Genomic DNA, 115,343 nt, shown 5'->3' on the forward strand with positions numbered 1-115,343 from the left:
TCCTCAAGAGAGCTGGGAACATATTGAAATGGTCATTGATGTCGCGCCAGAATTATTGGAAGAGACAGCGCGTCGTTTATTACCGGACACGCTACCGGAGGGCTACTCCTATAAAGTGAGCCAACCTAAAGGTCAGCAAGAAAGACTGCCAAATCCGACTTTGGCCGTGACAAACGGCTTAATTACCCTCAAATATCACCCGTTTTCCCTTAGAAACATCGTTGAAAGCGAAAAATAAGTGATGCAATTAACGTTATTGATCATTATTTAGAGCCAACTCTAAATGGTGTGATATCACGCAGATAACATTTAACAAAAAGTGGCATAGTTAGTTGAATGCCTAATAAAAAGCACGTTTTGGCCCTCAATTTTCAGCTCATATTCTACTGAGCTTATGACCATTTTGGAGATCTTCATGGCGAAACTGGAAATTTGCTGTTTTGGTATAGAATGCGCCGAAGTCGCGCAAGAATATGGTGCAAATCGCATTGAGCTCTGTTCGGGGGCAGCAGATGGGGGGCTAACACCAAGCTACGGCTATTTAAAACTGGCGAGAGAGAAACTTCATATACCTGTTCATCCCATTATTCGTCCTCGTGGTGGCGATTTCTGCTATAACGTGAGTGAATTTGATGTGATCCGTGAAGATTTACAGATGATCAAGGAGATGGGGTTTCCCGGCGCAGTGGTGGGGATCTTAGATACAGAAGGGCGCATTGATATCGAACGGATGCAGACCTTAATGGAAATTGCGAATGGAATGGAGATTACTTTCCATCGTGCTTTTGATATGTGTATCAATCCGTTACTGGCATTAGAGCAACTTAAAAACCTTGGGGTGGCACGTATTTTAACATCCGGTCAGCAACAAAGTGCTGAGTTAGGTTTGCCACTACTGAAAGAGTTGCACGAAAAAAGCCGTGAAATTAATGGTCCAATCATTATGGCTGGTGCGGGGGTTCGGTTGGCAAATATGACCAAATTTATGGAAATTGGTCTAACGGAAGTGCACAGCTCCGCAGGGAAAACCGTTCCTTCCAGTATGAATTACCGCAAAGCTGGTGTAACTATGGCATCGAACAGTGAAACCGATGAGTTCACACACTACTGTGTGGATGGACCAACGGTGGAAGCGATGAAGGACTTTATTTCTATAACGGAAAAAGTGCCTGCATAAATCATAAATTCGGAATAGGACTGACTGAATTTGTGATAGGGAGAGTTAAGATAGGGAGGTTAAATACCTCCCTTTGTTTTTAGATTTTTGAACTGAGTAAAAACTAAAAACCGCTGAATGAATTTTAAGGAAAAAATCATGCTGAAAAAAATTGTATTAACATCATCACTTTTGTTTATCACAACCTCCTCGTTTGCTTTTTCATTAGCTGAAAAAGAGAAGCACCAAAAGTATGAAACGGGAATTTCCTCTCAAGTTACGGCATTAAATAAAACCTGTGGGTCAGACATTAAAGCGAACTTTGACTGGGCAACGTTTTCAAAAGAGCAGCTCGAAACCATTGGTATCGATGGTTATAGCAAAGAGATGCTCAAGGGAATAGCCAATGTCTGTGAACACTCTGAACTGGCAAAACAGTCAGTCAGTGAGAAAATCAAAAACATTAACTATTCCTATACCAAGCCTAGGGCGATTGAATTAAAAGATGGCACGCTATCGTTAGGAATGGATTTTGATTCGGCGAATGACGCAAAAGCAGTTGAAGAGTATTTAATGAATAACTTATAGCCGTTATTTTTTGTGGCGCATAATAAAAACCCCCGTGAGTTTTCGATGAACTTTTGGGGGTTTTGTCATGTAGGGCCGGTGAGAATTGCCGTCTTACAATATTACGGTTTTTTCGCCACTAAAATCGCACGTAGAGGGGCAGGATACCCTTCGATGGTTTTGGATTGATCATTAGGGTCTAAAAATTCCGCTAACGAATCCGTTTGCATCCACTCAGTACGGCGCTGTTCGTCTAACGAAGTCACCGCTTGGTCAACAATGCGTACATCGACAAAACCGCATTTCTCTAACCACACTTTGAGCATTTTGGCGGAAGGAATAAAGTAAACGTTGCGCATTTGTGCATAGCGGTCGCCAGGGATCAGGCATTGGAATTCATCACCTTCAATCACCAAGCTTTCCAACACCAGTTCACCTTCACTGACGAGTTGATCTTTTAACTGCCATAAATGGTCGAGTGGGGAGCGACGATGATACAGAACGCCCATCGAAAATACGGTATCAAAGGCTTTTAATGCAGGCAGTTGTTCAATACCTAATGGTAATAAATGTGCGCGTTGGTCATCACCTAACAGTTTTCTAACCGCTTCAAATTGGCATAAAAACAGTTCAGTAGGATCGATGCCGACAACAAACTCCGCTTCTTCGCCCAGCATACGCCACATGTGATAACCACTTCCGCAGCCCACATCTAACACATGGCGACCTTTTAATGGGGAAATATGGGGCAGAACGCGATCCCATTTCCAATCTGAACGCCATTCGGTATCGATATTGACGCCATAGAGAGAAAATGGACCTTTACGCCATGGTTTCAACTGCCCCAAAATATTGTTTAAACGGCGAGTTTCTCCTTCAGTTAATTCCGGATCGCGCGTTGCAGTGACACTATTTTTAATATCCAAATGGGTTGGTGTCATGACAGGCAGGTTATCTAACATTTTCTCCCATGAAGAGAACCCACCGTGTAGGCCTTCTTTCTTCCATGCCGCCAGTTGAGCAGGCAGGGTTTCTAACCAATGGCTAAGAGGGCCAACGGCAATTTGTTGATAAAAACGACCGAAATCGATCATTACTGCCCCTCTTTTAATGCTAATAATGAACCGAAGTTAAAACATTGGAACCAGACTTCACAATGGGTGAATCCGACGCGTTTTAAGCGGGCTTTATGCGCTTCAACAGAGTCGGTGAGCATGACATTTTCGAGCATGCTGCGTTTTTGGCTGATTTCGAGTTCGCTATACCCGTTGGCGCGTTTGAAATCATGGTGCATGTTGAAAAGCAATTCACCAATTTGCTTATCTTCAAAATTGAATTTCTCAGATAACACTAAAATGCCACCAGGCAATAACCCTTGATAAATTTTAGTGAGTAATTTTTCGCGGTCATCGGGATTTAAAAACTGCAATGTGAAGTTAAGGATAACCATGGACGCATTTTCAATATGAATGTCGCGAATATCTCCTTCGATAACCTCGACAGGGGTTTGGGCTTTGTACGCATCAATATGACGGCGGCAGCGTTCGACCATAGCGGGTGAATTATCGACAGAAATGATTTTGCAGTTTTCCACTGAAATATTTCGACGTACAGACAGGGTGGCGGCACCAAGGGAACAACCCAGATCATAGACTTGGCTATTTGGTGTCACAAAGCGACCCGCTAGCATCCCAATCATGGTGATGATATTGGAGTAACCCGGTACGGAACGTTGGATCATATCGGGGAAAACTTCAGCTACTTTTTCATCGAACTTCCAGTCACCTAAATTGGCGATCGGCGCGGAGAAAAGGCTGTCTTTATGGTTTGGATCCTGACTTGACATAGACTTGTATTAATTAGCAGAACAAAAGTAGTGGCGGATTGTAGCAGAAAGCCATATAACCTGAAAACCAATCCGCATAAAAGTAAGAAAAACTAAAAAGAGAACGACACCATTTGTACCCAAGGTAGATAATAGGCATTGGCGATGACCATCAAGGCGAGAGCCAAATAAGTTCCCATCATTCCCATTCGACGCTGTGAATAGTCATGGTTTTTTAAACCGTAAGAGTGGAGCATGCGGCTTGCAATTAGCAGAATGCCGCAAACATGGATCATCCATACTTTGGCGCCATTCATCTCCATTAACAGTAATAAAATTAATGAAATTGGAATGTATTCGATGGCATTGCCATGCACACGGATAGCGGTTTGCAATTCAGAAAACCCACCATCGCCAACAGACACACGGTACTGATTTCTTAGCTTTACGACATTGAGTGATAGTCTCAGTATCAATAAAGCCCCTAGTACAGCGTATAAAGAACTGACCATTTTTTACTCTACCTCTATGGAGATAAATTAAATTTTCTAAATTTTAAAACCTAATAGGTAAATCTACAAATAGAAATATATCGATTTTGATAATTCATTTTTGAATTATTGAATAAGGTTATCCGCTTTAAGTTGCGCCAAGACAGCTATCGCGGTGATAGAGCAGCGGTCAGTATCATTGGAATCTAGCCACACTAGTTCAGCAATTTCAGCCGCGGGTTGAGGGATGCCGTCGTAATCGGCGTGGTAGCAACGAATACAAACCTGTGTGCCATCCTGTTTGCCATCAGCTAGCCCTGTGAATTCAGCGTAGAATCGGATGGATTCAGGGTGCAAGGTTAATGTGAGTTCCTCATCGATTTCGCGAGCAAGCGCCTGTTGGTCAGTTTCACCGTGCTCACGTTTCCCGCCAGGAATATAAAATAGGGTTTTATTATGGGAACGAACCATGGCAACTTTGCCATTTTGAATGGTAATTAAACCTAATTTATCAATGATTTTAGTGCTCATCTTTTGCCTTAACCTGTTGTAGCTTGTGGTCAATCATAGAAAAGAGCAGGTGGTTTTACACCTGCGTCGACATTATTTTTTCTCGATAACTTTGACTAACTCATAACGGATGCTTGGGGCATCGGCGGGAGGGTTAGGCACATCAAATTGTTGAACCTCTAGCACGTAGTTATAGCCCGGCTCATAGCTGAATCCTTGAATGGATGAGTAAAAATATTGCCAATCATCCGTTGGTTTTTCTTTAATTTTCATGCATTTCATAGGTGCAACGCCGACACAGTCAGCCAGAGAGGAGTCGATATAAAAGATTTTATTGTTGCTATTGGTGGGCTTCATCGTATTGGTATTATTTCCGTTTTGGCATCCTGCAAGCAGAACAAGAAGGGATGATGCGAGTAGAATTTTTTTCATAAAGGTTCCTCTAGTTTCAGGCAAAAGTGTCTGAATATGAGTAATTATAGCAAAATGAGACGGGTAATTATTCCCAAAAAAATTATGATCTAACAAACAATCAAATTTTAATTCTCAATTGGGTGTGTGATTTTTTTAGATTCGTTGGGATCGTTTTAATAGATAAGAACCATTTTTATTGATTAGAGATGGTTTTTTTGTATCAATTTCGCAGTTAAGCTGTATAGCAAACTGTTTGTCTAACAGAATTTCCTATATAATGTCTGCCTTTTTTGACATTCTGAATTTTCAGCTAAATGCCAAATTCCCGCAGCAAGCAAAAGCACAACAAGCTGAGTAAAAGGATAGAGTATGCGTACTAATTATTGTGGGCAATTAAATATCGCTCATGAAGGCCAGAAGGTCACTCTTTGTGGATGGGTAAACCGCCGTCGTGACTTAGGTGGTTTGATTTTTATCGATATGCGTGATCGTGAAGGTATCGTTCAAGTTTTCTTCGATCCAGAGCGTAAAGACATATTTGAAAAAGCGTCAGAACTGCGTAACGAGTTCTGCATCCAAATCACAGGTACAGTACGTGCGCGCCCAGATAGCCAGAAAAACAAAGACATGGCTACGGGTGAAATTGAAATCTTTGCTGAAGGCTTGGAAGTCTTCAACAAATCTGAACCTCTGCCATTAGACAGCAACCAAACCAACACAGAAGAGCGTCGTTTAAAATACCGCTATTTAGATTTACGCCGTCCGGAGATGTCAGATCGTCTGCGTACTCGCGCGAAAATCACCAGCTTTGTTCGTAACTTTATGGACAAAGAAGGCTTTATGGACGTTGAAACGCCAATGCTAACCAAAGCGACGCCAGAAGGGGCGCGTGACTACTTAGTACCAAGCCGTGTTCATAAAGGCAAATTCTACGCATTGCCACAATCCCCTCAGCTGTTCAAACAGCTGCTGATGATGTCTGGCTTTGACCGTTACTATCAAATCGTAAAATGCTTCCGTGACGAAGATTTACGTGCTGACCGTCAACCTGAATTTACCCAAATCGATGTGGAAACCTCGTTCATGAGCGCAGAGCAAGTTCGCGAAGTGATGGAGCGTATGATCCGCAACTTGTGGCTTGATGTGAAAGGTGTTGATTTAGGCGATTTCCCAATCATGACCTTCGCAGAAGCGATGCGTCGTTACGGTTCAGATAAACCAGATCTACGTAACCCAATGGAACTGGTTGATGTTGCTGATATCGTTAAAGATGTTGAATTCGCAGTATTTGCAGGTCCAGCAAATGATCGAAAAGGCCGTGTTGCAGCCCTGAAAGTGCCAGGTGGCGCAGCAATGACCCGTAAACAAATTGACGAATACGGCAATTTCGTGGGCATCTATGGTGCGAAAGGCTTAGCGTGGATGAAAATCAACGAACGCGCTAAAGGCTTGGAAGGTATTCAAAGCCCAGTTGCGAAATTCCTAAGCTTAGAAATTATCGAGCAAATTATTGAACGTACTGGCGCAGCCGATGGCGATATCATCCTATTTGGTGCGGGTGCGAAAAATGTAGTGACTGACTCCATGGGTGCATTACGCCTGAAAGTGGGTCGCGACTTCGAGCTGACCAACTTAAATAGCTGGCAGCCACTGTGGGTTATCGATTTTCCAATGTTTGAAGAAAATGGCGAAGGCGGCTTAACCGCAATGCACCACCCATTCACTTCACCAAAAGATTTCACACCGGAAGATCTGGCGAAGAACCCTGAAGATGCCGTTGCGAATGCCTACGATATGGTTATCAATGGTTACGAAGTGGGTGGCGGTTCTGTCCGTATTCACCGCAGCGAAATGCAACAAACCGTGTTCGGTATTTTAGGTATCAATGAAGAAGAACAACGTGAGAAGTTCGGCTTCCTGTTAGATGCACTGAAATACGGTACGCCACCACATGCAGGTTTGGCATTTGGTTTAGACCGCTTAGTGATGCTGTTAACTGGAACTGATAACATCCGTGATGTTATTGCCTTCCCGAAAACAACCGCAGCGGCATGTTTAATGACCAATGCGCCAAGTCATGCAAACCCTGATTCGCTGACTGAGTTAGCGATTGCAGTTGTGGCGAAAGAAGAAGAGTAATGAAAAGTTATAAGCGCCCAGAATCGGTATTAGTCATTATGGTGGCTGAAAACTCGGGGCGGGTGCTTATGATGCGGCGTAAAGATGATCCAGACTTCTGGCAATCAGTAACCGGAAGTTTGGAGCTTCATGAAACCAGTGCTGCGGATGCAGCGCTTCGCGAAATCAAAGAAGAGACGGGGTTTAACCCGCAACCAAGTCAGTTACATGATTTGTCGAAAAGTATCATCTTTGAAATTTTCCCGCATTTCAGGCATCGTTATGCACCGGATGTAACCCACTGTAAAGAACATTGGTTTAAATTGGTGCTAAGTGATGAACAAACGCCATTACTGACTGAACACACAGAATTTTGTTGGCTTGAACCGCAACAGGCGGCAAAGCTGACAAAATCGTGGAGCAACAGCCAGGCTATTTTAGAATTTGCTGTTTAATTATTTTATTGACGTTTTTGGAGATATTTCATGGCAGGTCATAGTAAATGGGCCAACACCAAACACCGTAAAGCGGCGCAAGACGCAAAACGCGGTAAGATTTTCACTAAAATTATTCGTGAGCTGGTCACTGCAGCGCGTTTAGGCGGCGGCGATGTCGCAACTAACCCACGTTTGCGTGCTGCTGTGGATAAAGCATTATCAAACAACATGACTCGCGACACATTAAACCGTGCGATTGCGCGTGGTGTGGGTAATGATGATAACGATAATATGGAAACCATCATTTATGAAGGTTACGGTCCTGGCGGCACAGCGGTTATGGTTGAATGTCTAAGTGACAACCGTAACCGTACCGTCTCTGAAGTTCGCCACGCGTTTACGAAAACGGGCGGTAACTTAGGGACTGATGGTTCTGTATCTTATCTGTTCACCAAACGTGGCGTGATCACTTACGCACCGGGCGTGGACGAAGATGCTCTGATGGAAGCTGCATTGGAAGCGGGTGCCGACGACGTTGAAACTTACGATGATGGCGCGATTGACGTTTACACTACACCAGAAACGTTTGGTGAAGTGAAAGATGCGCTGGATGCCGCTGGTTTTACTAGCGAGAACGCTGAAGTTTCTATGGTTCCATCCACTAAAGCCGAACTTGATGTTGAAACTGCCCCTAAATTACTGCGTCTGATTGATATGTTAGAAGATTCAGACGACGTACAGGAAGTTTATCATAACGGTGATATCTCTGATGAAGTTGCTGAGCAACTGTAATTAAGACGATGTCTGCGTAGAGAAAGCGGGCTGTGTCCAGCCTGTTTTCTCTAACGCCTCTCCCATCTTCACCTTCTCTTTTATTTGCTATATTTATGATGGCAGGAATGCTATTTACACTGAAATTGCGGTGGACTCGGTGATATTCCCTCGTTGCCATTGTGGCAATCATTAGATGGGGATAAGATGATATGAAAATTAATAAAGGGCAACTATAGGTTTTATATGGCGATTATTCTGGGTATCGACCCTGGTTCACGGATCACAGGATACGGTGTTATTCGCCAACAAGGTAGGCAATTACTCTATCTCGGAAGTGGGTGTATTCGCACTCAAGTTGATGATTTACCAAGCCGTCTGCAGCGTATTTATGCGGGAGTCTCGGAAATTATCACCCAGTACCAACCTGATGTTTTATCCATCGAACAAGTGTTTATGGCGAAGAATGCGGACTCGGCGTTAAAGCTGGGGCAAGCGCGTGGGGTGGCGATTGTCGCGGCAGCAAACCAAAATATTCCCGTTTTTGAATATGCCGCTCGTCAAGTCAAGCAAACTGTTGTGGGAACGGGAGCAGCAGAAAAAAGCCAAGTTCAACATATGGTGAAATCTATCCTAAAATTATCGGCTAGCCCCCAAGCGGATGCCGCGGATGCGCTGGCAATTGCCATCACGCATTGCCATTTTAATCAAAACCTGCTGAAAGTCGGCGATCCGCGTTTAGTGTTGACCCGTGGAAGATTAAGATGAAGACTGGATATGCATCCAGCATTTTTTGTGGTATAAACAGCAGAGTCAAAATTTAAGACGCTAATCAAATTTAAGGGGTTCAGTGTGATAGGTCGTTTACGTGGCATCGTATTAGAAAAGCAACCACCCATTGTGTTACTTGAGCTACAAGGTGTTGGCTATGAAGTTCATATGCCAATGACTTGTTTCTATGAATTACCTGAAATTGGTCAAGAAGCTATTGTTTTCACCCACTTTGTTGTGCGAGAAGACGCTCAATTACTGTATGGTTTCAATGACAAACAAGAGCGCGCACTATTTAAAGAGCTGATTAAAGTCAATGGCGTGGGACCTAAACTGGCACTCGCAATTTTATCTGGCATGTCGGCTCAACAATTCGTGTCTGCCATTGAGCAAGAGGCGATTTCTTCTCTGGTGAAATTGCCAGGTATTGGTAAGAAAACTGCCGAGCGTTTAGTGGTCGAAATGAAAGACCGTTTCAAAGGCTTGAATGGGGATCTTTTCAACCCAGTGAGCGATATTGATTTACCAAGCGTGAAGAGCCAAGGACCAAGCCAAGCAGATATCGAAGCCGAAGCTGCTGCTGCCTTGATTGCTTTGGGATATAAGCCGCAAGAAGCCAGCCGTATGGTGAGTAAAGTCGCAAAACCTGATAGCGATTCTGAAACACTGATCCGTGATGCCTTACGCGCAGCACTTTAATTGAGAGATTATTACGATGATTGAAGCTGATCGCCTAATTACTGCTGAAGTGCTGCATTCTGAAGAAGAAGCCATTGATCGCGCGATCCGCCCTAAATTACTGGATGAGTATATTGGGCAACCGCAAGTTAAGCATCAAATGGAAATATTTATTCAGGCAGCCAAAATGCGGGGTGATGCGCTTGATCATCTGTTAATTTTTGGACCACCAGGGTTAGGAAAAACCACCTTAGCGGGTATTGTCGCCAACGAACTTGGCGTTAATTTGCGGACAACATCAGGACCTGTGCTAGAAAAGGCAGGGGATTTGGCTGCGATGCTGACTAACCTTGAACCCCATGATGTCCTGTTTATTGATGAAATCCATCGCCTTTCCCCCGTAGTTGAAGAGATTTTATATCCTGCCATGGAAGACTACCAATTAGACATTATGATTGGTGAAGGTCCTGCGGCACGTTCCATTAAAATCGATTTACCGCCATTCACGTTAATCGGCGCCACTACACGCGCCGGTTCCTTGACTTCGCCACTGCGTGACCGCTTTGGGATTGTGCAACGATTAGAGTTTTACCAAGTTGATGATTTGCAACATATCGTGAAGCGTAGCGCTCAGTATATGGGACTGGATATTACCGAAGAAGGGGCATTACAGGTCGCGATGCGCTCTCGCGGAACTCCACGGATTACCAACCGTTTATTACGCCGTGTGCGTGACTTTGCCCAAGTGAAAGGCAATGGCAGTATTGATGAGTTGATTGCGAGCCAAGCGCTGGATATGTTGAATGTGGATGCGGCGGGTTTTGACTATCTTGACCGTAAACTGCTGGTGGCCATCATTGATAAGTTTATGGGAGGGCCGGTGGGTGTTGATAACCTTGCCGCTGCTATTGGCGAGGAGCGCGAGACCATCGAAGATGTGCTCGAACCTTATCTTATCCAGCAAGGGTTTATTCAGCGAACACCAAGAGGGCGTATGGCAACAGCCCATGCTTATTCTCATTTCGGGTTAACACCGAAAGAAGTCTAGCTTTTAAACGCTTGATTGATATATAGATGGGTATGATTTAAATATTATCATATGCATTTCAAATGAAATGAACCCAGCAATTTAGCCACAATTACTGGGTTTTTTTGTATCTATATTTTACTAAATTGAGAAATTATCATTATTTAGTCCGCGAAATGGTATTGAGAATATATGCAGTGAGTTTTAAAAACACAGACATTGATAATGATTTTTATTATCATATGGTGTTTTTTCGTATATTAGGATAGTCCCACATGAATAAAGCTTCTTGCACATTTGCGCTCACAGTACTTTTATTTGCGACTGTTGTTTCTGGTTGCACAAAAAACACCAAAGCTCTCACCAATAAGGAAACCATTGAAAGTTGTTCTCGATATCTACCTGAAGGATCAACATATTGGGTGAGTATCGAGGGTGAAATTGACTTAAACAAGAAATTTCACGGGGATTTAAACGTGAATGTCCCAAAAGATAAATTAAATGATCCAAAATATTCAGATGAAGGGTTTAAACTAAAAGTTAATCAATTTATGGATTGTGTTGGTGGATTTATAAACGATAGTGTCGGTGATGTAGAAACCCCCGTGAATAACGATAAAAAGAATGCAGAATAATTCGTATTATTGAATTTTATTAGAACCCGCATAAAGCGGGTTTTCTATTTGTTTTTATCCAGATACGGTTTTATTCAGGCATTTTTTATACAACTAGTTTTTCGTTTTTACGCACAAACTTAGAATAAATAAAATGGCAGAAGTTAGTACCACGGATGGGCCCGCAGGAGTGTCGTAAAATGCGGATAGGGTTAATCCGCCAGTCACGGAAACCATGCCAATACCAATGGCGGTGAGCGCCATTTGTTCTGGCGTTTTTGCAAAACGTCGAGCGGTAGCAGCGGGGATGATCAGTAAAGAGGTAATGATTAGCGCACCAACAAATTTCATTGCGATCCCGATGGTTAACGCTGTGACCATCATCAACAATAAGCGAGAGCGTTGGAGATTAATTCCATCCACAAAAGCCAGCTCTGAGCTAACTGTCATCGATAAAAGCGCCCGCCATCGATAAAAAAGCAACCCGCAAACGACAACTACACCGATTAGAATCGTTATAATGTCTTCATATGTTACGGATAACAAATCACCAAATAGATAAGCCATCAGATCGACGCGGACATTCGCCATTAGGCTGACGACAACAAGACCTAAAGAGAGAGAGCTGTGAGCCATAATGCCGAGTAATGTATCGACGGCGAGTTGAGGCCGCTTTTCCAGCCAAACAAGGATCAGTGCCAATAATAAAGTCACTGCGATCACGGCGTAAAAAGGATTAATGTTTAGTAGCAAACCGAAGGCAACACCTAGCAAAGATGCGTGGGCGAGGGTGTCCCCAAAATAAGACATACGGCGCCAAACCACAAAGGAACCTAAGGGACCGGCAGCAATCGCGAGTAACATACCTGCAATCCAACCAGGTAGCAGTAACTCAATCATGATGGCAATCCTTGCTGTGTTGGTGGGATGTAATCACATTACCTTCTAAATCATGTTGGTGATTATGCTGATGACGGTAAACCCCCAGTTGCTGTGCGCCCCGATAGCCAAACATAGCGACGAATTCAGGGTGATTAGAGACAACATCAGGGGTACCAGAGCAACAAATATGCCCGTTGATACATAAAACTTGGTCTGTTTTTGCCATGACTAAATGCAGGTCGTGAGAGACCATGAGAACTGCGCAACCGAGTTCAGTTCTTAATTGATTGATTAGGTCATACAACGCAACTTGACCATTAATATCGACGCCTTGGGCGGGTTCATCGAGAACCAACAAATCAGGTTTATTGAGCAATGCACGCGCAAGCAGAACGCGCTGGGTTTCACCACCGGAGAGTTTCTGCATTGGCTGATCAATGAGATGCGTGGCTTTAACTCGCTCGAGAGCGGGTAATAAATGAGCCGTGCGGACACCTTGCTTTAACATCATAAACCGCTTCACGGTTAGCGGTAGGGTGGTATCTAAATGCAGTTTTTGTGGGACATAACCAATAGAGAGTGACGAGGCTCGATTGATAGTGCCTGATGTGGGCGCTAATAGCCCCAATACCACGCGAACAATCGTGGATTTACCGGCACCATTAGGCCCCAATAACGTCACGATATCCCCTTTGTTAAGCGCAAAAGTAACATCCTTTAATACGGGTTTATCGCCAAATGAGACAGAGATTTTATTTAAAGATAATAGTGGTTGCATATGAAAACATCTTGCAGAAATCAAGTTGTGTTATATTATAACATTTCAATTTTAAGATCACGGAAAAATGTTCATGATACACAAATCGAAACTTATTACCCGTAAATTCATCTGCAAAGCTACGTTAGCTTCAGTTTTAACCGCATCGATGTTGCCACTAGCCAACGCCGATGTTGTTACATCGATTCGACCTTTAGCCTTCATTGCTGCGGGGATCGCTGATGGTGTCACTGATACACAAGTTTTACTTCCTGATGGTGCTTCGCCACATGATTATGCACTGAAACCTTCGGATTTAAAAAAGATAAAACAGGCTGATTTATTTGTTTGGGTTGGACCTGAATTAGAAATGTTTTTAGAGAAGCCAATCAATGTATTAGACCAGAATAAACGTCTGGCATTGGCTGAGCAGAAAAATATTCATAACTTATTAATGGCTGAAAACCATGAGGAGGACGATAGCCATCAACATGCCGATGAACCTAACCATGATGCGGATCACGAACATCATCACCATGGTGAGTATAATATGCACATCTGGTTGTCTCCAGATATTGCAAATTTGGCTGCCGATGACATTTACGCGCGTTTAGTAGAGCTTTATCCTGCTCAGAAAGATAAGCTGGACGTAAACCTTCGTAAATTCAAAGAAAACATGGCGCAAAACGATAAGAAAATTGCTAGTATTTTAAAACCGGCTCAAAATAAAGGGTATTTTGTTTTTCACGATGCTTATGGCTACTTTGAAAAACACTATCAGCTCGCTCCGTTAGGGCATTTTACGATAAACCCTGAGATTCAGCCCGGTGCCCAAAAATTGCATCAAATACGAACACAACTGGTTGAGCATAAAGCGCAGTGCGTTTTTGCTGAGCCACAATTCAGACCTGCGGTTATTGAAAGCGTAGCGAAAAATACGGGAGTCAAAATGGGTACTCTCGACCCACTCGGTAGTGGGCTGGCAATTGGACCAGATAGCTACATGAAGTTTCTGACTCAACTATCAGAACAATACGCAAGCTGCCTGAATTAAGCATAGAGGAATAGTTTAAAGTGCAGCAAATGGCAAGTGGTATTGTGCAGGCATTTAACGGCTTGTCCAAGACCCATAAAATTGTGTTGAGCACGCTCACTGTCGCCACCATGGCCGTCGCGATTTGGCGGCCTGTACATATCCCAACCACGCATGAAAGTGACAGTTCTCCTGATACGGTCATTCCTTTTGCTCAATCAGCGATTGAAGCAGAAGGCGATGATTTAATTCAAGATAGTAGTGAGCAGTTACCCGATGAAGGCGTTGCAGACAGCGACACTGACGCATCAGATGCAGATGGTACACCTCTCGCACATGAATATGTTGTCTCAAGTGGCGATAATTTATCGTCTATTTTGACCCAGTTTGGTATCGAAGCTGGTGATGTTGCGACACTTTCAAACCAACATAAATCATTACGTAACTTAAAAATCGGTCAAACCCTTAGCTGGACATTGAATGCGGATGGCGAATTAGAGTCCTTAACGTGGGATGTTTCTCGCCGTGAAACGCGCATATTCAAACGCGTTGGGGCAACCAACAAATTTGAAGAAGTGAAAGAGATCCGTAAAGGCGATTGGACAAACAGCGTGATGACCGGTTCTATAGAAGGCACGTTTGCTCAAAGTACCAAGAAAGCTGGTTTGACTCGTACAGAAGGTCGTGAAGTTACCAAAGCCTTACAGTGGCAGGTGGACTTTAACAAGCTGAAAAAAGGCGATAAGTTTACTGTTTTAATGGGGCGAGAGATGCTCAATGGGACTCATGAACAGAGCCAACTAGTTGGCGTACGTCTACAGTCTGGCGGTAAAAATTACTACGCTTTCCGTGCTGAAGACGGTCGCTACTATGATAGTGAAGGTAATGGTTTAGAACGCGGTTTCTTGCGTTTTCCAACGGTTAAGCAGTTCAGAGTTTCATCACACTTTAACCCGCGTCGTGTTAACCCGGTGACGGGGCGAGTTGCACCACATAAAGGGGTCGACTTCTCAATGCCAGTGGGTACTCCTGTATTAGCGGTTGGTGATGGTGAAGTGATTGTAGCGAAATACAGTGGTGCAGCAGGAAACTTTATTGCTATTCGCCATGGTCGCCAATATACGACGCGTTATATGCATTTACGTCAATTGCTGGTGAAACCAGGACAAAAAGTGAAGCGTGGTGATCGCATTGCGTTATCAGGTAATACTGGACGTTCTACAGGGCCACATCTCCATTTTGAAATGTGGGTTAACCAACAAGCCGTCAACCCGCTAACTGCGAAATTACCAAGCTCAGGTGGTTTAACAGGTAAAGAACGTAAAGAATATTTAGAGCTGGTCAAAGAGACTAAACCTCAGCTTAAACTGAAATAACCATTTCAGCTTCTTCATCCAATAACTGGCAGATACTTGTGTCTGCCAGTTTTTTTTGTAATGCTCTTACACATTCATTTTTGGTTATCAAAATAGCCGTGATTTCTTGGGTATAACATGAATAAAGAACAAGATACCGACAGCAAAAAAGGCTATGTGCCAACGTTTCATAAATCCTATTTATTACCTAAATATTGGGGCGTATGGTTAGGCGCAGGGCTGTTTGTTGCGCTTGCCTATATCCCTGTTAAAGTTCGTGATCCTATGCTGGCAAAAGTAGGTAAATGGGTTGGACGATTAGCGAAGAGCGCCCGTCGCCGAGCTAAAATTAACTTACTCTATTGCTTTCCTGATATGGAAGAGCAACAAAGAGAAGAATTGGTTGACCGGATGTTTGAAACTGCACCGCAGTCTTTTGTCATGTTGGCTGAATTGTGTGTCCGTGGGGCTGAGCGAACATTAGCGCGTACCCATTGGCATAACAAACAGATTATCGACCGATTGCAGGAACAGCAAAGCAATGTGATTTTTATGGTTCCTCACGGTTGGGCTGTCGATGCTCCCGCGATGCTATTAGCTGCGATGGGGCAGAATATGGCGGCTATGTTCCATCACCAGAAAAACCCTGTTGCAGATTATTTGTGGAACAAAGCGCGTTACCATTTTGGTGGACGCCTTCATTCCCGCGAAGCAGGAATTAAACCTTTTATTGCATCGGTCAGACAAGGTTACTGGGGTTTTTATCTACCCGATCAAGATCATGGGGAAGAGCACAGTGAATTTGTTGATTTCTTTGGCACATACAAAGCGACCTTACCCGCTATTGGTCGATTGATGAAAGTGTGCAAAGCGAAAATTGTTCCGTTATTTCCGGTGTACGATCACGTTAATCATCAATTACATATCTATGTTCGTGAACCAATGGATGATATTGATGGGCAAGATGATAACTATATTGCACGTCGAATGAATGAGGAGTTAGAGTTTTTAGTTGAACCTAATCCAGAGCAATATACGTGGATCCTCAAACTATTGAAAACACGTAAAGAAGGGGAAATAGAGCCCTATCAGCGAAAGGATTTATATCGCTAGATATTTTCTCAGTATAGTAAAAGCCACGGTAATCATTATCCGTGGCTTTTGTTTTTAAGGGCAGTAGATATTTATTATATATAATTATGGAATAAATTTAAATTAAAAGACGGCTTTAAAATAATGCTAAAAATCTAAATTGTAGGAGTGATATTCTAAATACATTGTTATATTCTTCCCGAGATGAAGGTGAGGGAAGATGATGGGCTGGAGACATTATGGATAAAACGAAAACAACATTAGATCAATGGATAACTTTGCAAGCTGTTGTCGATTATGGTGGGTTCGCGCAAGCGGCTGAAGTATTACATAAAACACAATCTTCGATTAGTTATACTATTAGTAAACTAGAACAAACATTAGATATTGAAATTTTTGCCGTAGAAAAACGCCGAGCCGTATTAACAGAACAAGGTGAAGCACTATTAGCATTATCACGAGAAGTAACCAATAAAGCGATTGCATTAGAAATAGCCGCGAAATTAATAAATAAAAAGATAAATAATAAAATAAAGATAGTAATAGATTCATTATATAATAGCGATGAGCTATTAAATAAAATTGGAAGTCTAATCAAAAGTAGAAAGGATTATGATATTGAATTAACCAAAACACTACTTAATCGGGAAGATGTTTTATCATATAAGGAATTTGACTTATTGATATCGCATCATTATGTCGGTTCATTAAATCCCATTTTTTTGGGAGAGATTGACGCGGTGCTTGTTACAGCGCCTAATCATTATTTGCAGCAATGTACCAAAGATAGGATTAGATATAAACTCGAAAAAACGCCGCATATTGTTTTGTCTACGACTTTTCAAGATAAGATGCGAAGTCACCAGACTGTTAAAGTTGCAAATACTGAAACAGCGATTAAATTAATTAGGAATTCAGTTGGTTACTCTTGGTTTCCAAGAAATATTATTCATGAATTGATTGAGGAAAACATTCTAAAAGAAGTTGAAAATGATATTTGTAATCCTAAATACCAATTTTATATGTATAAAAATAAGAATCCTATAATAAATGATATGATTATAAATTACCTATTTAATAATATCCAAGCTAATTAATTTCAGTTTTAAATTTATTCTGTAAAGTGTATAAGTATTTTTGATTTAGATTTAAAAAATTCAATATAACCATTCATTAACTTAATTGAAACGTGATGCTATATTCTCGGCGAACAGAAAATATATATTATATTTCGTTTTCGAAAGGTAAATTTTAAAACATACATTCTATTTATAGGAAAATTATGCATATTCTAAATAAAACTCTAAATTTATTGGGAGTGAGCTTGGCTATCACGATCGCACCGGCAGTGTTTGCTTCTGGTGTGATTAATTTTACGGGAGAAATAACGGAGCAAGCTTGTACCGTAGATAGCCAATCACGTAACTTAAATGTTGATCTTGGCCGAATATCAACCAAAAGTTTATCTTCTGCTGGAGAAATGGCAGGGTTAACGAATTTCACAATTAAACTTGTAGATTGTCCTCTTGATACTAAAGTGACGGTTAATTTCGCAGGAAATCGCGATGCGGTGGACCAAGATATTCTCGCTTTACATCATGGCAATGGCGCAGCAAAAAACGTAGGTATTGCATTGTATGAAAAAAATGCAGTTTCTCAGATAAAATTATACGAAGATACTAAAGAGGTTGTTTTAGCAGGAAATTCGGCAGAGTTGGAGTATGTTGCAGCGTTTAAAGCAACCGGTGCTGCAACAGCAGGGCAAGCAAATAGTAGCGCAATTTACAGTATTCAATATCAATAATATGCTGGGTGACGCTTGTCACCCATATTTACGTTATGTTGGCATGTCTATGAAGATAATTTATTCAGTTATTTTATTTTTTCTCTGTTTTGCTTCTTTAGCATCAGCTAGTGGGATTAGCGTAGGTGGAACTCGTTTTGTTTATATGGATAATAAACGAGAAATTTCAATTCCAATTTTTAATAGTAATGAAAAAAAACCTTTCTTAATCCAAAGTTGGGTGACCGGGTTTAATGAGGATATTAAAGCGCCATTTATTGCAACTCCAGCTTTATTCCGTGTTGAGCCGAATAGTTACGGGGCTGCAAGAATTGCGTATTTAGGTCAGCCACTTTCATCTAACCAAGAAAAAATATTTTTATTAAATATAAAATCAATACCGCCTAAAGATGAGAGTATTGAAAATGAATTACAGATTATTATTAATTCACAGTTTAAACTTTTCCTACGCTCAAACGATATTGAGCCATTAAGTTTTGATAATATAACATTAACAAAAGAGTATGATGGAATAAAAATCAATAATAAAACACCATATCATTTATCAATTAAAAGTATTTTAATTAATGGGAAGTCCATAAAAGGAATAAAAATGGTTTACCCTTGGGTAGATGATTATATTTTTAAAGGAAAGATAGATAAGGGGCATGTAGTTACTGTCGAATTTATTAATGACTATGGTGCTATTGTGGAAAAGAAAATAACCAAGAGCTAGTGTATGGAAACACACCACTTAATCAAAAATTGGTTTTACAGTAAAAAAATCAAATTCATTAATATTACGTTTTTTTCATCAGTTGGATTTGCATCAATCTCCAATGCAAGTGAGATGTTTGACATCAATGCAATTAATACGGGAATTGAAAATAAGCTATCTGACACTTCATTATTAAATTATCTTTCTAAAACCGAAGGGCAACTCCCTGGTCGTTATCAGGTCAATATTTATGTGAATGGAAACAAAGTTGCAGATGAGTTGATTGAATTTATTTACGATAATGAAGAAAAAAAACTGAAACCTAAGATAACAAAAGAACAGTTAATGAGTTGGGGTGTTAAGCCCTCAATGTTATTACAAAAAAATGAAGTCTCTTCAACCGATAAATTCTTAGATATTAAGCACTCAATTGATGGTAGTGACATTCACCATGATTTCTTTTCAAATCGATTAGATATTAGTATTCCTCAAATTGCAATGGAAATGGCAAGCCGAGGCTATATTGACGTCACTGAATGGGACGATGGAATCAACGGGATGTTTATTAACTATTCAGCACGCTTTAACCGATCGTGGGGAAATCCAAACAACCAACAAAATATTTATGTCGGTTTACGAAATGGAATTAATTGGGGAGCTTGGAGGTTACGTAATCACAGTTATTACAATGACACGAATGAAAAGACTATTTTATATAGTTTGCAAACCTTCTTAGAGCGGGATATTCGTGATTTGAAAAGCCATTTAATTATTGGAGAAACAGCATCTGATAACGGGATTATGGACGCTTTTCAATATCGCGGTATAAAGCTTATGTCGGAAGAAAGTATGTTACCGCAAAGCCGTCGTGGATTTGCTCCTGTCGTTAATGGTGTTGCAAATAGCAATGCGGTAGTCACTGTTCGTCAAAATGGTCAGATTATTTATCAAACATCGGTACCTGCTGGGGAATTTATATTGAATGATCTTTATCCTACGTCGTTCAATGGGGATTTACAGGTTATGGTCACTGAAGCAAATGGTTCAACAAGAACATTTACCCAACCTTTTTCCAATGCGCCCATCATGCAAAGAGAAGGTTCATTAAAATACAGCATCGAACTTGGAAAATATCGGGAAGAGAAAGAGGGGCAGCAGCCATATTTTATTCAATTCTCTGGGATCTATGGTCTGCCAATCAATTTAGCGAATTATGGCAACGTGTCGTTATTAGGTGGCGTGTTTATCTCAGAAGATAAACAAGTTTATGTTTTAGGGTCTGGGGTGAGTTTAGGTTATTTAGGGGGTATTTCGCTGGATATGACATACTCACAAGCACAATGGCGGCAATATGCAAAGATGACGGATCAAACTTACCGTCTTCAATATACCAAATATATTCAAAATACAGCGACGGGACTGAATTTATCAGCTCAATACGCGTTAGAGCCAGATATAAACCATACTTTTTTTCAAGCCATAAACATCGACCGAATATCAAAAAAGCAACGGTTACAGATTGCTTTGAGTCAAGCGCTAGGGAAATGGGGATCTTTAAACATTAATGGGTATCAACAAAAATATTGGGGACAGTCAGGCTCAGATAATAACCTTACAGTCGGTTTTAGTTCTCAGTATCAATCTATTAATTACAGTTTTTCCTATTCCCATTCTGAGCAAAATAATCCTCGTCGGGTCGATAGATTATTTTCCTTTAATTGCAGTATGCCATTTCGTTGGAAAGAAAAGGCTTATTGGAGTGTTTATAACTACAACACGAGCGGCAATGCCGGGGGGATCAGTACATTTAGCTTGAATGGCTCAGCTTTCAATTCCAATCAATTACAATATGACATTACTCAGCAATATCATCATAAAAACCAACAATTCAGCCATGGTATTCGTGGCAATTACTTAACCTCTTACGGCGAATTTGGTGCTGGCTGGGATTATGCTTCTGAATATCAAGCTACCTATGCAGAGGCGACAGGTGCGCTATTATTTCATCAAGATGGAATGACCGCTTCACGCGCGTTTTCTGATGCTATTGGACTGGTTAAAACTCAAGATATTAATAATTTGAAAGTGAATAATGCACCTTCACTGCATACCAATGGACAAGGGTATGCAGTGGTGCCTATGTTAACGCGCTATGAACGTAATAAAGTGAGTGTAGATACCTCGACGTTAAAGGGTAATGATGATGTGGAATTGAGCTCCGCGACCGTTGTTCCCACAAGCGGTGCGATTATTTTGGTGGATCTTAAAGCGAAGCGTGGTGGGCGAGTGGTATTAAAACTCAAGAAAAATAATCGGTTACTCGGGTTTGGTACCCAAGTTAATATTCTCGCACAGCAGCATATCGTCTCATCGGGCATTGTAGCGAATGATGGAGAAGTCTATTTGAGTGGGGTTCCTGCACAGAGTATTGTTCAAATTAAATGGGGAGAAGCGGATACACAGCAGTGTCAATTACCTCTTAAGATTGATGTGAGCAATCAAAATATTCAATTTATTGACGGGGTTTGCCAATAAGGGGGGTTATGAAACAGTTTGCTATCTCCAGCGTTATCTACGCCATCATGTTGTTGTTCTCACCAAGACTTTTCGCAGACTACCGAGCAGAATTTGCATCTTACACGGTACCGATATCTCAAACGCTGTATGTCCCTAAAAGTGCACCCATCAACTCACATATTGCAACGATAGAGCTGGGAACCTATACGCCATGGGTGTGGTGGAATGAATCAGGGACAACGCGAGTGGGAATTAATTTACCTGGTATATTTGATGATCACTATCAGATAGCAGGGGTTGGCGCCATCAAGGAAATTGGCCTATCAGGTATCGGCTTTGCATTACACGGTTCAGTTAATAGCCCGTGTTCAGCGAGAGGATATGTGAATGGTAAAAATAATCGCGATGGAAATCCGGCGAATCGTTTATTGTGCCCGAGTAGCGAATCAAGAGGTAATTACAATGTTACCTTGAGAGCCGAATTTTATAAAATTCGCCCTCGAGTCAATACTCAATTATTACAATCGACCAGCGCTGCAATGCTTATTGTGTTTAATAATAAGTTTATTATTCAAGATTCGTTTGGAAATGTTGAGCCTAAAATTTGGCTGTCACCGATTAATGTGATTGCCAATGGATGTGAAATCAAAAATCGAGTGATCAATGTTGCGTTTGGTCAGGTGGAAAAGTCAGGTGCAAATGGGGTAGGTGTGACGGTTGCAAATAGCCGTAAACGATTCAAAATTGAGCTTGAATGCGATGAATCTTCCCCCATAAAGATCCGTTTTATGGGAACGGCTGACGAAAGTGGGATAGGTGGAACGATTGCACTCAACAATCCGAATCATCAAGAAACGGCGAAAGGATTTGGTATTCAAATTAAGCACAAAGGGAAGCCGATTAAACTCAATCAAATGGTACAAATTTCCCGTTTAAATCAAGCGCAACACTATGTTATTCCGTTAGAAGCGGCCTATATTCAAACGGCAGAGAAAACACGCGGAGGAAAGGCGGATGGAACGCTGCAATTTAATTTACAATATCATTGAGATGAAAAAATAAAAGGGAGCCTTAGCTCCCTCAATGAATTGAACGCTTACATTATCATTAACGATAAAATTATTATTCAACCACTAAAATACGGCAGGTATTGGTGCTGCCGATGGTGCCCATTTGGTCGCCTTGAGTTACGATAACCGTATCACCAACCATCAAGTAGCCATTATCACGTAAACGTGCGATGGCTTCACTTGCTGCCGCAATACCATCAGTATGCGTGCTGCAAAACACAGGGGTGACACCACGATATAGTGAACATTGATTCAATGTTTTTTCATGGCGAGACATCGCGAAAATTGGTAAGCCAGAGCTAATGCGCGACATAATACGTGCGGTACGACCTGATTCAGTCATTGCGATGATTGCTTTAACACCTTTTAGGTGGTTGGCGGCGTACATGGTTGACATCGCAATCGCATCTTCGGAACTTTCGAATTCAGCATCTAAACGGTGTTTCGAAATATTCAGGCCCGGCATTTTTTCCGCACCAAAACAGACTTGCGCCATGGCGGCGACCGTTTCTGCTGGATACTGTCCTGCGGCGGTTTCTGCGGATAGCATCACCGCATCGGTTCCGTCTAAGACAGCGTTTGCTACGTCCATCACTTCTGCACGGGTTGGCATTGGGTTGGTGATCATGGATTCCATCATTTGAGTTGCCGTGATAACCACGCGGTTCAATTGACGGGAACGACGAATTAATTTCTTTTGTACCGCAACCAGTTCAGGATCACCAATTTCAACCCCTAAGTCACCACGGGCAACCATCACCACATCAGAGGCAAGGATCACTTCGTCCATGATATCGTCAGTTGCGACTGCTTCAGCACGTTCAACCTTGGCGACGATTTGGCATTCGCAGCCTGCATCACGCGCTAAACGGCGAGCATAATCCAGATCTTCACCTGAACGAGGGAAAGAGACAGCCAAGAAATCCACATTAATTTTAGCGGCAGTAATAATGTCGGCTTTGTCTTTTTCTGTCAGCGCTTCTGCGGACAAGCCACCACCGAGTTTATTGATGCCTTTGTTGTTGGAAAGCTGTCCACCGACAGTCACTTCGGTGAAGACTTGCAAACCTTGAACTTCACGAACTTTTAACTGCACGCGACCATCATCCAGTAGGAGAATATCGCCAGGTACCACGTCAGCAGGCAGACCTTTATAGTCGATACCCACTTTATGTTGGTCGCCTTCACCTTTACCTAATGAGGCATCCAGTGTGAATTTATCACCAACATTGAGGAAAACTTTACCGTCTTTAAAAGTAGAAACACGAATTTTCGGACCTTGTAGATCCCCAAGGATAGCGACGTGACGCCCTAATCGAGCCGCAATCTCACGCACTTTATTTGCGCGAGCCATGTGGTCTTCAGGAGTTCCGTGAGAGAAGTTAAGGCGAACAACGTTAGCCCCAGCATTGATAATTTTTTCTAGATTATTATCACGATCGGTTGCTGGACCAAGGGTTGTAACAATTTTAGTTCTTCTAAGCCGTCTAGACATGTATTACTCCGTGACCTGTAATGGTACAAATAAAAGTGAAACCATTTCACTCCATTTCGAAACCTATTTACTGCAAATAGGGGTGCTGACACGAGCACAGCTATTATATACAGCAAATTTCTTAAAGCCATCGGGAGAATAAAAACTCTTTGGGCCCGGTAGAATTAAGAAACCTCTTTTAACATTGTCATTTCCATCTTTCAGACATTATCAAACCGCGAATCGCGTAACGCTTCTTTGACCCGTTTCAAGTTATCTCTAAATTTTTCGCCTCTACGCAAAGTAAATCCAGTGGTTAATACATCAATGACGGCAAGCTGAGCCATCCTAGAGACCATTGGCATGTACATATCCGTATCTTCAGGGACATCAATAATAATTGATAAGCTGGCTTCTTTGGCGAGAGGGGAACCTTCAGAGGTAATTGCGATGACTGTCGCATCATTCTGGCGAGCGAGTTGCGCCATATCGACTAAGGCCTTTGTGCGTCCTGTGTGAGAAATCAACACAATCACATCTCCCTCGCTACTATTGATGCAGCTCATGCGTTGCATGACAATATCATCAAAGTATATGACTGGAATATTAAAACGGAAAAATTTATTCATCGCATCGTGGGCAACCGCCGCAGAAGCACCAAACCCAAAAAAGCTGATTTTTCGCGCTTGAGTGAGTAAATCAACAGCGCGATTAATGGCATGCGTATCGAGGGTATGTTTGACATTGTCTAACCCTGCCATCGCCGACTCGAAAATCTTGTGAGTATAAGTATTAACGGTGTCAGTTTCTTCGATATGGCGATTAACGTATGGCGTGCCATTGGCAAGATTTTGAGCCAGTTTTAATTTAAAGTCAGGAAACCCTTTGGTTTCCATTTTTCGGCAAAATCGGTTGACGGTAGGCTCGCTGACGTCAGCCAGTTGGGCTAACGCCGCTATACTGAGATGAATAGCACTTTGGGGCATCCCTAAAATGACTTCCGCCACTTTTTTTTCTGATTTACTCAAAAAATCGAGGCTAGTTTTCATTTGTTCTAAAATATTCATATAGCAAAAGTGCCTATTTCAGCAAAAGGAGAAATATTTCTGCCATCAGAGTATGGTGGCATTAACATCCGGATATGACTGAAAATATACTACGTGTTGATTGTAAGCTATCTATACACTGAGCGTAACCAATGGCTTTTTTTACGAAAATATGACCCGTATCTAATTTTCAACTTAGTAAACTCACTACATAAACCGTGATTTTCCAACAAAGCTGGAAGCATTCAGTGATAAAAAATTTTATTGATGTCTGGGTATGCTGTATTTTTCAGCATAAAAACTGTGACCAGCGTCATCAATATTTACTGGGCAGTAGCAAACGGGTACATTAGCAGGCAACCGATTGTATTTTTATAAAAACGACATTCAGAACCTATCTCATTAGAGTGAAGTATTCCCTTATTTTCTTTGGGCTCTAATCAGATAGTTTCTAAATTCCGCAGATTGAGGAGAACCAACATGGCGGTACATAATGCTGCTCAAGCTTGTGACCTGATTATTTTCGGCACTAAAGGTGACCTAGCACGTCGCAAGTTACTTCCATCACTGTATCAATTGGAAAAAGCAGGTTATATCCATCCAGATACTCGTATTATCGGCGTTGGTCGTGCCCAATGGGAACGGAACGATTATGTAGAATTTGTGCATAAAGCATTAAATGATTTTTTGAAAGAAGAGCTAGATTCGGCGTTGTGGGAGCGTTTAAGCGCACGCTTAGATTTCTGCAATTTAGATGTCAGTGAAACGGATAACTTCGTTCGTTTAGCCGATATGCTTAAGCAAGATACACAACCCGCTATCCACTATTTTGCAATGCCACCAAGCACATTTGGTGAAATGTGTCATGGGCTGGGTCACGCAGGGTTGAACAAGCAACCTAACCGCGTGGTGATGGAAAAACCATTAGGTACAGATTTAGCTTCATCTCAGCAGATCAACAATGAAGTGGCTAAATATTTCGATGAAAGCCAAGTTTACCGAATTGACCACTATTTAGGTAAAGAAACGGTTTTAAACCTACTGGCACTGCGTTTTGCGAACTCATTGTTTATTAATAACTGGGATAATCGCACCATTGACCATGTGCAGATCACCGTTGCGGAAGAAGTCGGTATCGAAGGTCGTTGGGGTTACTTTGACCAAGCAGGTCAGATGCGTGATATGGTGCAAAACCATTTGTTGCAGATCTTAACGATGATCGCCATGTCACCGCCGGCAGACTTAACCACTGACCGTATTCGTGATGAAAAAGTGAAAGTGCTGCGTTCTTTACGCCGCATTGACCACACAAACGTGCGTGAGAAAGCCGTACGCGGTCAATATACTGCGGGCTTTGTACAAGGTAAGAAAGTACCGGGTTACTTAGAAGAAGAAGGCGCGAATAAGCAGAGCCAGACCGAGTCTTTTGTGGCTTTACGTGTAGATATTGATGATTGGCGCTGGGCAGGGGTTCCATTCTACCTGCGCACTGGTAAGCGTTTACCCGCAAAATGTTCAGAAGTTGTGGTCTATTTTAAAAAGCCAGCACTGAATATTTTCTCTGAAAGCTACCAAGATTTACCGCAAAACAAATTGACCATTCGTTTACAGCCAGATGAAGGGATCGATATTGAAATTATGAATAAGGCACCGGGCTTGGATCATAAACACCGTTTACAGACCACTAAACTGGACTTGAGTTTCTCCGAAACCTTCAACCAAACGCATCTTGCGGATGCTTACGAGCGTTTATTATTAGAAGCTATGCGTGGTATTCAGGCATTGTTTGTACGTCGTGATGAAGTGGAAGAAGCGTGGAAGTGGGTCGATTCCATTATGGAAGCGTGGGCCATGGATAACGACGCGCCTAAGCCGTATCAAGCGGGAACATGGGGGCCTATCGCTTCAGTAGCAATGATTGCTCGCGATGGTCGTTCGTGGAATGAGTTTGAGTGATTTTTCTTGCGTTGTAATGAAAGCCCAGTCATCTGACTGGGCTTTATTGTATGTCATAAATACATAGCTAGAAAGGCTATAGCACTAACTCACTACGCCCCGTAGCCGCCATATGAATGATGCCTTGCTCGATACGCAAACACGCCATTTTGGCTGCATCAGGAACCGATAATCCGGCTAATAATTGAGCGGTAAGCTCAGCGCCGAATAGGTCTCCAGTGCCCTTTGGTGTGACAGGGTAACGTTTATGGCGAATAACGGCGACATCCTGTTTAGTCACACAAACCACTTCAATACTTTCCTCATCAGGTTGGAAAGCACTCGTAATAATGACCCACTGGGTGTGCCCTTTGAGCAACGAGCGAGCTGCACGGGTGGCATCGTCTAGATTGTTGATCTCTTGCCCGCTGAGTGTGGAAAGTTCAAACTTGTTCGGGATAATCCCCGTCGCGAGTGGAATGACTTCATGACGATAAACATCGGCAATCGCTGGGGGAATATAAAAGCCGCTATCTTCATCTCCCATTACAGGGTCGACAATGACAGGCATTTTAGGGTGTTGCTCGCGCACGGAGGCAAGCCAATTTGCAAGATCGTGAGCTTTATCTGGGGAACCTAAATAACCCGTCAAAATGGCTTTAACGCTGTTTAAGCTGCCACGTTCAACAAAGCCTTGTAAATAGCCACGAAACCATTCACCGGGTAATTCTCCACCATAACAAGTGGCATAGTGGGGCGTGTTGCTTAGAATAACGGTGGGAACTGCAGCAACGCGTAATCCTTGTTTGGTCAATGCGGGGACAGCGATGCTATTACCCACACTGCCATACACAACTTGTGATTGAATGGAGACTACATCATAAGGAAGCGGGGTGGCATCGGCGGCGTTTTGAAAACTATTTGACGTTAGCGTAAAGGTGTCCATGACTCTCTCTTATTGGTGTTCATTATTGCTATTTTCTAACGGATAACACGATAAGAAGCGTGTTGGCGTTGATTGTCAATGGTAACCGGAAAAATTCATATTGAATGGGATGTTAACAGCATAAAAAAGGGCGAAAAAAAATTTTTTTGCTTAGATCCTCTAAAAATAAATGCGAGGGAAATAACGGAATTATTCGCAAAATAGACGCTGCCACTGTATTGCTTAGCATATTAATGAATATTTATGCATAAATATGACAAATTCAAAAAGTGTTTGTATTCATTGACTTAATAATTTTGGCATGGTAGAAATAGCTTGAAACTAACAATTATATGAGGGTTCGGAGTAACTTGGATGGATGTCCATCCGATGAAATGAATGAGATATCATGCTTAGCGTGACTAGCATAAAGATCAGTAAGTCCCAAAGAAGATCAACACACAAGCTTTTCCTTTCCGCTATTCTTTCCAGTGAGTATCACTGGTGTGGCGCATTATAGCGTCCTTCTAGATTATTCAATTCGCTGAATAAAATCAGCACTCTTTTATTTGAATTTTAAACAGCTTAAAGCTTAATCATTAAGCTCATTGCCTTTCTATCTTGTTCAAAAAACAGGCTATGGCGAAGCTGTATCTAGAGGGATACTATAATGATTTATTGGATATTTTTAGCATTAGCTATCGTGACTGAGGTCATTGGTACGTTATCAATGAAACATGCCAGTGTAAGCGGTGATTTCACTGGTATGGCTGTGATGTATGTGATGATTGCGACTTCCTATATTTTACTGGCGGTTGCGGTAAAAAAAGTGGCACTGGGTGTTGCTTATGCGATGTGGGAAGGTGTTGGTGTTCTGCTAATTACGACGTTTAGCGTATTGTGGTTTGGTGAATCGCTGTCACCAATGAAAGTCGGTGGCCTAGTTTTCCTGATCACAGGTATTGCATTGATCAAATCAGGTACCAAAAAAGCGGCTGTTAGCCAATCAGCTCAGAAAGTAAAACAAGCTGCAAAAAACGCGGTTGATTCCGCCAAAGCCCGAGCTTTAGTGACAAAGACCGCTAAATCGGAGGTGTAGTATGGCCAGTCAATTTGAATGGTGGCATGCGGCATTTTTGATCCTCGCAGTGGTACTGGAAATTCTTGCCAACGTATTTTTAAAAATGTCGGACGGTTTTAGACGTTATTGGTTAGGAATTTTGTCTCTCATCGCCGTATTAGGGGCATTTAGTGCACTGGCGCAGGCAGTGAAGGGAATTGAACTGTCAGTCGCTTATGCATTATGGGGAGCATTCGGTTTAATCGCCACAGTTGCTGCTGGCTGGATCCTGTTTAATCAACGCCTAAACTATAAAGGTTGGGGTGGGTTAGTCCTCTTACTTATCGGTATGGTGCTGATTAAAATGTCGTAACGGACAATACAATTCTTAAAGCTATTAGTGTTTATTCTACAATATAGTACTAATAGCTTTTCAATATATAATTACATCTAAAATTAATACTTTCAGTGAAGTAATATATTTAAAATATTGAACTAATTTTCATAGAATAATATATGGTTATTCATTCGTTAATGAAAATAATTTTATTTCTATTTATTTTTTGAATGGCCGCCATTAGGCAGCCTATGGGCAAGGTAACGCAACAATTAAAGGTTACCAAGGGCGTTTAAGTGTGGATTATAGCATCTCAATAGCTCAGTCTACTCAACTTTCTGATATATCTATTAATTATAAAGACACTAGCTGTAGTGGCTATTTTACAATTCAATCACGACGTCATTTCCAAAAATGAATTTACTACAGTATTCACTAGTTCTTGAGAAAAATTAGACTCTCTTTATTGTATTAATTCATTTTTATAAAAAAAAGCATAAAATCCTTCAGAGTAGAAAATTTATTTATATCCATCATATTTTAGATGGAATGACTGAAAAGGTATATTTATTTTTAAAAGTCAGCAATAAAGATAATGTTTACATTTTTATAATGAAGGTTGTTATATTTTATATATTGCATGAGATTGGTTTATATTTTATTTTTTATACTTAATAGGTAGAAATATAAATGCATTTACTGCAGCGCAAGTAATGGTAAAGATTGATATAAAGATGGCGTAATAATAGAGAAATGAAGTAAATTCAAAAGCGGAAATTGTTCGCAAATTTCTGTTTCCATTTGATATGTTATAGTTTAAGAAGTAATTAATATAGGTGATCATAGAAATGATTAAAATTATACTAAAATAACCAAATATAGTTGTAATTATCCCTTTGTTATATAATTTAAAGTGTTCTTTTTTTATTTTTATAGAATTCCATATAACCAAATAGTATGGAATCGAAAATACAGGTGCGATTTTACAGTATAAAGCGGATAGATAGCTTTCATTTCGATAATAATCTGAATAAATCACAGGTATCTCATCTATCCAATTGCTAATACTGATTATTACTATGTTAGGTATCATGTGTAACCATATAGCAGAGAGAGGAACAGCTCCCAGTAATATGGTAATAATAAAAACTAAACTTGAATTGATCTTAAAAGACATTTTAGAATTCCTACTTCACATGGTGTGATAATAATATTCATTCCTATTGTCATGTAAAGATTTATTATTTCCTACTGTGTAGAGGAATACAAATTTCATTTGAGATGAAAAAAGAAGATGGGCAAACAGTAAGGCACTAAATAATACATTTTTTTACTTTCAATAAATAAATCAAATAGATCTGTAAAATAGGAGCCAAAAATTAGCTACTATCGTCATGCTATGGTATGTAGTGAGACAGAAAAGAAGTAAGAGAAGTGAGAAAATAAAAGGTCAAAACATCACGTTAAAAAATAATGCCGCTCAATTCAAGTGACGGCATTAAGCTGATGGTTCTTTTTCAAGTATCAATCAAGACTAATCAATCGCCGCAACGATTTTGATCTCAACTTTATATTCAGGCTTCATCAGAGCCGCTTGAACAGTGCAACGAACAGGTGCGCTACCCGCAACAACCCATGAATCCCACGCTTGGTTCATGCCAGCAAAATCCGCTTTATCTGCAAGGAAGATAGTCGCATCTAAAATTTTGCTTTTATCTGAACCCACTCGGCCTAACATGACATCAATAGCGGCTAAGGTATCTGCGGTTTGAATAATAATGTCGCCATCCAGTTTTTCTGGGACGCTAGTGTAATAGACCACGTTGTTGTGGATAACAGCTTCAGACCAACGGGTATCTGGGTCAATGCGTTCAATAGTCATAATTGTTCCTTATTATCAATGCTAACAAAGGATATCAGTTTGCTACTATGATGAAAATCAGTTCATTGATGAAACGATAATTAGCTCAGCAGCCATCTTGAACTCATGGTAAAGTGTGCTCATCAACAGTAAGCAATATAGGTTCGTAGTGTCTAACGACTTTTCAGCAGATGGCTTTCTAGCAAAAACAATTCCCGGTTTCCAACCTCGAGCTGCGCAGGTCACCATGTCTGACGCGGTTACTCAATCTATTGAGCAGCAGCATGTGCTGGTGGCTGAAGCGGGTACAGGAACAGGGAAAACCTACGCTTATCTCGTCCCTGCATTACGAAGTGGCAAAAAAGTGATTGTCTCTACAGGGTCGAAAGCACTACAAGACCAACTTTATCACCGCGACCTACCTACGATTATCGATGCGATGAACTACACGGGTAAAACGGCGCTTCTAAAAGGGCGTTCAAATTATCTGTGTCTTGAAAGGTTAGATCAGCAATCCCTCGGTGGAGGTAGCCTTGAACCGGAGATCCTCGCAGCGGTTGTCAGATTACGCAGTTGGTCCATCGAATCAGAACTGGGGGATACCAGTACTTGCCATGATATTGCTGAAGATAGCCCCGTTTGGCCGTTAGTTACTAGTACCAACGATAACTGTTTAGGCAGTGATTGCCCCCGCTACCAAGAGTGCTTTGTACTCAAAGCGCGTCGTAAAGCCCTTGATGCAGATGTGGTGGTCGTTAACCACCATCTTTTTATGGCTGACAGAGTGGTGAAAGATACAGGTTTTGGGGAGTTGATCCCCCAAGCGGATGTGATGATCTTCGATGAAGCCCATCAAATCCCTGATATTGCAAGCCAATATTTTGGTCAGCAACTCAGTAGCCGACAACTGTTAGATTTAGCTCGCGATATGATAATGACATACCGTACAGAGCTAAAAGACCAAGCCCAACTGCAAAAAAGTGCCGATAGACTGACTCAAAGTACACTGGATTTTCGCCTTAACTTAGGGGAAAACAGTTTCCGAGGTAATTTACGGGAATTATTGAAGTTATCCGAAGTTCAGAGAGCTTTAACGCTACTGGATGATGCGCTGGAACTCTGCTATGAAGTTATCAAAACGTCATTAGGGCGTTCCCAAAGTTTGGATTCTATTTTTGAGCGCGTGACGATTTACCGCAACCGTCTTAACCGCTTAAAGGATGTCACCATACCGGGCTATAGTTACTGGTTTGAGAGCTACGGACGTCACTTCTTATTAGCCTTAACGCCACTCACTGTCGCTGATAAATTCAGTGAAATGATTGCCAGTACGCCGGCTAGTTGGGTGTTCACGTCAGCAACCCTTTCTGTTAACGAAAAACTGAGCCACTTTACTGACCGCTTAGGGCTTAGTTCTGCGAAAACATTATTGCTCGCGAGCCCGTTTGATTATGAAAGCCAAACCTTGCTGTGTGTGCCTCGCTTTTTACCGGAACCTAATCAACGGGGTAGCGCTCAAAAGCTTGCCAATATGTTGCGCCCGTTAATTGAAAAAAACCGAGGTCGATGCTTCTTTTTATGTACCTCTCATTTAATGATGAGGGAATTAGCCGAAGAGTTTAAAGCGTCGTTGACATTGCCTGTACTTATGCAGGGGGAAAGCAGTAAAAATAAATTGCTGGCACAGTTTATTGCGGCAGGAAATGCCGTTTTGGTCGCTACGAGCAGTTTCTGGGAAGGGGTTGATGTTCGGGGCGATGAACTGACCTGCGTGATCATCGATAAACTCCCGTTTACCGCGCCGGATGACCCGTTATTACGCGCTCGGATTGAAGACTGTGAACTTCGAGGGGGAGACCCATTTGCCGATGTTCAACTGCCCGATGCCGTCATCACTTTAAAGCAAGGGGTGGGACGCTTGATCCGTGATACAAAAGATTACGGCGTGATTGTGATTTGTGACAATCGGCTAGTGACTCGCCCTTATGGGGAGGTGTTTTTGCGAAGCTTACCTCCTTCGCCACGTACGCGAGATCTGAATAAAGCGATTGAATTTTTGGCAACAAAGCGTGCGGAAGCGATTGAGAAACACTAATTTTATGCAATCCTGTGGGCGGTTTATGCTAAGATACCGCCCATCTTTCAGGTTGCCGTCATAAGGCGACAACAAAAAACCTAATATTTGCCGGAGTTTAGGCATGTCGAGTCGTATTCTAGCTGTTGATACAGCCACTGAAGCTTGTTCTGTTGCATTACTGTGCGACTGTGAAATTATTTCGCGTTTTGCGATCTCTCCTCGCGAACATACTCAAAAAGTATTACCGATGGTAGAAGAAGTGTTAGCGCAAGCAGGCATTAAACTTAATCAATTAGATGCATTAGCATTTGGGCGTGGACCGGGTAGTTTTACTGGGGTTCGAATTGGTGTGGGCATTGCTCAAGGCTTAGCGCTGGGCGCCGATTTACCCATGATTGGTGTTTCCTCGCTGATGACGCTGGCACAAGGTGTATATCGAACAACGAATAGTTCCCGTGTGTTGGTGGCGATTGATGCTCGAATGTCTGAAATATATTGTGCGCAATATCAACGCGATGAGCAGGGTTTTTGGTTAGGTGAAGAAACTGAAGCTGTGATGCTTCCTGCTGATTTCAAATTAAAATTCACTGAATTAGAAGGGCAATGGAGTCATGCAGGAACGGGCTGGGCTGCTTATCCTGAATTATTAGAAGGCTTGTCCTTAAGTGACAGCCTAATCACGTTACCTGCAGCGCAAGATATGCTGCCAATTGCTGAGCAGCTGTGGCTAGCAGGTAAAGTGACTGCGGTTGAGAATGTCGAACCGACTTATTTGCGTAATGAAGTGACTTGGAAAAAATTACCGGGTCGCGAATAAATAGAATCAGCATGATTTTTTTCGAATGAAAAAATAGCTATCAGGGTAAAACCGATAGCTATTTTTTTAATTTAAGATATAGAATCGGTGTTTAATTGAGCTATTATTGAATAAATAAGCGTTAATAAAAATTGGATTGCACATATAATGTGATAAGGAATACCAGCAGTTTTAATACGTACTATCTCACTTTATAATGACTGCTAATTGGAGGTGGTAAATGAAAATTCAATTTAGCTACCGCTCGGCAATGAAAACTCTATTACTTGCGGGCATATTAGCGCTGGCAGGTTGTGTATCTATCCCTCAGTCTATTAAGGGATCAGTACCTAATCCTGCAGATAATCTTAAGTCGGTGCAAAATGCGCCGGAGATGTATATTGGTCAAGAAGCGCGTTTTGGCGGTAAAGTGTTATCTGTCTTTAATGAGCCTAAAAGAACGCGGATTGAGATAGCCGTCATGACGTTAAATAAATATGACGCTGCGCCTGAATTAAACTCCGCATCGCTTGGTCGAATCTACGCTTATATTAACGGGTTTGTTGAGCCAAACGATTTTAAAAACCGCTATGTCACTGTTGTGGGTAACATAACTGGAGAACAAGCAGGGAAAATCGGAGAGGTACCTTATCAATATGTGACAATGAATGTCACAGGCTTCCAACGTTGGAGCATTGCACAAAGCGTGATGATGCCACCGCCTGCGGGTCCATGGGGGTACGGGTATTATGGCTCCCCATATTACTATAATCATCCTTGGGGATGGGGCTATGGGTATCCAGTGGGGCCGGCTCAAGTACAGACGTATTTAACGGAAGATTAAGCAATAGTATTATTCTGCTAAAAATCCTAGTTAAGCTAGGATTTTTTTTATAAAAATACTGAGCATGAGTGGACTATTAATCGCTTAATTCTCCAAAAATTCCTGCCAACAGTGTATAATTACAGGTTATAAGCAGACTAAAGTTCTGGTGAATTAATCATAAGTTGATAGGGCGGCATTGACCGCCTTATTTTTATCTCGAAGGAATGAAATTTATTTAGTGATATAGCTCTCAACCTTAACATTGTCTAATTTTCAAACTGGTACAATGAGTTAATAATTTGTTAAAGGGTTGTGTAAAATAATAACTCACTAAATTCAGGAGTAACATTTTGGAAAAAATCTGGCTAAAAAACTATCCTGCTGATGTACCTGAAGAAATAAGTCCTGATGACTTCGCGTCATTAGCAGAGTTACTTGAAAACGCCGTTTCTCAATATGCGGATCAGCCCGCGTTCATTAATATGGGCGCAGTGATGACCTACCGTAAACTTGAAGAGAGAAGCCGCGCATTTGCCGCATACCTACAAAATGGATTGGGTCTTAAAAAAGGTGACCGAGTTGCTTTAATGATGCCAAACTTGTTGCAGTATCCTATTGCACTGTTTGGGATCCTACGTGCGGGTATGGTAGCGGTTAATGTTAACCCACTGTATACCCCGCGAGAGTTAGAGCATCAGTTAAATGATAGCGGGACGACAGCGATTGTCATCGTTTCTAACTTTGCACATACATTAGAAAAAATCGTTTTTAATACCAAAGTTAAACACGTTATTTTAACCCGCTTAGGGGATCAGCTACCGCGCCCGAAAGCCACAATTGTGGATTTTGTGGTGAAATATGTAAAACGGTTGGTTCCAAAATACAATTTGCCGGATGCCATTTCGTTTCGTCGCGCTATGCATCAAGGCTATCGAATGCAATATATCAAGCCGAATATTATTGGCGAAGATTTAGCATTCTTACAATATACCGGTGGTACGACTGGGGTAGCCAAAGGTGCGATGTTAACGCATCGTAATATGCTTGCGAATATCGCCCAAGCTAAAGCTGCGTATGGTCCTGTTTTACATTTTGGTCATGAATATGTGGTAACGGCACTGCCGCTTTATCACGTCTTTGCGCTGACCGTAAACTGCTTATTGTTTATCAGTGTGGGCGGCGTGAATCTGCTTATCACCAACCCGCGAGATGTGCCAGATACGGTGAAACAATTATCCCGCTATCCCTTTACCTCGATCACGGGTGTTAACACGCTCTTTAATGCATGGTTGCAAAACCCTGAGTTTCAGAAGCTTGATTTTTCCCGTTTAAGGCTGTCTGTTGGAGGCGGAATGCCTGTCCATAAAGCGGTTGCTCAGAAGTGGCAAGCGCTGACGGGGCGGCATTTACTCGAAGGTTATGGCTTAACGGAATGTTCGCCATTAGTTTCTGGTAACCCATATAATTTAACCGCTTATAGTGGTAGTATCGGGATACCTGTTCCATCAACCGATGTGAAGTTTTTAGATGATGATGGGCATGAAGTTCCTCATGGTACTCCTGGGGAAATGTGGGTAAAAGGCCCGCAGGTGATGAAAGGATATTGGAATCGTCCCGATTCGACCAGTGAAGTGCTTATCGATGGTTGGTTAGCGACTGGCGATATCGCAGAAATAGATGACGAAGGCTATATTCGTATTGTTGATCGCAAAAAAGATATGATTATTGTCTCTGGTTTTAATGTCTATCCAAATGAAATCGAAGATGTTATTTCCATGCATCCTGATGTTATCGAATGTGCTGCAATTGGGGTGCCAAGCGAAAGTACTGGGGAAGCGGTGAAGGTTTTTGTGGTTACCAAAAATTCAGCGCTGACCGCAGCAGATCTAAAAACATTCTGCCGCCGTTCGCTAACGGCGTATAAAGTCCCGAAAATTTTTGAGTTTCGTGATGAGTTGCCGAAATCTAACGTAGGAAAAATTCTACGAAAAGAATTACGAGCCGAAGAGCAGCAAACACGAGAAAAATCACCGTCATAGCCAACTAGCTGGTGAATTAACAAAAGCAATGTGTGTAACGCCGGTTTTTACCGGCGTTACTGTGTCAGTCAGATACACTTAACCAAATTATAATAAAGAGAAACTTGTTTTGAATTACCGTTTAGTCACAACAGATAGCGAATTAGCCCAAGTCTGCCAAGAGGCCAGTGATGCGCCGTGGTTAGCATTAGATACTGAGTTTGTTCGCACTAGAACCTATTACCCACAGCTGGGCTTATTGCAGTTGTATGATGGAAAACAGGTTTCACTGATTGATCCGCTATTAATGACGGATTTTAGCCCATTTAAGGCGCTGTTAACCAATCCAAACCAATTGAAATTTTTACATGCAGGCAGTGAAGACTTAGAAGTGTTTATGCATGATTTTGGTTGTGTGCCAGAGCCGATGATAGATACCCAAATCGTAGCGGCATTTTTGGGTTATCCCATTTCTTGCGGCTTCGCTACGTTAGTGGCGGAACATTTGGGAGTTGAGTTAGATAAAAGTGAATCTCGAACAGACTGGCTCGCGCGCCCTTTAAGTTCGAAGCAGTGTGATTATGCAATGGCGGATGTACTTTATTTACTGCCGCTGGCTAAAATTTTGATGGAAAAAGTGACGGAAGCTGGCTATTTGGCCGATGCCCAAGACGAGTGTCAGCGTGTGGTTGCTCGCCGTCAAAAAACAGTTAAACCTGAAAAAGCCTACTTAAATATCACGAATGCATGGCAATTACGCGATGAGCAACTTGCTTGCTTACAGTTGCTGGCGGCATGGCGTTTGGATCAAGCCAAAGCGCGGGATATGGCGATAAATTTCGTGGTTAAAGAAGAAAATCTGTGGAAAATTGCGCGTTATTTACCGAGCTCTTTAGGTGAGTTGGATGCCCTTGGTTTATCTGGGCAAGAAATTCGCTGCCATGGTCGCCGCTTGTTAAGTATTGTCGAAGACGCGAAGAAACTGGATGCCAGCCAGTATCCAGCACCCGTTGCTAATATTACTGAGCAGAGCCAATACAAAAGCATTTTTAAAGAGATCAAAGGGGTGGTGAAAGAGATCGCCGAGAATGAAAAATTCAACCCAGAGTTATTAGCATCTCGTCGACAAATTAACCAGTTTTTAGCGGTACATTGGGGGCTAAAAGAGAAATCATGTCAGCCTGAACTGCTTGCTGGTTGGCGAGGTCGGTTACTGGAAGCGCCATTAACCCAATTACTTAGCCAAGCATAATTATGATAAAGGCACAAAATAGCGATGATTTTGTGCCTTTATCCCATTTTTAAAGTACTTTTTTTCTTCGGTAATTTGTTACTCATATCAATAAGTTTTATTCTCATTCTGCCAATATTAAATACTTATTCTTCTTTAAATAATAAAGATTATTATTTTGCACTAATCTGAAAATAACACTGCACTTTGGCATTAATGACACTATTTAATGCATTTCAATTCTGTAATTACTCTTAAAAAATTGGAAATATAAATAAAAACCAAACTTAAAATAACCCATTACAGCGATGATTAACATTTGTATGGGGAGGGTTATTTTACAGTTATTTGAAAAATAAAAAGAAAAAATATCATTCTAATATAATGATTCTTAATTGAATTATAAATTCTCTATTTGTAAATAAAACTCATTCTCATAAAATCATTTTCAGTTTGTGGGCCCACAAATACGTCCAAGAGTACAAAGCAAAAAGTATCATCTCCTTTTAATTTCTTATTTATATATAAGGAAATTGAATATGAATAAAAGTACTAAAGTTACGTTAATTGCTATTTTGGCGGGGGTATCTACGTATGCGAGTGCGGTAACGGAATCCGCGCAGAGCCAAACGTATGAGACGGAAAGATCGAATGTAACGGTAGGAGTAACGCAATCAGTTATAGATCTACATGGTGGTGAAGTTGGTTCACCAGGTATTGGCTATCGTGATAAGGCGAACGGGAAAAGAATTTCATTTTCAGGACTAACCAGAATGATTATGTTCCCAAAAGAGGGCAACGTCTATGTTCTTCCTAGAACTCCGCACGGGGGGAAATTCCAGTTCTCCAAAATCGCGGATGCTGAAATTTATTATGGAGATTGGTCACAAACTGGAGAGGAGGACGATGCCAAACATACCGCTTTCTTTTCTGGAAAAGATGCGACAACAGCTGTACCAACTGAAGGTAAAGCCACTTACACCATTGCTGGTATCAACCAATATGATGGAGAGAAACAACTCTCTGGTACATTTGAAGCCGACTTTGGTGATAAGGGCTATACAGGTTCATTACAGGGTCAAAATCTAAAAATTGCACTTGAAGGTAAAATTCAAGATGCGGGTTCATTCTCTGGTTCGGCAGTTGCCAATGATACCGTAACGGGTATGAACTATGGTCGCTTCTTTGGTGAGAATGCAGAGCATGTGGCGGGTATCGCGGTGTTTAACAGTAATCATGAATATGACACTGCCTTTGGTGGTAGCCAAACCGAAGAGTAATTTCTTTATTTAACACTCTTTGTTTAGCAATATCGTTGTTATCAGGTAGGCAAAAGTTATTTTGCCTACCTGTATTGTTATGGAAGAAGAAAAAGGAAGACGGATGAAAAAAATAATCAGCAAGATTGAGGTATTAATTCTATTATTGTTCTCTGTGAATTCATTTTCTAAGCAAAATTATGGGCAACAACAATATGAACAAATAATTGGGTTTTTAACTGAAATAAATAACACAAGAAGTAAATCCTTAAATATAATCCCACTTAAAATTAATAAAACTGTCGACGACCTTGGTTTTATTCTTTATGATTTGGTCAATCGGCAGCAATTTCAAGAAATCGATGAACTATTACCTAAATATCTAAATGATAAAAATCATGACAAAGGTATGGTGGATTATATTTCAGCGGAGAGAGCCTATTTTAATGGTGATTACCCATTGGCGCTTAAATTTTATTTAAAAATGGTTAATGGAAGCTCTGATTCAGTATTTGCTGAAATGAAATTAGCACATGTGTATATAAAAAATAGCTATCATCATGAAGCATTAACGTTATACAAGAAAATAAAAAACAAATATCGAGTAGGTTTACCTGAAGAACGAATAAAACAGATAGACAGTGAAATTACAGCATTAGAAAATCGAGCTAATTGGCAGGGAAATTTCAATGCGGATGTAAAATATGACACAAACTATACTGAGGCTCATGGTAACAGTGAACAGCAATGTAATTCGACGTGGTGCATGCAAGGTAGCGAAATCAAATCCGGTTTGGTGTACAGTTTTTCAGGAAATGCTAATAAAATCCTTTGGCAATATCGAGGGCATTCGCTGTTAGCCGGTATAGGTGGCCATGTATGGGAATATCCACATCGCTCAGTAAAAAGGCGTTTTTCAAGTTACTTATCGGTAAGCTATCAGTATCTTTATGGGAATAAAAAAATCACGTTTTCACCTATTGTAGATATTAATTGGCGGGGGCATCTTTTTGATTATTACAGTGTCGGCGCGAGCATTACGGGGACATATTCTCCCAGCAATAAGCTTTATTTTTTATCCAATCTAACGTATAAAAATCAAGCTTTCTTTGGGAGACGAGTATCGCGATCAGGTTATGATATTAATTATAGTATAACGGCAATTTATTCGGTTAATCCACAATGGAGTCTGTTCTCAAATTTATATGGTGGTAAAAATATTGAAAAATATAAAAGTGATAGCTATCAAGTATCAGGGTTAACAGTGGGCTCAGTTAACGTCTTTGGTTCGAATAAATTAGTCAATAAATTAACAAGCAGCAATTATGATTTTTTTGATTTCGACAGTGCGCTTAATACAAAGCGTAGTGATGAATCTTGGGAGTTAAATAGCCAAATAACCCTATTAGGACACAAGTTTTTATCATTAACACCAACACTCTATATTAATTGTAAATTCAATGATAGCAGTGCAAAAATAAGCTATTCCTATAATAAAAGCGAAGTGGGTTTAAATTTAAGTAAAACGTTTTAGTTCGTATTGAGATTTAATATGAAAGTAACAGCAGTGGTGGCAATGCAAATTGCCACAGGGTTAACTATGGGTGTCATTTCACTTTCGTCTTATGCCAGCTCAAGGGAACAAGTGGGCAATATACAGGTAAAAGACCTGACTGATACGATTAAAATGCGGGATCAAAAAGGTGCGGATGACCAATATGATAAAGACGAATCAAATATCTATATCAGTAAAGAAGCGGCCGAGCGCTATAAAGGCACCAACCCCGCCGATATATTGAATCATGGTGTCGGTGTATATAGCGGAGATGCACGTAATAGTGGGGCGTTAGACCCAAATGTGCGAGGTATTCAAGGTCAAGGGCGTGTACCCGTCACGATAGATGGTTCAGAACAAGCCATCACTGTGTGGCGTGGCTACAACGGGGCTAATAACCGAAACTATATAGACCCTAATATGATCAGCAGTATTACGGTAGTAAAAAGCCCGATGCTAGATCGTGATATTCGCACTTCAGTTGGTGGAGGTGTTGCAGTTAAAACTCTTAGTATTGATGATGTTGTACCATTCGATGAACGCTTCGCAATAGATATTAAATTAGAAACACGGACTAACTCAACCAAACCAAGAATTAACCAACTGCATTTAGGTACGGATTACCGTGATGATTTTCAGTTAATGGACAGTTTTAAAAAATATGATGAAAGAATGTCATTGATGATGTTTCGAGATCCGGAAGTTTCAGTTGAGCCGGATCAACCGGGAAGTTCAAATTTTTTTAATTTAAAAGATAGTGCTATGCGAGTAGCTCTGGGGTTACGGCAAGATAAATTCGACTTGTTATTTGCATATAGCCACCGAAACCAAGGTAATTATTTTGCGGGGCGTCATGGCGCAAACTATTTCCGAGAACCAATTATTCCTCGAGACAATAAATACTCAGAAAAAACGTTAGATCCTAATATCCCTTTTGTTGCCAATGTTTACTTGCCAACCAAAGAAGTGGGTAATACCTCCAGTAATATCGAAACCTTTCTTCAAAAAATAAATTTGCAGCTCTCTGAATCACAAAAAATATCCCTTGGTTATGTACACACAAAAAGCCATTACGGGGAAATTATGCCTTCACAAATTCGTTTTCATGATTTGGCTGGTGAAATTCCTCAATGGCCTTTAGCCAATATTAGCTTAAGTTCTTTCTATGCAAATTATGGGTTTAAGCCCAACGACCAGTCATTATTGGATTTTAAATTGAGTTATTGGCTAACAAAAACAGATTTAAATTCCAATACGGCGGGTGGTGCTCCTAGGCAACCATTAGAGGAAGATTGGACAATTGAAATTAATGGCAAAAATCCTTATATGAACGGAAAATTGGTGGATGCCATTAAATTAAATCAACTTAATGACCGACAAGGTATTTCTTTATCGAATAAATCACAGTTAACTCCTAATTTTGATATTACGTTTATTGGCAATTTTATCCATGAAAGAATTAATAGTCATGAGGATTTATATGCGCCAAATGCAGAAATTCCTAAACGTAATGTTTTTAGAGCTATTCCACGAGAAGGTAAGCGTCAAGAATACAGCGGAGCAATTAAACTGGATTGGCGCCCCACGGATTGGTTAAATGTAAATGCGGGTCTACAGTACCAAAACTATTGGTCACGAGATTTATTAAGAGAACGTCGATTAAAAGTCAAAGACTCACGATTTGCTGTGCATCGAATTCAGCAAGCTATGAATTTCGAGTATTCGAGACCATTTACTGAAGAGGAAGCGCGTAAAGTGAGAGAGTATGTGGATAACAAAGGGCGTACTTTTGATGGCTACGATAAGGTTGGCAATTGGCATGACTATAGCATTGGTACTTCTAGAATTGAGTGGTTTGTCGCAGAAGCATTATCACTTCCTAAGTATTCCCTAAAAAAAGCCGAACACTATTCTACAATCCATGAAGAGTATGAGGGATTCCGTATTACCGGATTCGACTATATCAAATGGCGAGTGGATGAAGACGGCAAGCTGACAGTGGAGAATAACCCATTCTATAATGGGGAAATTGACCTCACAGAAGAAGTAATTGACCCGATTAGCCAGAAAAAAGTGAAAGCAATCATAGCCTATCGCGCTCCAAATAAAGAATGGGACTATATTTCAGTCAGTGAGAACGAAAAGTATAAAAACCCAGGTAAACGTATTAATTCCGCGTGGAGCCCATCACTGGGAGGATCAATTTACCTTTCAGAAAATGATCGTGTTTTTGCTCGTTATGCTGAAACCGTTAGAATGCCAAGTATTTTTGAAGATACCATTGGGTTTTCTGGTGCAGGTGATAGCGCCATAAGAACGCGCCCCTTTAAGCCAGAGCGCAGCCATACTTTTGAAATCGGTTATGTACGTAATTTGCAAAGTTGGTTGAAAGCAGAAAATGCTGCCGATTTTAGAATCAATTATTACCATAATATTATCGATAATGCGTTTGATCGTGATGGCAAGTTAGTTTTTGCGCAAATGGATCAGCACCGAACCGCCGGATTAGAAGTGTTAGCCCGCTATGATAATGGGCGTTTCTTTGGGGATTTAGGGGTAGATTTCCGGCTGAAAAATGAAGTCTGTGATGATGCTTCGATGGTTCATTTAGACCCGTTGAACAAGTACAAAGGATCAATTTGTACTGAAGGCGGTTTTCCGAATGGTTATCTTCGAACCCAGTTACAACCTAAGTACAGCATTCACACTAATTTAGGAATGCGTTTCTTTAATGAAAGCTTGGAAGTTGGTGGGCGCGTAAGGTATCACGCCAAAACAGAGAATAAAGATGAAGCACAGATGGCGAGCAAGTTTGGTCCTTCTTATGCACCTTTAAACAATAACCCTATGAGTTGGAATGCGGTATTTGTCACCGATGCCTATGTCACTTATCAAGTGAATAAGAATCTGTTAGTGGAATTGTTAGCCTCTAACGTATTAAACGAATATTACATTGACCCGCTGACACGTAGCATGATGCCAGCACCGGGGAGATCCCTTCGTTTAAGTGTGACCAGTCACTTCTAAGGCTCAGCCCCAGCAAAGCAATTTTGCTGGGGCTGATTAGGAATATCACCATGAATTATTTTCGAATTTATTATGGATTACCGCTTTCTGGCTTATTACACGGCGCCATTATTTATTTCTGTTTTTTTGCATTCAATTCATTGTCATTCAAAATGACAGCACCGTTAATTTCACCAGTGGTGACCGTCGCGTTAACCCAGTTTTTAGTTGAGCAACAAGTGAGTATCCCCCAAGAAAGCCAATCGGTAACTGGTGGTGAACTCAATGCCATTGAGGAATTTGAGTACGCGAACATCAAGGTCAGTAAGCAGCGTAACCAGCAAGATAATACCTCAAATACCGTCGCTGAAAGAACACCCAAAGAAGTGAAATCTGAAAAACGTAGTTCTGTAAAAAATAAGGCTAAGCCGGAAGAAAAAACCAAGAAAGAAAGCCTTCGAGATGATTTGCAAACTCAAAGAGCTAAAGAAGGAGAAAACACAGCAAATTCTTTAGCAGCAGGGCAGCAAGGTGATCTCGCTCATTTTTCTGATGGTGAAAATAGCATCAATGCCAAACAGCGCTATTTAGACCAGATCAAACGGGAAATTGATAGACATAAACAGTACCCGCGACGAGCCCGCAAAATGCGTATGCAAGGGGATATTCAAGTTCAGTTTGATGTCACAGAGAAAGGTGAGTTGGTCAATGCGAAAGTGGTGGATTCAGAAAAGAGCCAATTTTTCGAGCAGGCAATATTGGATGCGATTAAGCGTTGCAAGCCACTCGGTAAGCCACCTGAAAATATGAACAGAAAAATGATATTAAAAATTAACTTCAAGTTAGACTAATACTGAAATCGCTAACAAAATCAAGCCGCTATGGCGTTATATAAATATAGCGATATAGCGGCATTGTACAATATTACTGTTCTGCTGGTTTTGCTTCTTTAACGTCTTTACCTTCTTCCGCTTCAGGAAGGGTGACGTTTAATTCGAGAACAGAAATATCATCATCTTTTTGTTCAAATTGTACGGATAACATTTCTGGGTCAACTTGAACATACTTGCAAATAACTTGCAAAATATCTCGCTTCATATCAGCAAGATAAGCTGGCTCACTATCACCGCGGCGACGTTCAGCAACGATGATCTGCAGTCGCTCTTTTGCGATATTTGCTGTCGTCTTTTTTCTCGACAGAAAGAAATCCAATAAAGCCATTATTTATCCCCCAAATAGACGCTTTAAGAAGCCTTTTTTCTCTTCTTCAATGAAACGCATAGGGCGATCTTCACCTAAAATACGTTCTACACAGTCGCTATATGCTTGTCCTGCTTCAGAGTCAGAGTCCAGAATGACAGGTTCACCTTGGTTAGATGAACGTAAAACAGACTGATCTTCTGGGATCACACCCACTAATGGAATGCACAGAATTTCCAAAACGTCTTCCATACTCAGCATATCACCACGAGTCACTCGGCCTGGGTTGTAGCGAGTTAGCAATAAACGTTCTTTAATTGGATCTTGACCTTGTTCTGCGCGACGAGATTTAGAGGATAAGATCCCTAAAATACGGTCTGAGTCACGAACAGAAGAGACTTCTGGGTTAGTTGTGATAATGGCTTCATCAGCAAAATAAAGCGCCATTAATGCGCCACTTTCAATACCGGCAGGAGAGTCACAGATAATAAAGTCAAACGCCATTTCGTTGCTGAGTTCATCAAGAATTTTTTCAACACCTTCACGAGTCAGCGCGTCTTTATCACGAGTTTGTGATGCAGGAAGAATATAAAGGTTTTCAGTACGTTTATCTTTGATTAACGCCTGATTAAGAGTTGCATCACCTTGGATAACGTTAACGAAGTCATAGACTACTCGACGTTCACACCCCATGATTAGGTCAAGGTTACGCAGACCGATATCGAAATCGATAACTACGGTTTTCTTCCCTTTTTGAGCTAGGCCGGTAGCTATGGCCGCGCTTGAAGTGGTTTTACCAACGCCACCTTTACCAGAAGTAACAACAATTATGCGTGCCATGAATAATTCCTTGTAAATAAGGTCTAATTTAAGTATTCAATATTAAGTTTGTTATCAACTAAACAAAGTTTAGCTGCTTTGGCGAGAAATTCAGTAGGTATCTGATCACTCAACCAATACTCGCCTGCAATGGACACTAGCTCTGCTTGCAAATGAGTACAATAAATCTGGCTTTCCATATCACCAGAGGCACCAGCAAGGGCACGACCTCTCATAACGCCATAGATATGAATATTACCATCTGCTAATAATTCTGCACCTGCACTAACATTACTTGTGACGATGAGATCACTATTTGGCGCATAAATACGCTGACCTGAACGAACAGGAGTATTGATAATACGGGTTTTGCGATAAGCAGATTCGATAGGAGCAGGTTGTGGGGCAATATCAGATTTTGCAAAAGTAACGTCATCCGTTGATGGTTCTGGCGCTTTTTTGCTTTTACCTTCAATAAGCACTGGCAAGCCCGCTTCATTGATTTTTTGTCTTAACAGTGGGTCAGTACAACCGCTGACGCCCACAATTCGAAGACCTGCAGAAACAATCGCTTTGTGGATACTGTACATATCCGCATGGTGAGTTAATTCTGCAACATTAATAACAACTGGGGCATTTTTAAGAAAATCAGGAGCCTGATTGACCTTGTCTTGCAGCGCTTTTTTGATGAGTTTAGGCTCTTCACTGTGTAAGTGAATGACTGAAAGAGTAAAACTGCTGCCTTTAAGTTCTATTGGCGATTGTGGCATCTATCTAGACTCAGCAAATTAAAATTTCCGAAACAATCCTCGGGTGAAGATACTCAGTAAAACAATAGCATGTTATAGTTACTGCATACTTCAAGCAAGCTTACGAACCAAGAAAAAGAGTTAAATATAATGATTTGTGCAATTTATAGAAGCCCGAACCGTGATCAAACTTATTTATATGTCGAAAAGAAAGATGACTTTTCACGCGTACCAGAAGAACTCCTGAAGCAATTTGGCAAACCACAGTTTTCAATGTTAATTTCATTGGATAAACGTGAAAAGCTAGCAAATGCGGACATTGAGCGAGTTCGAGCTGACCTTCAAGACGTTGGTTACTACTTGCAATTCCCACCTCCGGTTGAAAATTTACTTTCTGAATATCGCGAATTAAACGACTAAGACAATTTAGGATGATCCTTAAAAAGCCATTATCGTCAGGAGGATAAAAATGAAGCCAACGTTATTATATACCTTAGTCGCTGGTGTACTTTTAGCAAGTTGCAGTGCTCCGCAAACCCAAAAAGCTGCAACTCAAGCAAACGAAACTCGAATTCTGACAACGGCACAAGAAGCTGCGATTGAGAAAGAAGTTATCGCGCTAGATAAAGCTTTTCCAATTGAACAACGTGAACCCTCACAATTTCCAGCTTATGTGGAATTGCTGAAGCAACATGCTGCGGCTCAAGGTATCAAACAATCTACGATTGATCGTGGCTTTGCTAACATTTATTTCCTAGAACGTGTTGTAAAAGCGGATAAAGGGCAACCTGAAAAACGCGCAACAGTGACGTTAGCCAGCTATTTAAAAAATGTCTTACCACAATCTCGCATTAATGCGGGTGTTGAAAAGTACTATGAAAACCAAGCGGTATTGAACGCGATTAGCCAGAAATATGGTGTACCGTCACAATACATTGTCTCTTTATGGGGACTCGAAAGTGGTTTTGGTCGTTCACAGGGTAAAGAAGATGTAATTTCAGCGCTTGCCACACTCTCTTTTGAAGGGCGTCGTGAAGCACTGTTTAGTAAGCAATTATTAGCAGCCTTGGAAATCATGGATAAAGGCTATATCCCAGAAGATCAGCAACTGAAAGGTTCATGGGCTGGGGCGATGGGGCAGAGCCAATTTATGCCAACGTCTTATTTATCCTATGCCGCAGATGGCGATGGTGACGGTAAAATGGACATTTGGAATAACAAAGCCGATGTCTTCGCTTCAGTTGCTAACTATTTATCCACGGAAGGGTGGCAATCTGCATTACCATGGGGCTATCAAGTTTCACTACCTGCTGATTTTAACCGTAGCTTAGAAGGGGTTAAAACGGAACAAGGAAAAACCGTTCAGGAGTGGGAAAAATTAGGGGTTAAATTACCTGCATTTTCTCGACTATCGCCAGATTTAAAAACATGGGTGGTTATTCCTGATGACCCTGAAGGTCGAACGTTCTTAGTGACCCAAAACTTCCGCACGATTATGCATTGGAATCGTTCATATTATTTCGCATTAAGTGTTTGTATGATGGCGGATGGTATCGCTGCAAAAATACAATAACGATAATAGGAGTTACCGATATGTATCAACATCGCGACTGGCAAGGTGCTTTATTAGATTTCCCTGCCAATAAAGTAGTTTGTGTGGGCAGTAACTATGCCAAACATATTAAAGAAATGGGTTCAGCACTACCTGAGGAGCCTGTCTTATTTATTAAACCGGAAACTGCACTATGTGATGTGAACCAGCCAATTGTTATTCCTAAAGAGTTAGGCTCGGTTCACCACGAAGTTGAGATGGCGATTTTGATCGGTATGCCTCTTAAAAATGCGGATGAAGATAGAGTCGCTCGCGCAATCGCCGGTTATGCAGTCGCACTTGATTTAACCCTAAGGGATTTACAGGCAAAATTTAAGAAAGCAGGGCAGCCATGGGAAAAAAGCAAAGCTTTTGATGGTTCATGTCCAATTTCAGGTTTTATTCCCGTTAGTGGTACCAGTGACCTGCAAAATATGTCACTGAGTTTAGAAATCAACGGTGAGATTCGTCAGTCTGGCTCGACCCGTGATATGATCACGCCAGTTTTACCGCTCATTAGCTATATGTCCCGTTTCTTTACCCTACGTCCTGGGGACGTTATCTTAACCGGCACACCGGAAGGTGTGGGGGCATTGGCTTCTGGGGATATGTTAAAGCTAACGATTAATGATAATTCACTGACCACTAGAGTCATTTAAGTATAGGATTTTGCAGTATTATGTCTCAGTTTTTCTGGCAGGTTAAAACCTTAGATGAAATGACCGATGAAGAGTGGGAATCTCTCTGTGATGGATGTGGGCAATGCTGCTTGCATAAATTAATGGATGAAGACACCGATGAGATCTATTTCACTAATGTGGCTTGCAACCAGTTAAATATTAAAACCTGTCAGTGCAGACATTATGCAGATCGTTTCAAATATGAAGCGGATTGCATAAAACTGACTCGGGATAATCTGGAAACATTCGCTTGGTTACCAAGTACCTGTGCATACCGTTTGTTAATGGAAGAAAAGCCGCTTCCTGCGTGGCATCCATTGAAAACTGGTTCAAAAGCTGCAATGCATAATGAAGGTATTTCAGTTCGCCATATCGCAGTACGAGAAATTGATGTGGTAGAGTGGGAAGATCATATTATGAACCGACCAAACGACAGATAATGCATCACTAATCGACTCTTCTAAAAACCCGCTTCATTTACACTGAGCGGGTTTTTTATCCTTACGCCCTCATTAGATCCAACGCCATCAATTCGATTAAAAATGACAAATCGAACAAAAAATAACCGCTATTAATCACCTGTCAAGATTTTTTATTACAAAGAAGATATTTGTACTTTGTGGAACCTATTGAAATAGATTACTTATAAATGAGAACAAACTTGGTTTATATTTAGCAATGTTCAAATGTTAAATATTCTTTAATAAAAAGTAGAGTGATATTTAAATAATATTCAGTTAGCCTAATTCACACATATGGTGATTTTAAGTGATATTTCATAGCATATTGAAATAATATACTTTTTCTGTCTTATTTCACTCAAATATCATATTGTCATTCAAGAGCTAATTTAATGAGTCAATGTTATCTAAATAGAACTATTATTAACGTTATTGTCACGTTAGTTCACTGAAAAGATGGGTAGAATAGGTAGTGTTAAAATCGATTAGCACTTAGCTTTAAATGCTTTTTTGTTCAAAATGAAGACATAAGACAAATCAAAAACTCACAAAATGCGTTTTTAGGAATATTCCTAATATGCATTTTTTAGGCAATTTTTATAAATTTGGTCGAACTGTTATTATTGGCAAATAACCTTATATATCACTGAATTACGCAAATTCGCCAAATTTTGATACAGATCAAATTTTTGGTTAAAAAGTACCACTTATTTAGTATTGTTAGATCAGAAATGATTATTTCCGCTTACATAGCCTCACACCCTGATACTCTTAATAAGATTAAATTGTCAAAGTCTTATTATATGACAGGAGCATTATCTTGCGGTATTTATGATTTTTTATCATAAATATTCTCCCTGCTTCTTTACTGTGTTTTTTCTATTCCCTCTACGATAGTGGTAGTCACTAAAAAATTGTTGTTATATAACTTTTTACTTTGCCCTAATGCGCAATAAAGTTATAGATAATTCTTTTACTCTCAATGAGAGTTAATTTGTGGGTTGGAATAATAATTCGATATTTAATTTTATTTATTGGCAAATGTTTCAATATGAACATGGGTTATTTTAATAAGAAAAATTTATCAATTACGTATTTTTAACACGTATAGCGTGACTCTATTTTGTAATCAAAAGACTAGAAAAAGTGTCTAAATGTAAATAAAAATACAAAATTTAACTTATATCTCAAATTTAAAATATTCACAAAAATCTCTTATATCATATAAAAACAAAATTAAATTTTATAAATTTAAATAATTATTTTTCAATCATCTAATTCACCCTCTAAATATGACTTATTAAGTGTAATTAATATATTGACCATTTCGATTAATAGATCATTTGTAATAGTTTATACCTATCAAAATGTTAATAAGCTAAGGTAAAAACGATTTAATGACACATAAGTTTTTATGTATTCTTTGCTTCGAATTAGATGGTCATACAAGTTGTTGGTCAAAAACAGAATGCACTGAGCTACTTTTGATTTGTGCATCACAGGGATCTGTTAGAAGCTTTAAATATGCTGACTTCTGGCTGTATTTTAATACGGTCGAGCTCTGTTTTTGCTGTTACCCAAGACTGAATAAAAGACCTCTTAATAATTTGTATAAGCAATAAATAAAAAACTCATCTTAGGAATTGAAAATGAAAAAAGTTTTACTGACTGCTATCGCAGCAACAGTTCTTGGTTTCACAACAGCAAATGCAGCAACTTCAGTTGGCGGTGGCCAAGTTAACTTTAACGGTAAAGTTATGGATGTTTCTTGTAACGTTTCTGTTGATGGTCAAGGCAGCGATGCAACTGTGTATTTAGCACCTGTTTCTTTACAAGAAGTTAAAAACGGCGGCGCTAACACTATTTTAAAACCAAAAACTTTCGCTATCGAAATCAGCGATTGTGCACAAAGCGGCAAACCTGTTACTGATACTGCAGCCTTAGGCGTACGTTGGACTGGTGGTAACTTAGCAGCTAACACTAACGGTAGCTTAGCTAACACTGTTGTTAATGGCGCTAAAAACATCCAATTAGCACTGTCTACTGACGGCGAAAAAACTACTAAAATTTTCCCAGGTCAAGCAAGCCAACCAAAAGCAGTTGGTGAGAAAAACGGTAGCAATACCCGTTTCACTTACTATGTTGGTTACTCAACAGCAACTCCTGACACTGTAAGCGCGGGTGAAATCCAAAGCTACGCGACTTACGAAATTACTTATAACTAATTTTTCAGTCAGTTTTTATCGGCATTTTCGATAAAAGCATGAGTTAGTAAGCGGTGGGCTAACTGCCGCTTTTTGCTTTGAGGCCTACATGAAAGCCATTCTATTTAGCCTTTGCTTACTGTCGAGTGTGACAGCATTTGCAAATAACATCATCGTTAACGGTACTCGTTTTGTTTATCCTAGCGATGAGAAAGAAATCACTATCCAATTAAATAATACGGCTGACCGCCCAGCTATGGCCCAGACATGGCTTGATACAGGTGATGCATCTGAAACACCTGATACGATTAAAACGCCATTTCAACTTACGCCACCGATTTCCCGAATTGAAGCAAAAGGTGGACAAACTATCCGCATTAAGCTGATGGATAAATCCGCCTTACCACAAGATAGAGAATCCTTATGGTGGCTGAATTTGTTAGACATTCCACCAATGGTCAAAAATAAAGCAGAAGAAAATCAAAATGTGCTGCAATTGGCTATCCGTTCTCGTTTTAAATTTTTCTATCGCCCATCAGGCCTAGGTAGTCGAGAGCTTGCTCCTGAGCAACTCGTTGTTAAAGCAGATGGCAGCAAACTTAATATCGGCAACCCGTCGCCATACTTTATTACTATTACAAAAATTTCTACTGATGGTTCTAACGGATTGAATAATGAAACAATTTTTTTAGAGCCGAAAAGCCAGTCGACAGTGACACTCAAGCGAGCACTGACGTCAGGAACTAAAATTATTATTAACAATATCAACGATTACGGCTCAGATGTAGCGGTAAAAACTACCGTTAAATAGGATTTAGAATGAAGCAGAGAGAGTTAAAAAATAAATATACAAACTTACTCTCAGTGACAGGTTTAGTCACAGTCTGTGCTTTACCGTCGTTTTATGCTTGGAGTGAAGAAGATACCACGTATGAATTTAACAGCGGTTTCATTATAGGTAGCCAAGAAAACGTTGATTTTGACAGATTTAATACAACAGGGATTGGCCCAGGAAAATATTCCGTTGATGTATATACCAATGGGAGTTGGAAAGGGCGATACGACCTTGATTTCGTGGCAAAAGAAAATGGACAGTTAGGAACCTGCTATACCCCAGCCCTGTTATCTGACTTAGGTATTAATGTCGAAAAGTTTGCCCCAACGGCGAAACCCGATAGCAAAGAGTGTCTTTTTTTAACTCAGTGGAATAGTGATCCTGATGTTAGTGACACATTTCACTCATCAACATTACGAGTTGATATTTCTGTTCCTCAAATTTATGAGCAGAAATCATCTCGTGGCTACGTCTCTGAACAATTTTGGGAAACTGGAGTCCCTGCGTTGAATCTGGGGTATATGAGTAACTATTATGATAGTCGCTCAAACGGTAACAATAATGCGAGTGCTTATCTCGGATTAAATGCAGGATTAAGCTATGACGGTTGGTTATTAAAGCATATTGGAAATTTAAATTGGCAACGTAAAGAGGGTGCTAATTGGCATAGTAACCAAACCTATTTACAACGTCCTATTGTTGGATTGAAATCTAAAGCAACCGCAGGTCAGTTTTATACTGACGGGGATATGTTCGACAGTATCAGTTTATTAGGGGCTAAAATTGCCACTGACGATACAATGTATCCTGATAGCATGAGTTCTTTTGTACCTGAAATTCGAGGTGTTGCACAAAGTAATGCCCTTGTTACCGTCAAACAAAATGACGTCGTTATTTATCAAACCTCGGTTTCCCCTGGGCCATTTAACCTCAATGATGTGTACCCATCTGGTTATGGTAATGACCTTGTTGTGACTATCAAAGAGGCAGATGGAAGTGAATCTTCTTTTAGTGTGCCTTACACGTCTATGGCACAGTTACTACGTCCCGGTTATACCCGTTATCAACTGTCAGGTGGTAAATCAGATGCTAAAGGCATCAGTAACCAACCATTCATTATGCAAGGTACTTTGCAGCACGGTTTAAATAACACGTTCACACTGTATGGTGGAGTCACGGCATTTGATGACTATCAGGCTTATTTGCTAGGTGCGGGTGTGAATACGGTTATTGGTGCGGTTGCCGTCGATGTTACCCAATCAAGAACCGTATTCAATCAAAAAACGGATATGGGGCAGAGTTATCGGTTTACTTTTAATAAGTTATTTTCTGATACTGACACAAACCTTGTATTAGCGGCATACCGTTATTCAACAGAAGATTATTACAGTCTTTCTAATGCGATTTACACGATTGATGCGGATAAGAAAGGAATAGATAGTTCATTAGGGCGTGAGAAAAACGGTTTTAGCTACACAATTAACCAAAATTTACCGTACGACTTAGGAAGTTTCTATTTCACTGGACGTATTTCAAGTTATTGGAACCGTAGCGGTATCGAAAAACAGTACCAATTAAATTACAACAACCAATTTGAACGCTTTTCGTATGGCATCTCATTTATGCGAGTCTATTCAGATAATACGCAAAGAACGCAAGATGACCGTGTGAGTTTAAATGTGAACTTCCCTCTCTATTTCGGGGATCGCAATTACGCTGCCATTACCTCAAACACCATCTTTAATAATGATAAATTTGGTTCTTCACAAGTGGGAGTTAATGGGTCAATTGATACAGATAATAATTGGACTTATGGTTTAAATACGTCGTTTGAAGAACATGGTAATAGTAACTTTGCACTGAATACGGGATATCAAACTTCGGTTGTGAATACGAATGCTAACTACAGCCAAGGTAATGGTTATCGTCAATATGGTGCTTCTGCCAATGGATCAATGGTGGTGCATGCGGGTGGAGTCACATTCTCGCCGAATACATCTTCAACGATTGCATTAATAGAAGCGAAAGGCGCTGAAGGGGCTTCTGTCATGGGGTCACAGAACACCAAAATTGATAGCCATGGGTATGCGTTAGCGCCTTATGTTCGCCCTTATCGTATTAATAATGTCGATATTGACCCGAAAGGTAGCCCTGAAGATATCGTGTTTAACAGTACCACAGCGCAAGTTGTACCGTATGAAGGTAGCGTTGTAAAAGTTGTTTTTGATACGAAAGTTGAGAAAAACGCAGTGTATAGCGTCGTTCGACCGAACAGTAAAACGCTGCCATTCGGTGCCAATGTGTTGGATCCTCAAGGGAATTACATTGGTGTTGTAGGGCAAGGTGGGACAGTCTTTATCAGTAATAATGAATCTAAACTTGCGACAGTGAAGTGGGAAGGCGGCGAGTGTTCGTTCCCATTAACGACGGAAAATAGTCAGGAGAGTCTATGTCAATGATCAAAAAATGGCGCTGGCTAATTGGTGCTGGTGTTCTCCTTACTACTCAGTATGCATTAGCTTTCGGGTATGCAGATGTTTGTTATCGCAAGAATGTAAGACCCATAGATCTCAATATGACCTTAGGCAATGTTGTTGTTGATCCAAACCTTCCTGTTGGAGGGGTTATTATGAGAAAACAATGGCCTATGCGTACTAATGGCTATCAATCGTATTTAACATGCTATGGAACGAATACGCTTCAAGCTGAAGTGGTGATGGGTGGTCTGCGTCATTTAGGTGATGGTGTTTATCAATCCAGTATTCCAGGAATAGGTATGAAATTTGAACGAGGTGGAAACCAAGTCAATATTCTCTATCCCGGTACTCATACGATTTATGGCGGACGAAATGGCGTAAGCGTATACCTTGAAAACTCAACGTTCACATTAACGTTGATAAAAACCGCAAGAAAAACAGGTTCTGGCACAATTGCCAATGGGCAGTACACCGAATATGGTTATAAACATAATACGGATCCATTAATTCGAACGTATCTACAAGGAAATGCGATCACGATTGTATCGCCATCTTGCTTAATCAATGGTGGACGAGAACAGAATGTGACACTCGCGCCGATAAAGCGTAATCAATTGACCGCTTATCAAGCGCCTGTAGGAGAGATTGATTTTGATATTACCATGGAGTGTAACGGCGGAATTACCTCTTCAGGATTAACTACATTTAATATTGATTTTCGTGGAAATGCATCGGTGAGTGATGTTAATGGTGTATTAAGAAATGAAGAAGCTGGAACTAATGGTGCAAAGGGTGTTGGTATTCAAGTAATAGAGAGAAGTAGTAAAGCACCATTAAGTTTTACTCGTAGTTATAAAGTCGGTACGGTAGTGAATAATCAGGATGACTTATTGATTTTTCCTTTAACCGCTCGATATTTTCCTTATGAGAGAGCCATTTCGGCAGGTGATGTTCGGTCACACTTAGTTTTCAATGTCACTTACGATTAAAAATCATATTCAACTTCAATAGGAAATCGCATATTTTTAATAAAATATATGCGATTTTTTTGTTTTTAAATTAATACTGGTCAGTGGTGTGAGGTCGGATGTTTTATTATATATATAATATGCAGCTTTAATTCTTCAAAAGAAATAAAAAAATACCCAGAAAGCTAATTTTAATCGATGAAGATTAATGGTCTATATTAGCGTTAACTGGGTATTTTTAGATAATCGAAAAAAGATTGTTATGCGTGATGTTTAGATGGAATAATTACACTTTCTGCTGCGTATTGTAATTCTCTATTCGGAATGTCGAATGAATGGTCATCGTTATTATTAATTTCACTTTTATAACCGTTAAAGAACCATTCAATAGGACACATTAAAATTTCAGCAATATCAAGCAGATGGTCAATTGGGATCTTGTTAACACCATTTTCATACCGCGATATTTGCTGCTGACTTAAATGTAACTTATTTGCTAGATTTGCACCTGACAAGCCTAGCTCTTTTCTCCGGTTTTTTATTCTAAGACCAATGACACTATGAATGTCCATATGACATACTCAACTTATTATTAAGGTTATTATCAGTCGTTTTCACTATATATTATATTAAATTACAAGCTGGTTTAAAAGCTAATAATTAAAATTAACGTCAAATTAAAGTATTTAACTTTCAATGATAGTCTTTCATTTAGTGATAGTCATATTCAAAAGTTTGACGCTTGTTGCTGTAATGCCATTTTGAATATTCTGAATTAAAATAACAATAAGAATATCCCGCTAGAATTATGCGGTTAAACCTGTCTATTTAATAAAATCAACATTTATCTTATTTGTTATCTAATTGTTTAATATGTTGATTAGATTGGTTAAGCTGTTTCATTGTGGAACGTTGTAGTTGGTTTGGGATAGTTTTCATTTTTTTGTTACCCTATAATTTATCCATTTTAAATCTAAATTAAAATATAAAATCATGAATTTAAAATACAACGCATTACTTTTTTATGATTTAAAATTTAATTAATTTTTATTTGTTTTAATTTTTATAATTAAATATAACTAGATTCATTATATTAAATAATAAAAAAGAAATTTCTTTAGCGCTACCCTAAGTATAAATATCAAGTATACTTAAGTTAACTTAATTCGCTTTATCACTGAGTGTGTGAGGGTAATATGAAACTGTATATCTATGATCATTGTCCATTTTGTGTTCGTGCCAGAATGATTTTTGGCTTAAAAAAGGTCGCGGTAGAAGAGGTTATTTTGTTGGATAACGATATCGAAACCCCAACACGTATGATAGGGCGTAAAATGGTACCTATTCTAGAGAAAGAAGATGGTAGCTATTTACCTGAGAGTTTAGATATTGTGCGCTATATTGACCAATTAAGTGAGCCTCGTTTAGCCGCAGGGGAAATTAGCCCTGAAATTGATAGTTGGTATAAAGCAGTTTCGTCGACAGTATCTAAATTAGTGACACCACGTTTTACTGAATCTGAGTTTCCTGAAATAGCGACGGAGGCGGCTAAAACCGCATATATCCAGCGTGTTAGCAAGTTTCATGGAGATGACTTATCTGTACTGCGTAAAGAAACGCACACGCTGTTGATTGAGTTAGAGCCCCATATGGATCTATTAGATGTATGGCTAGAAAAGCGTAACAAAGCACTTGTGGATATTAATGATTTTATTATCTTCCCTGTGTTACGTAGCTTAAGTATTGTGAAAGAAATAGGTTTTAGCACCACAATTCATGACTATATGGACCGCACATCTAAAGCGACAGGAATTAATTTGTTATTCAGCCAAGCCAAATAATATTTAAGCAATACTAATATAGGAAGATAAAAAAACCGCCAGATTAAGAATGGCGGTTTTTTATTTTGCAATAAAAGCAGAATTACTGCATATAATCACTCAAGATATAAACAAGTTTATAATGGCCTTGTGTCAACGTTAAATGATCTTTGGTTAATGTTACTGTTGCACCAGTTGTCAGCATACGGTTAATTAAGGTATCCCATCGTGAAAGATCTTCATCTACGCACTCTAATTCTGTTTTACTTAATGTTTTAACTTTTAGTGTTGCATTATTAATTGCACCCATTCCGTTAAAGTCATTACACATAGAGGCAGAGACAAACATTTTTTCACCGAATGAAATGGACGGTGCGGTCTGTTTTTTGGCAATGCGCTGACCATCCACTTCAGTTAAGACAAAATTATGATGCATCAGCTGCTGCTCAAGGGATTGCTGACTACTACCTGCCTTTACCTGATGGGTTTGGCAAGCTGCAAGTAACAACCCAAAGAGCGTTAGAGGGATCAATCTTTTCATGATGCGAGATCCTGCTAAGGCTTCACAACATTCGGGCAATTTTCGCCACGACTGATCTGTTGAATATTACTCAGTGTTGTTAAGCTGATACTTGTTAAGGCTTCTTCGGTTAAAAACGCCTGATGACCGGTAAATAATACGTTATGACAAGAAGATAATCGGCGGAAGATATCATCTTGAATTACATCATTAGATTTATCTTCAAAGAATAGATCTCTTTCATTCTCATACACATCCATACCTAATGCGCCAATTTTTTGGGATTTGAGCGCATTAATCGCGGCAGCCGAATCGACTAAAGCTCCACGGCTGGTATTGATGATCATCACGCCTGACTTCATGCGATTAAACGCGTTTTCATCCAGCAAATGGTGGTTTTCCGGTGTTAAAGGGCAGTGCAGAGAGATAACATCGGATTCTCGATACAAGGTGTCTAAATCGACATATTCGGCACCCAGATCAAGGACGGCTTGGTTTGGGTATGGGTCATGAGCCAGTAGGCGCATTCCAAACCCTTTTAAAATTCGTAACGTGGCTTGACCAATTTTACCTGTACCAATAATGCCCGCAGTGCGGTTATGCATGTTAAAGCCAGTTAGGCCTTCGAGAGAAAAGTTAGCATCTCGAGTACGTTGATACGCGCGATGAATACGGCGATTCAAGCATAGCATCATGCCAACAGCATGTTCTGCAACAGCTTCAGGAGAATAAGCAGGAACGCGAACGACTTGAATTCCCAACTCATGGGCTGCATCTAAATCAACATTATTAAAGCCAGCGCAGCGTAACGCGAGAATATGCACATCGAGAGCGGCGAGCTCTTCCAGCACAGCACGGTTTGCTTCATCATTAACGAAAATGCAAACTGCGTCAGCACCGACGGCATTTTTAGCTGTCTGAACCGTTAATGGAAAATCAAAGTATTCAATATTAAAATTAAACTCTGATTGTTGGTTGACCTGTTCCATATGTTTGCGATCATACTGTTTGGTGCTATAGGAAACAATTTTCATCAGAGGAACTCCATAATTTATAGGAACCAATAAATGACAAAGTGTAGGTAAAATAAACAAACCTACAAAAATATGCGTTCAGAATAAGACAATTAGTGATGTAAATCACCTCTAAATTAAGAAAATATCTTACTGTTTACGTTTGATTTTCGTTTGCTCACTATCTTTAACAAAGACGGCCATTTTTAGTGTTAAAATAATGCCATTGTTAAGTTTTATTTTTCTTCTTTTACAGAATAGATTGGTTTTAAGAATAAAGAACGTTAAGGAGCAGCGTGAAAATTTGCATTATTGGTATATCAGGAGCAGGGAAAACAACGCTCGCTCAAAAGTTATCGGAAGAATTTAATCTCCCTGCATATGGCTACGATGACATTTATTGGAATAAAACCCAAATGGAGTACGTTAAAAATACGCCGGAAACCATGAAATCACTGATTTCGGAGGTAAAATCTAAAGAAAGCTGGATAATGGAAGGCTCTTATGACAAGCGTTTAGCGCCTTTTTTTGTCGATTGCTCATTAATTATTCGGCTCAACATTCCTTATCGAGTTTGCGCTTTTCGGATCATTAAACGCTTTTTAATATCGCAATTAAAGGGCATGCGACCAAAAGAAACCTTGATGAATACGTTAGAACTGCTGCGTTTTGCTAAACACTTTGATCAGCGATTGGATGAGTTTTTTGCAGCTAATCCGATATTTGCCGAGAAAGTGAAGTTTGCGCATGATACACCATCATGTTTTCGTGAAATTGCTAACTATGCAGCATCACATATTCACTAAGAACTGACTGAAAATAATGAAGTAACGGAGTGAACGCATAGGGTTAAGTTGTTCATTTCTGCTTTAAAAGATTAGAATATATTTATCTGAATAGAGAAAGTTATTATGGAAATGACCTACATCGCAATGCAAGTCGTTGAACTGCTCGTTCCAATGCATCCTTTCGCTTTATTTTCATCCATATCATCAATGATATTTATCGCTGCTTCATGAAGATGATGCTCAGAGAATATTCATGAAACGGGCAATAAAAATACTGTTTTTCTTATTAGGAGTGAGTGTTGTGCTCCTAATCATATTATGGTCAACATTAACCCGTTGGGCGCCCGTTGTTGCGAGTCACTTTTTACCACCATCAGTGACGCTGTCACTTTCTGAACCGCAACTTGTTAATCATCAAATTAAATTTCCGAGTGTGGGATTAAGTGCAAATAATTGCTCCCTTGTCACAGTAACGGATGCCAGAATCTCTTTTTTTCCGATTAGAGCCAAAATTGATGGACTTGATGTGAATGCGGAATGTTTGGATAGCATCAAAACGAGTGAGGAGTCACCAAGTTCTCCTATCAATATCACCGAGATACTGGATGCACTCCCTCAATTTTCACTCATCATTGATAAAATCACACTGCATTCTTGGGAACAATATCAAGGGAGTCTATGGTTACGCAGTACCGCTGACTCGCCACTTATGTTGGATTATCAAGGGGATAATGTACGGGTTTCTTCTTTTGTTAATTCGCAAAATCAACTGATTGTGCAGCAATTTTCGGCAACATTACCTCAGAGCTCATTGGCGTTAGAAGAGTTGCAAACACTGGATCAACGTAAGCCACAAGAAGAACCTCAACATATTGAATTAACCGCGCAATTGGCTTTACCTTTGACGACGGCTCAACTGCCCGAAACGGGAGATATCGAAGCTCAATTTAAGCTTATTGAGTTAAATAAACGCTTAAATACAAAACTGCATTGGCAGCGCGACCAAGGATTGCTGACTGTTACGGATCTTGAGCAGCAACAAGAATTATTCCATCTTCCATGGCAGGTTTCATCATCACAAGTGGTCGTAACGGATGGCCAATGGCGCTGGGATGATGCACAAGTTCCACTTCATGGTGGAATTGCATTTCAAATTGATAACTGGAATCAAGCCCTGAGTGAGTTTGTGGTTTCAGGACGTTTGAACATGTTGACTGATGCAAAAAAAGGAAAAGCTAACTTAGTCCTTACGCTTGAACCTAGCCGTATCAATCTCCTCGATGCAGATATTGATTTTAGACTCAACGGTCAAGTGAAATACGATGACATGGTGCTGGATATCAATTTGCCAGCAAAAATTGCAGGTCAGTTGGTTTCACCCACCGTTGCATTTATGCCCGGCTCATTAATGAGAGCCTATGGGCAGGTTTCACCGACAATTCTGTTACGGGAAATACGCTTACCTTTGGCGGGTACGCGTTTAAATGCCGACGGAATTTCGGGGCGCTTACAAGCAATTTTAAAAGTAAAAGAACAATATTGGGGTGACTTTGATATTCATCTCGATGGTAGCGCAAATAAGTTTAATATTGATAAAGGTAAATGGTTCTGGAATTACTGGGGAAATGCTAAGTTGCCTGCTTTAGCCGCTCGTTGGGATATGAAAGGTAACGGTAATTGGCAAGATACGCAATTAACGCTCAATAGTTTAAATACGGGATTTGACCAAATTAAATATGGTTTACTCTCCATGTCTGCTCCACGCCTTAAATTGACATCGCCGTTGGTTTGGCAGAGAGACCCAGCAAAAGCTGATTTTTATGGCGCGTTGCAATTAACCAGTAATCGAATGCTATTTGGTGCCGGCAGCTATTTGCCTAAAATTACGGCTAATGCAGAACTTAAAGGTACATCCCCTGCTAGTTTTCAGTTAAAAGGGGATTTAAGTACTAGGCAAGTAGGACCTATCGTTATATTTGGACGCTGGGACGGTGAACGTCTGCGTGGTGAAGCACGTTGGCCAGAGCAGTCAGTGAAAGCATTTCAAACATTAATTCCGAAAGACCTAAATATTGAATTACGAGAGGGTAAACTATTTTCTCAAGCCGCTTTTTCCATGACTCCAGAAAATGGTTTTATTGCTGGTGGGCATTGGCGAGTGCAAAATACGAGCTTATGGATGAAGGATGGTGAGCTTAATGGTTTGGATTTTGTCTTACCGTGGAAATTACATAATAGTACGTGGACATTAGGTGAAAAATCGCCCGTTGAATTACGAATAAAACATGTCTCGAACTTATTCGAATTCACCGATATCAAAGCGGATTTATCGGGAACATATCCTCCAACGGAAACGCATCCGATCCAACTGAGTAATGTTGGATTTAAAATGTTAGGTGGTGAAATTAATCTCGATTTACTTCGTTGGCCACAAAATAAACCCGCGACGATAAGTGTCCACCAAGTGGAACTTAGCGAGTTATTCACAAAACTAAAAGTCTCACAATTTGCTGTTTCTGGTCGAGTAAATGGCGAGTTGCCATTTTACCTGAATAACCCTGATTGGATTATTAAAGGGGGATGGATGGAAAATAGCGGGCCTTTGACATTACGCTTAGATACCAATTTTGTGGAGTCTATCGCCAAAGATAATATTTCAGCGGGATCGGCAATTGGTTGGCTACAATATCTTGAAATTCAACGCAGTCGTACGGATGTGAATGTTACCAACTTGGGATTACTCACCATGTCGACTATTCTTGAAGGATATAACACCAAAGAAGCCAAGAAACGTGAAGTTCACTTAAATTATCACCATGAAGAGAATATTTTTCAGTTATGGCGTAGCTTACGTTTTGGCACTGGCTTAGAAGAATGGCTTGAAAAGAATATATAGAAGAGAAAAGGACTAACGTGAAAACATTAAAATTGATCATGATGATGGCAATGGCATCGCTATTAACGGCATGTTTACGCGTAGAAGTCGCTACGCCAGATAAGCCAATTAACATCAATATGAATGTTAAGATTGAACATGAAATCCAAATTAAAGCTGACCGACAAGTCGAAGAGTTATTGAAAGAAAACAGCGATCTATTCGGTGAGGTACCTGCAAAATGATGAACTGGTTTAAAGTCGTCACGTTATGTTCCACATTAAGCATATTTTCTGCATTTGCTCTGACGGTGGAAGAAGGTAAAACTCACGGTCTGGTAGGGGAAACCTTATCGGGATATTTGGCGGTAATTGACCAAAGTAGTGCAGATGCAAAGCAATTGGTTGAACATATCAATACTGAAAGAAAAAACCGATATACAGAAATTGCAGATAAAAATGGGCTTAAAACCAACGATGTCGCAAGAATGGCAGGGCAAAAATTGGTTGAACGTGCACCCGCGGGAGAATATGTACGCGGTATTAATGGGCAATGGATGCTGAAAAAATAAAAATGCGCACTATTTTTAATTTTAGATGAAATAAGTGCGCATTATTTTCGATGCTAAATTAAGAACCAGCAATAAAGCGTTATTTAACGAGGCATACTGTTAAGCAATCAGTGAATCAATATGGTTTTTCGCATGTGATTGCGCTTTCTCTGCTGATTCAGCGCCTAACGAGGTGCCTTCCGCGAAAACAAATTCAATGTCTTTAATCCCAATGAAATTCAAAAATAGGGTGATGTAAGGCACCATGATATCCGTTGGTGTATCTTTATAAATCCCGCCTCGGCTAGTCAGAACATATGCACGCTTATTGGTTAATAAACCCACAGCACCTTGTTCGGTATATTTAAAGGTGTGACCAGAGCGGGCGATGAAATCAAAGTAATGTTTCAGCTGAGAAGGCACTGAAAAATTGTACATCGGTGCGGTGATCACTAAAACATCGCTTTGTTTAATCTCATCAATGAGTTGATTTGATAGGTTTAAATGTGCTTGTTGCTGCTCAGTTTTAGTGTCAGTAGGTGCAAAAGCTGCTAAAATTTCGCCATCAATCGCAGGGATCGGCTGGTTAACTAAATCTCGAACTACAAATTCATCATCGGGATTTTTTTCTTGCCACTGTTGTACAAAATAATCAGCCATTTTATTGCTGTGTGAATAATCTGCCAAAATGCTTGATTTCAATAGTAGTACTTTACTCATTATTTTCCTCGAAATTCATGTGTCTATCTCATCGGATAATGATGATACTCGGTATGTGGCAGATTAATAGGAAGAAATTTAGAAGTCATACTTCAAAAAAACTGATGGTATTTGTATGAAATAACTAAAATCATAAAATAAACCTAAATATTATCTTTAGCCACCACATGATTATAGGTTGATGAGTGGCGTTATAATGAATTGAAAAATAAGGATTTAAGAATGGACCCCATTCTATCAGCATTACATGCTGACATTGAACAAACATCACTGCGTGATCAATGGCAACTGAAGAAACGCCTTCACGGCATTGCAAAAATACAAGATCAAAAATCTCGTATGGCAGTTATCGAAGTCATCAAAGGGGATATTGAAAAGGCAAAACAGAAGGTTGAGAAAAAACGTCTGAATATGCCGAAAATTGTTTACCCTGAAAACTTACCAGTTAGCCAAAGAAAACAAGCTATTTTTGATGCGATTAATCAGCATCAAGTGGTGATCATTGCCGGTGAAACGGGGTCAGGTAAAACCACGCAGATCCCTAAAATTTGCTTAGAGCTGGGTCGCGGCGTGAAGGGCTTTATTGGTCATACTCAGCCAAGAAGATTAGCGGCTCGCTCGGTGGCTTCGCGCCTTGCACAAGAGTTAGAGTGTGAACTAGGCACAAATGTCGGTTATAAAGTCCGCTTTAGTGACCAAGTGAGTGATACCACCCAAGTTAAATTAATGACGGATGGTATTTTACTGGCGGAATTGCAGAATGATAAATTGCTGCTGCAATACGACACAATCATTATCGATGAAGCCCATGAGCGCAGTTTAAATATTGATTTTATTTTAGGTTATTTACGTCAATTATTGCCTAAACGTCCTGATTTAAAAGTCATTATTACATCAGCGACGATTGATCCAGAACGGTTCTCTCGACACTTCGGTCATGCGCCAATTGTTGAAGTTTCAGGACGAACATACCCAGTTGAAGTGCGTTATCGTCCAATTATGGGGGATGATAATGACAGTGAACGTGACCAAATTGACGGTATTATCGATGCCGTTAATGAATTAGGACGTGAAAGTGCCGGCGATATTCTGATTTTCATGAGTGGTGAGCGAGAAATTCGTGACACCGCTGATGCACTATCCAAGCTACAGCTGCGCCATACGGAAGTCTTACCGCTATTTGCACGGTTATCTAACAGTGAGCAAAACCGAATTTTCCATCCTCATGGTGGTCGCCGAATTATTCTCGCAACGAACGTGGCAGAAACCTCACTGACGGTTCCGGGGATCAAGTATGTGATTGATACGGGTTATGCACGTATCAGCCGTTATAGTTATCGCACCAAGGTACAACGCTTACCGGTCGAAGCGATTTCACAAGCCTCTGCCAATCAGCGTAAAGGGCGATGTGGTCGTGTTTCGGACGGTATCTGTATCCGCTTGTATTCTGAAGAGGATTTCTTATCTCGACCGGAGTTTACCGATCCTGAAATCCTAAGAACCAACCTGGCGTCGGTCATTTTACAGATGACCTCAATCGGACTTGGGGATATCGCGGCATTTCCATTCGTTGAAGCACCGGATAAGCGTAATATTCAAGATGGAGTCAAATTACTGGAAGAGCTTGGTGGGATCCAACCTCACAAAGATGCAGATAAAGGTTATCGATTAACCGATATCGGACGCCAGCTAGCACAGCTCCCCGTTGACCCGCGTTTAGCGCGAATGGTGATTGAAGCCAGAAAGTATGGCGCGGTACGCGAAACAATGGTGATCGTTTCGGCATTATCGATTCAAGATCCCCGCGAAAGACCGCTTGATAAACAGCAAGCTTCTGATGAAAAACATCGACGTTTCCATGATAAGCAATCGGATTTTCTGGCATTTTTAAATCTGTGGGATTATTTAAAACAGCAGCAAGAAGAATTATCTAACGCACAATTTAGAAAAATGTGCCGTCAGGATTTCCTTAATTATTTGCGAATTCGCGAGTGGCAAGATCTCTACACGCAGTTGCGCCAAGTCGTGAAAGAACAAGGGTTTGCTATCAACAGCGCACCAGCAGATTTTCGCAGTATTCATGTCTCGCTATTGGCAGGGTTACTCTCGCATATTGGTCAGAAAGACGCTGAAAAACACGAGTTTACGGGAGCGAGAAATGCGAGATTTACTATCTTCCCAGGTTCAGGTTTATTCAAAAAACCACCGAAGTGGACGATGGTTGCTGAACTGGTTGAAACATCAAAGCTTTGGGGACGGATTGCGGCTTCGATTGATCCTGAATGGATTGAACCTCTAGCCGAGCATTTAGTAAAACACCACTATAGCGAACCCCATTGGTCAAAATCAGAAGGTGCTGTCACAGCATCGGAAAAAGTGACTTTATACGGGTTACCGATTGTTGCTTCACGCCAAGTCAATTATGGCTCGATTGATCCATTATTATGCCGCGAACTATTTATTCGTCATGCGCTGGTGGAAGGTGATTGGAATACCCGTCACGCGTTCTTTAGAGCTAACCTAAAACTGTTATCAGAAGTGGAAGATCTGGAACACAAATCACGTCGCCGTGACATTTTAGTGGATGACGAAACGCTATTTGCGTTTTATGACCAGCGTATCCCGAATGATGTGATTTCCTCTCGCCATTTTGATAAATGGTGGAAAACTGCATCAAAACAGCAACCGGATTTGCTCAGTTTTGAAAAAAATATGCTGATCAAAGAAGATGCAGGGAATGTATCGGCGCTTGATTACCCGAATTATTGGCATCAAGATGATCTTAAATTCCGTTTAAGCTACCAGTTTGAACCAGGCACTGACGCCGATGGAGTCACTGTTCATATCCCATTAGCCATTTTGAATCAGGTACAAAATGTGGGCTTTGATTGGCAAGTACCGGGTCTGCGCCATGAATTAATCGTTGCGTTAATCAAATCATTGCCTAAACCTATCCGTCGTAATTTTGTGCCTGCACCAAACTATGCATCTGCATTTTTGGAACGAGTTCCGACCCCAGAAGGTAGCGTGTTAGATAAGCTAGAGCGCGAACTGCGTCGAATGACGGGGGTAACGGTCGAGCGTGAGGCTTGGCAATTAGATCAACTCCCAGTGCATTTAAAAATGACCTACCGAGTGGTGAATGACAAAAATAAAACCGTCGCGGAAGGGCAAGATCTGGATGCTTTAAAAGACAGCCTCAAAGAAAAAGTGCAAGAGACATTGTCCGAGGTTGTGGATGATGGTATTGAACAAAGCGGCTTGCATATTTGGAGTTTTGGCGAGTTACCACAACGTTATGAACAAAAACGTGGAGGGTATTCAGTTAAAGCCTATCCAGCGTTAGTGGATGAAAAGAACAGTGTGGGGATCCGTGTTTTTGAAACCGAATTTGAACAACAGCAAGCAATGTGGGGCGGAATTCGGCGATTATTACTCTTGAATATTCCATCGCCAATCAAATATTTGCATGAAAAGCTGCCGAATAAATCCAAATTGGGGCTCTATTTTAACCCTTACGGTAAAGTGCTTGAGTTAATTGATGACTGTATCGCGTGTGGTATTGATCAGCTGATTGCAACTTATGGCGGCGCGGTATGGACTGAAGAGCAGTTCGAATCATTAAAAGAGTACGCGAGAGCGGAATTGAACGATGTGGTTGTGAATATCGCCAAGCAAGTTGAGCAAATCTTAACGGCGGTATTTGCTATCAATAAACGGTTGAAAGGCCGCGTTGATTTTTCGATGGCGCTCGCATTGTCTGATCTCAAAGCTCAAATGTCAGGATTGGTATTTAAAGGGTTTGTGACAGAGCAGGGCTGGAAGCGATTACCGGATATTTTGCGTTACTTAAACGGAATTGAACGCCGATTGGAAAAGTTAGCCATCGATCCAAATCGTGACCGTGCTCAGATGAGCAAAGTTGAACACGTACAAACCATGTGGCAGCAGTGGATGAGTAAACTAACGCCACTACAAAAGCAGTTACCGGAAGTACAGGAAGTTCGCTGGATGATTGAAGAGTTACGAGTGAGTTTATTCGCTCAACAGCTTGGAACGCCATACCCGATATCGGATAAACGGATCATTCAAACCATGGAAAGTTTAACGCAGCAACTATAGCTAGGGGTCAATGATAGCGTTAGGCTGGTTGTAATTTATTGTTTAATAAGATAAAAATTCGCGATGTGGTAACGGTACCGCTCGCGCATTTTTTATTGTGAAATTATTAATTACGGATAAGCTTTACTACCCAACCCCATTTTAGTTACAACATACTAATGGTTTTTACCATTCCTACATTAACAACTGAGTTGTCTGCAATATATTTGCCTTGCTAGTGTGGTTTGGGACTTATCGTTTTTTGAATTTCTGTATTGGTGAATAGTCATTCAAAAACTACATCACCAAAAGGATGATAATTGTAAAAAGCGAGGAGGTTGGTCAGGGGGAAAGAAGATAATACAAAGCGAGCTAAATTCAATACGTTAAATTTAGCTCGCGACTAAAAAGTGGATTAAGCTAATAGGGAATATAACGCTGGCACTGAGGCTATCGCAATTCCAAATGCTAAGATTTTCTCTATTAACTTCAGTGGGGCTTTTGCTGTTTGCTGTGAACGGGCATACAGAAAAATAATGATCCCCGGCGCATAGAGCACCACAGAGAGCATTAAGTTAATCAATCCAGATGCGTACAACAGCCATAATCCATAGACAGCAGCAACAAAACCAACTGCGAGCAGGGCTTTGCTATGACGTTGATAAGCAACTTTGACTAAGAAGGCACCGACTAAAAAGTAAGGAACCAAAATCATCTCTGAAGCGATAGTCAGCAGAGTATTGTAGTTACTGCCACTTAACCAAATTAGCACTAATGATAGTTGAACAGCACCGTTGGTGAACCATAACGAGGAAGATGGTGCATCATTCTTATTTAATTTATTGAAAATTTTAGGGAATGATTGGTATTGTGCGGCAATATACGGAACTTCAGCCGCCATAATTGTCCAGCTCAAATAGGCACCACAAACAGAGATAATCAAACCTGCGGCAATAATGATGTCACCGCTAGAGCCAATTAAAGAGACCATTAAAGTCGCCATCGACGGGTTTTTAATCTCAGCCAGATCGGCACGAGGCATGATCCCAAGAGATAAAAGCGTGACAAGAATATAGATAATTAATGCGGAGCTTACCGCAAAAATGGTAGCTAGACCGACATCACGGCGGTTTTTCGCCCGAGCGGAGACGACGACCGCCCCTTCAATACCAATAAAGACCCACAGAGTGATTAGCATGGTGTCTTTTACTTGTTCCCAAACGGGAATGCCAAGGTCAATACCGCTAAAATCGGCATCAAAAATATCGAGCTTGAAGGCAAAGAATGCGAGTACGATAAATAACCCAAGAGGGACTAATTTCGCCATCGTAGCGAGTTTGTTGATCCCCGCCGCAGTTTGCACACCGCGAAGAACTAAGTAATGCACAACCCACAGTAAGATAGATTCACCGATTAGAGCTTGCCAAGTATTACCATCGCCAAACACAATGTTATCCGGTGTATCGGTGAAGAAGCTGATCGCGGCAAAGACAATTACTAAATAGGAAACGTTGGCGACAACAGCACACAACCAATATCCCCAAGCAGAACAAAAGCCAATAAACTCACCAAATCCTACCTTTGCATAAGTAAATATTCCGCCATCCAGGTCAGGACGAATTCTGGAAAGGAGTAAAAGAGAGAATGCAAGAAATAAGATCCCTACGCCCGTGATGGACCAGCCGATAATTAATGCTAATGGGCTTGCCACTTCAGCCATATTCTGAGGAAGGCTAAATACACCAGCACCAACCATTGAGCTAAGAACTAGCGCGGTGAGTGCAGTAAGGCTTAATGTATTTTTCAATGTATATCCTGGTTGTTGTGCAATCAAAAGTTAAAATCACGTTAAGATAGCAATGCTATAAATGGATTCACTGTCACAGCTTTTAAATCCAGTTGGATCACCTGCTAAATTAGAGTGTGGATTCTACGAATGAAATGCGCCAGATGCAATGGGAAAATATGCACAGAACAAGATGTTTTATTCACTTTCGCTATTTATGGTAAATAGGCTCACATTTTATAAAGTGCTAATTTGAGCTGTTCAGGAATAGGTATCAGGAAGTAGGGCAATGCAAACAAAAAAAGCCAGCTTAATATTTAAGCTGGCTTTCATAATAAAGTAGAGCTATCGACTATTTGAATAGGTCTGCACTGATTGTGACGCTGCCACCATTCGACTGCCATTCACGAGTGATATGGTAGTATTTTGCACCTTTAGCTTCTGCACGTTTGGCGATTTGATAACGAACTTCTGGGGTATTAGTGTAATAACCGGAGAAGGTAATGGAATCAAATGGGACCATCATGGCTGCTGCTGTTTTGTTCACTTCTTCAATGACATAACCACTTGGTAATGTCACGCTAGTACGACCCGGCTGGCTTGAGGACGTTTCGAAGAAACGACCAACAGCTTCGGTTGGTTCTTCTGAGCTTGCAACGCCTGGGATCAGAACTTTATCGGCAGCTTCACCACCCTGCGCTAACAACGCACGACCCGCCTCTGAATCAGCAGGAACAACTGCTTCTTCTTTTTGAATTTGGCGCTTAGGTGCATCTTTCTTATAGATATATGCGGTTGCTAAAGTGTTACCACCGTCATTCATGGCTACGTTGCGAACCACATAAAATGAGGCTGCATCTTTTTCTTTGGCTTTTTTCGCGATTGCTTCGTATAAGTCAGGTTCAGATGGGTAGAAACCACTTACAGTGACGGCATCAAAAGGCTGATACACTTTTGCGTCCGCTTTAGACATTTCTTCAACACCACCGAAAACTCGGCGAGCAGATTCTTCACGTTTTGATGCATCTTTTGCGTACACATCAGCAACAACACGCATGTTGCCACTGTCACCTATATCATCAAGGCTTTGAATGTAAAAGGCATAAGCCCCCATCTTATCAGCCCTACGGGAAACTGCATCGGATGCTTCATAGATAGCATTAAAACGCCCAGTGACGGTTATACGCTCATAAGGTTGTAATTCGGTAGCCTGTTTTGGCGTTAATTCAACAGCCGCCTGTGTAGCGGTTATACTAGTTAATGATAGCACCGCGGCTGCGATGACCGTAGTTTTCAGCTTCATACAAAATCCTTCCGCCTTGCGCAATTTATTATAAACATGCTGAATAATAGTTGTAACACATGGCGGTGATTATTACACGTAACTGCCCATGTTGTCGCACTATTTTATTTTTATAAGACACAAATAATGATTGACTAGTCAAATTTACCAGTTTTTTTAAAGTATCCAGTATTTTATTGACCTAAAACTAAGATTTCCACGGTGAATTCCATTTACTGTCTTAGAATCGTGATCAATTATGGATCAATAAGGCTAATTTCAGTAGGTTATTAGAACATTTTACATCTGTTCAACGACAAAATAGGACTTTTCCTTTTGATAAGGCAGTCATTTTTTTGGCGAATAACCTACAACATAGATTACTTCGAGCTTTAAAAAGGGAATATTATGCGAATTGGTATACCAAGAGAACGACTTGCCAATGAAGCGCGTGTTGCCGCTACACCATCAACAGTCACCCAATTGTTAAAATTGGGTTTTTCGGTGTGTGTTGAGCAAAATGCGGGACATTTAGCAAGTTTTGATGATGTAGCTTATGAGCAAGCTGGTGCAGAAATTGTCTCTCGTGAGAGCGCATTTTCTGCGGATATTGTGTTTAAAGTGAATGCACCATTGTCGGACGAAATTCCTTTATTAAAAGAAGGGGCGACTTTAGTCAGCTTTATTTGGCCGGCGCAGAACCCTGAGTTAATGGAGGCATTAAAAGCCCGTAATATCAATGTAATGGCAATGGATGCAGTGCCGCGTATCTCTAGGGCGCAATCGCTTGATGCATTGAGCTCAATGGCAAATATCGCCGGTTACCGCGCGATTGTTGAAGCTGCTCATGAGTTTGGACGCTTCTTCACCGGTCAAATTACTGCAGCTGGTAAAGTACCGCCAGCAAAAGTGATGATCATCGGTGCGGGTGTGGCGGGCCTGGCTGCGATTGGTGCAGCAGGTAGCTTAGGCGCAATTGTTCGCGCATTTGATACTCGCCCTGAAGTGAAAGAGCAAGTTCAAAGTATGGGTGCCGAGTTCCTCGAATTAGATTTTAAAGAGGATGCGGGTAGTGGAGATGGTTACGCGAAAGTGATGTCTGAAGCCTTTATTAAGGCAGAAATGGCGCTATTTGCTGCACAAGCAAAAGATGTGGATATCATTGTAACGACAGCGCTTATTCCGGGTAGACCTGCGCCAAAATTGATCACCAAAGAGATGGTTGAATCAATGAAGCCAGGCAGTGTGGTGGTTGATCTTGCTGCACAAACGGGCGGTAACTGTGAACTGACTCAAGCGGATAAATTGGTTGTCACCGATAATGGTGTCAAAATCATCGGTTACACCGATTTACCAAGCCGTTTACCAACGCAATCGTCTCAGCTCTATGGTACTAACCTTGTTAACTTGATGAAGTTGTTATGCAAAGAAAAAAATGGCGAAATCGCAATTGATTTTGATGATTTAGTCATTCGCGGCGTTACGGTTATCAAGCAAGGCGAAATCACCTGGCCAGCACCGCCAATTCAAGTTTCAGCTCAGCCACAAGCGAAGCCGAAAGCCGTTGAAAAGGTGAAAGCGCCAGAGAAAAAGATGTCACCGGTAACCAAAATGGCGCTGATGGCACTGGCTATCATCTTGTTTGGATGGTTCGCCAACTCAGCTCCAGCCGAGTTTTTATCGCACTTTACCGTCTTTGCGCTGGCTTGTGTGGTGGGATACTACGTGGTGTGGAACGTCACCCATGCGCTGCATACCCCGTTGATGTCGGTCACTAACGCCATCTCAGGGATTATTGTTGTTGGTGCATTGCTGCAAATTGGCAGCGGTGGCTGGGTAAGTTTCTTATCCTTTATTGCGATCTTGATCGCTAGCATCAATATTTTCGGTGGGTTCACAGTAACTCAACGTATGTTAAAAATGTTTCGTAAGGGATAAGGAGTAACTTATGTTGTCAAGTGGAGTTGTGACAGCAGCCTACATCGTTGCTGCTATCCTATTTATTTTCAGCCTTGCGGGGCTATCTCGCCATGAAAGTTCTCAACGAGGGAACACATACGGCATTATCGGTATGGGGATTGCCCTGATTGCAACCATCTTAGGACCTCATAGCGCGAATGTGGGTTGGATGATTGTGGCAATGGTGATCGGTGCCGTAATTGGTATTCGTTTAGCCAAAAAAGTTGAAATGACCGAAATGCCTGAGCTGGTTGCTATTTTGCACAGCTTTGTGGGTTTGGCAGCGGTACTTGTGGGCTTCAACAGCTTTATTGCAAGTGAAGGTCACGCCAGTAGCGTGATGGAAAATATTCATTTAACGGAAGTTTTCTTGGGCATTTTCATCGGTGCAGTCACGTTTACAGGCTCAATTGTGGCTTATGGCAAACTGTCAGGAAAAATGTCATCGAAGCCGATGATGCTACCAAATCGCCATAAGCTTAACCTTGCAGCCTTAGTCGTTTCATTTATTTTGCTGGTTATTTTCGTTAAAACTGACAGCGTTGGCTTACAAGTGTTTGTCATGTTGATCATGACCGCGATTGCATTAGCCTTCGGTTGGCATTTAGTTGCCTCTATCGGTGGTGCAGATATGCCAGTGGTTGTTTCCATGCTGAACTCATATTCAGGATGGGCAGCGGCAGCAGCAGGTTTCATGCTCAGTAATGACTTACTTATCGTGACAGGGGCCTTAGTTGGTTCATCGGGTGCTATCCTTTCTTATATCATGTGTAAAGCAATGAACCGTTCGTTTATCAGTGTTATTGCTGGCGGGTTTGGTACTGATGGTTCATCAACAGGCTCTGAAGAAGAGATGGGCGAATACCGCGAAACGACAGCAGAAGAAGTGGCTGAAATGTTGAAAAACTCAACGTCAGTGATCATCACTCCGGGCTATGGTCTGGCGGTAGCTCAGGCGCAGTATCCGGTGCATGATATTACGGCAAAACTGCGTGAACGTGGTATCAATGTTCGTTTCGGTATTCACCCAGTTGCAGGGCGCTTACCGGGACACATGAACGTACTGTTAGCGGAAGCGAAAGTTCCTTATGACATCGTATTAGAAATGGATGAAATCAATGATGATTTCGCCGAAACAGATACGGTGCTGGTTATCGGTGCGAATGATACCGTGAACCCAGCGGCACAAGAGGATCCAAACAGCCCAATTGCGGGTATGCCTGTGTTAGAAGTTTGGAAAGCAAATAATGTCGTTGTGTTTAAGCGCTCAATGAATACAGGGTATGCAGGGGTACAAAACCCACTGTTCTTTAAAGAAAATACTCAAATGTTATTTGGTGATGCGAAAGCAAGCGTGGATGCAATTTTAAAAGCGCTGTAATTGCTTATCATTGACAATGTAAAATAAAACGCCCTGAATTCAGGGCGTTTTTATATCTGAGTATTTTGTTTTTTATTATTAATCGAATCATGAGTAATTAAGAATGGTCATTAAAAAGACAATAGAAAAAAGCTCATAAATATTTCTATTTATGAGCTTCTAAATTTGATTGTTACTGCCAGCTTAACTAATCATCTGCGGCACTAATAGGGCAAACAAAACCGTCAGGTTTAATCGCTAATAAATCGCATTTTAGCTTATCAATAACATGTTCAGCAGTATTACCTAAGAATGCAGCTGAAAGCCCAGTACGACCTAATATACCAAGTACCACGACACCTGCGTGTAACTCTTCACACATGTCAGGAATGATTTTTTCAGGTAACCCTTCACGAACATAGGTGTATTTCTCATCAATCGCAAATTTCTGCCGCAGGCTTTTCATGGCTATCAGATGCTGACCGCGTAGGGCATTGTTATACAAGCTTGGGTCAAAATCAGGCAGCTCAATGGCAATGTTCATTGGCGCAATCGGGTAAGCGCTAACTAAATGAATTTCCTGCTCTTTAATAACCCGTCGCGCGAGATCTTGGGTTTTCTCAACCAATTTGATATTTAGGTCATCATGGTAAGATTCTTCATTAGAAAGATTCACTGCAACCACAACAGAACCGTGATCTGGCCAAACTTTATCTTTTACCATCCAAACAGGACACGGGCATTTTCTTAATAAATGCCAGTCTAGCGGGGTAAAAATGATGGATTCTAAGTTGTCAGTTTGATGCGCCATTTTCAGTAGAAGGTCATGTTGACCGCTGATCACTTCCTGAATGATGGCTTCATAAGGCTTGTTGTGCCAAATGACTTTAATTTCTATCTCAATACCCGCTTCTAAATAAAAATGGGCTTGCTGTTTGATCCAAGCAGCTTTTTGGCTGATAACCCCTTTGCGCATCGCATTGCGTTCTTCAGGAGAAAGCAGGGTGGTCATGTCATAAGATAGGTCATAGATAGGCAGGAAGGCTTTTATCCGTCCGCCATTACGCTGCACGATATAAACTGCACGCCTTAATGCCGGTTGATCATCCTGATTTGGGTCGATTGCTACTAAAAGATTTTTATAGTTAGCCATGCTGACATCCTCTCAATAAACGGATAGTTCCATCTCTCTAAACTATGTTATTGGGGATAAATACGCAAGAAATGTGATTAAAAAGTAACAACGGATCACAAAGTTTGTGACCCGTTTATAGGAATATTAGCAAGAAACAGGGGATACTTTACCAGCGATATCAGTCAGTTTCGCCATATCGTCGATGGTAATATATTTACCTTTAACGCTGAGCATACCGCTTTTTTGGAAGCGGCCTAACAGACGGCTAATTGTCTCAACGGTTAAGCCAAGGTAATTACCAATATCGCCACGAGTCATGGTGAGTCTGAATTCTCTTGGTGAGAAACCACGCTCAGCAAAACGATGAGATAGGTTAAGAATAAATGCAGCTAAACGCTCTTCCGCATTTTTCTTAGATAATAAGAGGATCATTTCTTGGTCCCCTTTAATTTCACCGCTCATCAGGCGCATAATTTGCTGGCGCAGGTTAGGCATTTTGCCAGATAAATCGTCCAGCGTTTCAAATGGAATTTCACAAACCATTGAAGTTTCTAGCGCTTGAGCAAAACTTGGGTGCTGTGTATGAATAATGGCATCAAAACCAACGAGGTCGCCCGCTAAGTGGAAACCGGTAATTTGCTCATCGCCTTCTTCAGTAATGGTGTAGCTTTTAATTGTGCCAGAGCGAATAGCGTATAAAGAACGTAATTCATCGCCGGCTTTAAATAAAGCTTGGCCTTTTTGAATAGGTTTTTTACGTTCGATAATATTATCGAGTTGATCCAGTTCGTGTTCATTCAGAGTAAAAGGAATACACAGCTGACTAATACTGCAATCCTGGCAATGAATAGCACAACCACCAGACTGGATGCGACGAACAACTCTTTTTTCTGGGATCATATTAAATGCTCAATCAGGTTAAAATTATTGATATGAGTCAATTTTAGCATAAGATAATTGATCAGGTAAGGGCTATATAAGACAGAAACGAGTTATTAAATAAAAAAGCAAAGAATGCTAAATTTACCAATCTAATAGATTCAGCAGATCATGCTAATTTACGGGATATTCGCAATTTCATGATTTGACATATATTAAATACATAAATTTAATATATAAAAAGAGGGACAAAAAACTTAATAAAAACACGTTTTATTTTACGTCATTTATTAGCATTAAATTAACACAAGAATAAACAGAAAAATATCATTTTTTCCTATTAACTTATAAAAAGAGGTCATAATGAATAACAATTTGATGTCGTTGCCACCATTAATGACAGCTGTCGACATTATTGATCCAAGCGTTTCAGATGAACTGCAGCTAATAGAAATTCCGCTCCCTAAACTCCTTCCTGGTCATTTAATCGTTAAAGTGGAAGCCTCAGGTGTTAACCGTCCTGACATTTTCCAACGCAAAGGCTCATACCCACCACCGCCAGATGCTTCACCAATCATGGGACTTGAGGTATCAGGTACAGTTGTGGCTAAAGCTGATGATGTAACAACGTGGGCGATAGGCGACCGAATTTGTGCACTTGTAGCAGGTGGTGGTTACGCAGAGTACTGCTTAGTGCATCAGGATATTGCTTTGCCATTAGGAAATTTATCCTTTGAAGAAGGGGCTGCTATCCCAGAAAACTTTTTTACTGTTTGGGCGAATATGTTCCAGATTGGGCAGTTGAAACAAGGGGAAACAGTACTTATTCATGGTGGTACCTCGGGTATTGGTAGTGTCGTCATCATGTTAGCAAAAGCCTTTGGTGCCACGGTGATAACGACGGTTGGCTCAGAAGATAAAGCGATAGCGGCGAAATCACTTGGTGCGGATTGTGTGATTAATTACCGAACAGACGATTTTGTTAAAGTGACTCAGGAGTATACAAATCATCATGGTGTGAATATGGTCGTCGATATTATTGGTGGCGACTATGTCAGTAAAAATTACGTAGTAGCCGCAAAATTTGGACGGATTATCCAAATTGGCATGATGAAAGGAAACCCAACTCAGCTGAACATGATGCCAATGATGGTAAAACGTTTAACCCACACTGGATCGACAATGCGCTCTCGAAGTAATGAAGAGAAAGCGCAAATCGCAAAAGAGCTGCATCAGCAAGTTTGGGGAATGTTACAGAATGGTAAGATAAAACCAATAATTAACAAAATATATACATTGTGTCAGGTGGATCGTGCACATCACCATATGGAGTCAGGGGATTTGATTGGTAAAATTATTTTAGTAAACAGGTAGCTACGACTTAACTATTTTTTAATCTTTATATAATTAGATAATAATCACGTAGGGTATTATTTGTTATTTATAACAAATAATTTACATTATCAAGTCTTTTGAGCGTAAATATCTCTTTACAGATGATTAATTTTTGAATTTTTGTGCCTGTCCACAAATCCGAACAAAATTAAGATGAGTTTGTTAATGTTTTAATGAAGATGGATTATATCTATAGACAAGTTGGCTCATTAACGGCTTGTCTACTACTGAATATAGGTTAAGGATATAAGTCTAGTCATATCATTAACAAGTTGTCATTCGACACAGACATCCCCCCGTTATTGCACTTTCCAATGATAATAAGTTGAGTAACTTAATGCAGCTGGTGCCAGCCAGCTGTAGTTGAAGGTGTAGTGATAATGAATAATTTTAAAAATAAGAACATGAACGTAGATGCGTTGTTCCTCGGACCTAAATCTGAAAATGCGGTATTTTTCAGAGAAATGATGGAATATGCAGTGACTGAGCATATGCATTGGCGTTCTGGTTATCATCCTGAAGATCCCGATTTAATTACTACCGTCGATAGATATGCACCGGAATATCGGGATACGTTATATCGCACTGAAGGTATCCTTAATCAGCTTTCCTCAAAGTTGAAAACTACGTCAGTGCCTTGGTTTTCACCGCGTTACATGGGGCATATGAACGCGGATACTTTGATGATCTCCAATCTCGCGTATGTCATGGCTATGATGTACAACCCAAATAACTGCGCACAAGAATCTTCACCGACAACGACGGTATTAGAAATCGAAGCGGGGTTAGATTTATGCGGTATGTTTGGGTATGACGTGCAAAAATCTTGGGGGCACATTACCTCGGGTGGCACAGTAGCTAACTACGAAGGGTTATGGGTCGCGAGAAATATCAAAACCTTACCTTTAGCCATGGCATCCCACCCTCAAGCCAAACAACTCTTAACGGATGTTTCAGAAAACGCGTTACTGAATATGCGTACCAGTGATGTATTGGATCTGATTGATGAGTTGAAAAAGCAAGGGCTGTTTGAAGAGATCCGTAATCTGACTTGCCGAGGCACCGGCGTTGAACAAGGTAAACTCGGTAAATTATTAGTGCCGCAATCCAAGCATTATTCGTGGATGAAAGCGATGGATATCTTAGGGTTAGGGCAACAAAACATTGTTCAACTTCCCGTTGATAAACGTTATCGCACGGATGTTTCGCAAATGCGTGACATTGTTTTCTCATTGATTGAAAAAGGCGAGCCTATTCTTGCAGTGGTCGCTGTTGTAGGTACCACTGAAACAGGTGCTATTGATAACGTCGCTGAAGTCATTAAATTACGCGAAGAATGTGAGCAACGCTTTGGCGTTTCATTCTATGTGCATATTGATGCGGCGTATGCAGGTTATGCCTGTGCAATGTTCCGTGATGAAAACAACCAATTCCTTGAATATGATGCGCTTATTGCACGTTACCATGACGAAGGTGTTTTCCCGCCAGATATCGTTTGGCCAAAGCCTGATGTTTATCAGAGTTTCCGAGCTTTAAACCAAGCTGACTCCATCACAGTCGATCCGCATAAAGTCGGTTTTATCCCTTATGCTGCTGGGGCGATTTGTATGAAGGATAAACGCATTGTCGATTTGATTTCCTATCATGCTGCCTATGTGTTTGAAGAAGTGAAAGAAAGTAGTCGTAAAACCGATAAACAACAGAATGTATTACTGGGTTCATCGATTATGGAAGGCTCAAAAGCTGGTGCGACGGCAGCGGCGGTATGGGCTGCACATCGGTTAGTTCCGCTGAACTTATTGGGGTATGGCAAAGTCATTGCGGCTGGGGTAACAACCGCCAATTGGATGATTGAAAAAATCAATGCCAGCGAGCCGTTTGTGATTGATGGGCGTGAGTTTACATTGGCAGCGATGCCTGCACCGGATTTCCACATGATCAATTTTATGTTCAGGGAAACGGGAAATACCTCATTAGAGAAACAAAACCAGTTAAATAAACGTTTGTATGAACTCTGCTCTTATGCAGCAGGACGTACTTATGCAAATGATTTTTTAACGTCGTCAACATCACTAACCCATGAAGAGTATGGTGATAATCCTCAGAATCTGTGTCTAGAGGCGAATTTCAAGGAAGAGGAATGGCATAAAGTCCATTCAATTTATGTATTAAGGGCCGCAATTATGACCCATTGCCTGCGTGATAAACAGCACTTCGATAACTACTGGAATGAATTAAGAAATATCTTTGAAGACAAACTACAACAGCTCATTGATGAAGAAAATAAACGTAATCATTCCATCCAAAAAGTTAGTGTTTAATTAATTTTGTTAGGATCTCAATATGAAAAATCGCACACTTGGTAGTGTTTTTATTGTTGCAGGTACTACGATCGGCGCTGGAATGTTGGCAATGCCAATTGCAGCGGGAAGTAATGGGTTTTCAGTCAGTTTGGTGATGTTGTTTGGTCTGTGGGCGCTAATGTGCTACACCGCATTATTGCTGGTGGAAGTTTACCAGCATGAATCCCATGAAACAGGGATAGGTAGCGTTGCTCAGCGCTATTTAGGCTCGAGTGGGAAGTTCATCACGGGTTTTAGTATGATGTTTTTAATGTATGCCTTAACCGCCGCCTATGTGACGGGAGCAGGGCAAATCATTACCTCCAATCTGAAAGGCAGTTTTGCCATTGAAATGGCAGACTGGATGGGCATTGTCGTCTTTACCATTATTGGAGGTGGTGTTGTTTGTTTTGGTACTTCATCCGTCGATTTTATTAACCGCATATTGTTTACCGCGAAAATCGTCTTTTTAGTGATCATTCTGGCAATGATGTTCCCGCATGTGGAACAGTTAAATTTATTGTCAGCACCAACCGATAAAATTTTGATCCTCGCGGCTATCCCAGTCTTCTTTACCTCATTTGGTTTCCACGGAAGTGTGCCAAGTGTCGTGAAATATATGGGCGGTGATGTCAAAAAACTGCGAATTATCTTTGTGTTAGGAAGTGCGATTCCGCTAGTTGCTTACATTTTATGGCAAATCGCTACGCTGGGTAGTATTAGCACGAATACCTTTGTGGGAATTTTAGCTGAGAACTCTGGGTTAAATGGACTATTGGAAGCCATTAAAGCAGTTGCGCAGTCAGGTAAAACTGAATTCGTCGCGCAAATGTTTATGAGCCTTGCATTAGCCACATCATTCCTTGGGGTTGCGTTAGGTTTGTTTGACTTCTTAGCCGACCTGTTTAAGCGCCAAGATAATGCATCTGGGCGTATTCAAACCGGGCTGATTACCTTTTTACCTCCGCTTGTTTTCGCATTGTTTTACCCGAAAGGTTTCGTGATGGCGTTGGGTTATGCGGCAATCGCGCTGTCTATCTTAGCGTTATTACTGCCAAGTGCGATGGCTCTGAAATCTCGCCATGTTAACCCTCGCAAATATCAAGTACTTGGTGGTAAGCCAGCATTAGTGATTGTGTTCCTGTGTGGTATCGCAGTTATCGGCATCCAGCTCGGTATTGTCTTCAAAGTTCTGCCGGATATTGGCTAACACTAACGAGTTATTGTTTTGATTTAGAAAGCCAGTTCTCTCGCAGAACTGGCTTTTTTCATTTACTTGGATCACTAAAAACACTTTTTGTACTCTAAGACGCTAATTTTCTCGCTATCATAATGATAATGGTTATCATTAGCACGTATTGATAAAAACAGATATATCTAATTCTGGCATTATTCAGAAAATCAATTATGATATTAGATATATCGGTTTTTAATTTTTTGCACATTTACTGAGAGACCAAATGGACAATCCAAAAAACCTCGATACATGTCTATGTGAGGGTAAAAGTGTTCGGCGCATGTTTAATCCAAAACAGCTGCGTATTTATATTTTGCATTTACTCGTAGATGGCGCGAATTATGGTTATGAACTGATAAAAAAAATCAGTGAGGAAACAGCTGGATTTTATTGCCCAAGCCCTGGCGTGATTTATCCGACACTGACATTACTGGAAGAACTGAATTTTATTTCAACCAGTAAAGAAACGGGTAAAGGGCGTAAATGCTTTGCTATCACGCCGGAAGGCCGCTGCTTTTTACTTTTAAAAGCGGACATTCTGGCTGAAGTTAAAATGAAGCTAAATTATGCACAAGAGCTGAAAGCGGGTAACCAATTTGCCAATGAAATTGAGTTAGCGGTAGATAAATTCAAATCATTACTCCGGCATAAAATTGTGTTACAGCAGTTATCAAAGCAAGAATCGGCTCAAGTGGTGGATATTATCAACCAAGCCGTAAAACGAATTGAGCAAATGAATGAGGCACTATTAGTTTCTGAAAATAACGTAGTCTCGGAAAATAATGCCGTTTTAGAAGAGAACGCAGTAGAAGGAAAATAACATGGCAAAAACCCGTCATATTATCCAAGTTAAAGAGCAAATTCATATGAAAGAGACCATGCAGCCAGAACAAGTGATGCAGCCGGAAGAAAATAAGCAAATTGAGCCAAAAGAAGAACAGGCAGATTCCGCGCCGAAGAGTAAGGTTAAATTTAAAGAGGTGGTTTGTCCTAGTGTGCCAATGTCATACTTTAAGCGAGCAAAAAAACAGAAATATTAAGTTGAGTTAGATGTAACACAGTGTGGCAAAACAGTTATTCATAAAATGAGAGTAAATAGGGTGATTGACCCCATTTCACCGATAAGGATTTGCGTTACTTTATTAATAATTATTTTGTCACGGTATTGTTTTGTTATTGAAGTAATGAAAAGCCCCTAGTACATGTTGGCATCTAGGGGCTTTATTATTTTAGATCTCTAGCAAAGTTTGAATTCGCTTCATTTCCTCAATCCACTGTTGTTGAAGAAGGGGCTTCTGATGCGCAACTTTACGCTGTTTATCCGCAGCCAACTTTTCCTCCAGCTCCAACAGCTGCTCAAGGAGGTCATCTTCATGAGAATGAGGCATGACCCCTTGTGTATTTTCAGAAATTAAACGGGTTTGGCTCTCTTCCAACTCGTTCTCTGAGAAGGCGGATTGTTTCTCTATCTTCTGGTAAATTTCTTCCAGATCCAGATACTCTTCCAAGCGATTATTATGAATATACCAATAACGCTGGCAACTATTTTCAATTAACCATTTATCATGACTAACGACTAACAGCGCCCCTTCGAATTGGGAAATTTGCTCGCTCAGCGCTTCCTTACCTTCAAGATCAAGGTGGTTTGTTGGTTCATCCAGCAAAATTAGCGCATATTGCGCCAAACTTAGCCCAATAAATAACAAACGTGCTCGTTCACCACCGCTTAGCGTTGCCACTTTTTGCTGATGGCGAGAATAGACAAATCCGGCACTGATCAGCGCCATTTTTCGCTGTTCATCGGTGAGAGGGGCAAAATTCCGCAATGCATCGATTAAACTATCATGGTCATCTAACTGTGCTAATTGCTGATCATAATAACCCACTGAAATCGTTGGATGGAACTTTAGCTGAATTTCATAACGCAGGTCAGCGAGGTATTGCTGCCAAATCAAACGCAATAGCGTGGATTTTCCGCAACCATTGGCGCCCATAATGGCAATGCGGTCACCGCTTTTCACTTGCGAAAAAGGGACTGAAAATAGAAATTGCCCATCCGGCGTGGTGACTTGCGTATTATCCAATTCAAGCACTCGATCCGCAGGAATCGCTTTCCCATTCAGTAACAATTGCCATTGATAGCCTTCAGTGAGGTCTGTTTGATCCTCTTTTAAACGATCTATCTGTTTTTCCATTTGCTTCGCTTTTCGAGCAAGCCCTTCATTGTCATAAACTTTGCCCCAAATCGCTAACCGCTTGGCACTTGAAGAAATACGGTCAATTTCCTTTTGCTCGGCGTTAAAACGATGCTCATCGGCGCGGTCGGTTTCTGCTAATGCTTGGCGTGCTTGGCTGCATGGAAGCCGATAAAAATGTAGAGTTTTATCTCGCAAAATCCACGTACTGTTTGTCACCTTATCCAACAAAGATTGGTCATGAGAAACCAAAACAAAGCTACCTTTCCAACTTTGAAGAAAATTCCCTAACCAAATAAGGGTAGGTAAATCCAGATGGTTACTCGGTTCATCTAACAGCAATAAATCAGGCTGGCTGATTAACGCGCGTCCTAACAGTAAACGCGTATGTTGACCGCCACTAATGGCATTTGCCGATTGCTCCCACTGATGAGGTGCAAACCCTAATTCCGTTAATAACACTTCCGCTCGCCAACGTTCAGAAACATGTTCTTGTATAGGCAGTTTTTGCAGTAGCGCATCTATCAAAGTTAATGGCGCGACTTCCGCAGGAAGATGCTGCTCGATATATGCAGTAACACAATGATTGGCATAGGTAATTTGCCCACTATTTGGCGATAACTGGGAGGTTAAAAGCTTCAATAAGGTACTTTTACCGCTACCATTGTGACCAATCAGACCAATACGGTCACCTTGCAATAAAGTGAAGCTGATATCAGACAGTAATGAGGTGGTGGATGTATCGTAGTTTAATGATTTTACAGATAATAATGTGCTCATAGCTTACTCAAATTCTAGGCGTAAAAACGCCGGGTATTGTCGATACGACAACCCAGTAAGCTGAGAAAAGACTCTTTAGCTGCTTTGCTCAGGCAGGGTTATCGCAGTGTAACACTGTGAAAGCCTGAGCTCTGGCGATTACCAAAGAAGTGTGAGTATTCAATAAGATCACACAACAGCATAAGATTAGCCTCCTTTTTTATTTTCAATATTTCGGTTGAACAATGGGCGGATGATAGCAAAGAGGGGGATTTTAGAGCAATAGCAATAATTCATTCTGTTTATCTGTCGTTATAAATCATTCTTATAATGCTTATGTTGTGATGAATAAAACTGCTGAGCGTTAGGGTTTAGCGCCATCGATGGTTAAAATTGAGCCTCAAACAACAAGAGAGATAATAATGGATATACAAATTAGAACGGCAACCCGTGAAGATGCCCCGTTGATTTTAGAGATGATTATTGAGTTAGCCGTCTATGAAAAAGCGCGTCATGAAGTAAAAGCCAGTGTTGCTGATATTGAGAACTCATTGTTCGCACCAGATTCCAAAACCGAAGCATTACTGTGTTACGTTGACGGTAAACCTGCTGGTTATGCCGTATTTTTTACCAGTTATTCAACATGGTTAGGCAATAATGGGATTTATTTAGAAGATTTGTACGTTTCACCCGAGTGCCGTGGCGCGGGGGCCGGGAAAAAGCTTCTCAAACACATTGCGAAATTGGCTTTTGAACGTCAGTGTCAGCGTTTAGAGTGGAGCGTATTAGATTGGAATCAGCCAGCCATTGATTTTTACCAAAGTATCGGTGCACAACCACAAGACGAATGGGTGCGATATCGTATGGATGCTGAAACAATTGCGAAGTTTGCCAATTAATTTGCTAGCAAAGCGATATTAACTGCTAAAAAACATTAACGTTTAAATAATATTTTTATCACCAAACCAAAGCCAGCAAATAACGTTGCTGGCTTTATTGTTACTTTTTTATATTCCTATCTACACTTGAAACAATCCCTTTTTTCGAGTGGGTGACTTTTTTGTGATATATAGCGACTTAACCTAAGCTAAATTCTGATAAAGTTATAATAAATAATAAGATAGCCTCGTAAAATGGCTGTTATATAGGCTTTATCCATTATAAAAATAATATAACAATAAAATGTAGATGATATTTATTTCAAGAGAAAACAGTTTTGTGATGTGACTAATTAATTTAATTAACGACCAAAAACAACTGTGGTTCACTAATTTATTCAATGAATAGAGAAGGGATGGTATGAAAATAAATAAGCGCAAATTATCGTTTTATCTTATTTTAGTTCTGGCAATTATGGTGGCCGGATATTATTACTGGAGCCAAAATTCGAGTAGTCTTCCAGAGGGTTTCGCACAAAGTAATGGCAGAATTGAAGCCACCGAGATAGATATTGCGACTAAAACAGCGGGGCGAATCGATACCATCCTGGTCAAAGAAGGGGATTTTGTCCAACAAGGGCAAGAGCTTGCTCGTATGGATACCCGTGCTTTACAGGAACAACTCCATGAAGTACAAGCTCAGTTACGCCAAGCCATTAGTGCGGTTGCCACGGCAGAATCAGGGCTAGTACAGCGCAAAAGTGAGAAACTTGCGGCTCAAGCCGTGGTTCGTCAGCGTGAAGCGGAGCTAGATGCTGCGCAAAAACGATTAAATCGTTCTCGCGTCCTAGTGAAAACTAAAGCGGTCTCTCAACAACAAGTGGATGATGATACTGCACAAATGCAAGGCGCAAAGGCTGCGCTTGAAGCTTCAAAGGCTCAAGTTGCTGCATCTACCGCCGCCATTGACTCTGCACAAGCGGGTATCGTCCAAGCGAAAAACCGCGTAGAAGCCGCAACGGCGACAGAAAGACGTATCACGGCTGATTTAGAAGACAGTATTCTAAAAGCACCACGCAACGGTCGTATTCAATATCGAGTGGCGGAGCCAGGTGAAGTCCTTGGTGCGGGTGGTCGCGTGCTGAACATGGTGGATTTAAGTGATGTGTATATGACCTTTTTCTTGCCAACCGAACAAGCTGGCAAGGTTGCTCTTGGGAGTGAAGTTCATATTATTCTCGATGCCGCCCCGAATATTGTGATCCCAGCCAAAACCTCATTCGTTGCCAGTGTTGCACAATTTACGCCGAAAACAGTGGAAACCCAAAATGAACGTTTGAAACTGATGTTCCGCGTTCGTGCGCGTATTTCTCCTGAATTGCTGGAAAAACACCTTGAATATGTCAAAACAGGCTTACCGGGAAAAGCATACGTTCGCTTAGATGCACAAGCCGCATGGCCAACTGATCTTGAGGTGAGATTACCACAATGACCGATAAATTGATGGATGATGTGATTGTTGATTTACAGCATGTCAGCCAATATTACGGTGATAACTGTGCGTTGGATGACATCACTCTCGCAATTCCTGCTCGAAAAATGGTGGGGCTGATTGGCCCTGATGGCGTGGGTAAATCAAGCTTAATGTCACTGATTGCAGGCGCCCGTGTGATCCAGCAGGGACAAGTCAATGTGCTCAATGGGGACATGCATAACAGTGACCATCGTCGCAATGTTTGCCCCAAAATTGCCTATATGCCTCAAGGGTTAGGAAAAAACCTTTACCATACGCTTTCCGTGTACGAGAACGTGGATTTTTTCGGTCGATTATTTGGGCAATCCAACGAAGAGCGAGCCTATCGCATTCAGGATCTTCTTGAAAGTACTGGGCTAGCTCCCTTTAAAGACCGACCCGCAGGAAAGTTATCGGGTGGGATGAAACAAAAACTAGGATTATGCTGCGCGCTAATTCATGACCCAGATTTATTAATTCTTGATGAACCGACAACGGGGGTTGATCCCTTATCTCGAGCGCAGTTTTGGGATCTTATTGACCGTATTCGAGAACGCCAAACCAATATGAGCGTGCTGGTAGCCACGGCTTATATGGAAGAAGCGGAGCGCTTTGATTGGCTGGTGGCGATGGATGATGGCAAGGTGATGGCAACTGGGCATGCTTCTGAATTAAAAGCCCAAACGGGTTGTGATGATCTCGAAGCGGCCTTTATCGCGTTATTACCCGAAGAAAAACGTGCTGGTCACCAAAAAGTGGTTATCCCTCCTCGAGATACACGAGGTAATGACGTTATCGCTATCGAAGCTCAGGACTTAACCATGCGTTTCGGTAACTTTGTGGCGGTGGATCATGTGAATTTTAAAATTCCGAAAGGGGAGATATTCGGCTTTTTAGGTTCCAACGGGTGTGGTAAATCCACCACCATGAAAATGTTAACAGGCTTATTGCAAGCCAGTGAAGGGCAAGCATGGCTCTTCGGGCAAGAGATTGATCCAAAAGATATTGAAACCCGCAAACGCGTGGGATACATGTCCCAAGCTTTCTCCTTGTACAGCGAATTAAGTGTTCAGCAAAACCTTGAATTACATGCCAAACTATTCCACATTCCCGAAGATAAAATTAACCAGCGCATTGATGAAATGTGTCAGCGTTTTGACTTGGAGGATGTGCGAGAAACACTCCCTGATGACCTACCGCTAGGGATACGCCAACGCCTCTCTTTGGCTGTCGCGGTTATCCACCAGCCAGAAATGCTGATCCTCGATGAACCGACTTCCGGGGTTGACCCCGTCGCTCGGGATATGTTCTGGAACTTAATGGTCGATCTTTCAAGACGTGACGGTGTCACTATTTTTATCTCCACTCACTTTATGAACGAAGCGGAACGCTGCGACCGCATTTCATTGATGCATGCGGGCAAAGTTCTGGATTGTGATACCCCAGAAAACCTGATCAAAAAGCGCGGGTTAGATACCTTAGAAGCCACGTTTATTGCCTATTTGCAGGATGCGGTGGGCGATAAAGATACGGGTAAAGAGACTGCCTCTGAATTTCATGTAGATGCAAAACTGAAAGAGCAAGCGGCGGAAGCGCTCAAAAAACGCTTCAGTTTACGACGCTTATTTAGCTATAGCATTCGTGAAGGTATGGAGTTACGGCGCGATCCTGTACGTTCCACATTAGCGTTATTAGGGACGGTGATCCTGATGTTTATCATGGGATATGGGATCAGCATGGACGTGGAAAACCTACGTTTTGCTGTGCTCGACCGAGACCAAACAGGCTTAAGCCAAGGCTATACGCTGAACTTAGCAGGCTCTCGCTACTTTATTGAGCAGCCTCCATTGCAAGATTATGAGCAGCTCGAATCAGGTATGCGCAGCGGAAAAATCACAGTGGCGATTGAAATTCCACCTAATTTTGCTCGTGATATTGCCAAAGGAAATAATGTTAAACTGGGCGTATGGATAGACGGTGCGATGCCAAACCGAGCGGAAACGGTGCGTGGCTATGTGCAAGCGATGCATTTAGCGTGGCTAAGCTCGATGGCGGCACGTCAGCCGGCAGGTGTTGCAGGAATTCCCGCTATTGATATCGAAACACGCTATCGCTATAACCCGGATGTTCGTAGCTTACCGGCGATTGTTCCCGCCGTTATTCCTCTGTTATTGATGATGATCCCTGCGATGCTCAGTGCGCTCAGTGTGGTGCGTGAAAAAGAGCTGGGTTCAATTATTAACCTTTATGTCACCCCGATCACCAAATTAGAATTCCTGCTCGGTAAACAACTTCCTTATATTGTTTTAGGGATGTTCAACTTTGTTTTACTTTGCATTTTATCTGTCTATGTTTTTGGTGTGGAATTTAAAGGTAGTTTCTTGTCGTTGAGCTTGGCGGCGTTTTTGTACATCACCATTGCAACCGGAATGGGGCTGTTGATTTCCTGTTTTATGAAAAGCCAAATTGCTGCCATTTTTGGGACCTCAATTATTACCTTGATCCCCGCGACACAATTTTCCGGCATGATAGACCCAGTTTCTTCCTTGGAAGGCATTGGTCGCTGGGTAGGACAGATTTACCCAACATCCCATTTTTTGACGATCACACGGGGAACCTTCTCTAAAGGGCTTAATTTCTTTGATTTACAAGCTTCATTTATCCCGCTAGCCATCACGATCCCGATTGTGATTGGCTTGAGTGTTTATTTCCTGAAAAAGCAGGAGGCATAGGGATGTTTCGTAAAATACAGAATATTTTCAACTTGGGTGTGAAAGAATTACGAAGCTTAGGGCGCGATAAAGCGATGCTGGCGCTGATTGTGTTTGCGTTTACTGTCTCGATTTATTCCTCTGCAACGGTAACGCCGGGTTCGCTGCATAATGCTCCGATAGCCATTGCTGATCAGGATAAGTCCCAACTTTCAAACCGTATCATTAATAGCTTCTATGAACCCTATTTCTTGCCGCCAGCAGATATTGTGCCGAATGAAATTGATGGCTTACTGGATAGAGGGGCCTATACGTTTGCAATTGATATTCCCCCTAACTTTCAACGGGATGTACTTGCAGGGCGCCATCCTCAATTGCAAGTTAATATCGATGCAACACGCATGAGTCAGGCCTTTTTGGGTAATAGCTATATCCAAAATATTACCTTAGGAGAAGTGAACGAATTTTTGGCGAAATACCGCAGCCAAGGGCGTTTACCTGTTGATCTTGAAGTGCGTATGAGGTTCAACCCAAACTTAACGCAGTCTTGGTTTGGTTCGGTGATGGCTATCATTAACAATATTACAATGTTATCGATTGTTTTAACCGGTGCAGCGCTGATCCGCGAGCGTGAACATGGTACCGTCGAGCACTTAATGGTGATGCCGTTAACGCCTTTCGAAATCATGATGTCAAAGATTTGGTCGATGGGATTAGTGGTACTGATTGCCTCGGCAGTCTCGCTGTTGCTGGTGGTGAAAACCTTGCTGCAAGTACCGATTGAAGGGTCGATATTGCTGTTTATGTGTGGGGTTGCGCTCAGCCTGTTTGCCACCACATCGATTGGAATTTTTATGGGGACGATTGCACGCTCAATGCCACAATTTGGTCTATTGATGATCTTAGTGTTATTACCATTAAACATGCTTTCTGGGGGGATGACTGCCCGTGAGAGTATGCCGCAACTGGTGCAAGACATCATGCTAACCATGCCGACAACCCACTTTGTTAGCCTAGCGCAAGCCATTTTATATCGTGGTGCAGGATTCGAAATTGTATGGCCGCAGTTTGTTATTTTAGTGGTCATTGGTAGCGTATTCTTCAGCTTTGCATTAATGCGCTTTCGCAAAACTATCGCCACGATGGCATAGTTTCTATTGCACCAGCTCCCATTAAATTACCTCGAATTATTTCACACAAAACGCTTGCAGATTTTATCTGCAAGCGCTCTAATGCTGCACCTATAAAATACTATGCCTATCAATTTTTAATTAATGATTAGGTTTTGCCTATCAAATCGATAGCAACGACTGATTGGATTAAGTCTCTGCGAAACAGTAACTTAATAGTCAACCAAACAGGAGGACATCAAATGTCATTAATTAATACTCAAATTAAACCTTTTTCTAATCAAGCTTTTAAAGACGGTAAATTTATCGAAGTAACAGAGAAAGATGTTGCGGGTAAATGGAGCGTTTTCTTCTTCTATCCAGCGGATTTCACTTTCGTTTGCCCAACTGAATTAGGCGACATTGCTGACCATTACGCTGAATTCCAAAAAATGGGCGTAGATATCTACTCTGTATCGACTGACACCCACTTTACTCACAAAGCATGGCACGAAAGCTCTGAAACCATCGGTAAAATCAAATACGCGATGATCGGCGACCCAACAGGTGCTCTGACTCGTAACTTCGAAAACATGCGTGAAAACGAAGGTCTGGCTGACCGTGGTACATTCGTTGTTGACCCACAAGGTATCATCCAAGCTATCGAAATCACTGCGGAAGGCATTGGTCGTGACGCTACTGACTTACTGCGTAAAGTTAAAGCTGCTCAATACGTTGCAAGCCACCCAGGTGAAGTTTGCCCAGCTAAATGGAAAGAAGGTGAAGCAACACTGTCTCCATCTTTAGATTTAGTCGGCAAAATCTAATCGATAACCCTCGATAAGAATATTGCAAAATAAGCCACGTTGCAGGCACTAAACACAATTAAGTAAAAGCCTGCAACGGGCTATTCGACGGGTATATGTACCCGATTTTATGACCAAGGGGATTACATGCTCGATAATAATTTACAGGCTCAATTAAAAGCCTATCTGGAAAGATTAACTAAACCCGTAGAGTTAGTTTCGAATTTAGATGACAGCGCAAAATCAATTGAAATAAAACAATTACTTGAACAAATTGCGTCGCTGTCTGACAAGGTGACTGTGCGTGAAGATCACGATGCTGCACAAAGAACACCTTCATTTTTAATCACCAACCCAGGGACTAATATTGGCGTGCGTTTTGCAGGCTCACCATTAGGTCATGAATTTACCTCTTTAGTGCTGGCTCTCCTACAAGTGGGTGGTCATCCATCCAAAGAAGCACAAGAATTGTTGGATCAAGTGAAAGGGCTGGAAGGCGACTTTAACTTCGAAACTTACTATTCATTATCTTGCCATAACTGCCCAGACGTCGTGCAGGCGCTGAACTTAATGGCGGTATTGAATCCGAACATCAGCCATACGGCGATTGATGGTGCGCTGTTCCAAAACGAAATTGACGAACGCAACATCATGGGTGTTCCCGCTGTTTTCTTAAACGGCAAAGAATTTGGTCAAGGTCGCATGACATTAAGCGAAATCGTGAGCAAGGTGGATACCAATGCTGACGCGCGTGCGGCAAAAGCGATTAGCGAACGTGACCCATTTGAAGTTCTGATCATCGGTAGTGGCCCTGCGGGTGCATCCGCTGCGGTTTATACTGCGCGTAAAGGCATTCGTACCGGTGTTATCGGTGAGCGTTTCGGTGGACAGGTTATGGATACTGTTGATATCGAAAACTATATTTCGGTATTAAAAACTGAAGGCGCGATTTTAGCTGGCGCCCTGAAAAATCATGTGGATAGCTACAATGTAGATGTGATTGATGGTCAATCCGTCACTAAGCTTATTCCTGCTGAACAAACTGGCGGATATCACCAAATCGAAACCGCATCAGGCGGTGTGATGAAGGCGCGCAGTATTATTATCGCCACTGGCGCACGCTGGAGAAATATGGGTGTTCCGGGCGAACAAGAGTACCGCACAAAAGGGGTGACGTTCTGTCCTCACTGTGATGGTCCACTGTTTAAAGGCAAACGCGTCGCGGTGATCGGTGGCGGTAACTCCGGTATCGAAGCAGCTATCGATTTAGCGGGTATCGTTGAGCATGTGACAGTATTGGAATTCGCGTCAGAATTGAAAGCGGACTCCGTGCTGCAAGATAAAGCCCGTAGCCTGAGCAATATCGATATTATTTTGAATGCTCAAACGCTTGAAGTTAAAGGCGATGGCAGCAAGATGACTAGCTTAGAGTACAAAGACCGCACGGATGAAAGCGTGCACTCTTTGGAAGTAGCAGGTGCGTTTGTTCAAATCGGTTTATTACCAAATACCAATTGGTTGGGTGATACCGTTGCTCGCAACCGTATGGGCGAAATCGAAGTTGATGCTCGTAACGAAACCAGCGTGAAGGGCGTATTCGCCGCAGGTGACTGTACAACAGTACCTTATAAACAGATTATCATTTCCGCCGGAGAGGGTGCCAAAGCCGCATTGAGCGCATTTGATTACCTAATCCGCACAAGTACCAGAACCGCTGAATAGCTCATAGTTTAGCGGGTTGTAGCCAAAAGGCACTCGGGGGCGAGTGCCTTTTTTTGTGGTTCTAATAATCAAGATAAGTAAGGCAATTTCATTAATATAATTGCTAATCACTTTACCCACACATCCACAACTCTAACCACCACTGGTAGTAATTGAGTCAATATCACACTACCCACAAACCATAAAATAATTTTATTGGCGCTGGCGGCTAAAGCTTCTTTGGTGGAATAGTTGGATTTAATTACGGCGATATTGGTTTTGATTTCATGCAGATCATTTTTCATTTTATCGATCTCTTTTTCTAAGCTATTTAACTTTGAATCCATATTATTTCCCCCATGAGATGCTCTTGGATGATGCTGTTTAAATGAATTATCGCTGTAAGAAACAAATAACATTAAAGGGACTTGTTTTTCTCGGAATTGATTCGCCATTGCGTTTCTCCTCAATCCTTTTACTGAACGTGCTCATCCATTAATTGCGTTTTGAACAAACGAACGGGCATAAAAATCGGTGTATGGGGTAGGAGGGTATTTTGATGAGGAAATAGAGTCAAAAAATAGCGTGAAGATAGTGCTGAAGTTACTCCTAAAAACGTTGAGTTGCTAGCTAAAGCCCTGTGGTTCAGGGTTCTTTATCTGTGTAGTCAGAGTCAATCAATCAGTTGTTAAATGCAGGGATTAATGAATATCTTCGTGACTACGGTACACCAAAGAAAGCTCTGGATGATGCCATAAGCTAGCAGGGGTGACGGTCGTGCGCTCCCAAGGAATGGAACCAATAAACCACAGCTTCCAGAATTTTAATTTGGCATTCGGATTTTTTGTTAATAATTCTTGGAAAGTTTCGATTTCACCAATACGAATAGATAGGGCAGATTGGTAAATGTCGAATACAAATTTGGAGCAAAACTGGCGTGATGAATCGTATTTAAACCCTGTATGGTAAAACTTATTTAATCGTGGAAAAACTTGTGTCACTAACGCTTGTTTTTGTGCCTCGGTTAAATGTGTGGATAAGCGGCGCACACTGTAACGATGCTCAGATGAGCGGGCAATAAAACGGGATAATGTGGTGGTAGTCGATAAAGGAATGCGGCTTTCTGCTACTAAATAGTCTTCTCCATCATGACCGACGATCATGCCCACATGGTTACTCCAACACTTTGATGCAGAAGCGATTTGGCGAAAAACTTCAGTGCCGATACTGGTGAAAACAATGTCACCGATTTCCAGTTCATATGGGTAGCTTATTTTTGTCATAGACACCTCAATAGAGTGAAAAGTTACATTGAGGTCATCTTATAAGCCGTCCAATACTAGCGGCAATCGGAATTGCGGCGAATATCATTTCTGTTTAACTTGGGTATATTTTCAACAATGCCTCACTTAATAACTGAATGTTCTGGATGATCTCTTGTTCAGTGTGGGCGGCATATCCAAATAGAATGGCATCATTATTTTGGCTGTTAATACAATAACGAGATAATGGCTGTGCACCAAAACCAAGGTTACGACACTGTTCTAGGATAATCTCTAAGTTATAGCCTTTTCTTACCCAACAGACGGTATGAATTCCTGAATCATTCATTTGGGCATCAAAAATATGCGGGAGATATTGATTGATGGATTGGCAAAAAGCAGTTTGGCGTTCATAACAAATTTTGCGGATCTTGCGAATATGTCTCGCGTAATGACCTTCTTGAATAAACTGCGCTAAAGCGGCTTGTTCTAAATAACTACAATGACTGTCACTGTAATATTTCATCATCGTAAAAGTTTCACTCAGACTTTCTGGCACAATTAAAAATCCAAGGCGAAAACCGGGATACATCATTTTAGAAAATGTACCGGCATATATAACACGTTGATGATTATCAAGCCCTTGTAAGGCTTGAATCGGTTTGGATAGAAAACGAAATTCGCTGTTGTAATCGTCCTCAAATATCCAAGCATTGTTCTGTTGCGCCCAATCTAATAGTGCAAGACGGCGGGGTAAACTTAAAGTTGTTCCAAGTGGAAATTGATGTGATGGTGTAGTGTAAATCAGTTTGGCATCACCATGATGTGCAGCCGCGTATTCAATATTCATTCCTTCATTATTGGAAGGGATCGGTGAAATATTGGCGCCAGCGGCGGTTAAAATTGCACGAGCACTATCATAACCAGGGTCATCGAGCCAAACAGTATCACTTTGTTTTAATAAGACTTTAGCTACTAAATTTATTGCCTGCTGGGTTCCGTTGACGATAATAATTTGCTTGTCATTGCAATGAACACCTCGGGTTGAACGCACATAATCAGCTAATAATTTTTTGAGTGGTATATAGCCATCAGGATGATTATAGTGCGTGATATCATGCTTGGATTTTCGCCAAACTCTTCCTAATAACCGCCCCCAAAGGTCATGGGGAAACTGATCAACACAACCAACGCCAATATTAAATATTGAGCGCTTATTGGTATTTGGACGAGACTGTGCCCAAAGTGGCTGAAGGTTATTCAATATGGGGTTCAGATAAAGTGCAGGATTCTCTCGTTGGAAAGCGGCTTGATTGGTGGTTATTGTACGAACTAACTCGTCAGGAATTTGTGCAGAAACATACGTTCCAGAGCCTTGCTTTGAATATAAATAACCTTCATCGATTAGGCGTTCAAATCCAGCAATGACTGAGTTGCGCGAAATTGACATCATCTCAGCCAACGCCCGAGTCGAAGGTAATTTTAGGCCAGCAGCAATTCGTCCATCCAATATTGCATTACGGATCGTATGGTAAACCCCTTCATTAATTCGACCTTGTTCAATTAATAACAATGGGAACTGAGCTTGCTGCTTTCGCCTCATAAGTGGATCCTAAATAAATAACAAAAGTGTATCTTATACAGTACCAGATAGCTCTGTACTATAACGTCATTCAGTTATATGTCTACAAATGGAAGGGTTATATGAATAATGCAGAGCTACCGGTATCTATTGAGTTTGTTTCCCCTGAGCACTACCCAGAATGGTTAGTTTATTGGTTGGAGTATCAAAAATTTTATCAAGTGAATTTAAGCGAAGAAATTACATTAAAAGCATGGGCGCGTTTCTTCGATGAAAAAGAGCCAATGCACTGTGCTGTTGCGTTGGAAGGGAACAAAGTGGTTGGTTTTGTGAACTATCTTTACCACCGTTCCACTTGGGCAGAAAATGATTTTTGTTATTTAGAAGATCTTTATGTGACCCCTGAAGTTCGTGGTCGCCATGTAGGGAAGCAATTAATTGAGTTTGTTCAGCAACAAGCGCAGCAGAAACAGTGTGGACGTTTATATTGGCATACCCAGGAAACCAATTTACGTGGACAAAAGTTATACAATTGGGTGGCAGAAAAGCCGGGCGTTATTGAATATAGAATGCCACTATAAATGAGTATTCAATAAAATGAAGACCCGCTGTTTGATAACAGCGGGATATTTGTGCTAAAAATCTTAATTGGCTAATTGTGTCCGTACTTCCATTAATGCAAAGCCCAATAAATTTAAGCCTTTCCATGTAAGCGGATTTTCAATATTCTCCGCATCTTCCGCTAAACCAATTCCCCATATTTTATCGACAGGGCTCGCTTCCACAAGAACACGCTCATTGGTTGCCAATAAGAACTGCTTTAGCGCGTCATTTTGAGAAAACTTGGCTAAATTAGCTTTTACAACAATATCAAATCGGTTTGCATCCCAAATATCTTGTTTAAAGCCACGAACTTCTCGTCCAAAGGCTTTGGCTGCTCCAGGATTCGGAGCATGGATAATTTTTTGCAGAATTTCACTATCACCAAATAAACGCGCTTTTTCTGCCATCATAAAATGTTCAGCACTGGCGAAACGGTTACCATCAACGATAAAAGGGGCGGGATACCATTGGCTAAAACAGCTTTTTGTAATTTGCTGTTGCTTGGATTGATGCCCCCAGAAAAAGACATACTTAAATTTCTTACCAGTTTGGTAGAGCTTACAAAGGTTTTTTATATCCATAGGACTAACTTGAAAAATAATAATTAGATTTAGTGAGAGTAACGATAAATAAATGTGTTGGCTATCGGAAAAACCTGCACTGTATTTTTGAATAAAGCTCACACTCTGGAAAGGTATCTATATGCATCGCTTTTTTTAACTAACGTATCATTGATTTTAACGATATAGTTACATTTATCAATTCATAATGGTTTGAAAAAAAAGAATTTCTTAATCATGGAAAAGATCTTACTCGTGTTGTGGCCGTTGTTTGCTCTCATCGCAATGGGTTTTGTTTTACGTAGAACAGCACTATTTTCTGCCGATTTTTGGCCTAGCGCAGAAAAACTCAATTACTTTATTTTATTTCCTGCATTATTAATAAACAGTTTGGCGAGTGCGCCACTCAATAATCCCAAATTACCCTATCTTGCCTGCGCCATTTTTTTCATCCTTGCTGTAAGTTCACTGCTTGTCGTGATAAATAAATATTTATTTAGAATACCAATCCCACGATTTGGAGCTCACTTTCAAGGAATTATTCGTTTTAATACTTATTTAGGATTGGCGATTGTTGCGGATCTTTTTGGATCAGAAGGGATTGCGATTTCAGCGGTGATTATGGCGATTTTAGTTCCCAGCTGTAATGTTATTGCGGTACTGTCGTTAAGTGCAGGAAAAAAAGTTTCATTAAAGCAGTTAGCCATGCCTATTGTGAAAAATCCATTGATTATTTCTTGTGTCGTCGGAATATTATTAAATTTATTACCGATAGGTTTACCATTTGGGTCTGATCAATTTTTAAAATTATTGGCAGCAGCCAGTTTACCTTTGGGGCTAATTTGCATTGGTGGGGCATTACAAACAGCAACACTCAGAAAAGAGTTTAAGCCTATTATGGTTTCAACATTGTTTCGCTTGCTTGCTATGCCTATTCTAGCCTCATTTACGGCTTATTTATTTGAATTACCTACATTAGAAAGTGTGCTTTTAGTTATCTTTTTCTCCATACCTACTGCACCAACATCCTATATTTTAACTAAGCAACTTAATGGAGATAGTCAATTAATGGCGGGGATCATTACTTTCCAAACTATTTTTGCCGTTATTACATTACCGCTAGTTTTAACTTTAATTACCCAATAAGATTATTTTTATATAAAAAAGCAGCATCATAATTATTGCGATGCTGCTTTTTACGATTACGTGTAGTTAGATATGCAATTATTTAACCAGTTTACAATCACGACCTTTGTCGTCAGAAATACGGTTATTAACAGCATCATCTTCAGAAATAGTGGCTAAGTTTAACCCTGCTTTGCTGCTCCATAGTTGGAAGTTTTCACCAACATAGCGAGCGCCACTCGCGGCTTCTTTGCTTTTCAGTAAAATTAGTTCATCGCTGTAAAGCATCACTGCTGTATCTTGATTAGGGAAAGAAACTTTAATTTTTTGTCCATCACAGTTATAAGTTTGTGTTTTCGCTGCAAATGCAGATGAAGAAGCAGCCAAAATTGATAATGCAGCGATAGAAGAAACTAAAAGCGTTTTTTTCATTGGATTTCCTTAATACCTTTTAAGTATTTATACCAGCGTTCATAAACATTGAAACCATAAGCTACAGCTACATAGTATTACTTTTAAATATATATTGTATAAACATTTATTCACTATTTGATGAAATTTAATAATATTCTTAATTTCGGATTTATTCCTTTATTAAATAAAATTATAAATATCGTAGAGGATGTTTTTTCTGAAGATTAATAATTCATTTAAGGTTTCAAATAATCTATAAGCGCTATCTTAAAGTTGATTTAAATACTTTTTTTCTAATTTTAATTAATCTTGAACTTGGTGATAGGTAAAAATAGCTAAATAACAAATAGGATAAACGAAAATTTTAACTTATTAAATTTCCAAGGATTAAATGCAATTTCTTGTGAGTGTTCGATGAATAACATACACTGAAGGCGTAAATTTTACGTCATTTGATAAGGAGTTAAGCGTGTCTTTGGAACAATGCCGAAAATATGAAAATCTTTCTATAGAAGAGACAATCGAAACACTCTCATTACTCTATTCAAATGCCATTGAAGCCTTGAGAAATGCCATTGCAACCTATGTTGATAAAGGGACATTACCGGATGTTAACGCACGAGAAAATGGGTTGTTTGCCTACCCTGAGTTGTGTGTAACTTGGGAAGGAAAGGTTGATCATTGTGAAAAAACGCGAGCTTATGCCCGTTTTGTGAAACGGGGAGATTACAGTATTACTGTGACCCAACCTGACTTGTTTCGAGCTTACCTCGTTGAGCAATTGACCATTTTTCAACAAGATTATGACGTATCTTTTGCAGTTCGTCCGTCTAAGACTGAAATTCCATATCCATTTGTGATTGATGGTTCAGATTTAATTCTTGATAGAAGTATGAGTAGCAGTTTAGCTGCTCATTTTCCTATTACAGATCTCTCTCATATCAGTGATGATATTACGGATGGCTTATATCATGTGACGGACGATATGCCATTATCCCACTTTGATGCACTCCGCGTAGATTTCTCTTTAGCGCGACTAAAACATTATACGGGAACACCACCTGAGCATGTTCAGCCTTATATTTTGTTTACCAACTATAACCGCTATGTTGATGAGTTTGTGAATTGGGCCTGTGAGCAAATTCGTGATCCAGAAAGCCGCTATATCGCGTTATCTTGTGTAGGGCATAATTATTTAACCGCTGAAAATGCCGACCCTCAATTTGCTACATCCGATTTAACATGGAAAAAATTCCAAATGCCTGCATATCATCTGATTGCACGTGATGGCGGAGGAATTACATTAGTGAATATTGGCGTTGGTCCAGCAAACGCGAAAAACATTTGCGACCATTTAGCAGTATTGCGTCCTCACACGTGGCTAATGATAGGTCACTGTGGTGGGCTGCGTGAAAGCCAAAAAATAGGTGACTATGTTCTAGCTCACGCCTATTTACGTGATGACCATATTTTAGATGATGTATTACCACCAGATATTCCTATTCCAAGTATTGCTGAAGTTCAGCGGGCGCTTTATGACGCCACTAAACAGGTAAGTAATATGCCTGGTGAACTAGTTAAACAGCGTTTACGTACGGGAACTGTGGTTACAACCGATGACCGTAACTGGGAATTAAGATTTTTTGCAACCGCACGCAGATTCAGCCTTAGTCGAGCCGTTGCTGTGGATATGGAAAGTGCCACCATTGCCGCACAAGGTTACCGTTTCCGTGTCCCATATGGCACATTACTTTGCGTTTCGGACAAGCCGATTCACGGGGAAATCAAACTGCCGGGACAAGCAAATAGTTTTTATGAAGGCGCAATATCGGAGCATCTACAAATTGGGATCCGTGCCATCGATCTGCTACGACAAGAAGGTGATAAGCTACACTCCCGAAAATTAAGAACATTCGACGAGCCGCCATTTAGATAATCTAGAGGAGGGAAATTCGTGATCCCTAAACTTGAAACAGATAGGTTAGTTTTAGCAAAACATGAGGTTAGTGATTTTTCAGCACTTTCGCAGTTATGGGGACAACGTTCAATGGTTCAGCATATTGGCGGTGTTCCCTCAACGGAGCGCGAATCATGGATGCGTATGCTCGCGTATGGTGGACTTTGGCCTTTACTCGGGTTTGGTTATTGGGCGGTGAGAGAAAAAGCGACAGGTAATTATGTGGGAGATCTTGGGTTTGCCGATTTTCATCGCATTGTTGAACCCCACGTTAAAGGTATTCCAGAAGCGGGATGGGTGATTGCGCCTGAATATCAAGGCAAAGGTTACGCGACGGAGGCGATGCAAGCTGCATTATCTTGGTTAATCGCGGAGCAGAAACACCAAGAAAGTATCTGCTTTATAGGACCACAAAATATACCGTCACTGCGTGTTGCTGAAAAGTTAGGGTATATACAAGATAAAGAAGTGTTCATGAACGGCAGTATCTCGGTATTGTTGCGTAAAAATCTTATCTAGCCTTAATTATCCCATTTTTGATAACTATCAATCCTATTCTTATTTATAGAATAGGATTGATCCTCTCAGTAGACTCTTAAAATTACTTGGTTGATTTTAAGGTCACTATGTCTAGCCACTTTCTTGCATTTGAAAAACCTATTATTGAGCTTCATGAAAAAATTGAAGCATTAAATGCCTTTAAGCAAAAGGGTCATCCATCAGAACTAAAACTTGATGAAGAGATCCAATTATTAGAAAAAAAATGCCAATCACTCACTGAGAATATTTTCTCTTCTTTAGGTGCATGGGAAATAGTGCAATTAGCACGTCATCCAATGCGTCCCTACACGCTTGATTATATTTCTCTTATATTTACTGAGTTTCAGGAATTAGCGGGGGATAGAGCATTTGCTGACGACAAAGCTTTAGTTGGTGGATTAGCACGTTTAGACGGTCGCCCAGTTATGGTAATGGGGCAACAGAAAGGGCGGGATACGAAGGAAAAAGTAAAACGTAATTTTGGAATGCCATCCCCTGAAGGTTATCGAAAAGCGCTTAGATTAATGAAAATGGCGGAGCGATTTAAACTGCCAGTTATTACCTTCATTGATTCAGCAGGGGCTTATCCTGGTGTTGGTGCTGAAGAACGTGGGCAAGCTGAAGCAATTGCGCGCAATATTCAGGAAATGTCTTGCCTAACAACGCCGATTATTTGTGTGATCACCGGAGAAGGTTGTTCCGGAGGCGCGCTCGGGATTGGTGTGGGGGACAGAATTAATATTTTGGAATACAGTACATACGCAGCAATCTCTCCGGAAGGCTGCGCTTCTATTTTATGGAAAGATTCCCAAAAAGCGCAAGTTGCGGCTGAGGTGATGGGAATGACCGCGCCTAGACTAAAAGCGCTGGGAATTATCGACACGATTATTCCTGAACCGTTAGGCGGAGCGCATCGAAATTACGCATTAGCTGCACAATATCTGAAGCAGCAACTTATCTACGATTTAAACCAACTTAGTGCATTAGATAAGGATACGTTATTGGATCTACGCTACCAAAAAATAATGGAAATTGGCTATTGCTAATGTTATTAGTGGGGCATTAATGAACACTAAAATTAGGTTGTATTATGTCTGTTGATCTTAATTTACTAAAGGTATTTGTTGCAGTGGCCACTCAGGGAAGTTTTGCTAATGCAGCAAAACATCTCTCAATGCCAACATCAAATGTGAGTCGGCAAATTAAGCAGCTTGAAACTCAACTTAATTGCCGATTGATTGAACGAACTACACGGCAAATGCGTTTAACTGAACAAGGTACTTTATTATTAAATAAAAGCCAAAAATTGTATTTAGAATTAGATGAAATCTTGCAACAAATTAGCACCTCAAAAATATTAAGTGGCACTTTGCGGTTAACTATTCCAAGTGAATTTGGCAGTGTATTATTTGCAGATTTACTGGCTCAATTTGCGCTTACTCATCCTGACCTTGCCATCCACTGTGACACGCAGCTAGCCCCTCTGGATGTTATTGGTGATGACGTGGATTTATTACTGACTTTTCATCGTGGAGCATTGATTGATAGTAGTTATCACTCAAAACTGGTTAAGTCATGGGAAAGTGTTGTCGTTGCTGCTCCTAAATTAATTGAAAAACAAGGGATACCCAGCACCGTGGATGAACTCAGCATGATGCCCTGTATCACGAGTTTTAGTGCGTTACAGGGACAGCCATGGGTTTTTAGCACGCATGATGGTCAATTAAAAAAAGTCAGTATAAACAGTCAGTACCGTGTGAATAGCGGTATTCTTGCTAGTGCGGCGGCACTTAATGGGTTGGGATTTGCTATTTTATCAAAAGAGGGGTGCCAAAGCGCAATTCAAACAGGAACATTGGTGGAAGTTAGTTTTGATGAGATGTATCCAGCGCCGATTGAGCTACGTGCTGTTTATGCCTCAAAACGTTCACTTTCGCCGAAAGTTGATACCTTTTTGAGTTACTTGCTGAAAAATATCTAGGCCGATATTACTATCAGCCTATTGCCATAATGCCAATAAACATTATGGTGATCCGAGTTATTTATTTCCGCGTAGGCGTAGTGTTAAGCCTTTTAATAAGTAACGTAATAGTTGGTCGCCACATTCACGATAGTTTTTATGTTCTGGGTTACGGAAAATAGCACTTAATTCTGGTTTTGAAACTCGGAAATCAACAGATTGGTAGATATCCAGTAAATCCACGTCTTTCAGTTCAAAGGCAACACGCAACTTTTTGAAAATAATATTGTTATTGATTCTATCTTCAACTTCTGGTGCTGGACGACTTTCATCTTTACCACGACGATGATAAATCAATCCGTTAAGAAAGTGACCGAGCACAAGGTCGCTACATTCAACGTAGTCTGGATCGGTATCTTTTTTTAGCCAAAGGCTCATTTCTTCTTTTGTGACTGAAAAGTCTGCAAGTTTTACGATTTCAACCATCTGAGCATCGCTCAAATCCAACATATAACGAACACTTCGTAAAACGTAATTATTTAGCATGGGGTTAATTATCCAACGGATCGATTAAAAAACAGGCTTATATTAGCCATGAAACGTTATTATAAAGCAAAGGCGGCTACCGATGCTTTATAAATTCTTGGTTAGCCCATAAAGTAAATAAGTCCATAGAAAAAAACTAAAGTTAATCCGACAGTTATCAACATATTTTTCAGTAAAGATGCTGCCACAACGCAAAATAGAGCTCCCCAGAGATAAGGGTTATCGGGGAAACTACGTAATTCATGATTTTCTAATAAGATTACAGGAGCGCAAATTGCGGTAAGCAAACAGGGTGCAGAATAACTGAGCGCTTGGCGTACAATTAATGGTAATCGTATGGGTAATTGAGGGATCAGAAAAATATAACGTAGAGAGAAAACGACAGCCGTTAAACTGATAATTAAAATCCAGATCATTTTTCTTCCCTTAATAAGCGAGAGATACCAACAGAAACAAACATTCCACCAACGCCGGCAATCACAATTGCACTACTGATCGAATACATTGATAAGGTAATTGCAGTAATTAATGAAAATAAAACACCACAGGCGGTACTTATTTTTTTAGTGAGTGGAACGACAATGGCCAATAGTGTCGCGACGACTGAGAAATCTAAATGTAATTTACTTAAATCACCCACCAAATTTGCCATCACAATGCCGCATAGGCTGGTGACTAACCACACAAGATAAAAACTAAATCCGGCACCAAATAAATAGGAAAAACTGAGGGCTTGACGCTTGGCTGCACTAATGGCGAATAGCTCATCAGTTAATAGAAAGCCAATGCTTAACCGTTGTGGTGTCGTGAAATCTTTTACGTGAGGACGCATGGTTAGCCCATATAAAAGATGTTGTGATGTAATAAAGAAAACAGAAATCACAATTGTAATGTAGCCAGCTCCAGAATTGAGTAAACCTAGAGTGACTAACTGAGCTGCGCCTGCAAAAACCATTGCAGACATTGCGATGCTTTGCCAAAAAGAAAGCCCTGTTTCAATGGCCATGGAACCCGCAAGAACCCCCCACGGAATAACTGCAAGATTTAAGGGTAATGTATGGACAGCTCCATCCATCATTGCGCGTTGCCATGGCTTTGGTTGTTGAGACGACATCGATGTGCACCTGTATGTTGAAATGTCATTCATTGAATAAAAGTCTAAACAAAGACAATGTTGATTTAACTACAGGTATTTAGAGTAAAAATTATTATTCGATACGCTGTAGGTATCCATTGTTATATCGTGAAATGTGGAACAAATCACTATCTCTACCTACAGACTTTAAATGGTATTAAAAACTAACTTTTTATTGGTTTATGAAGTTTTGTATCGATTAAAAAAATTTTTTGGCTTGATGCTGATTAAGTGATTTTGATTGGAATTTAATTTCAACTTTAAATGTTAAAATCTATATCAATGGCTGGATTATGAGTAAATAACTGGATTTATATACTGTATATTAACATTTTGGTGGTGATATCTTTTATTAAAAATAAAAGATGTGTATTATAGTACCCATTAAGCAAGAATGTGAATTAATTGTTATAACTTTTATTGAGTTAGCGGGTTTATCATGCTTGAAAACTTCGGTATTACAAACTTATGGACTTATCTTATCGGTGTGATTTTTATTACATTGGTACCAGGCCCTAATTCTCTATTTGTTTTAACGAGTAGTGCAAAATATGGTGTAAAAAATGGTTACAAAGCAGCACTTGGTGTATTTACTGGTGATGCATTGCTCATTTTTTTATCATTCTTAGGTGTCGCGTCTTTAGTCAAAACGTCTCCTATATTTTTTAGCGTGATCAAATATGCGGGTGCTGCCTACTTATTTTACTTAGGTATTAAAACGTTATATTCAGTATTACATAAAAAAGAATCTGCAACAGATGTCGATGGGATCATATTAGAAACAAAAGGGACTTATAAGAAAGCCGTCTTTTTAAGTTTACTAAATCCAAAAATGATCATTTTTTATGTTTCATTCTTTATTCAATTTATTGACCCAGCGTACCCAAGTGCAGGGGTGCCATTTTTTGTGCTCGGCGTGATATTAGAAGTATGCAGCATGTTTTATCTATCAATGCTGATATTTGGTGCTGTTGCAGTGACCAATATGGTAAAACACAATAAAAAATTATCTAAATTTTCAAATAGCTGTATTGGTGCTGTCTTTTTAATGTTCGGTGCAAAATTAGCATTAACAGCCTAATTTATTGATTTATAGATTTTTATCAAAGGATAGCTGGCGAATGTGCCAGCTATTTTTTTGTTTTTAATTTATCTTTTCAGGTTTTTTCCTGTTTGCCTTCAGAGTGATGCCTGTCATTATGACGCTAATTTAGTCACGACTAAGTAAGCCGCTGTACAAGGAAGTATGAGTACGGCCATATACAAAACCATCGAATTGATATTAATTGAGGTTGTTATGCACATTCTGGGATTATTAATCTATTTTATTCCTGCGATTTATTTTGCTGTCCATTCAATAAAGAGTAACCAAAACTCTTATTGGTTATTCATTTTATTTGTTTTCCCAATTTTGGGCTCGGTTGTTTATGCGCTGGTCATTTGGATGCCGGCTATGCGTTATTCCCGCCATGGGTATAAGTTAGAAAGAGCGATTAAAAAACAATTAGCCCCAAATAAAAGCATCAATCAAGCTCTAAAAGAGTATGAATTAAATCCGACCACGAATAGTTGTGTAACACTAGCAGACGCATATACCGATAAAGGTGACTATCAAAATGCGATTAAATACTATCAGGAATCACTGCAAGGAATTAATCAGTATTCACCGGATATTATGTTGAAATATGCGGATGCACTGTATGAAGCCGGAGAATATGCGCATTGTAAAGAGACGTTAGACCTATTGTGTGAAAAAAATCCAACGTTTAACTCGAATGCAGGACATTTTTTATATGCTCGTTCTTTAGTGCGCTTAGGTTTGGTTACAGACGCTGATAATGAGTTTCGTGCCTTATTAAGTCATCGTGACCATATTGAATACAAGGTTGCTTACGCTGAGTTTTTATTTGAACAAAAACGTGTGATTGAAGCGATGCCATTAATTGATGAAGTGATTAAAACCTATTCACTTTTACCCAAAGCGGCACAAAATTATAATAAGCACTGGTATCAAACGGCTGTGAAATTAAAAAATAGTAAGTTAATAGAGTAAGTTAGCTTTCAAATACAATCATTAAAAACATCTCGTTATTGGCTCTCCATCGTTGGTATGGAGAGCCAAATTATTGCAATTATCCCTACCAGCGTTTTATATCTCTATCAGATTGAGTGACAGATGTACATTTCGCTAATAACGGCAATGTTTTCTTTTTCAAATCATCCATCAAGCTATAAATAACGGGAACAAATAGTAAGCTGAGAACGGTTGAACTCATCAAGCCGCCGATAACAGCAACTGCCATTGGTGCTCTAAATCCCGCATCAGCTCCAGTTGTGAGTACGAGGGGGATCATCCCTGCAATCATGGCAAAGGTAGTCATAATAATAGGACGGATTCGTTCCTGACCCGCTTCGATAATAGCTTGTTGTCGATTTAAACCAGCTCGTTCTTTTTCAAGAATAAACTCCACCAAAAGTATCGAGTTTTTGGTGACTATTCCCATTAACATTAAAATACCAATAATGACAGGAAGATCTATCATTGCACCATATAACACTAAGGCGATAATGGCTCCCCCGATAGAGAATGGTAGTGCCACTAAAATCGTTATAGGTTGCATAAAATCTTTAAACAAAATAATGAGTATGGCGAATACCAGTAGTACACTGAAAAGCATTGTTGTACTAAAACGTTCAAACATATCGAGCATGAACTCCATATCACCATACTCTAATGGCTCAATACTTTTTGGTAGTGATTGATATTCAGGAAGTTCGACAACGCGTTCCAATGCTTCGCCAAGTGATAACCCATCTAAATTACCTTCAATAGACATTTTCCTAGCTCGATTTATGCGGTCAATCTGTGATGGTCCATCGCTAAAATTAATGTTAGCAACGGATTTAAGTGGCACAGTTAAATCGTTACCGCTACGAATATAGAGATTACGCAACGCGCTTACGTCATTTTTTTGATTGTCAGGTAAAACAACCTGTAACGTTAATTGTCTATCCGGTAAATTAAACTTAGCGCTGCGAGAGTTCGATTCTCCCATTGTTGCCACTCTTAATGTATTGGCGATTTCTTCTACATTAACTGCAGTTCTTCCTAAATCTTGCAGGTCAGGGGAAATAATCAGCTCTTTACGTAAAAGTGGTTTAATAACACGCACATTATTAATGCCATTTACGTTGGCAACTGCATCGCGAAGCTTATGTATTTGAATTTCTAGCTCTTTGGGATCAGCTCCTGTAAAGGTCAATGAAAATTCTTTATTTCCTTCGCTATTACTGAAGGTATAGCGTGCATCTGGAGTTTGTTGTAATAGGTGAGAAATTGAGTTTTCAAACTGTTTTTGTGACATTTCACGTTCATTTGGTTCTGTTAATGTCAGAATTATTTGGCCTTTATGCTGAGCTATTCCATCGGCGTCATCACTGATCCCCGCAATGGTATAAATTGACTTTATTTCAGTACGTGACTTCAATTGTTCAGTCATATTCCTAACCGCTTTTTGCGTTTCTTCGACAGGGGTTCCCGGCGGTAATTCCACTTCAATCTGGCTAACACTAATATCGCCTTCAGGCATAAAGCCAATAGGCAGATAAGTAATACTGGAGATTGAACCAATCAAAAATATAAATGCGAATGAAAGGGCGAGTTTGCGATGTTTCAATGTCATTACTAACAATTGAGAATATCGATTGATCCAGTTAGGTACAGAATGTTCGGTCACTTTCTTTTTTGCAGGTAATAAAACATAGGCCGCCATTAATGGCGTAACTAATCGGGCTACTAGTAACGAAGATAAAACAGCCGCGGAAACGGTAATACCAAAAGGCACAAAGTATTTACCAACAAAACCGCCAATAAAACTGACGGGCAAGAATACCGCTACAATAGTGAGCGTGATGGCTACAATGGCAAAACCTATCGCGTCCGAGGCTTTTAACGCAGCTAAATAAGGGCGTTCGCCTCGCTCTATGTATTTTTGAATATTCTCAATTTCGACAATTGCATCATCGACCAAAATACCGATGACTAATGTCAAAGCAAGCAGTGTCATACTATTAAGTGAATAGCCAAATATTGCCAATACCAAAAAGGTGGGAAGGATAGATAAAGGCAATGCAACAGCCGCGACCAAGGTGGCTCGCCAACTTTTTAAAAAGAAGAAGACAATAATAACGGTTAAAAATGCACCTTCTAATAAAGTTTGGATCGTTAAATGGTAACTTGATTCTGTATATTTCACGGTTGATGAAACAAGCTGAATAGAAATATCAGGATGTTTCAGTTTTAATTGTGCAAGTTCATGTTCAACATTATTTGCTACCTCGGTATCACTGGAACCTTTTGCACGAAATACGGCGAAACCAACTACATCTTTACCATTTAATTGCGAAATAGTTTTGGCTGTTTTTTGACCCTGATAAATTGCAGCAATATCCCCTAGTTTAATCCACTGTTGATTACCAATAGGTAACTGAATATCGTTAATTTCATCAACGTTCTTTTTTTCACCTAAAATCCGAATAGTATGTTGTAGGTCATTATATTTAGACGAGCCACCAGCGGAATTTTGATGCACGCTTCTGAGTAATTCATTAATGCTCAGAATAGACAATTGTAATGCTGCAAGTTTATCGGTATCAGGCTCAATACGAATAACGCTATCAGCACCACCAAGGCGGCTAACTTTTTGTACTCCGTGAGCCGTAATTAACTGCTTACTGACTGTATCATCAATAAACCAAGATAAATCGGCAAGGGATTGGCTATCTGATGAAACGGCGTAACGTAATATTGCACCGCCTTCGATATCAATACGGTTAATTAATGGTTCATCAATTGTTTGCGGTAAATCACTGCGGATTTGTGCGATTTGTTCCCGAATATCATTGGTTGCAATATAGGCATCCACGGTTAAATCAAATTCAACCGTGGTGGTGGAAATGCCTTCAGTGATGGTTGATGTGATATGACGGATCCCTGGAATACCAGAAACTGCCCGTTCAACTGGTTTCGTGATAGCGTTTTCCATTTCGGTCGGGGATGAGCCATCTTGCGTAATGGTCACTGTGACTATTGGAAAATTAACTACCGGGTTTGCAGTAACAGGCAATTGATTAAAAGAAAATATACCCGCAATCGTGAGCGCTAAGAACATAACGATAGTAGGAATAGGGCGTGTGATTGCCCATGAAGATAGTTGGAGTTTCATTGACTATCCTTGACTGGGGTCACAGTATCATTTTCAGTTAAAAAGGCTTGGGCATTGGTGACAACAACGGTATCACTCGAAATAGGGGATAAAATCTCGATACGACCATCATGAATTTTTCCGGTCGCTATTTTTTGCTGCTTCACTTTATTATCAACAACAGTGAAAATAACTCGTTCACCATTATCTAATGTTCGAATGGCACTGTATGGGAGCGTAGTTTGCAGTTTTTCTGGATTGGAAATAATCGCGGTACCTGATTCTCCAGCTTGTAGATTATCTCCACTTTCGGCGAGAGAAATACGAATCTTTCCTTGTTGTGAAATAGGATCGACTTTCGGTGCTAAGTAACGTAATTTTCCTGCTATTTGATGGTTGTTAGGCGCTTTTAATTGAATAAACGTCAGATTTGATAAACGTTTTAATTCTGAAATATGCGCTAACGCATCAAATTCAATTTCACCATCTTCAATGATTTTAAACAGTAACTGATTATCCGTTAACATTCCGCGAATAGCATGACGCTCACTGATCACACCAGAAATAGGCGCAATGATCCGTGACTTATCTTGTTGGCTTTTTTCTTTCGCGAGCTGAGCTTGTAATTGACGCAGTTCTGCTTTATTAGCATCTAATAGTGCATTAGCCGCTAAAGATTCTGATTTTGCTTTTTCAAAGTCGTTGGCAGAAATAACCCCAGTTTTAGCCAGCGGAGCTAGGCGAGAAAGTTCTTTTTGCGCTTGTTCTGCCACAGCTTTTTGCTGCTTAATATAGGCTGTGGCTTTTTCAGTTTCAGCTTGTAACTGGCTTACAGATGCATTTTGGAGTGGAGATTCTAATATGGCGAGTAGTTGGTTTTTTTCAACCCATTGACCTTCTTCAACCAGCACATCAATCACCATTTGTTGTTGCAAAGGTGAGCCAATCGCAATTTCATTTTTTGCAACAAATGTCCCTGGTAAGACCAAGGTTTCCGTATAGGGTATTTGCTTAGGCGAAGTCACACTTAATCGCATGGTTTCAGAAAATGAGACCGGCGATATAAACAGCATACAAAACAGTAGGGAGGTAATACTAAAACGTTTCATAAACCCATAAATCCTAATCGTGATATTGAGGGTAAATTAATGAAATCGCCTCAGCATTACCATAAACCAAAGTTAAACCTTAATTTTCCGTTAAGGTTAGTTATTTCAATATTTAACGTGAAAAACGTTTTGAACCTGCGACACACAAAATGACTCCAAGTGTAGACATGATCATGACGCTATTAACTGTTTCATTAAGCAGCCAAGCGGAAAGTACTAATCCAATAAACGGTTGTAATAGTTGCAATTGACTGACGCCCGAAATTCCGCCTTCAGCCAGCCCTCGGTACCAAAAAAAGAAACCAATTAGCATACTAAATAGAGAGACATAACCTAGGCCCATCCATGCTTCAAATGGTACAGTAGAAAACGTGGGTGGTAAGCGCAAAATACTGAATATCACCATGATGGGTAACGCTAAAACCAACGCCCAGCAAATCACCTGCCAACTCCCTAATGATTTTGAAAGTACAGCACCTTCTGCGTAGCCCAATCCACAGACAATCACAGCAATGACCATATATAAGTCACCTTGCCATGCGTGAGTGGCTCCTTGAAGAATTGCGAAGCCGATTACAAATAAACTTCCCATGACTGAAAACAACCAAAACAATTTGCGAGGGCGCTCGCCTGCTCGTAAAACGCCGAATAAAGCAGTAGACAAAGGAAGCAGCCCTAAATATACAATGGAGTGAGATGAGCTAATGTACTGTAATGCAACAGCAGTTAAGAATGGAAAGCCAAGTACCACACCAAATGTCACGATAAGAAGAGGAATCAACTTTTGTCTTGCTGGGATTTTTTGGCGTAAAGCTATCAAAACAATCAGAGCCAAAATTCCAGCGATGGTAGCCCGTAGAATGGTCAAATAATCGGGCGAAAACCCACTGATAGCCAGTTTGGTTGCGGGAAGTGAGCCACTAAAAATAGCAACGCCAATAAAGCCACTGATCCAACCGCGAGTAGTATGAGAGGAATCCGTTATGGAAACGCTGCTTGATGTTAATAATTTACTTTGATTCATAATTGACCGTTATTATTAGTAATTGAGTTTTACTAAGCTAATCGACATAATCATGACAATCAAAAAATTGTCATAGGTACAATTTCATGACTCAGAATCGTTATAAGCAGCATGTTGACTTGCTTTCAGCGCAAATCATGAGTGGCGAATTGAAAGCGGGGGAGCGTTTGCCTACGCATCGCTATTTTGCGGAAAAATCGGGTATTTCCTTAGTGACAGCTTCTCGGGTATATCGAGAACTGATTGAACGGGGCTTGATCATCGGGGAAACCGGGCGAGGCACCTTTGTCCGTGATATCAATCTATTGCCCAAGTTAAGTATTGAGCAAGATGTCGCTAAAAACGCGTTAGACCTGAATTTCAGTTATCCGATTGCGAAAGAACAAACCAAACTATTACGGGAATCGTTACGGGAAATAGCGGTTGGTGGTGACCTAGAAGGGATTCTTTATTATCAACAACATACAGGGCGGGAACATGAAAGAAAAACGGTCGCTAAATACTTAAAACAGCGTGGGTTAACTCATGCAACGGCAGATACAGTAGCTTTAGTGAGTGGTGGGCAACATGGTTTAGCTACCATCATTTTAGGTATGTTCAGTCCTGGGGATATTATTGCCGTCGATGCCTTAACTTACCCGGGGTTTAAGGCTCTTGCAAAAATTTACCATTTAGAACTGATATCTGTGCCTACGGCAGAAAATGGTCCAAACTTACAAGTGTTGGATAAGCTATGCCAACAGAGAAAAATTCGAGCTTACTATGCGATGCCGACCCTGCATAATCCACTAGGCTGGGTGATGAGTTTATCGGAACGTAAAAAGCTGGTGGACATAGCCAAACGGCACAAACTTTTCTTAATTGAAGATGGATCTTATGCCTTTTTACAGCGACCAGCAGCTGTGCCATTAGCAACGCTGGCACCTGAAATTACATTTTATACAACAGGTTTTTCGAAGAATATTGCAACGGGATTGCGTGTCGGCGCGGTACTGGCACCGCAACAATATATTGAAAACATCGAGCGTATTATCCGAATTACAACATGGAATACACCGGCAATAACCACGGCTATCCTTTGTGATTGGATTGAAAAAGGTGAGGTCGATATTATTGAAAGAGATAAGCGACGGGATGCAAAAATGCGGCAAGCAATAGTTCAGAAAATTTTTACGGATATACCCTATATTGCGCATCCTGCCAGCTACTTTGTTTGGTTACCATTACCTGACGGCGTACGTGCAGATGCAGTCGTCAGTGAATTAAAAAAGCAAAATATAGCAATTAGCAGCGCGGAGTCTTACAGCACATCAAACTCAGTACCGCAGGCGTTAAGAATAGCAATTAGTACCTTATCCCATGAAGAACTGGCGGTGGCAATAGCGGCGATTAGGGGCGTTGTATTGTACTTAATTGATTTATAAAGATGATAGGTATAAAGGAAGAAAAATAGTGGAACATATCAAACATTTTACGGCGACGGCGATGATCTGTAATTCCCGAGGGGAATTTCTATTACATGAGCACCCTAAGCTAGGTATCTGGCTACCTCCTGGAGGTCACGTTGATCCAAATGAAGAACCACAAGATACCGTTGTTCGTGAAGTGTTTGAAGAAACAGGCTTACGGTGCCGAGTGATTGATTGCCGCTATCCGTTACACTCGAAGGTAAATGATTCAAAAAATACTCTCTCTTTACCTATCCCTTTAGCTATTTTAAAAGAATTCATTGCAGATAAGCGCCAAGGAGATCATTGGCATATCGATATGGTTTATCTCTGTGAGCTCATAGACGAAGAAACCCAATGCAATGCGGATTTTCATTGGGTTTCTCTGAATAAAATGAATGAGTTAAACCTTCCTAAAGATGTATTGGAACTTGCCATTATGGTGAATGAATATTTTCAAAATGGTTCGGCTCATTCGAAATGAATTCAGTCATGATGAAATATTAAAAAAGAGCAAAGAGATACCCAGAATAATTAATAAGGCACCGATAACTCTATCCATCATGAATTGATATTTTAAGATTTTATTTCTAATTAACGGTGCTGCAAAAAATAAAGCAATTAAACTAAACCAAACCCAATGTGCAAAAGAAATAAATAACCCGTAGCTGAAGTTTAGCCATTGAGAATTACCAGCTTGGATCACTTGGGTGTAGACCGAAACAACGAAAAACATCGTTTTAGGGTTGAGTGCATTGGTTAAAAAACCCATTTTAAATGCGGAAAATGAAGAGGGTGCTGATGCGGGATTAAGGCTATCGCTGGCGTTAATTGCTGTTTTGTTTGTTAAGGATTTAAAGCCGATATACACCAAGTAAGCGACGCCAAGGAGTTTGACTGCCATAAATAATGTAGGGGAACTCATAATGATTAGAGTAACGCCAAAAATGGTATACAGTACATGAACTTGCACTCCAGCAGCAATGCCAAGAGCACTGAGTAAACCCGTTTTGGTGCCATAGGAGTAGCTATTTCTGGTGACCATAGCGAAATCGGGGCCAGGGCTAATAACCGCCAAAATAGTGATGGTGGCAACAGCGATAATTTCATTCATAGTAAGATCCTAATGGTAATAAAAACTGACTTAATTTCTGGGTAAAAAATAGATTTGATTAATTAGAGATATTGATTATCAATAGATTGCAGATAGAGGAAAAGCGATTTATTCTCAATGAAATCTGTCAGTTTTCGTTACCTATTTAATTGTGAAACTACTCATTTTATAAGTTCCTTGATTTTATAAGCCCCTTAATTTTATGAAGACATTAATTCTATGAAACTGCCACCATTAACATCGTTACGGTTTTTTGATGTTGTTGCGCGCTATGAAAGTATTATTAAAGCCGCGCAAGAGCTGCATGTTACGCACAGTGCAATTAGCCGCCAGATAAAATTACTTGAAGA

General features: G+C 40.6%; 104 protein-coding genes (2 of these 104 only partly in view). 68 read left to right on the forward strand and 36 right to left on the reverse strand.

Features of this window, described 5'->3' with window-relative positions:
- The 3 genes from HFU86_RS08720 to HFU86_RS08730 form a co-directional block, all read left to right on the forward strand.
- Window positions 1-238, forward strand: partial view of a VOC family protein gene (locus HFU86_RS08720; protein WP_132495859.1) — the end only. The gene continues 317 nt to the left of window position 1, outside the view; 238 of the gene's 555 nt are visible here — the last part of the coding sequence; the start codon falls outside the window, past its left edge; the stop codon is at window positions 236-238.
- Between the two features lie 177 nt (window positions 239-415).
- Window positions 416-1,177 carry a copper homeostasis protein CutC gene (gene cutC / locus HFU86_RS08725; RefSeq protein ID WP_132495860.1) on the forward strand — a complete coding sequence of 254 codons (762 nt, stop codon included), beginning with the start codon at window positions 416-418 and terminating at the stop codon, window positions 1,175-1,177.
- A gap of 138 nt (window positions 1,178-1,315) precedes the next feature.
- Window positions 1,316-1,744, forward strand: coding sequence for a hypothetical protein (locus HFU86_RS08730; RefSeq protein ID WP_187129053.1), 429 nt, complete (start codon window positions 1,316-1,318; stop codon window positions 1,742-1,744).
- 101 nt (window positions 1,745-1,845) lie between these two features.
- Here HFU86_RS08730 and cmoB read toward each other — a convergent pair whose 3' ends face one another.
- The 5 genes from cmoB to HFU86_RS08755 form a co-directional block, all read right to left on the reverse strand.
- Window positions 1,846-2,817, reverse strand: coding sequence for a tRNA 5-methoxyuridine(34)/uridine 5-oxyacetic acid(34) synthase CmoB (gene cmoB, locus HFU86_RS08735; RefSeq protein ID WP_132495862.1), 972 nt, complete (start codon window positions 2,815-2,817; stop codon window positions 1,846-1,848).
- Window positions 2,817-3,569, reverse strand: coding sequence for a carboxy-S-adenosyl-L-methionine synthase CmoA (gene cmoA, locus HFU86_RS08740; protein WP_036948300.1), 753 nt, complete (start codon window positions 3,567-3,569; stop codon window positions 2,817-2,819). Before cmoA ends, cmoB begins: the two co-directional genes overlap by 1 nt.
- Before the next feature lie 92 nt (window positions 3,570-3,661).
- Window positions 3,662-4,060: an MAPEG family protein gene (locus HFU86_RS08745; RefSeq protein ID WP_154603908.1), complete on the reverse strand. Its 399-nt coding sequence runs from the start codon at window positions 4,058-4,060 to the stop codon at window positions 3,662-3,664.
- Between the two features lie 105 nt (window positions 4,061-4,165).
- Window positions 4,166-4,570 carry an NUDIX hydrolase gene (locus HFU86_RS08750; protein ID WP_187129054.1) on the reverse strand — a complete coding sequence of 135 codons (405 nt, stop codon included), beginning with the start codon at window positions 4,568-4,570 and terminating at the stop codon, window positions 4,166-4,168.
- Between the two features lie 72 nt (window positions 4,571-4,642).
- Window positions 4,643-4,981, reverse strand: coding sequence for a DUF4377 domain-containing protein (locus HFU86_RS08755; protein ID WP_132495863.1), 339 nt, complete (start codon window positions 4,979-4,981; stop codon window positions 4,643-4,645).
- A 351-nt stretch (window positions 4,982-5,332) separates the two neighbouring features.
- Between HFU86_RS08755 and aspS the strand changes: the two genes are divergently transcribed.
- From aspS to HFU86_RS08790, 7 genes are all read left to right on the forward strand, one after another.
- Window positions 5,333-7,102 carry an aspartate--tRNA ligase gene (aspS, locus tag HFU86_RS08760; RefSeq protein WP_187129055.1) on the forward strand — a complete coding sequence of 590 codons (1,770 nt, stop codon included), beginning with the start codon at window positions 5,333-5,335 and terminating at the stop codon, window positions 7,100-7,102.
- A complete protein-coding gene (nudB, locus tag HFU86_RS08765; protein WP_132495864.1) occupies window positions 7,102-7,536 on the forward strand; it encodes a dihydroneopterin triphosphate diphosphatase in 435 nt (144 codons plus the stop codon). Before aspS ends, nudB begins: the two co-directional genes overlap by 1 nt.
- Window positions 7,537-7,566: 30 nt before the next feature.
- On the forward strand, window positions 7,567-8,310 hold the full coding sequence (locus HFU86_RS08770) for a YebC/PmpR family DNA-binding transcriptional regulator (protein WP_036948283.1): 744 nt from the start codon (window positions 7,567-7,569) through the stop codon (window positions 8,308-8,310).
- Between the two features lie 225 nt (window positions 8,311-8,535).
- On the forward strand, window positions 8,536-9,057 hold the full coding sequence (gene ruvC, locus HFU86_RS08775) for a crossover junction endodeoxyribonuclease RuvC (RefSeq protein WP_036948281.1): 522 nt from the start codon (window positions 8,536-8,538) through the stop codon (window positions 9,055-9,057).
- Window positions 9,058-9,141: 84 nt separating this feature from the next.
- Window positions 9,142-9,759, forward strand: coding sequence for a Holliday junction branch migration protein RuvA (gene ruvA, locus HFU86_RS08780; RefSeq protein ID WP_132495865.1), 618 nt, complete (start codon window positions 9,142-9,144; stop codon window positions 9,757-9,759).
- 16 nt (window positions 9,760-9,775) lie between these two features.
- Window positions 9,776-10,786, forward strand: coding sequence for a Holliday junction branch migration DNA helicase RuvB (gene ruvB / locus HFU86_RS08785; protein ID WP_036948275.1), 1,011 nt, complete (start codon window positions 9,776-9,778; stop codon window positions 10,784-10,786).
- Between the two features lie 254 nt (window positions 10,787-11,040).
- Window positions 11,041-11,400: a hypothetical protein gene (locus tag HFU86_RS08790; protein WP_132495866.1), complete on the forward strand. Its 360-nt coding sequence runs from the start codon at window positions 11,041-11,043 to the stop codon at window positions 11,398-11,400.
- Between the two features lie 93 nt (window positions 11,401-11,493).
- On the opposite strand, the gene znuB is transcribed toward HFU86_RS08790, so the two are convergent.
- Window positions 11,494-12,279, reverse strand: coding sequence for a zinc ABC transporter permease subunit ZnuB (gene znuB / locus HFU86_RS08795; RefSeq protein ID WP_036948270.1), 786 nt, complete (start codon window positions 12,277-12,279; stop codon window positions 11,494-11,496).
- Window positions 12,272-13,039: a zinc ABC transporter ATP-binding protein ZnuC gene (gene znuC / locus HFU86_RS08800; RefSeq protein WP_108478188.1), complete on the reverse strand. Its 768-nt coding sequence runs from the start codon at window positions 13,037-13,039 to the stop codon at window positions 12,272-12,274. Before znuC ends, znuB begins: the two co-directional genes overlap by 8 nt.
- A gap of 73 nt (window positions 13,040-13,112) precedes the next feature.
- Between znuC and znuA the strand changes: the two genes are divergently transcribed.
- The 8 genes from znuA (at window position 13,113) to HFU86_RS20115 (ending at window position 22,565) form a co-directional block, all read left to right on the forward strand.
- Window positions 13,113-14,072, forward strand: a complete 960-nt coding sequence (gene znuA / locus HFU86_RS08805; RefSeq protein WP_132495867.1) for a zinc ABC transporter substrate-binding protein ZnuA — start codon at window positions 13,113-13,115, stop codon at window positions 14,070-14,072.
- Window positions 14,073-14,092: 20 nt separating this feature from the next.
- The gene (gene mepM / locus HFU86_RS08810; RefSeq protein WP_036948263.1) at window positions 14,093-15,427 is read left to right on the forward strand and encodes a murein DD-endopeptidase MepM; all 1,335 of its coding nucleotides are present in this window, start codon (window positions 14,093-14,095) and stop codon (window positions 15,425-15,427) included.
- Between the two features lie 117 nt (window positions 15,428-15,544).
- Window positions 15,545-16,519 carry a lauroyl-Kdo(2)-lipid IV(A) myristoyltransferase gene (lpxM, locus tag HFU86_RS08815; protein ID WP_132495868.1) on the forward strand — a complete coding sequence of 325 codons (975 nt, stop codon included), beginning with the start codon at window positions 15,545-15,547 and terminating at the stop codon, window positions 16,517-16,519.
- 218 nt (window positions 16,520-16,737) lie between these two features.
- Window positions 16,738-17,595 (forward strand): LysR family transcriptional regulator, encoded by an 858-nt coding sequence (locus HFU86_RS08820; RefSeq protein ID WP_187129056.1) that lies wholly within the window; start codon window positions 16,738-16,740, stop codon window positions 17,593-17,595.
- Between the two features lie 185 nt (window positions 17,596-17,780).
- Entirely contained in the window at window positions 17,781-18,302 is a 522-nt protein-coding gene (locus HFU86_RS08825) for a fimbrial protein (protein WP_187129057.1), read from the forward strand.
- Window positions 18,220-19,017: a fimbrial biogenesis chaperone gene (locus HFU86_RS08830; protein ID WP_255425961.1), complete on the forward strand. Its 798-nt coding sequence runs from the start codon at window positions 18,220-18,222 to the stop codon at window positions 19,015-19,017. The genes HFU86_RS08825 and HFU86_RS08830 overlap by 83 nt, the downstream gene beginning before the upstream one ends.
- 114 nt (window positions 19,018-19,131) lie before the next feature.
- Window positions 19,132-21,534: a fimbria/pilus outer membrane usher protein gene (locus HFU86_RS08835; protein ID WP_255425962.1), complete on the forward strand. Its 2,403-nt coding sequence runs from the start codon at window positions 19,132-19,134 to the stop codon at window positions 21,532-21,534.
- Between the two features lie 8 nt (window positions 21,535-21,542).
- Window positions 21,543-22,565 carry a fimbrial protein gene (locus HFU86_RS20115; protein ID WP_187129059.1) on the forward strand — a complete coding sequence of 341 codons (1,023 nt, stop codon included), beginning with the start codon at window positions 21,543-21,545 and terminating at the stop codon, window positions 22,563-22,565.
- 73 nt (window positions 22,566-22,638) lie between these two features.
- Here HFU86_RS20115 and pyk read toward each other — a convergent pair whose 3' ends face one another.
- Entirely contained in the window at window positions 22,639-24,081 is a 1,443-nt protein-coding gene (gene pyk, locus HFU86_RS08845; protein ID WP_036948247.1) for a pyruvate kinase, read from the reverse strand.
- A gap of 200 nt (window positions 24,082-24,281) precedes the next feature.
- Window positions 24,282-25,127: a MurR/RpiR family transcriptional regulator gene (locus tag HFU86_RS08850; protein ID WP_036948244.1), complete on the reverse strand. Its 846-nt coding sequence runs from the start codon at window positions 25,125-25,127 to the stop codon at window positions 24,282-24,284.
- A 459-nt stretch (window positions 25,128-25,586) separates the two neighbouring features.
- On the opposite strand from HFU86_RS08850, the gene zwf reads away from it, so the two are divergent.
- Complete coding sequence (gene zwf, locus HFU86_RS08855; protein ID WP_036948242.1) at window positions 25,587-27,062, forward strand: glucose-6-phosphate dehydrogenase; 1,476 nt, start codon at window positions 25,587-25,589, stop codon at window positions 27,060-27,062.
- A 76-nt stretch (window positions 27,063-27,138) separates the two neighbouring features.
- On the opposite strand, the gene pdxK is transcribed toward zwf, so the two are convergent.
- Window positions 27,139-27,987: a pyridoxine/pyridoxal/pyridoxamine kinase gene (pdxK, locus tag HFU86_RS08860; protein WP_132495875.1), complete on the reverse strand. Its 849-nt coding sequence runs from the start codon at window positions 27,985-27,987 to the stop codon at window positions 27,139-27,141.
- Window positions 27,988-28,636: 649 nt separating this feature from the next.
- On the opposite strand from pdxK, the gene mdtJ reads away from it, so the two are divergent.
- Window positions 28,637-29,065, forward strand: a complete 429-nt coding sequence (mdtJ, locus tag HFU86_RS08865; RefSeq protein ID WP_187129060.1) for a multidrug/spermidine efflux SMR transporter subunit MdtJ — start codon at window positions 28,637-28,639, stop codon at window positions 29,063-29,065.
- A 1-nt stretch (window position 29,066) separates the two neighbouring features.
- On the forward strand, window positions 29,067-29,399 hold the full coding sequence (gene mdtI / locus HFU86_RS08870; RefSeq protein WP_036948232.1) for a multidrug/spermidine efflux SMR transporter subunit MdtI: 333 nt from the start codon (window positions 29,067-29,069) through the stop codon (window positions 29,397-29,399).
- A gap of 622 nt (window positions 29,400-30,021) precedes the next feature.
- Here mdtI and cui read toward each other — a convergent pair.
- Both cui and HFU86_RS08880 read right to left on the reverse strand, forming a co-directional pair.
- Entirely contained in the window at window positions 30,022-30,540 is a 519-nt protein-coding gene (gene cui / locus HFU86_RS08875; RefSeq protein ID WP_187129061.1) for a colicin immunity protein Cui, read from the reverse strand.
- Between the two features lie 357 nt (window positions 30,541-30,897).
- Window positions 30,898-31,245 (reverse strand): RidA family protein, encoded by a 348-nt coding sequence (locus HFU86_RS08880; RefSeq protein ID WP_187129062.1) that lies wholly within the window; start codon window positions 31,243-31,245, stop codon window positions 30,898-30,900.
- Between the two features lie 148 nt (window positions 31,246-31,393).
- On the opposite strand from HFU86_RS08880, the gene HFU86_RS08885 reads away from it, so the two are divergent.
- The 9 genes from HFU86_RS08885 to HFU86_RS08925 all read left to right on the forward strand — a co-directional run bounded on the left by HFU86_RS08885 (window position 31,394) and on the right by HFU86_RS08925 (window position 44,843).
- Window positions 31,394-33,319 carry a helicase C-terminal domain-containing protein gene (locus HFU86_RS08885; RefSeq protein WP_187129063.1) on the forward strand — a complete coding sequence of 642 codons (1,926 nt, stop codon included), beginning with the start codon at window positions 31,394-31,396 and terminating at the stop codon, window positions 33,317-33,319.
- 103 nt (window positions 33,320-33,422) lie between these two features.
- Complete coding sequence (gene tsaB / locus HFU86_RS08890) at window positions 33,423-34,118, forward strand: tRNA (adenosine(37)-N6)-threonylcarbamoyltransferase complex dimerization subunit type 1 TsaB (protein WP_187129064.1); 696 nt, start codon at window positions 33,423-33,425, stop codon at window positions 34,116-34,118.
- Between the two features lie 220 nt (window positions 34,119-34,338).
- Window positions 34,339-34,941 (forward strand): Slp family lipoprotein, encoded by a 603-nt coding sequence (locus HFU86_RS08895; RefSeq protein WP_036948218.1) that lies wholly within the window; start codon window positions 34,339-34,341, stop codon window positions 34,939-34,941.
- A gap of 332 nt (window positions 34,942-35,273) precedes the next feature.
- Complete coding sequence (gene fadD / locus HFU86_RS08900; RefSeq protein WP_187129065.1) at window positions 35,274-36,962, forward strand: long-chain-fatty-acid--CoA ligase FadD; 1,689 nt, start codon at window positions 35,274-35,276, stop codon at window positions 36,960-36,962.
- 109 nt (window positions 36,963-37,071) lie between these two features.
- Window positions 37,072-38,193: a ribonuclease D gene (rnd, locus tag HFU86_RS08905; protein ID WP_187129066.1), complete on the forward strand. Its 1,122-nt coding sequence runs from the start codon at window positions 37,072-37,074 to the stop codon at window positions 38,191-38,193.
- Between the two features lie 518 nt (window positions 38,194-38,711).
- On the forward strand, window positions 38,712-39,452 hold the full coding sequence (locus HFU86_RS08910) for a Slam-dependent surface lipoprotein (protein ID WP_187129067.1): 741 nt from the start codon (window positions 38,712-38,714) through the stop codon (window positions 39,450-39,452).
- A 103-nt stretch (window positions 39,453-39,555) separates the two neighbouring features.
- Window positions 39,556-40,965, forward strand: a complete 1,410-nt coding sequence (locus HFU86_RS08915) for a surface lipoprotein assembly modifier (RefSeq protein WP_255425963.1) — start codon at window positions 39,556-39,558, stop codon at window positions 40,963-40,965.
- 18 nt (window positions 40,966-40,983) lie between these two features.
- Complete coding sequence (locus HFU86_RS08920; protein ID WP_187129069.1) at window positions 40,984-44,013, forward strand: TonB-dependent receptor domain-containing protein; 3,030 nt, start codon at window positions 40,984-40,986, stop codon at window positions 44,011-44,013.
- Window positions 44,014-44,063: 50 nt separating this feature from the next.
- Window positions 44,064-44,843, forward strand: a complete 780-nt coding sequence (locus HFU86_RS08925) for an energy transducer TonB (protein WP_255425964.1) — start codon at window positions 44,064-44,066, stop codon at window positions 44,841-44,843.
- 73 nt (window positions 44,844-44,916) lie between these two features.
- On the opposite strand, the gene minE is transcribed toward HFU86_RS08925, so the two are convergent.
- Genes minE through minC form a run of 3 tightly spaced genes read right to left on the reverse strand, consistent with a single transcriptional unit; the run spans window position 44,917 to window position 46,781 of the window.
- The gene (gene minE / locus HFU86_RS08930) at window positions 44,917-45,213 is read right to left on the reverse strand and encodes a cell division topological specificity factor MinE (protein WP_036948203.1); all 297 of its coding nucleotides are present in this window, start codon (window positions 45,211-45,213) and stop codon (window positions 44,917-44,919) included.
- Between the two features lie 3 nt (window positions 45,214-45,216).
- The gene (gene minD / locus HFU86_RS08935) at window positions 45,217-46,032 is read right to left on the reverse strand and encodes a septum site-determining protein MinD (RefSeq protein WP_036948201.1); all 816 of its coding nucleotides are present in this window, start codon (window positions 46,030-46,032) and stop codon (window positions 45,217-45,219) included.
- Window positions 46,033-46,055: 23 nt separating this feature from the next.
- Window positions 46,056-46,781, reverse strand: a complete 726-nt coding sequence (minC, locus tag HFU86_RS08940; protein WP_036948199.1) for a septum site-determining protein MinC — start codon at window positions 46,779-46,781, stop codon at window positions 46,056-46,058.
- A 129-nt stretch (window positions 46,782-46,910) separates the two neighbouring features.
- Between minC and HFU86_RS08945 the strand changes: the two genes are divergently transcribed.
- The 8 genes from HFU86_RS08945 (at window position 46,911) to HFU86_RS08980 (ending at window position 55,997) form a co-directional block, all read left to right on the forward strand.
- A complete protein-coding gene (locus HFU86_RS08945) occupies window positions 46,911-47,180 on the forward strand; it encodes a YcgL domain-containing protein (protein ID WP_036948197.1) in 270 nt (89 codons plus the stop codon).
- Between the two features lie 49 nt (window positions 47,181-47,229).
- Window positions 47,230-48,333 carry a lytic murein transglycosylase gene (locus HFU86_RS08950; protein ID WP_187129070.1) on the forward strand — a complete coding sequence of 368 codons (1,104 nt, stop codon included), beginning with the start codon at window positions 47,230-47,232 and terminating at the stop codon, window positions 48,331-48,333.
- Window positions 48,334-48,353: 20 nt separating this feature from the next.
- A complete protein-coding gene (locus HFU86_RS08955; RefSeq protein WP_132495886.1) occupies window positions 48,354-49,010 on the forward strand; it encodes a fumarylacetoacetate hydrolase family protein in 657 nt (218 codons plus the stop codon).
- A gap of 17 nt (window positions 49,011-49,027) precedes the next feature.
- The gene (locus HFU86_RS08960; RefSeq protein ID WP_211886402.1) at window positions 49,028-49,471 is read left to right on the forward strand and encodes a YcgN family cysteine cluster protein; all 444 of its coding nucleotides are present in this window, start codon (window positions 49,028-49,030) and stop codon (window positions 49,469-49,471) included.
- Window positions 49,472-51,141: 1,670 nt separating this feature from the next.
- The gene (locus HFU86_RS08965) at window positions 51,142-51,717 is read left to right on the forward strand and encodes a fimbrial protein (RefSeq protein ID WP_036948189.1); all 576 of its coding nucleotides are present in this window, start codon (window positions 51,142-51,144) and stop codon (window positions 51,715-51,717) included.
- Window positions 51,718-51,805: 88 nt separating this feature from the next.
- On the forward strand, window positions 51,806-52,507 hold the full coding sequence (locus HFU86_RS08970) for a fimbrial biogenesis chaperone (protein WP_132495887.1): 702 nt from the start codon (window positions 51,806-51,808) through the stop codon (window positions 52,505-52,507).
- Window positions 52,508-52,515: 8 nt separating this feature from the next.
- Window positions 52,516-54,990, forward strand: coding sequence for a fimbria/pilus outer membrane usher protein (locus tag HFU86_RS08975; RefSeq protein ID WP_132495888.1), 2,475 nt, complete (start codon window positions 52,516-52,518; stop codon window positions 54,988-54,990).
- Window positions 54,981-55,997, forward strand: coding sequence for a fimbrial protein (locus tag HFU86_RS08980; RefSeq protein ID WP_132495889.1), 1,017 nt, complete (start codon window positions 54,981-54,983; stop codon window positions 55,995-55,997). The genes HFU86_RS08975 and HFU86_RS08980 overlap by 10 nt, the downstream gene beginning before the upstream one ends.
- Window positions 55,998-56,236: 239 nt before the next feature.
- On the opposite strand, the gene HFU86_RS08985 is transcribed toward HFU86_RS08980, so the two are convergent.
- A complete protein-coding gene (locus HFU86_RS08985) occupies window positions 56,237-56,548 on the reverse strand; it encodes a helix-turn-helix domain-containing protein (RefSeq protein WP_132495890.1) in 312 nt (103 codons plus the stop codon).
- A gap of 624 nt (window positions 56,549-57,172) precedes the next feature.
- On the opposite strand from HFU86_RS08985, the gene grxB reads away from it, so the two are divergent.
- A complete protein-coding gene (grxB, locus tag HFU86_RS08990; protein ID WP_036948175.1) occupies window positions 57,173-57,817 on the forward strand; it encodes a glutaredoxin 2 in 645 nt (214 codons plus the stop codon).
- Window positions 57,818-57,899: 82 nt separating this feature from the next.
- Here grxB and HFU86_RS08995 read toward each other — a convergent pair whose 3' ends face one another.
- Both HFU86_RS08995 and HFU86_RS09000 read right to left on the reverse strand, forming a co-directional pair.
- Complete coding sequence (locus HFU86_RS08995; protein ID WP_132495891.1) at window positions 57,900-58,337, reverse strand: META domain-containing protein; 438 nt, start codon at window positions 58,335-58,337, stop codon at window positions 57,900-57,902.
- Between the two features lie 14 nt (window positions 58,338-58,351).
- Window positions 58,352-59,350 (reverse strand): 2-hydroxyacid dehydrogenase, encoded by a 999-nt coding sequence (locus HFU86_RS09000; protein WP_187129071.1) that lies wholly within the window; start codon window positions 59,348-59,350, stop codon window positions 58,352-58,354.
- 275 nt (window positions 59,351-59,625) lie between these two features.
- Here HFU86_RS09000 and HFU86_RS19755 point away from each other — a divergent pair, with 275 nt between their 5' ends.
- From HFU86_RS19755 to HFU86_RS09020, 4 genes are all read left to right on the forward strand, one after another.
- Entirely contained in the window at window positions 59,626-60,135 is a 510-nt protein-coding gene (locus tag HFU86_RS19755) for an AAA family ATPase (RefSeq protein ID WP_243698978.1), read from the forward strand.
- 235 nt (window positions 60,136-60,370) lie between these two features.
- On the forward strand, window positions 60,371-63,013 hold the full coding sequence (locus HFU86_RS09010; protein ID WP_187129072.1) for a YdbH family protein: 2,643 nt from the start codon (window positions 60,371-60,373) through the stop codon (window positions 63,011-63,013).
- Between the two features lie 38 nt (window positions 63,014-63,051).
- Entirely contained in the window at window positions 63,052-63,237 is a 186-nt protein-coding gene (locus HFU86_RS09015; protein ID WP_036948339.1) for a YnbE family lipoprotein, read from the forward strand.
- The gene (locus HFU86_RS09020; RefSeq protein ID WP_036948161.1) at window positions 63,234-63,563 is read left to right on the forward strand and encodes a YdbL family protein; all 330 of its coding nucleotides are present in this window, start codon (window positions 63,234-63,236) and stop codon (window positions 63,561-63,563) included. The genes HFU86_RS09015 and HFU86_RS09020 overlap by 4 nt, the downstream gene beginning before the upstream one ends.
- A 99-nt stretch (window positions 63,564-63,662) precedes the next feature.
- Here the strand turns inward: HFU86_RS09020 and HFU86_RS09025 are convergent, their stop codons facing one another.
- Window positions 63,663-64,262 (reverse strand): FMN-dependent NADH-azoreductase, encoded by a 600-nt coding sequence (locus HFU86_RS09025; RefSeq protein ID WP_187129073.1) that lies wholly within the window; start codon window positions 64,260-64,262, stop codon window positions 63,663-63,665.
- A gap of 222 nt (window positions 64,263-64,484) precedes the next feature.
- Here HFU86_RS09025 and hrpA point away from each other — a divergent pair, with 222 nt between their 5' ends.
- Window positions 64,485-68,384, forward strand: coding sequence for an ATP-dependent RNA helicase HrpA (hrpA, locus tag HFU86_RS09030; protein WP_132495895.1), 3,900 nt, complete (start codon window positions 64,485-64,487; stop codon window positions 68,382-68,384).
- Window positions 68,385-68,778: 394 nt separating this feature from the next.
- On the opposite strand, the gene HFU86_RS09035 is transcribed toward hrpA, so the two are convergent.
- Together HFU86_RS09035 and ydgH are read right to left on the reverse strand one after the other, a co-directional pair.
- Entirely contained in the window at window positions 68,779-70,170 is a 1,392-nt protein-coding gene (locus HFU86_RS09035; RefSeq protein ID WP_036948151.1) for an amino acid permease, read from the reverse strand.
- Between the two features lie 331 nt (window positions 70,171-70,501).
- Window positions 70,502-71,452 (reverse strand): DUF1471 family protein YdgH, encoded by a 951-nt coding sequence (ydgH, locus tag HFU86_RS09040; RefSeq protein ID WP_036948148.1) that lies wholly within the window; start codon window positions 71,450-71,452, stop codon window positions 70,502-70,504.
- Window positions 71,453-71,839: 387 nt separating this feature from the next.
- On the opposite strand from ydgH, the gene pntA reads away from it, so the two are divergent.
- Together pntA and pntB are read left to right on the forward strand one after the other, a co-directional pair.
- Window positions 71,840-73,369 carry a Re/Si-specific NAD(P)(+) transhydrogenase subunit alpha gene (pntA, locus tag HFU86_RS09045; protein ID WP_187129074.1) on the forward strand — a complete coding sequence of 510 codons (1,530 nt, stop codon included), beginning with the start codon at window positions 71,840-71,842 and terminating at the stop codon, window positions 73,367-73,369.
- Window positions 73,370-73,382: 13 nt separating this feature from the next.
- On the forward strand, window positions 73,383-74,771 hold the full coding sequence (gene pntB, locus HFU86_RS09050) for a Re/Si-specific NAD(P)(+) transhydrogenase subunit beta (protein ID WP_036948336.1): 1,389 nt from the start codon (window positions 73,383-73,385) through the stop codon (window positions 74,769-74,771).
- A gap of 187 nt (window positions 74,772-74,958) precedes the next feature.
- On the opposite strand, the gene uspE is transcribed toward pntB, so the two are convergent.
- Both uspE and HFU86_RS09060 read right to left on the reverse strand, forming a co-directional pair.
- Window positions 74,959-75,903: a universal stress protein UspE gene (gene uspE / locus HFU86_RS09055; RefSeq protein ID WP_187129075.1), complete on the reverse strand. Its 945-nt coding sequence runs from the start codon at window positions 75,901-75,903 to the stop codon at window positions 74,959-74,961.
- Window positions 75,904-76,029: 126 nt separating this feature from the next.
- Entirely contained in the window at window positions 76,030-76,785 is a 756-nt protein-coding gene (locus HFU86_RS09060; RefSeq protein ID WP_006659880.1) for an FNR family transcription factor, read from the reverse strand.
- Window positions 76,786-77,127: 342 nt separating this feature from the next.
- Here HFU86_RS09060 and HFU86_RS09065 point away from each other — a divergent pair, with 342 nt between their 5' ends.
- From HFU86_RS09065 to HFU86_RS09085, 5 genes are all read left to right on the forward strand, one after another.
- Window positions 77,128-78,138, forward strand: coding sequence for an NAD(P)H-quinone oxidoreductase (locus tag HFU86_RS09065; protein ID WP_187129076.1), 1,011 nt, complete (start codon window positions 77,128-77,130; stop codon window positions 78,136-78,138).
- Between the two features lie 401 nt (window positions 78,139-78,539).
- Window positions 78,540-80,480: a pyridoxal phosphate-dependent decarboxylase family protein gene (locus tag HFU86_RS09070; protein WP_132495898.1), complete on the forward strand. Its 1,941-nt coding sequence runs from the start codon at window positions 78,540-78,542 to the stop codon at window positions 80,478-80,480.
- A gap of 82 nt (window positions 80,481-80,562) precedes the next feature.
- Window positions 80,563-81,711, forward strand: coding sequence for a tyrosine transporter TyrP (tyrP, locus tag HFU86_RS09075; RefSeq protein WP_230082448.1), 1,149 nt, complete (start codon window positions 80,563-80,565; stop codon window positions 81,709-81,711).
- Between the two features lie 307 nt (window positions 81,712-82,018).
- On the forward strand, window positions 82,019-82,558 hold the full coding sequence (locus HFU86_RS09080; RefSeq protein ID WP_255425965.1) for a PadR family transcriptional regulator: 540 nt from the start codon (window positions 82,019-82,021) through the stop codon (window positions 82,556-82,558).
- A gap of 1 nt (window position 82,559) precedes the next feature.
- Complete coding sequence (locus HFU86_RS09085) at window positions 82,560-82,778, forward strand: DEAD/DEAH box helicase (RefSeq protein ID WP_132495900.1); 219 nt, start codon at window positions 82,560-82,562, stop codon at window positions 82,776-82,778.
- Between the two features lie 189 nt (window positions 82,779-82,967).
- Here the strand turns inward: HFU86_RS09085 and HFU86_RS09090 are convergent, their stop codons facing one another.
- Entirely contained in the window at window positions 82,968-84,713 is a 1,746-nt protein-coding gene (locus HFU86_RS09090; protein ID WP_187129078.1) for an ABC-F family ATP-binding cassette domain-containing protein, read from the reverse strand.
- 401 nt (window positions 84,714-85,114) lie between these two features.
- Between HFU86_RS09090 and HFU86_RS09095 the strand changes: the two genes are divergently transcribed.
- From HFU86_RS09095 to ahpF, 6 genes are all read left to right on the forward strand, one after another.
- Window positions 85,115-85,591: a GNAT family N-acetyltransferase gene (locus HFU86_RS09095; protein ID WP_132495902.1), complete on the forward strand. Its 477-nt coding sequence runs from the start codon at window positions 85,115-85,117 to the stop codon at window positions 85,589-85,591.
- Window positions 85,592-85,991: 400 nt separating this feature from the next.
- Window positions 85,992-87,062 (forward strand): HlyD family secretion protein, encoded by a 1,071-nt coding sequence (locus tag HFU86_RS09100; protein ID WP_132495903.1) that lies wholly within the window; start codon window positions 85,992-85,994, stop codon window positions 87,060-87,062.
- Complete coding sequence (rbbA, locus tag HFU86_RS09105) at window positions 87,059-89,815, forward strand: ribosome-associated ATPase/putative transporter RbbA (RefSeq protein WP_187129079.1); 2,757 nt, start codon at window positions 87,059-87,061, stop codon at window positions 89,813-89,815. Before HFU86_RS09100 ends, rbbA begins: the two co-directional genes overlap by 4 nt.
- Window positions 89,816-89,817: 2 nt before the next feature.
- Window positions 89,818-90,945 carry an ABC transporter permease gene (locus HFU86_RS09110; protein WP_036948121.1) on the forward strand — a complete coding sequence of 376 codons (1,128 nt, stop codon included), beginning with the start codon at window positions 89,818-89,820 and terminating at the stop codon, window positions 90,943-90,945.
- Between the two features lie 221 nt (window positions 90,946-91,166).
- The gene (ahpC, locus tag HFU86_RS09115; RefSeq protein ID WP_132495906.1) at window positions 91,167-91,730 is read left to right on the forward strand and encodes an alkyl hydroperoxide reductase subunit C; all 564 of its coding nucleotides are present in this window, start codon (window positions 91,167-91,169) and stop codon (window positions 91,728-91,730) included.
- 126 nt (window positions 91,731-91,856) lie between these two features.
- The gene (gene ahpF / locus HFU86_RS09120; RefSeq protein ID WP_132495907.1) at window positions 91,857-93,431 is read left to right on the forward strand and encodes an alkyl hydroperoxide reductase subunit F; all 1,575 of its coding nucleotides are present in this window, start codon (window positions 91,857-91,859) and stop codon (window positions 93,429-93,431) included.
- A 107-nt stretch (window positions 93,432-93,538) separates the two neighbouring features.
- Here ahpF and HFU86_RS09125 read toward each other — a convergent pair whose 3' ends face one another.
- The 3 genes from HFU86_RS09125 to pdxR all read right to left on the reverse strand — a co-directional run bounded on the left by HFU86_RS09125 (window position 93,539) and on the right by pdxR (window position 96,275).
- Window positions 93,539-93,865 (reverse strand): hypothetical protein, encoded by a 327-nt coding sequence (locus tag HFU86_RS09125; protein WP_187129080.1) that lies wholly within the window; start codon window positions 93,863-93,865, stop codon window positions 93,539-93,541.
- A 246-nt stretch (window positions 93,866-94,111) separates the two neighbouring features.
- A complete protein-coding gene (locus HFU86_RS09130; RefSeq protein ID WP_132495908.1) occupies window positions 94,112-94,693 on the reverse strand; it encodes a YebB family permuted papain-like enzyme in 582 nt (193 codons plus the stop codon).
- A gap of 94 nt (window positions 94,694-94,787) precedes the next feature.
- Window positions 94,788-96,275 carry a MocR-like pyridoxine biosynthesis transcription factor PdxR gene (gene pdxR / locus HFU86_RS09135; protein ID WP_132495909.1) on the reverse strand — a complete coding sequence of 496 codons (1,488 nt, stop codon included), beginning with the start codon at window positions 96,273-96,275 and terminating at the stop codon, window positions 94,788-94,790.
- Window positions 96,276-96,376: 101 nt separating this feature from the next.
- Here pdxR and HFU86_RS09140 point away from each other — a divergent pair, with 101 nt between their 5' ends.
- Window positions 96,377-96,835, forward strand: a complete 459-nt coding sequence (locus HFU86_RS09140; protein WP_187129081.1) for a GNAT family N-acetyltransferase — start codon at window positions 96,377-96,379, stop codon at window positions 96,833-96,835.
- Between the two features lie 63 nt (window positions 96,836-96,898).
- Here the strand turns inward: HFU86_RS09140 and HFU86_RS09145 are convergent, their stop codons facing one another.
- The gene (locus tag HFU86_RS09145; RefSeq protein ID WP_187129082.1) at window positions 96,899-97,438 is read right to left on the reverse strand and encodes an NADAR family protein; all 540 of its coding nucleotides are present in this window, start codon (window positions 97,436-97,438) and stop codon (window positions 96,899-96,901) included.
- A gap of 216 nt (window positions 97,439-97,654) precedes the next feature.
- On the opposite strand from HFU86_RS09145, the gene HFU86_RS09150 reads away from it, so the two are divergent.
- On the forward strand, window positions 97,655-98,563 hold the full coding sequence (locus HFU86_RS09150; RefSeq protein WP_187129083.1) for an AEC family transporter: 909 nt from the start codon (window positions 97,655-97,657) through the stop codon (window positions 98,561-98,563).
- A gap of 78 nt (window positions 98,564-98,641) precedes the next feature.
- Here HFU86_RS09150 and HFU86_RS09155 read toward each other — a convergent pair whose 3' ends face one another.
- Window positions 98,642-98,974, reverse strand: a complete 333-nt coding sequence (locus HFU86_RS09155) for an MliC family protein (RefSeq protein ID WP_132495912.1) — start codon at window positions 98,972-98,974, stop codon at window positions 98,642-98,644.
- 457 nt (window positions 98,975-99,431) lie between these two features.
- On the opposite strand from HFU86_RS09155, the gene HFU86_RS09160 reads away from it, so the two are divergent.
- From HFU86_RS09160 to HFU86_RS09175, 4 genes are all read left to right on the forward strand, one after another.
- Window positions 99,432-100,892, forward strand: a complete 1,461-nt coding sequence (locus HFU86_RS09160) for an AMP nucleosidase (protein ID WP_154599346.1) — start codon at window positions 99,432-99,434, stop codon at window positions 100,890-100,892.
- An 18-nt stretch (window positions 100,893-100,910) separates the two neighbouring features.
- On the forward strand, window positions 100,911-101,432 hold the full coding sequence (locus HFU86_RS09165) for a GNAT family N-acetyltransferase (RefSeq protein WP_108478156.1): 522 nt from the start codon (window positions 100,911-100,913) through the stop codon (window positions 101,430-101,432).
- A gap of 107 nt (window positions 101,433-101,539) precedes the next feature.
- Window positions 101,540-102,499 carry an acetyl-CoA carboxylase carboxyl transferase subunit alpha gene (gene accA, locus HFU86_RS09170; RefSeq protein ID WP_187129084.1) on the forward strand — a complete coding sequence of 320 codons (960 nt, stop codon included), beginning with the start codon at window positions 101,540-101,542 and terminating at the stop codon, window positions 102,497-102,499.
- Between the two features lie 44 nt (window positions 102,500-102,543).
- Window positions 102,544-103,434, forward strand: coding sequence for a LysR family transcriptional regulator (locus HFU86_RS09175; RefSeq protein WP_132495914.1), 891 nt, complete (start codon window positions 102,544-102,546; stop codon window positions 103,432-103,434).
- Between the two features lie 57 nt (window positions 103,435-103,491).
- On the opposite strand, the gene HFU86_RS09180 is transcribed toward HFU86_RS09175, so the two are convergent.
- The 3 genes from HFU86_RS09180 to HFU86_RS09190 form a co-directional block, all read right to left on the reverse strand.
- Window positions 103,492-103,959, reverse strand: a complete 468-nt coding sequence (locus tag HFU86_RS09180) for a DUF1456 family protein (RefSeq protein ID WP_132495915.1) — start codon at window positions 103,957-103,959, stop codon at window positions 103,492-103,494.
- 101 nt (window positions 103,960-104,060) lie between these two features.
- Entirely contained in the window at window positions 104,061-104,375 is a 315-nt protein-coding gene (locus HFU86_RS09185; protein ID WP_132495916.1) for an AzlD domain-containing protein, read from the reverse strand.
- Window positions 104,372-105,073: an AzlC family ABC transporter permease gene (locus tag HFU86_RS09190; RefSeq protein ID WP_132495917.1), complete on the reverse strand. Its 702-nt coding sequence runs from the start codon at window positions 105,071-105,073 to the stop codon at window positions 104,372-104,374. Before HFU86_RS09190 ends, HFU86_RS09185 begins: the two co-directional genes overlap by 4 nt.
- A 460-nt stretch (window positions 105,074-105,533) precedes the next feature.
- Here HFU86_RS09190 and leuE point away from each other — a divergent pair, with 460 nt between their 5' ends.
- Window positions 105,534-106,175: a leucine efflux protein LeuE gene (gene leuE / locus HFU86_RS09195; RefSeq protein ID WP_132495918.1), complete on the forward strand. Its 642-nt coding sequence runs from the start codon at window positions 105,534-105,536 to the stop codon at window positions 106,173-106,175.
- Between the two features lie 165 nt (window positions 106,176-106,340).
- Window positions 106,341-107,147, forward strand: a complete 807-nt coding sequence (locus HFU86_RS09200; protein WP_187129085.1) for a tetratricopeptide repeat protein — start codon at window positions 106,341-106,343, stop codon at window positions 107,145-107,147.
- A gap of 85 nt (window positions 107,148-107,232) precedes the next feature.
- On the opposite strand, the gene HFU86_RS09205 is transcribed toward HFU86_RS09200, so the two are convergent.
- The 3 genes from HFU86_RS09205 to HFU86_RS09215 all read right to left on the reverse strand — a co-directional run bounded on the left by HFU86_RS09205 (window position 107,233) and on the right by HFU86_RS09215 (window position 112,431).
- Window positions 107,233-110,319 carry an efflux RND transporter permease subunit gene (locus HFU86_RS09205; RefSeq protein WP_187129086.1) on the reverse strand — a complete coding sequence of 1,029 codons (3,087 nt, stop codon included), beginning with the start codon at window positions 110,317-110,319 and terminating at the stop codon, window positions 107,233-107,235.
- A complete protein-coding gene (locus tag HFU86_RS09210; RefSeq protein ID WP_165906934.1) occupies window positions 110,316-111,407 on the reverse strand; it encodes an efflux RND transporter periplasmic adaptor subunit in 1,092 nt (363 codons plus the stop codon). The genes HFU86_RS09205 and HFU86_RS09210 overlap by 4 nt, the downstream gene beginning before the upstream one ends.
- A gap of 112 nt (window positions 111,408-111,519) precedes the next feature.
- Window positions 111,520-112,431: a DMT family transporter gene (locus HFU86_RS09215; RefSeq protein ID WP_187129087.1), complete on the reverse strand. Its 912-nt coding sequence runs from the start codon at window positions 112,429-112,431 to the stop codon at window positions 111,520-111,522.
- Window positions 112,432-112,517: 86 nt separating this feature from the next.
- Here HFU86_RS09215 and HFU86_RS09220 point away from each other — a divergent pair, with 86 nt between their 5' ends.
- Together HFU86_RS09220 and HFU86_RS09225 are read left to right on the forward strand one after the other, a co-directional pair.
- Window positions 112,518-113,855 (forward strand): aminotransferase-like domain-containing protein, encoded by a 1,338-nt coding sequence (locus tag HFU86_RS09220; RefSeq protein ID WP_187129088.1) that lies wholly within the window; start codon window positions 112,518-112,520, stop codon window positions 113,853-113,855.
- A gap of 28 nt (window positions 113,856-113,883) precedes the next feature.
- Entirely contained in the window at window positions 113,884-114,363 is a 480-nt protein-coding gene (locus HFU86_RS09225; RefSeq protein ID WP_132495923.1) for an NUDIX hydrolase, read from the forward strand.
- 6 nt (window positions 114,364-114,369) lie between these two features.
- On the opposite strand, the gene HFU86_RS09230 is transcribed toward HFU86_RS09225, so the two are convergent.
- A complete protein-coding gene (locus HFU86_RS09230; protein WP_187129089.1) occupies window positions 114,370-114,993 on the reverse strand; it encodes a LysE family translocator in 624 nt (207 codons plus the stop codon).
- A 219-nt stretch (window positions 114,994-115,212) separates the two neighbouring features.
- On the opposite strand from HFU86_RS09230, the gene HFU86_RS09235 reads away from it, so the two are divergent.
- On the forward strand, window positions 115,213-115,343 hold the 5' end (the start) of the coding sequence (locus HFU86_RS09235; protein ID WP_187129090.1) for a LysR family transcriptional regulator. Its footprint extends 745 nt past the window's final position; the window shows 131 of its 876 coding nt (coding positions 1-131); its start codon is at window positions 115,213-115,215; its stop codon lies beyond the right edge, outside the window.

The organism is Providencia sp. JUb39, from assembly GCF_012272845.1.
Taxonomy (GTDB): domain Bacteria; phylum Pseudomonadota; class Gammaproteobacteria; order Enterobacterales; family Enterobacteriaceae; genus Providencia; species Providencia lanzhouensis.

Excerpts from the sequence above, each read along its gene's own strand:
- cutC (WP_132495860.1), top strand. The coding sequence starts at position 416 with ATGGCGAAACTGGAAATTTGCTGTTTTGGTATAGAATGCGCCGAAGTC.
- HFU86_RS08730 (WP_187129053.1), top strand. The coding sequence starts at position 1,316 with ATGCTGAAAAAAATTGTATTAACATCATCACTTTTGTTTATCACAACC.
- cmoB (WP_132495862.1), bottom strand. The coding sequence starts at position 2,817 with ATGATCGATTTCGGTCGTTTTTATCAACAAATTGCCGTTGGCCCTCTT.
- cmoA (WP_036948300.1), bottom strand. The coding sequence starts at position 3,569 with ATGTCAAGTCAGGATCCAAACCATAAAGACAGCCTTTTCTCCGCGCCG.
- HFU86_RS08745 (WP_154603908.1), bottom strand. The coding sequence starts at position 4,060 with ATGGTCAGTTCTTTATACGCTGTACTAGGGGCTTTATTGATACTGAGA.
- HFU86_RS08750 (WP_187129054.1), bottom strand. The coding sequence starts at position 4,570 with ATGAGCACTAAAATCATTGATAAATTAGGTTTAATTACCATTCAAAAT.
- HFU86_RS08755 (WP_132495863.1), bottom strand. The coding sequence starts at position 4,981 with ATGAAAAAAATTCTACTCGCATCATCCCTTCTTGTTCTGCTTGCAGGA.
- aspS (WP_187129055.1), top strand. The coding sequence starts at position 5,333 with ATGCGTACTAATTATTGTGGGCAATTAAATATCGCTCATGAAGGCCAG.
- nudB (WP_132495864.1), top strand. The coding sequence starts at position 7,102 with ATGAAAAGTTATAAGCGCCCAGAATCGGTATTAGTCATTATGGTGGCT.
- HFU86_RS08770 (WP_036948283.1), top strand. The coding sequence starts at position 7,567 with ATGGCAGGTCATAGTAAATGGGCCAACACCAAACACCGTAAAGCGGCG.
- ruvC (WP_036948281.1), top strand. The coding sequence starts at position 8,536 with ATGGCGATTATTCTGGGTATCGACCCTGGTTCACGGATCACAGGATAC.
- ruvB (WP_036948275.1), top strand. The coding sequence starts at position 9,776 with ATGATTGAAGCTGATCGCCTAATTACTGCTGAAGTGCTGCATTCTGAA.
- HFU86_RS08790 (WP_132495866.1), top strand. The coding sequence starts at position 11,041 with ATGAATAAAGCTTCTTGCACATTTGCGCTCACAGTACTTTTATTTGCG.
- znuB (WP_036948270.1), bottom strand. The coding sequence starts at position 12,279 with ATGATTGAGTTACTGCTACCTGGTTGGATTGCAGGTATGTTACTCGCG.
- znuC (WP_108478188.1), bottom strand. The coding sequence starts at position 13,039 with ATGCAACCACTATTATCTTTAAATAAAATCTCTGTCTCATTTGGCGAT.
- znuA (WP_132495867.1), top strand. The coding sequence starts at position 13,113 with ATGATACACAAATCGAAACTTATTACCCGTAAATTCATCTGCAAAGCT.
- lpxM (WP_132495868.1), top strand. The coding sequence starts at position 15,545 with ATGAATAAAGAACAAGATACCGACAGCAAAAAAGGCTATGTGCCAACG.
- HFU86_RS08820 (WP_187129056.1), top strand. The coding sequence starts at position 16,738 with ATGGATAAAACGAAAACAACATTAGATCAATGGATAACTTTGCAAGCT.
- HFU86_RS08825 (WP_187129057.1), top strand. The coding sequence starts at position 17,781 with ATGCATATTCTAAATAAAACTCTAAATTTATTGGGAGTGAGCTTGGCT.
- HFU86_RS08830 (WP_255425961.1), top strand. The coding sequence starts at position 18,220 with ATGTTGCAGCGTTTAAAGCAACCGGTGCTGCAACAGCAGGGCAAGCAA.
- HFU86_RS08835 (WP_255425962.1), top strand. The coding sequence starts at position 19,132 with ATGTTTGACATCAATGCAATTAATACGGGAATTGAAAATAAGCTATCT.
- HFU86_RS20115 (WP_187129059.1), top strand. The coding sequence starts at position 21,543 with ATGAAACAGTTTGCTATCTCCAGCGTTATCTACGCCATCATGTTGTTG.
- pyk (WP_036948247.1), bottom strand. The coding sequence starts at position 24,081 with ATGTCTAGACGGCTTAGAAGAACTAAAATTGTTACAACCCTTGGTCCA.
- HFU86_RS08850 (WP_036948244.1), bottom strand. The coding sequence starts at position 25,127 with ATGAATATTTTAGAACAAATGAAAACTAGCCTCGATTTTTTGAGTAAA.
- zwf (WP_036948242.1), top strand. The coding sequence starts at position 25,587 with ATGGCGGTACATAATGCTGCTCAAGCTTGTGACCTGATTATTTTCGGC.
- pdxK (WP_132495875.1), bottom strand. The coding sequence starts at position 27,987 with ATGGACACCTTTACGCTAACGTCAAATAGTTTTCAAAACGCCGCCGAT.
- mdtJ (WP_187129060.1), top strand. The coding sequence starts at position 28,637 with ATGATTTATTGGATATTTTTAGCATTAGCTATCGTGACTGAGGTCATT.
- mdtI (WP_036948232.1), top strand. The coding sequence starts at position 29,067 with ATGGCCAGTCAATTTGAATGGTGGCATGCGGCATTTTTGATCCTCGCA.
- cui (WP_187129061.1), bottom strand. The coding sequence starts at position 30,540 with ATGTCTTTTAAGATCAATTCAAGTTTAGTTTTTATTATTACCATATTA.
- HFU86_RS08880 (WP_187129062.1), bottom strand. The coding sequence starts at position 31,245 with ATGACTATTGAACGCATTGACCCAGATACCCGTTGGTCTGAAGCTGTT.
- tsaB (WP_187129064.1), top strand. The coding sequence starts at position 33,423 with ATGTCGAGTCGTATTCTAGCTGTTGATACAGCCACTGAAGCTTGTTCT.
- HFU86_RS08895 (WP_036948218.1), top strand. The coding sequence starts at position 34,339 with ATGAAAATTCAATTTAGCTACCGCTCGGCAATGAAAACTCTATTACTT.
- HFU86_RS08910 (WP_187129067.1), top strand. The coding sequence starts at position 38,712 with ATGAATAAAAGTACTAAAGTTACGTTAATTGCTATTTTGGCGGGGGTA.
- HFU86_RS08915 (WP_255425963.1), top strand. The coding sequence starts at position 39,556 with ATGAAAAAAATAATCAGCAAGATTGAGGTATTAATTCTATTATTGTTC.
- HFU86_RS08920 (WP_187129069.1), top strand. The coding sequence starts at position 40,984 with ATGAAAGTAACAGCAGTGGTGGCAATGCAAATTGCCACAGGGTTAACT.
- HFU86_RS08925 (WP_255425964.1), top strand. The coding sequence starts at position 44,064 with ATGAATTATTTTCGAATTTATTATGGATTACCGCTTTCTGGCTTATTA.
- minE (WP_036948203.1), bottom strand. The coding sequence starts at position 45,213 with ATGGCTTTATTGGATTTCTTTCTGTCGAGAAAAAAGACGACAGCAAAT.
- minD (WP_036948201.1), bottom strand. The coding sequence starts at position 46,032 with ATGGCACGCATAATTGTTGTTACTTCTGGTAAAGGTGGCGTTGGTAAA.
- minC (WP_036948199.1), bottom strand. The coding sequence starts at position 46,781 with ATGCCACAATCGCCAATAGAACTTAAAGGCAGCAGTTTTACTCTTTCA.
- HFU86_RS08945 (WP_036948197.1), top strand. The coding sequence starts at position 46,911 with ATGATTTGTGCAATTTATAGAAGCCCGAACCGTGATCAAACTTATTTA.
- HFU86_RS08950 (WP_187129070.1), top strand. The coding sequence starts at position 47,230 with ATGAAGCCAACGTTATTATATACCTTAGTCGCTGGTGTACTTTTAGCA.
- HFU86_RS08955 (WP_132495886.1), top strand. The coding sequence starts at position 48,354 with ATGTATCAACATCGCGACTGGCAAGGTGCTTTATTAGATTTCCCTGCC.
- HFU86_RS08965 (WP_036948189.1), top strand. The coding sequence starts at position 51,142 with ATGAAAAAAGTTTTACTGACTGCTATCGCAGCAACAGTTCTTGGTTTC.
- HFU86_RS08970 (WP_132495887.1), top strand. The coding sequence starts at position 51,806 with ATGAAAGCCATTCTATTTAGCCTTTGCTTACTGTCGAGTGTGACAGCA.
- HFU86_RS08975 (WP_132495888.1), top strand. The coding sequence starts at position 52,516 with ATGAAGCAGAGAGAGTTAAAAAATAAATATACAAACTTACTCTCAGTG.
- HFU86_RS08980 (WP_132495889.1), top strand. The coding sequence starts at position 54,981 with ATGTCAATGATCAAAAAATGGCGCTGGCTAATTGGTGCTGGTGTTCTC.
- HFU86_RS08985 (WP_132495890.1), bottom strand. The coding sequence starts at position 56,548 with ATGGACATTCATAGTGTCATTGGTCTTAGAATAAAAAACCGGAGAAAA.
- grxB (WP_036948175.1), top strand. The coding sequence starts at position 57,173 with ATGAAACTGTATATCTATGATCATTGTCCATTTTGTGTTCGTGCCAGA.
- HFU86_RS08995 (WP_132495891.1), bottom strand. The coding sequence starts at position 58,337 with ATGAAAAGATTGATCCCTCTAACGCTCTTTGGGTTGTTACTTGCAGCT.
- HFU86_RS09000 (WP_187129071.1), bottom strand. The coding sequence starts at position 59,350 with ATGAAAATTGTTTCCTATAGCACCAAACAGTATGATCGCAAACATATG.
- HFU86_RS09010 (WP_187129072.1), top strand. The coding sequence starts at position 60,371 with ATGAAACGGGCAATAAAAATACTGTTTTTCTTATTAGGAGTGAGTGTT.
- HFU86_RS09015 (WP_036948339.1), top strand. The coding sequence starts at position 63,052 with ATGATGATGGCAATGGCATCGCTATTAACGGCATGTTTACGCGTAGAA.
- HFU86_RS09020 (WP_036948161.1), top strand. The coding sequence starts at position 63,234 with ATGATGAACTGGTTTAAAGTCGTCACGTTATGTTCCACATTAAGCATA.
- HFU86_RS09025 (WP_187129073.1), bottom strand. The coding sequence starts at position 64,262 with ATGAGTAAAGTACTACTATTGAAATCAAGCATTTTGGCAGATTATTCA.
- hrpA (WP_132495895.1), top strand. The coding sequence starts at position 64,485 with ATGGACCCCATTCTATCAGCATTACATGCTGACATTGAACAAACATCA.
- ydgH (WP_036948148.1), bottom strand. The coding sequence starts at position 71,452 with ATGAAGCTGAAAACTACGGTCATCGCAGCCGCGGTGCTATCATTAACT.
- pntA (WP_187129074.1), top strand. The coding sequence starts at position 71,840 with ATGCGAATTGGTATACCAAGAGAACGACTTGCCAATGAAGCGCGTGTT.
- uspE (WP_187129075.1), bottom strand. The coding sequence starts at position 75,903 with ATGGCTAACTATAAAAATCTTTTAGTAGCAATCGACCCAAATCAGGAT.
- HFU86_RS09060 (WP_006659880.1), bottom strand. The coding sequence starts at position 76,785 with ATGATCCCAGAAAAAAGAGTTGTTCGTCGCATCCAGTCTGGTGGTTGT.
- HFU86_RS09065 (WP_187129076.1), top strand. The coding sequence starts at position 77,128 with ATGAATAACAATTTGATGTCGTTGCCACCATTAATGACAGCTGTCGAC.
- HFU86_RS09070 (WP_132495898.1), top strand. The coding sequence starts at position 78,540 with ATGAATAATTTTAAAAATAAGAACATGAACGTAGATGCGTTGTTCCTC.
- tyrP (WP_230082448.1), top strand. The coding sequence starts at position 80,563 with ATGTTGGCAATGCCAATTGCAGCGGGAAGTAATGGGTTTTCAGTCAGT.
- HFU86_RS09080 (WP_255425965.1), top strand. The coding sequence starts at position 82,019 with ATGTTTAATCCAAAACAGCTGCGTATTTATATTTTGCATTTACTCGTA.
- HFU86_RS09085 (WP_132495900.1), top strand. The coding sequence starts at position 82,560 with ATGGCAAAAACCCGTCATATTATCCAAGTTAAAGAGCAAATTCATATG.
- HFU86_RS09090 (WP_187129078.1), bottom strand. The coding sequence starts at position 84,713 with ATGAGCACATTATTATCTGTAAAATCATTAAACTACGATACATCCACC.
- HFU86_RS09095 (WP_132495902.1), top strand. The coding sequence starts at position 85,115 with ATGGATATACAAATTAGAACGGCAACCCGTGAAGATGCCCCGTTGATT.
- HFU86_RS09100 (WP_132495903.1), top strand. The coding sequence starts at position 85,992 with ATGAAAATAAATAAGCGCAAATTATCGTTTTATCTTATTTTAGTTCTG.
- rbbA (WP_187129079.1), top strand. The coding sequence starts at position 87,059 with ATGACCGATAAATTGATGGATGATGTGATTGTTGATTTACAGCATGTC.
- HFU86_RS09110 (WP_036948121.1), top strand. The coding sequence starts at position 89,818 with ATGTTTCGTAAAATACAGAATATTTTCAACTTGGGTGTGAAAGAATTA.
- ahpC (WP_132495906.1), top strand. The coding sequence starts at position 91,167 with ATGTCATTAATTAATACTCAAATTAAACCTTTTTCTAATCAAGCTTTT.
- ahpF (WP_132495907.1), top strand. The coding sequence starts at position 91,857 with ATGCTCGATAATAATTTACAGGCTCAATTAAAAGCCTATCTGGAAAGA.
- HFU86_RS09125 (WP_187129080.1), bottom strand. The coding sequence starts at position 93,865 with ATGGCGAATCAATTCCGAGAAAAACAAGTCCCTTTAATGTTATTTGTT.
- HFU86_RS09130 (WP_132495908.1), bottom strand. The coding sequence starts at position 94,693 with ATGACAAAAATAAGCTACCCATATGAACTGGAAATCGGTGACATTGTT.
- pdxR (WP_132495909.1), bottom strand. The coding sequence starts at position 96,275 with ATGAGGCGAAAGCAGCAAGCTCAGTTCCCATTGTTATTAATTGAACAA.
- HFU86_RS09140 (WP_187129081.1), top strand. The coding sequence starts at position 96,377 with ATGAATAATGCAGAGCTACCGGTATCTATTGAGTTTGTTTCCCCTGAG.
- HFU86_RS09145 (WP_187129082.1), bottom strand. The coding sequence starts at position 97,438 with ATGGATATAAAAAACCTTTGTAAGCTCTACCAAACTGGTAAGAAATTT.
- HFU86_RS09150 (WP_187129083.1), top strand. The coding sequence starts at position 97,655 with ATGGAAAAGATCTTACTCGTGTTGTGGCCGTTGTTTGCTCTCATCGCA.
- HFU86_RS09155 (WP_132495912.1), bottom strand. The coding sequence starts at position 98,974 with ATGAAAAAAACGCTTTTAGTTTCTTCTATCGCTGCATTATCAATTTTG.
- accA (WP_187129084.1), top strand. The coding sequence starts at position 101,540 with ATGTCTAGCCACTTTCTTGCATTTGAAAAACCTATTATTGAGCTTCAT.
- HFU86_RS09175 (WP_132495914.1), top strand. The coding sequence starts at position 102,544 with ATGTCTGTTGATCTTAATTTACTAAAGGTATTTGTTGCAGTGGCCACT.
- HFU86_RS09180 (WP_132495915.1), bottom strand. The coding sequence starts at position 103,959 with ATGCTAAATAATTACGTTTTACGAAGTGTTCGTTATATGTTGGATTTG.
- HFU86_RS09185 (WP_132495916.1), bottom strand. The coding sequence starts at position 104,375 with ATGATCTGGATTTTAATTATCAGTTTAACGGCTGTCGTTTTCTCTCTA.
- HFU86_RS09190 (WP_132495917.1), bottom strand. The coding sequence starts at position 105,073 with ATGTCGTCTCAACAACCAAAGCCATGGCAACGCGCAATGATGGATGGA.
- leuE (WP_132495918.1), top strand. The coding sequence starts at position 105,534 with ATGCTTGAAAACTTCGGTATTACAAACTTATGGACTTATCTTATCGGT.
- HFU86_RS09200 (WP_187129085.1), top strand. The coding sequence starts at position 106,341 with ATGAGTACGGCCATATACAAAACCATCGAATTGATATTAATTGAGGTT.
- HFU86_RS09205 (WP_187129086.1), bottom strand. The coding sequence starts at position 110,319 with ATGAAACTCCAACTATCTTCATGGGCAATCACACGCCCTATTCCTACT.
- HFU86_RS09210 (WP_165906934.1), bottom strand. The coding sequence starts at position 111,407 with ATGAAACGTTTTAGTATTACCTCCCTACTGTTTTGTATGCTGTTTATA.
- HFU86_RS09215 (WP_187129087.1), bottom strand. The coding sequence starts at position 112,431 with ATGAATCAAAGTAAATTATTAACATCAAGCAGCGTTTCCATAACGGAT.
- HFU86_RS09220 (WP_187129088.1), top strand. The coding sequence starts at position 112,518 with ATGACTCAGAATCGTTATAAGCAGCATGTTGACTTGCTTTCAGCGCAA.
- HFU86_RS09230 (WP_187129089.1), bottom strand. The coding sequence starts at position 114,993 with ATGAATGAAATTATCGCTGTTGCCACCATCACTATTTTGGCGGTTATT.